A 104,321-nucleotide genomic window follows, 5' to 3' on the forward strand; every position below is an offset into this window, starting at 1 on the left:
GGCCTGTCACGCCGGGGGTCGCGGGTTCGAGTCCCGTCCGCTCCGCCACTAATTTGAAGGCCTTCCCGATTGGGAAGGCCTTTTTGCTATGGGCGTTTTTGTCCATAAGACCCACAGGTTTGCATACCAGAACGAATACAAAAGCCCGGCTTCACGACCGGGCTTTTGTATTTTTAGCGCCTTAAACCACCAATATCTGGCTTTTCCCTGCCAAGTAAGAGTGCCAGATAGCCGGTTATTTCCACCATTTTCGGGCTATATCAGAGTCTTATCAGTTCCATTTACAGCTATCTGAATGACTCTACAGGTGGTCAAATCAGGCTTCTGCCGCCTGCTGACTACAGGGCAGCCCCATATTGACCACCTCCGCTTCCATCTGCACGTCGATCTTGAAGCCCAGCAGCTTGGCTAGGTTGGGAATACCGAGATTGCCGGATTAATCAGGTACCGTTCAAGCAAAGAGGCCTTCCCGTCGGGAAGGCCTCTTTGCTTTATCTATCAACTGATTACCATCACTCGGTCGATTTATCAGCGCTTCTCTTTGTTGCCAATGCTCAGGCCGAGCTTGATGGAGAGGGCTGCCAGTAACAGCAGCATCATGATCAGGGAAAAGAAGTTGCTGCCAAGCTCCGGGTATTGCACCTTGAGCAGCGCGGAGTGGCCGAAGACACCGATAAAGAAGCAGAGCAGGGTACAGATGGGGGTGTTGCCCACCATGGGTTCATGGCGATAGTGCTGGAACAGCTGATAGGCCGCCAGCCAGAGGGCAATCAGCGGGAAGAAGGAGAAAGGCACGACCGAGTTGGTCAGCACGGCCAGAGAGGCATCGCCACAGATACCAATCAGCATGGCCATGGCGAGCGGTTTTTTCGGGATCATAAGCTGTTCAGGCATGTCGTGCTCCATCCTGTGGTCATGGGTGAGGTTCACGGCGCTTCTGGTTTTGTACCTCCGCGCCCATGGCGATCATCCGCAGTTGGCGAATTGTTCGGTCGGAGAGTGCACGGCACTCTTCGCTGGTCATGTCGAGTGCATCGGCACCGGCACTGAAGACGATGGTGACCATGGCTTCTGCCTGGATGTAGGCATCTTCCCGTGGTGCTTCTGTGGTGGCTTCCAGATAATCGGTCAGCTCTGCGATAAAGTGCTGGATTTCGCGAGCCACCGCCTGACGAAAGGCGGCCGAGGTGCCGGAGCGTTCCCGCAGCAGCAGCCGGAAGATGTTGGGGTTGTTCTCGACGAACTCCATAAAGGTTTGCACCGAGGTGCTGATGACACTGCCACCACCGGCAATGCGCTGGCGTGCCTGGCGCATCAGTTGGCGCAGGGTGAGACCTCCTTCGTCAACCAGGGTCAGGCCCAGCTCCTCCATGTCGCGAAAGTGGCGATAGAAAGAGGTTGGGGCGATGCCCGCTTCACGAGCGACTTCCCGCAGGCTGAGATTGGAGAAACTCCGATTGGCGCACAGTTGGCTGAATGCAGCATCGATCAATGTACGCCGGGTTTTTTCTTTTTGTTGAGCGCGAATACCCACGAAATCAGTCACCTTCAGCTTAACGAGGACAAATGATAACCCGAAGGCGCCTCAGGATCAGGTTTGTATCCTACTTTTTTACCATTGACCGTGAGGAAATCACCATAGAAAATGGCTAACAGCTGTTCGCTGAAAGGATGCAATGAGATGGCCAGACCCCCCATTATTTTGACCAATACCCTGCTGTTTTCCCTCTCCGGGATAGTGGCGTTGATTGTCGTACCCTGGTACGGCATGAGCCACGGTTACGATCTTTGGCAGTGGGCCAGTTTCCTGTTGTTGTTCTGCCTGAGTGGTCTCTCCATCACCGCAGGCTATCACCGGCTCTGGTCGCACAAGGCCTACAAGGCGCACCCCGCTTTGCAGTGGTTGTTTGCCATCGGCGGTGCGTTGGCGCTGCAGAATTCGGCCCTGCACTGGTCGGCCGACCACCGCCGTCACCATCGTCATGTGGATGACAACGATAAAGACCCCTACAGCGCGGGGCGCGGTTTCTGGTATTCCCACATCGGCTGGATGCTGCGGGAGCATCAGGGAGATCGCTATGGCGATTACAGTAATGTGCGGGATCTGCAAAACAACCCGGTGGTCGCGTTTCAGCACCGTCACTATCTGACGCTGGCGTTGGCGGCCAATCTGGGGCTGCCGCTGCTGTTCGGCCTATGGCACGGGGATATGCTCGGCATGTTGCTGTTGGCGGGCGTACTGCGGATGGTGATGACTCACCACACCACCTTCTTCATCAATTCGCTGGCCCACATCTGGGGCAGTCAGCCCTATACCGATCGCAATACCGCTCGCGATAACGGCATCCTGGCTTTTTTCACCTTTGGCGAGGGGTATCACAACTTTCACCACCTGTTCGAGAATGACTACCGCAACGGCATTCACTGGTGGCAGTTCGATCCGACCAAGTGGTTGATCCGGCTCGCCTCTTGGTGTGGTCTGGCGGGGGATCTCAGATCCTCGCCGGAGGAGCGTATCGAACAAGCCCGGCTGCAGATGCAGCTGAAACGGGCACAAGCCAAGTTGCGCAAGCAGGAAGATCGTGAACTGTGGCAGGCGCTGCTGCAGGAGGAGTACGACAAGCTGAGCCAGCAGTTGCAACACTATTACGCCAGTCGCAAGCGGCTGCTGGAGCTGCGCAAGCGCAAGGCGCTGGCGCGCTATGACCGCCTCAAGCTGCAACTGGAGTACCGGGCCCTGCGTGACGGCTTCATCGCTGGTAAACGCAACTGGAGTCGTTTGCTGGCAGGTATTGCATGATGCCGTCTGGTTATCACCGAGACTAAAAGAGAAGACCGCCTGCTGGCGGTCTTCTCTTTCATGATTCAACTCAAGTTAGTTGGCTTGGCTCTGCTGTTGCTGCAACTGATCCAGTGCCTGTTGCTCCTGCTGGCTGAGACCCAGTTGTTCGCAGGCCTGCTCAAAGCTGATCCCCGGATGGCGCATCATGATATCCAATAACGGGAGGGCTTAGTTGGCTTGGCTCTGCTGTTGCTGCAACTGATCCAGTGCCTGTTGCTCCTGCTGGCTAAGACCCAGTTGTTCACAGGCCTGCTCAAAGCTGATCCCCAGATGGCACATCATGATATCGATGGCGGGCAGATAGTTCTTCATAGCTTCTTCCATGGTGATCCTCCAGACCCGTCACTTATGCCCTGAACCACTCGGTGCGGCAATTAGACTTTAGGCTTAGCCTGCCCATTTGATAAGCACCCCTGCCACTGGGGGAGGGAATTTGTTACCCTGCACCATGATAAAAACGGTTGCCGTATGACTGCGAGCAACAGGTGAGGAGCAGGGCATGTTATTGAGTTTCTTGATCATCGCTTCAGGTTGGTGGCACATCCGTGCTGCCTACGGTTCAGACAGCCGCCAGTTCTATATCAGCAAGCCGCTGACCATGCTGCTTATCATCGCGTTGGCGTTCGGCTACCAGAGTTATGACCACGACGGTTCCCATGCCTGGATCCTGCTTGGCCTCTGCCTCTCGCTGGCGGGCGATGTGCTGCTGATGTTGCCAAGCGATCGCTTCATTCAGGGGTTGGCGGCATTTCTTGTCGCGCATCTCTGCTATATCGTCGGTTTTGCCCAAGGACCATTGCTGCTCAATCTGGTGGATGGTTTGCTGCTGTTGCTGATCGCCGGCATGGTATTCGGCCTGCTGTGGGGCAAGCTGGGGGAGATGCGGATCCCGGTCTTCTGCTACATGCTGGTGATCATCGGCATGGCCTGGGTGGCTGCCGGTGCCTGGCACGCCTCTCTCACTGCCGGTTCGGCCGCCGCTCTGGTAGGGGCACTGATGTTCCTCTTCTCCGACAGCATGCTGGCGCTCGATCGCTTCCGCCGCCCCTTTCCCCACGCCCGCGCCTGGGTGATGAGTAGCTACTTCGCGGCGCAATTCCTGATTGCGGGGTCGCTGGCGGGATAACGCCTTCTGGTTGAGTGCAGGTAACAGATAACGAAAAACGGGCCTTGGCCCGTTTTTCGTTTTATGCCCGGCGTTTTTCACGCCTCTAGCGGTTCGGCATCCACAGCCCGTGGGGCGGGGGATTTGAGCAACAGCATCAGTGCGCTGGCGATCAGCAGGAAGATCCCCATGATGTAGAACACCTGGTTGTAGGCCATGATGGCCGCTTCCCGGTTGATGGTATTGGCCAGCATGGCGTGGGCTTGCTGCTGGGCAATCTCGGGGCCTGAACCCTGCGCCATCATGCTCTGGGCCAGTTGCAGCAGATAGCTCTGCCCCTCGATACTGCTGGCGGCCAGAGTGCTGCCAATCTGCAGCACATGGGTGCGGGTATCGTTATCGAGCATGGTCGCGATGATGGCGATACCGAACGCACCACCGAGGTTGCGCAGCACGTTGAGCAGGGTCGAGGAGGAGGGGATCTCGTCGTGGCTCAGGCTGGCGGTGGCGACCAGGGAGAGCGGCACCATGATGAAGGGCTGCCCCAGCGCCCGCACGATCAGTGACTGGATCAGCTGCGGCCCGGCGTAGTCGGCACTCATGTTGACGTTCATAAAGCAGCTGACGGCGAAGATAAGGAAGCCGAAGCTCACCAGATAGCGCGGGTCTATCTTGTGGGTCAGCCTGGGCACCAGCGGTAGCACCAGCAGTTGCGGCAGCCCCATCCACATCAGTACCTCGCCGATTTCCAGCGCGTTGTAGTTGTGGATCTGGGTCATATAGAGCGGCAACACATAGATGGAGCCCATCAACGCCATACCGAGGATCAGATAGGCGAAGCAGGCCAGCGCGAAGCGCGGGTTGTGCAGCAGCCGCAGATTGACCAGCGGGTGACGGCGGATCAGCTGGCTGATGACAAAGAACACCAGCGCCACCGCCGAGATGATCGCCAGTCGCACGATGAAGCTTGAACCGAACCAGTCTTCCCGGTTGCCCTCCTCCAGCACTACCTCCAGCAAGCCGAGGCCGAGCGCCATGGTTACGATACCGATGAGATCCACCCGCTTGATCACGGCCCAGTCCACCGGTTTTTTATCAAGCCCGTGGGCCAGCATGGCCATCACCAGCAGTCCCGGCGGCACGTTGAGATAGAAGATGTAGTGCCACGACATCTGCTCGGTGAGCCAGCCGCCGAGGGTTGGGCCGATGGCGGGGGCGAAGGTGGCGCAGAGGCCAAACAGCGCCATGCCGGTAGCCCGCTTCTGTAGCGGCAACAGGGTGACGATGAGGGAGAAGGCCATCGGGATCAGCGCCCCGCCAGTGAAGCCTTGCAGCGCCCGGAAGACGATCATGCTGGTGAGGTTCCAGCTGAACGAGCAGAGCACGGAGGCGGCGATAAAGGCACCGGTGGTCCAGAGCAGGTAGCGGCGCACGCTCAACCCCCGGCTCAACCAGCCGCTCAGGGGGATGGCGATCATCTCCGCCACCAGATAGGAGGTGGAGATCCAGGAGCTTTCGCTCAGGGTGGCCGACAGGGCACCCTGAATATCCTTCAGGGAGGCATTGGTGATCTGGATATCGAGGATGGCCATGAAGGCACCGATAAGGCCCCCCATGACAGCGATCCAGTTGCGACGTGGAATGGGTTCCATCAGTTGGCAGCCACCACGGGATCAGGAGTGCGGGTATCCACGATCACTTCGGTGGAGAGACCCGGCAGCAGCTTGCCTGCCAGCGGGCCCGGCTCGGGGATGCGGATCTTCACCGGTACCCGCTGCACGATTTTGGTGAAGTTGCCGGTTGCATTCTCCGGCGGCAGCAGGGCGAACTTGGCGCCGGTCGCCGGGGCCAGGCTGTCGATGATCCCCTCGACCGGTTGATCCGGGTAGGCATCGAGTACCACTTCGACCTTCTGGCCCGGCTGCATATGGGCGAGCTGGGTCTCCTTGAAGTTGGCCTCGACCCATACCTGTTGCAGCGGCACCAGGCTGGCGACCTGCATGCCGGACTGGACGTAGAGCCCTTCCCGCAGGCTGCGCTTGCCTATGATGCCGTCGGCAGGCGCCCGCAGTTCGGTGTAGCCGAGCTCAAGCTTGGCCTGCTCCAGTTGCGCTTCGCTCAATGCCAGCTTGGCCAGATTCTGTTTGCGTTCGGCATCCAGTACCAGCAGTCGCTCACGGGCCGCTTGCAGGGCGGCTTGGGCCTCCCGGGCTTGCGCCTGATTGACCTGCAGGCCGGCACGCACCTCGTCCAGACTGTCTTGCGAGCTGTAGTGGCGCTGGTTGAGCTGACTGATCCGGTTGACCTGCTGGCTGGCGCGCAGCTGTTCGGCATTGGCGGAGGCGACCTTGGCCTCGGCCTGCTGGATCAGGCTCAGTTGTTGGGTGCGGGTGGCGGCCAGATTTTCGGCCGTCGCCTGATTGAGGCGCAGGTCGGCTTCGGCCTCCGCGACCCTGGTTTTGTATTCGCGATCATCGAGACGAGCGATCAGTTGGCCCGCTTTGACCGGCTGGTTGTCGGTGACCAGCACTTCGCGGATATAGCCGGGCAGCTTGGAGCTGATCCCGGTCACTTCACTTTGCAGATAGGCGTTGTCGGTGCTTTCAAAATAGCGGCCGTGAAGATACCAGTAACCGGCGAACAGCAGACCGAGCAGCGCCAATATCATGGCTGCCAGCAGGGGAATTTTTTTGTGTTGACTCATTTTTGTGATTCCTGAACTTAAGGGGCGCAGGCTAACACTGGTCAACTGTTTCGATTAGTATTGGTTCATGAGATATACAGTTTCACTGGTGCAACAATGGATCTCAATGCCGCGTTAATTCTGGTGCGTATCGTCGACAAGGGCTCGTTTACGGGGGCCGCCCGCGAGTTGGGGATGACCAAGGCGATGGTCAGCCGCCGCATCGCCGAGCTGGAACAGCGGCTCGGTGTGCGTCTGCTCTATCGCTCCACTCGTCAGCTCACTTTGACCGAGGAGGGGGAGAAGTACTACCTGCACTGCAGCAAGGCGGTCGATGCCCTGACCGAAGCCGAGCTGATGCTGAGCGCCAGCCAGCAGGAGGTAACCGGCACCCTCAAGCTGGCGGTACCCATCGAGACGGGGCAACTGGTGGTCGGGCGCTTGGTCGCCAAGTTTTTGCAGGCCTATCCCGCCCTGCAGGTGGAGCTGGAGCTGACCAACCGGGTGGTGGACCCCATCAGTGAAGGGCTGGATGCGGTGGTGCGGATTGGCGACATGAGCGACTCCAATCTGGCTGCGCGCCGACTCTGGAGCACCGGGAGGCTGCTCTGTGCCAGCCCGGACTATCTGGCCCGTAGTCCGGTCATCGAGCGGCCGGAGGATCTGGCCAACCACGAGCGGGTGACGGTAAGTAGCGGGTTTCTCGCCTCTCACTGGTGTTTCGAGCTGGATGGCAGAGAGGTGCTGGTTGACCCCCCATCCCGTTTTCGGGTCAATAATATTACCTGTTCCCGGGAGGCGGCGAAGGCGGGGCTGGGGTTGGCCTCGTTACCCGCTATGCTCTGTCAGGATGAGCTTGCCAGCGGCGAGCTGGTGATCCTGCTGCCAGAGTGGCAGCAACCCAGGGTACCGATTTATTTGCTGTTTCCGGAGCGGCAACTGATGCCGCGCAAGTTGCGGGCATTCATCGATTTCATGATTAAGAACGGCGCCGAGTTTGGCATCGACAAGTTGTTGTAAGGGGGAGCTATGGATAACTGGATCAATCTCTATCGCGCCTCACACACCCTGGAGGCGCACGCGTTGAAAGGGGCGCTGGAGGCGGAAGGGGTGCTGGTGCGCCTCAATGGCGAGGGGCTGTCTGGCGCCCTTGGCGAGCTGCCGGTCGACATGTTGCAGGTGACCCTGATGGTGCGGGCCGAGGATCGTAGCAAGGCAGGACGGGTCATCGAGCGTTACCAGCAGCGTCAGGGTAACGGCTGGCTGTGCGGCCAGTGCGGGGAGGAGAACGGCGCCAACTTCGACGTCTGCTGGCGCTGTCACCACGATCCCCACGACAGCTGATCTTTCTTCCGCTAGCGCGGCGGGAACTCGATATCTTCCCCTGCGCTGGCATCGTGATAGGTCGCCAGATCCAGCTCGTTTTCGCTGCGGGCGATCAGCACCGACACCAGAATATCCCCCGATACGTTGACCGTGGTGCGCGCCATGTCGAGGATCCGGTCAATGCCCGCAATCAGTGCCACCCCTTCCAGCGGTAAGCCCACCGCCGTCAGGGTCAGGGTCAGCAGCATCAACCCGGTGCCCGGGGTGCCTGCGGTGCCGATACTTGCCAGGGTGGCGATGCTGATGATGGTCAGGTAATCGACCATGTGCAGGTCCACCCCGAATGCCTGAGCCACGAACAGCGCAGTCACTCCCTGATAGAGGGCTGTGCCATCCATGTTGATGGTGGCGCCGATGGGCAGCACCTTAGCGGTGATGGCGGGAGAGACTCCCAGCCGCTTCTCGGCGCAGGCCAGACTGATGGGCAGGGTGGAGTTGCTGGAGCTGCTGGTGAAGGCCACCGCCTGAGCGTCAACGATGCTCTTGAAGTAGTGCAGCGGATTGAGCCGTGCCAGCAGGAGCAGCAGGGTGCTGTAGACCCCGAGCACGTGCAGCAGACAGCCGAGGTAGACGGCGCCGATCACCTTGAGCAGCGGCAGCAGCAGGTCGAGACCGTACTTGCCGGTCATCCAGGCCATCAGGGCGCAGACACCGTAAGGCGCGAGCGCCATCACCATCTGGGTCAGCTTGAACATCCCCTCTGCCAGCGAGGTGAAGAAGAGGATGGCGGGGCGACCACGGCGACCGCTGGCGTTGAGGGCGACCGCCAGCGCCACCGCAAAGACGATCACTTGCAGGATCTTGCCATTCACCATCGCCTGTACCGGATTGCTCGGTACCAGATGGCTCAGCACGCTGGCCAGGGTGGGTGGTTCCGACATGCCGATCCGCTCATAGGGGCCCATGTCGGCGCCCATGCCGGGCTCCAGCAGCCAGCCCATCATCAGGCCGATGCAGATGGCGATGGCGGTCGAGCAGAAGTAGAGGCAGATCGCCTTGCTGCCGATGCGATCGAGGGCCTTGCCCTTGAGCAGCGAGGTGAGACCGGCGATGACCGAACAGAAAATGAGGGGCACCATCAGCATCTGGATGGTGTTGACGAACAGGACGCCAAGGGGCTTGAGCAGCAGGGCTTGCTCTTCAAAGCCGACGCCCAGACCCACCCCTGTCAGCATGCCGATCAGGGTCTTGAGCCAGAGTGGTCGGCGGGTCCAGATCTGCCAGGGCTTGAGAGCCTCTCCATGGAACAGCATGACGCCAATATCCTTATACATTGTCTGCGATGGCCAAAAAGGGGCGCCAGTGTAGCGATCCCTGACGCGGGTTGCCACATTATCGACAAAGCGGTGGCGGTGACCACTCCCCTGACCAGGTAATGCGCAATTTATTGGCCTATATCAAGATCCCTCCGGGCGGGGAGATATTTAATTGGCATTAAATATGTTCATTATTGAGGTGAGAGATGTCGCAATCGGTTCATGGTCACGAAGTGATGGAGATGATGTTGGCACAAGGGGGGCAATTTACCCGTGCCAGCCTGAAACAGGCGATGGCCGAGCGGTTCGGTGCCGAGGCCCGTTTTCATACCTGCAGCGCCAGCGAGATGGATGCAGAAGCGCTGATCGACTTTCTGGCCGCCCGTGGCAAATTCATCGACTCGGCCGAGGGTTTTCAGACCCGCGCCGACAAGATCTGCAACCACGGTTAATCCCGCTGCGAGCGCATCATGGCGCTCGCTCAATTCTTCGCCCTTTGCTATATTTCGCCCCTCTCTTTTCCCTATTCAGGGCGTAGCCCGGGCGTTGTATGGATACTTTCTCTGCCGCAGTCATGCTGTTTCTGATCATGGACCCGCTGGGCAACCTGCCGGTCTTCCTCTCTATCCTGCGTCATATCGATCCCAAGCGACGTCGCAAGGTGATGGTGCGCGAGCTGCTCTTCTCGCTGGCCATCATGATGCTGTTCCTGTTCGTCGGTCAGCAGATCCTCGGCTTCCTCAACCTGCGGCAGGAGGCGGTCAGCATTGCTGGAGGAATTATCCTGTTCCTGATCGCCATCAAGATGATCTTCCCGAGTGAAGGGGGCGTGACCGGGCTGGCGGCGGGCGAGGAGCCCTTCCTGGTGCCGATGGCGATCCCGATGATCGCCGGTCCGTCGATCCTCGCCTCTTTGATGCTGCTGGCCAATCAGGAGCCGACCCGGATGGTGGACTGGTCGCTGGCGCTCTTTATGGCCTGGGCCGCCAGCGCGGTGATCCTGATGTTCTACGAGGTATTCAACAAGCTGCTGGGTGAGCGGGGACTCACTGCGGTGGAGCGGCTGATGGGCATGCTGCTGGTGATGATCTCGGTCCAGATGTTGCTGGACGGGGTACATCACTATCTGGCGGTGACCGGTCAGGGCTGAGCGGTTTACACATCTTGAAGTGAATGAAACGGGGCTACGCAGAGCCCCGTTCTTGTTTCCTACCGAGAGGGCGTGCCGTCACCCGTGAGTGGTCGCAGCGGGTTCCAGTTTGCTCATGATGAGGGAGAGCAACAATTCCCGCAGCCAGCGGTGGCCCGGATCCTCGCTGTGACGCTGATGCCAGATGAGCAGATGGGAGATGCTGTCCAACCCGATGGGCAGCGGCAGCTGCAACAGCGGATAGACCTGGGTGGCGTGGCGGGCATAGAGCCTGGAGAGGGTCACTATCATGTCGGAGTGCATCCCCATCCGCAGCGCCGCCTCGAAGGAGGGCACGGTTGCCTCGATACGCCGGTAGAGATCCTGCTCCGCCAGCTTGTGATCCAGCATCCAGCGGTCCCGCCCCTCGCAGTAAGTCTGCACATGGGGATAGCTGAGGTAGTGCTCCAGATTCCAGTTGGGCTCTCGCAGCGCAGGGTGGTGCTGCTGCACCAGACAGGTGAGATCATCGACCGCCAGCACTCGCTGACAGATGCTGTCGGGCAGGGTATCGAGCCGATAATCGGAGCTGATGCAGTTCTCCCGCACCGCGAAGGCGATGTCCACCTGACCCTGACTCATCTCGGTCAGACTGTTTTCGGTCCACTCCTCGTAACGCAAGCGGATCCTTGGCGCCTGCCGCTTCAGCTCGCTCAGGTAGAGCGGGGCAAACAGGGTGAAGGCGCTGTCCATGCTGGCGATGACGAACTCTCGCTCGGAGCTGGCGGGGTCGAACTCGGGCGGCTGGATCAGGTTATCCAGCGACAGCAGGATGGGTTGCAACTGCTGCTGCAGTGCAAGGGCACGGCCGGTGGGTTCCAGTCCGTAGGCAGAGCGGATGAAGAGGGGATCATTGAAGGTATCGCGCAGACGGCCGAGGGCTTTACTGACCGCGGACTGGCTCAGATGAAGGCGGCGAGCCGCCTTGCTGCCGTTGCGCTCCTCCAGCAGTACCTGCAGGATAATCAGCAAATTGAGGTCGATGCGACCCAGTTGTTCCAGCAGCATGATATGAATCCTCTTCAATTCTAAGATGAATTTATACCATTTGTTTTCATATCTTGGCGATCTTATCCTCGAATGGTCTCAGGTTCGCATGAACCACTGGTACAGGATGTAGCGGTTGAGGGGACATGTAGCACAATCAATATGGCGACCTTTGGGTCGCCCTATTTTTTGGCTATGATTTATTTGCTCACTTGCACCTGCCTTGATTTTGCCCAACAATCCCTGCGCTCTATTTTGATACAAGTAACAGATATCTCTTTGTGAGGGAGTATCCCTATGGGACTCGGTGGAATTCATATCTGGCATATGCTGATCCTCTTGCTGGTCGTTGTGCTGGTCTTCGGCAGCAAGCGTCTTGCCAGTGCAGGTGAGGATCTGGGGACCGCCATCAAAGATTTTCGCAAGGCGATGCGTGACGACGCAAATCATCCGAAATAAGCAGTAGGAGTAGAAAATGTCTGTAGACGAGAAAGTTGAACTGAACGAAACCTGTGACAGCTGCGGCTGTTTTGCCGAGATCGGCACCATCATCGGCGAAGGCGACGATGTGATGGATCTGGTGATTGAAGCCGCTGCCGAGGCTGATGCCCGCGCCAAGCTGGCTGCCTATGAAGCACTGGCCAAACAGGTCACTGCCGAAGCTCAAGTGAGCAGCGAACTGACCCAGGGCGCCAACGGCGTGATCCTGAAAGCCCGCCTGCAATTCACCTGCACCGCCGAAAAACTGATTTTCGAAATGCGGGCCCGCTCTATCTGAGTTGTCTGATAACGCGGCAGGTTTGCCTGCCGTGTTGACCCTTCTGCTGTGGGTCGGCGTTCTATAGTTACTCTATCCCACAGACGTTTTTGCCCGGCGCGAGTCGGCCAACAGAAGGCGCAAACATCATGACGCTGCGATGGATCTCTGCTCCCAATCCCACCCTCTATCGTGATCCGTGCTGCCAACAGGCAGCAGGCGTGACCTCAGCACAGGGGCAGCCATCGTGATGCGACGCTGGATCTGGGCTCTGCTGGCCCTCTGCTGTTTTCCCCTGCTCGCGGCTGAACTCAAGCCACAGCGTCTGCCCCAACCCGGGGACCTCGAAAGCATTCTGCAAAAGCGCGAACTCAGGGCACTGGTGGTCTATGAGCGCGGCTTCTACTTTCTCGATCGCGGCGCCCAGTACGGCATTCTGGTCAATCAGCTGCAAGGGTTCGAACGCTGGCTGAACAAGACCTATCTCGCCAAAGAGAAGGTCAAACTCAAGGTGGTCTACATCCCGGTGCGTCAGGACAAGCTGCTGGACTATCTGACCGAGGGGCGCGGCGATCTGGTTGCGGCGACCATGACGGTGACTCCGACCCGGCGTGAACAGGTGGCCTTCTCCCGGCCGCTCATTTCATCCATAGAGGAGTGGGTGGTGAGCCAGCAGAGCCTGCCCGCCTTCAGCCGCATTACCCAGCTCTCCGGCAGGCGGGTCTGGGTACGTGCCAGCTCCAGCTACTACGAGAGTCTGCGCCAGCTCAACTGGCTGTTTCGCGAGCTGGGGCTGCCCCCCGTCTATATCGAAACGGTGCCCGAATATCTACAGGATGGCGATCTGCTGGAGATGGTGGCCGCTGGCATTATTCCCCTGACGGTGACCGACAGCTACAAGGGGCGGATCTGGCTGGGTGGCATGATCTCCGGCCTCAAGGCCCACAAGCTGATCCCCCTGCGCAGCAATGGCACCAGCGCCTGGGCGCTGCGCAAGAACAGCCCCGAGCTGCTCAAGGCGGTCAATGGCTATCTGGCGAGTGTCAGCCGCAACAGTCTTTACAGCGACATGACCCTGCGCCGGCTGCTGGTTCGCAGCGATCAGATGAGCAATATCCTGGCGCCGGATCCCATGGGGCGCCTCGCGACCATTCGCAAAGTGCTGGAGAAGTACGCCAATCAATACGATCTCGACTGGCTGATGCTGGCGGCGCTTGGCTACAAGGAGTCCGGCCTCAATCCCAAGGCGCGCTCGCCCAAGGGGGCCGTGGGCCTTATGCAACTGCTGCCCAGTACGGGGCGGGAAGTCGGCATCAACGGCGCCAGACTCACCACGCTGGAGGGAAATGTGGAGGCCGCCTGCCGCTACATGCGGTTGATCCTCGATACCTACTTCAATGATCCCAAGCTGGATCGGCTCAACCGCCACCTGTTTGCCCTCGCCGCCTACAACGCCGGGCCAAACCGGGTGCAGGCGCTGCGAGGCAAGGCGGAGAAGCTGGGGCTCGATCCCAACGCCTGGTTCGGCAACGTGGATCAGCTGGTGGCCAACGAAGTCGGACAGGGGCCGATCAACTATGTCGGCACCATCTACAAGTACTACGTGGCCTATCGTTTCAGCCTGCCCCAGATCGAGGGCAAGGCTGCCGCTATCGAAGCGGCTCAGCCCTGAGCCGGTTGACCGGCAGGGTCGCCTGCACGGTCGGCAATTGCCAGCCACCGTCCCTGTGTTGCAAAAACCAGTGGGCGGGGCCGGTGGCCGGGATGAGATCTGGCTGGCTGAGCTGGCCCAGATAGCGCAACATCGGGGTATCATGCAGTTCCATCAGCAACTCCTTTTGAATATGTGAAGAGGCTCGCCAGCGTTATGACACCCGGCCATGACAGCAGGATGACATCATGATCCCCGGATCCTTTGCCCTGATCGACGATCCCCTGCTGGCGCTCAAGGTGCGCTGCCACTGGATCCGTCATGCCCGCGAGCGGATCCAGGCGCAGTACTACAGCTGGGAGGAGGACAGCAGCGGCAAGCTGCTTCTGAGCGAGCTGCTTCACGCCGCCCGGCGTGGTGTCAAGGTGCAGCTGCTGGTGGATGATCTCTATGCCGGTGACAACCGCTTTCTGGAGATGGTGGCTCACTACCCGGGGATCGAGGTGCGGCTGTTCAACCCCTTCTGGCTGCGGGGCTGGCGCCCTCTGGCACTGCTGCTGGAGGGGTTGCTCAGCTTTCGCCGCATCAACCACCGGATGCACAACAAGCTGCTGCTGGTGGATGGCAAGCTGGCGCTGATCGGCGGGCGCAACATAGGTGATCGCTACTTCGGTCTGGATCCGCAGGCTCCCTTCGTGGATCTCGATCTCGCCTGTCAGGGGGGACTGTGCCAGCAGATGGCGCAGGGGTTCGAGCAGTTCTGGCACAGCCGCTGGAGTCACCCCATCCGCCATCTGCTGCGCCGCGAGCTGCTGCCCGCTGAAATAGAGGTGGTCAACGACTTCCTGTTCACCATGACGGATCCGGCGGTAGCGACGGTCTACGATCTGCCCGCAGCGCTGTTTGACGAGCGCGATTTGCCGCTGCAGTGGCATGAAGGGCGGGCCGAGGTGTGGTTCGACCGTCCCGGCAAGGGGCTGATCTCCCGTCCCACCACCGCCCGTCAGCTCTGGCGCCAGCTGGATGACAATCCCGGCTCGCTGGGGTTGGTGACCCCTTACCTCATCCTGACCCGCGGGTTCCGGCACCGTCTGGCGCGGCTGCGCCAGCAGGGGATCGCCATCGACATTCTCACCAACTCGCTGGCCAGCACCGATGTGCCACTGGTCTATGGTGCCTATCAGCGTTATCTCGGCTGGTTGCTGCGCCAAGGGATCCGGGTCGCCGAGTTTGACCATGGCCACGGCAGCCTGCACGCCAAGTTGATCCTGCTGGGGGAGGAGCGGGCGCTGTTCGGCAGCCTCAACCTCGATCCTCGCTCACTCTTTCTCAATACCGAACTGATGCTGCATCTGCACTGCCCGCCGATCTGCGAGGCGCTGCGAACGTGGCTGGCTCACTGGCAGGAGCAGGCGGGTGGATTGCCGCGCAAACCCGAAGGGTGGTCAAGGCGACTGATAGCCCGCCTTAGCGACTGGTTGCCCCTGCGCCGTTGGCTGTGAGGCGGCCATTTTTTGTGCGAGATCTCGCAAAGCCTTGTAAGCCATTGCTGATGCCCTTTGCGGGTGAATAACCATGCATGAACCTATCTTACTGTTTTATAACAATTTGGCGGTGATGATAAGGCTGTTTTTTGTACTCTGATGTGAATGGAATTAGCATAAAAACGTTTTTTATTTTGTTTTTATGCGTAATATTTCAGTTGCAAGGACAAACACGGCGGCCTGTCTGCCGTGTGGACGAAGGTTGTAACGGGTAGCTGGTCGGTTGCATTGCTGCAATTGGCGCGCACTTCAGATGGGTCGCGAACTATCGGAAAGTGAAACAGAGACCCGGCGTGGCCGGACTCCAATATGGAACATGCTATTTGCGAGGGGGTGACATGGACATGTCACCCCACTTTTTTGGCCGCTCGCCACCATTTACCTTTTTCCATGATTGTTGCTCATCGCAAGAGCCGCAGAGGGCAAGGCAATAAAAAGAGGGCCGCAATAGCGGCCCTCGGTCTCATCTGCCCGGTGGATTAACCGGCCTTGACGCTGCGGCGACGCTGCAGCCAGACGATCGCCCCGAACAGCAGGAAGCCCGGGATCCACATCCACTCCTTGGTCCAGCGCTCGGTCGGCGCCTTGACGGTGAGGATCTCCTGATCGAACTCCAGTCCCATGGTGGCGGCCGGGCTGCCAAAGGCGACGTTGTCGATCAGCGTCTTGCCATCCTGCTCATAGAGGCTGAGCCCCAGATTGGCCAGCCGCTCTTCGCCATTTGCCCCATCCGGTACGGCGACCAGCAGGGTGAACTTGCGTGGCTTGCCTACTGCATCTTCACCGAGGATCCGCAGCCGCAGGGTGCTCTCCGCCTCCACTTCACCCATGGTTTGGGCCAGCTGGGCAGGCGGGGTCTCGCGATAGGGGTCGTGCACCATGTCCATCCAGAAACCCGGGCGGAACAGGGTAAAGGCGACCAGCAACAGCAGCACGCTCTCGTACCAGCGGCTCTTCACCAGGAACCAGCCCTGAGTGGCGGCGGCGAAGATCAGCATGGCGATGGTCGCCACGATGAAGATCAGCACCCCGTGGGCGAAGTCCACGTCGATCAGCAGCAGATCGGTGTTGAAGATAAACAGGAACGGCAGTGCCGCGGTACGCAGGCTGTAGTAGAACGCGGTGATCCCGGTCTTGATGGGATCGCCCTTGGAGACAGCCGCAGCCGCGAAGGAGGCCAGCCCCACCGGTGGCGTCACATCCGCCATGATGCCGAAGTAGAAGACGAACAGGTGCACCGCGATCAGCGGCACGATCAGCCCGTTTTGCTGCCCCAGCGTCACCACCACCGGTGCCAGCAGGCTGGAGACGACGATGTAGTTGGCAGTGGTCGGCAGCCCCATGCCGAGGATCAGGCTCAACAGGGCGGTGAGCAGCAGCATCAGCAGCAGGTTGCCCATGGAGAGGAACTCCACCAGATCCGCCAGCACCAGACCAACCCCGGTCTGGGAGACCGCACCCACGATAATTCCCGCGGTGGCGGTGGCAATGCCGATACCGATCATGTTGCGGGCGCCTGCGACCAGCCCTTCCCGCAGATCCACCACGCCGTCAGCGACGGTGCCGTAGTCGTGCTTGCCGTCCTTGCGCAGCCAGTTGAGCAGCGGGCGCTGGGTCAGCAGGATGATCACCAGCATCACGGTACCCCAGAAGGCCGACAACCCCGGCGAGAGGCGCTCCACCATCAGGCACCACACCAGTACCACCACCGGCAGCAGGAAGTGCAGGCCGGAGAGCAGCACGGCGCGGGTGTTGGGCAACTCGGTGAGCGGCTTGTCGGGATCTTCGGCAGGCAGCGGTTCATTGCTGGCGGCGATCTTCAACAGGGTCACATAGGTGGCAGCCAGTAGTACCGAGATCCCCGGCAGTGCGTAGTCACCCAGCGCAGGTTTGAGCCAGCCGAGGCCATAGTAGACCGCCAGTGACAGGCCGCTGATGAGGGCCGCGCCAAATGCAAAGCCGGTCAGGCGGCGCAGCCAGGGTTTGGGCTGATGGTTGCCGATGGGCTGCATGCCCAGTTTCAACGCCTCCAGATGGACGATGTAGAGCAGCGCTATGTAGGAGATGGCGGCAGGCAGGAAGGCGTGCTTGATGATCTCCACATAGGGGATGCCCACGTATTCGACCATCAGGAAAGCCGCAGCCCCCATCACGGGTGGCATGATCTGGCCGTTGACCGAGGAGGCCACTTCGACCGCCCCCGCTTTCTCTGAACTGAAGCCCACCTTCTTCATCATCGGGATGGTGAAGGTGCCGGTGGTCACCACGTTGGCAATCGACGAGCCGGAAATCAGGCCGGTCAGGCCGGAGGCGACCACTGCCGCCTTGGCCGGGCCGCCACGAAGGTGACCGAGCAGGCTGAAGGCGAGCTGGATAAAGTAGTGACCGGCACCGGCCCGCTCCAGCAGGGCGCCGAACAGCACGAACAGAAACACGAAGCTGGTGGAGACGCCAAGGGCAATGCCGAACACCCCTTCGGTGGTGATCCACTGGTGGTTGGCCAGTGCGGTAAAGCCTACCCCGCGATGTGCCAGCAGTCCCGGCATCCAGGGGCCCGCCAGGCTGTAGATCAGAAAGACGATAGCGATGACCGCCAGTGCCGGCCCCAGGGCGCGGCGCGCCGCTTCCAGCAGCAGCGGAATGCCGATACAGGCGGTCACCAGATCGGCGGTGGTGAGGGTGCCGGGACGCAGCGCCAGTGCTTCATACATCACAAACAGGTAAGAGGCGGCGCCAGCAGCGATCAGACCGAGGGCGATATCGCCGAGGGGGACCCGATCCCGCGGCGAGGAGCGAAATGCCGGGAACACCAGAAAAGCGAGTAACAGGGCGAAGGTGAGGTGAATGGAGCGGGTTTCGGTGTCATTGAGTACGCCAAACCCCACCATGAAGGGGAGTGGCGAGGCGATCCAGAGCTGGAACAGCGACCAGGCCAGCGCCAGCGCGGTGATGAGCCAGCCCATGATGCCCAGCGGCAGGCGAGCGCCCACATCTTGAGCGATCAGTTCCTCGGTAGAGAGTTGTTTATCTTGCATAGGGTTAACTTGTGCCAACGAGTACAACAAGAGCGACACCCGCCCCCGCAATCAGGCGGCAGACGGGTGTCGAAGAGAGTGACAAAGGCCCCGGGGCCTTCAATCAGAGCCAGCCGCGCTCTTTGTAGTAGCGGGCAGCCCCTTCATGCAGCGGTGCAGAGAGACCTACCTTGATCATGTCGGCCTCTTTCAGGTCGGCAAAGGCAGGGTGCAGGCGCTTGAAGCGATCCAGGTTGTCGAACACCGACTTGACCAGCTGATAGACCACTTCCGGATCGGTTTTGGCGCTGGTGGAGAGCACCGCTTTGCCACCGATGGAGGGGGTCGGCTTGTCGCTGCCCTTGTAGATGCCGCCCGGGATCTCGGCCTTGCTGTAGTAGCTCTTCTCGGCCAGCAGCTTGTCGATGTCGGCGCCGGTCACAGGTACCAGTACTGCATCTGTTGTGGTGGAAGCTTCCTGAATGGCGCCGTTCGGGTGACCGACGAAGTAGCTCATGGCGTCGATGTTGTTGTCACCGAGGGCGGAGGCCTGTTCGGCCGGTTTCAGCTCGGAGACCAGACCGAAGTCACCCTTTTTCCAGCCTTTGACCGCCATGATCTCTTCCATGGTGTCACGCTGGCCGGAGCCCGGGTTGCCGATGTTGACGCGCTTGCCCTTCAGATCGTCGAAGCTGGCGATCTTGGCATCGCGGCGAGCCAGGATGGTGAACACTTCGCTCTGCAGGGAGAAGACGGCGCGCATATCGTCCATGGCCCCTTCGGCCTGGAACGGTGGCAGCCCCTTCATCGCCTTGAACTGGTGGTCGGATTGCATGATGCCGAAGTTGAATTCACCGCTGCGGATGCCGTTGACGTTGGCAACACCGCCGCCACTGGCCGGGGCGTTGCACTTGATCTGGTGATCGGCGGCGCCGCGATTGAGGAAGCGGCAGATGGACTGGCCAGCGACATAGTAGACGCCGGTCTGACCGCCGGTGCCTATGGTCACGAAGCGCTCCTGCGCTTGTACCGGACCACCGAATGAAACACCGACCAGAGCCGCCGACAGGGCGCATGCCAAAGTTAATCCTTTCATTTTTTCTCCCTTTTCTTTGATTTTGTTTATCCGATCCCCGGATAAATTGATGGCAATCCCGTTCTGCGCCGGGCTTGCCCGCTCTTCTCGTTGCGCGAAAGCGGGGGAGTTGATTGCCCCCTTTTCCGGCGGTCACCCTCATCCTGTGGTGAGGCTACCGACCTCCTGTCGGTCGAAGATAAATTGGCCCCTGAGGGGCCAAATAAAAAGTTGCAAGCACTCCGATTAAGCACATTCACCCAACATAAATCAAACGAAATGGCAAAATAGCGGAGTTAAATCTTGAGAAACATGACCTCGATCATTCATTTTCTAGCCGAAGATTAATTTGATATGAAGGGAAATGGAAGAGGGAAAAACTAGGGTGGGATTCTTATGCGGCCCTTGTGTGACAAGGGCCGGGGTCATACTGGATCAGTTGGCCGGGGTGGCCAGATCCAGGATAAAGGCGTACTCCAGCGCGATATCTTCGTAGGCTTTGAAGCGGCCCGACTTGCCACCGTGGCCGGCGTCCATGTCGGTGTTCAGTAACAACTTGTTATCATCCGTCTTCAGCTCGCGCAGCTTGGCGACCCACTTGGCTGGCTCCCAATACTGCACTTGCGAGTCGTGCAGCCCGGTGGTGACCAGCAGGTTGGGGTAGGCTTGTGCCTTGACCTGATCGTAGGGGCTGTAGCTCTTCATGTAGTCGTAGTAGCGCTTCTGGTTCGGGTTGCCCCACTCGTCATACTCCCCGGTGGTGAGGGGGATCGACTCGTCCAGCATGGTGGTGACCACATCGACGAACGGCACCTGCGCCACCACGCCGCGATAGAGTTCGGGCGCCTGATTGATGACGGCCCCCATCAACAGGCCGCCGGCGCTGCCGCCCATGGCGTAGACCTGATCCTTGGCACCGTAGCCTTGCTCCACCAGCGCCTTGGTGACATCGATAAAGTCATTGAAGGTATTTTGTTTTTTCAGCAACTTGCCATCTTCGTACCAGTGACGGCCCAGCTCTTCACCACCCCGGATATGGGCGATGGCGTAGACGAAGCCTCTGTCCAGCAGGCTCAGGCGCGAGCTGCTGAAGTCGGGATCCATGCTGGCGCCGTAGGAGCCGTAGCCATAGACCAGCAGCGGATTCTTGGGCGCATCGGCCTGCTCTTTCTTGAACTTGTCCTTGCGATAGACCAGAGACACTGGCACCGATACGCCGTCGCGGGCGGTCACCCAGAGCCGCTCGCTGGCGTACTGGTCGGCCTTGAAGCCGGCCACCGGCTGCTGCTTGAGCAGGGTGCGCTTGCCGCTCGCCATATCCAGCTCATAGGTAGAGGCGGGGGTGGTCATGGAGGAGTAGCCATAACGCAGGGCGCTGGTATCCGGCTCCGGGTTGTAGGCGAGCCAGGTGACATAGGCGGGATCGTCGAAGGCGATCTCCTTCTCGTCACCGCTCTGCCAGTTGATCTGGCGCAGTCGGGTCAGCCCCTTGTTGCGCTCTTCCAGTACCAGCCAATCCTTGAACAGGGCGTAGCTCTCCAGCAGCACGTCCGGATTGGGGGCAATCACCGCCTTCCAGCGATCGACCGGGCTCTCCTTGGTCTCGTAGAGGCCGAAGTTCTTGCCATCCTTGTTGGAACGCACATAGAAGCGGCCGCGGTAGTGATCCAGGCTGTATTCGTGATCCACCTGACGGGGCAGGAACAGGCGGGGGGCGTGCTCCGGCTGGTTGGCATCGATCAGCCGCGCTTCGCCTGTGGTGGTGCTGGAGAGGGCGATGACGATGAAATCTTCCGAGGTGGTGGCGTAGAGGCTGATGTAGAAGGAGTCATCCTTCTCTTCATAGACCAGCTTGTCCGTGGCCGGATCCGTCCCTAGCCTATGGCGATAGACCTGATACGGAAGCAGGGTCTGCGGGTGCTTGCGCACATAGAAGACGGTCTTGTTGTCGTTGGCCCACACCAGATTGCCGGAGGTATTTTCCAGTTTGTCGGTGGCCCACTGGCCGCTCTCCAGATCGAGGAACTGGATCTGGTACTGACGACGGGAGAGGAAATCTTCCGCCACCGCCAGCCAGCGGTTGTTGCGGCTCACCTCAAGGGCGCCGAGGGCATAGAACTCGTGCCCCTCGGCTCGCAGGTTGCTGTCGAGCAGCAGACTCGCCTGCTCTTCACCGAGCTTGGTGCGCGAGTAGATCCCGTACTCCTTGCCCGGCTCATAGCGGGTCTGGTAGCGGTAGCCATTTTTCACATAGGGTACCGACTCATCCAGCTGGGGGATGCGGGCGACCATCTCTTTGTAAAGCTGTTCGCGCAGGGGTTGGGTCGGCTTGAGCATGGCCTCGGTATAGGCGTTCTCGGCCTTGAGATAGTCCAATACCTCGGGCTTCTGCCGCTCGTCGTCACGCAGCCAGTAGTAGTTGTCGATGCGGGTATCCCCGTGTTTTTTCAGAGTGCGGGGATGTTTGGCGGCCACGGGCGGCTGGATTGGATGTTCGCTTGTCAGCATGGCGGGCTCTTCATTGGCATAAGTGGGGGGGAGAACTGTCAGAAAGGCTAGCAGCAGAACTCCTCGGGAAAAGGTAAACATGTCGCATCCTTGGCGCTGGAAAGGGTTGGTAGACCTGAGCATCGGCTCCATGAATTGGCGTTAAATCTGCCCCTTGTTGCCGGTGGTTGCAAGCAATCCCTTGTTATTGCAGGAAATGTAATCAAAAAAAGCCGCTATCTCGCGATAGCGGCCCTCTTTCTGGCCATGAGCGGCAAGAGTCCGCTCAGGTGTGCCTCACATGATATGGGAGTGCCCTCTCATGGCCAGTTTTCGTCAGCCGGGGTAGCTCGACCAGCGGTTGGTCGCGCCCTCGTTGCTGATACTCAGTACCTCATAGGGATGGCCCGGAATATCCATGCCCGGCGCACTCTGGGGCATGCCCGGAATGGTCAGGCCACGGATTGCCGGTTTTTCCCTGAGCAGCTTCTGCACATCGGCGGCCGGTACATGCCCCTCGATCACATAGCCATTTACGATACCGGTATGGCAAGAGGCCAGTTCCGGCGCGATACCGTATTGCTGCTTCACTGCGCCGAGCTGCTCGGTTTCGATGACCTCCAGTTCGAAGCCATTCTGCTCCATGTGCTCGTTCCAGCTTTGGCAGCAGCCACAATATTTGGATTTGTAGACGGTCATCTTCTCGGCCGCGAGAGCCGAAAAGCTGACGGTACCGGCCAGCATGGCCAGTAACAGGGGTTTGTACATCACTCACCTCAGATTGAAAGAAAAGATGCCCGATACGGGATGCGTTTCAGATCCGGGGGCGTGGGGGACGTTCGAGCCGCTCGCACGGGGCGTCCGGCATAAAGAGAGAGGGGGAGGCGAAGTCGGGGGTATCCGGTTCCAGCACGGCGACCGTCAGGCTGTCGCTGCCTACCAGTGTCATCGAGAGGGCGGTGGTAAAGCTGCCGCAGGGCATCGCTTTTTCCAGGGAGCGCTCGCTCTGGCTGCAGTGGGTAGTCAGGGTACAGAGGTCGGTTGCGGCCCGGCTGCCAAACGACATCAACACCAGCACCAGACTCCACAAGGGGAGCCAGCGACGGGCGTGAGCGAGTTGGCGACGGGTGAGAACCATGGAATGACTCGGAAAAAATAAGGGACACATGGTAACCCTGTGCCCCGGGGGAGGGTCAAGCCCTCCCCATGGTGTCAGTCAGCCAGGATTAAGGTTGCTGACGGGTCGCCGCCAGCACGATCTCGCGCACGCAGACGTTGGCAGGCTGGTTCCAGGCGTAGAGCACGGCATCGGCGATCACTTCCGGCGCAATGACGCCACCCATCTGATCTTTCCAGTCGTGGTAACCGGCCTTGATGCTCTCGTCAGTGGTGTGGCTGAGCAGCTCGGTCTCGACCGCACCCGGGGCAATGGTCACCATCCGCACGCCGACATCGGCTACCTCTTCCCGGATGTTCTCGGTCAGGGCGTGCACGGCGAACTTGGTGGCGCAGTAGGCAGCATGGTTCGGGAAGGTCTTGCGACCGGCGATGGAGCTGATGTTGATGATGGTGCCGCTGCGGCGCTCCTTCATGCCTGCCAGCACTGCGTGGACGCCGTTCAGCACCCCCATCACGTTGATGTTGAGCATCTGCTGCCACTCGGCGGGATCCTGCACATCGGCCTGACCCAGCAGCATGACACCGGCGTTGTTGACCATGCAGCCCACCGGGCCAAATTTGGCTTCTGCCTGCTGGACGGCGGCTTTCATGGCGGCGGTGTCGGTCACATCGACCCCGATGCAGAGGGTATCGGGCAGGTTCAGCGCCTGCATCGGCTCGACCCGGCGGGCCAGCAGCAGCAGCGGATGGCCGGCGGCAGAGAAGGCACGGGCGATGGCGGCACCGATCCCGGCGGAGGCACCGGTGATCACGACGAGAGATTTGGACATGGGTCTTTCCTTCTGATTCAAGAGTCGGTTTGAGCAAACAGGTGGCTGGCCAGCACGGAACCCAATCACTATAGTCACTGCATCTATAAGTGATAAATATTGTTTTCCGCTGGTTATCATCTGAAAAAACTATGGTTGGTTTATGCTGGACTTGAGATTGCTGCGTTTCTTCATCGCCATCTATGAAGAGAAGAACATCACGGCGGCGGCCGAGCGCTGCCACGTCAGCCAGCCCTCCCTCTCGGCGGGACTGCGCCAGCTGGAAGAGGTGCTCGGTGACAGCCTGTTTGTCCGGGGCAAGAAGGGGGTGGTGGCGAAAGATCCGGCCCACTATCTCTATCCTCACGCGGTCAAGCTGGTGGAGGAGGCACGCCGTCTGCCGGAGCTGTTTCGCCAGAAGGCGACGCGTGCGAGGCTCAATATCGCCATCATGCCGGACTTGAGTCGCCGCCGGGTGGCCGGGCTGTTGCAGCAAGTACAGCGCGTGCTGCCGCAGCTGGATCTCACCCTCTCCGACTACGCCACCCCCGCCGACTGCCGCTTGACGCTGGATGCCTTGCGCCGGGAGGACGAGATCTTTCTGCCGCTGTGGGAGGAGGATTACGTGCTCTGCGTGCCGGTCGATCACCCCCTGGCCAGTCGCGAAAGGATCGAGCTGGCCGAGCTGCAACATTATGATTTTATTGAGTGCCCGCCCTGCGAAGCCCATCAGCAGACTATCGGCCTGCTGGCCTGTGACCGGCTTACTCTCAATCTGGTGGCCAAGGCCGAGAGCAAGGGGTTGGTGATGGCGCTGGTGCTGGCGGGGGTCGGCATCAGTTTTCTGCCGGACGGGCTGGTGGAAGATGAGGCGGGTCTCAGTACCCTGCCGGTGAGCGGGCCGCGGATGTTTCGCCGGATCGGGCTCTGCTATCCCGCCCACCAGACCCTCAATCCGGCGCTGCGGGAGCTGATCCCCGAGTTGGCAGGCTATGGCGCTTCCTGATAAGGTCGCTCTCCTGTGCACCTTTACGATGCAGCTCCCCAGACTCCCCTTTTCTGTTTACCTCGCCTTGCACCGCAAGGCTTTGTTCGGGTGATGTGGTCATGAAACGCATTCTGGTTATTTTTTCCCATCCCGCGCTGCAGAGCTCGCGGGCCAACAAGCAGCTGTTGCAGGCGATTGAGGGGCTGGAGGGGGTCACGGTTCACGACCTCTACCACCACTATCCCGACATGTTTATCGATGTGAAGCGGGAGCAGGCGCTGCTCTGTGAGCACGACATCATCGTCTTTCAGCACCCGTTTTACTGGTACTCCTGCCCGGCCATCATGAAAGAGTGGATGGATCTGGTATTGGAGTATGGCTATGCCTACGGCCCCGAAGCCCACGCCCTCAAGGGCAAGCAGTGGCTGAGCGCCATCACCACCGGCGGGGCGCCGGAGTCCTACTGCAGCGAGGGTTACAACAGCCGACCGCTGCTCGATTTTCTGCTGCCCTTTCAGCAGGCGGCCACCTTGTGCGGCATGAACTGGTTGCCGCCTTTTGTGCTCCACTCGTTCCACAAGATCAAGGATCCCGCCGCCCTGCGCCGCTGCGGGCAGGACTACCGCCAGCTGCTTTGCGCCCTGCGTGACGATCAGCTGACCCCGGAGCAACTGGCCGGGCGCCCTTATCTGCGCGACTTGCTGGAGGTGCTCTGATGAAACACTGGCAGCTTGCTGGCCGAGCTCATGAGCCGGATCAGACGTTCACACGGAGGGCTGACTGATGGGCCACGGGATCCTGTTTGATGCCTTTATCTACCTCTCCGCCGCCGTTATCGCGGTGCCGCTGGCCAAGCGCTGGGGGCTGGGCTCGGTGCTCGGCTACCTGCTGGCGGGGATCATCATAGGCCCCTTTCTGCTGGGGCTGGTGGGGGAGCAGAAGGATGTGATGCACTTCGCCGAGTTTGGCGTGGTGCTGATGCTGTTTCTGGTCGGTCTTGAGTTGCGTCCGGCCCTCTTGTGGCAGCTGAAGGGGCCGATCCTCGGCACGGGCGGCCTGCAGGTGTTGCTTACCACGGCAGCTCTGACCGGCGTGGCGCACCTGATCGGTTTGCCGCTGCAACAGGGGCTGGCCATTGGCCTCATTCTGGCGCTCTCCTCCACCGCCATCGTGTTGCAGAGCCTGCAGGAGCGCAAGTTGATGCAGAGCGAGAGCGGTCGCTCCGCCTTTGCCGTGCTGCTGTTTCAGGACATCGCCGTCATTCCAATTCTGGCGATCCTGCCGCTGCTGGCCATGGCGCCGGTGAGCAACAATGGCAGCTCCGAGCTGGCGGGCTGGCAGCATGGCCTGCTGGTGGTGGCGGCTATCTCCGGCATCGTGCTGGGTGGCCACTATCTGATGCGGCCGGTATTTCGTGCCATCGCCCAGTCCCATATGCGGGAGATCTTCGTCGCCGCCGCCCTGCTGCTGGTGATCGCTATCGCTGTGCTGATGGAGTCGGTGGGGCTTTCGCCTGCACTTGGCTCCTTCCTCGCCGGTGTGGTGCTGGCCGACAGCGAATATCGCCACGAGCTGGAGGCAGACATTGAGCCGTTCAAGGGCTTGCTGCTCGGCCTGTTCTTTATGTCGGTGGGGGCTGGCATCAACTTCGGCCTGTTTGCCGAACATCCTTTTCTCATCCCGACGCTGGTGGTGGGGCTGATGGTGCTCAAATGGCTGGTGTTGATGGCACTCGGCTTCATCATCCGCATCTCGCCGAGTCAACGCTGGACCTTCGCGCTGGCGCTCGCACAGGGCGGTGAGTTTGCCTTCGTGCTCTTCTCGTTTGCCGCCCAGAACCGGGTGCTGCCCGGCGAGACCATCTCGTTGCTGACGCTGGTGGTAGCGCTCTCCATGGCGCTCACCCCACTGCTGCTGATCCTCAACGATCGGGTGATCCAGCCCTGGTTCGATTACCGTAACCAGAGCGACGCACCGCAGCATGAGCAACCTGAGCTGGTGGAGCATCCGGTGATCATCGCGGGCTTCGGCCGCTTCGGCCAGATCGTGGGGCGTCTGCTGCATGGTCACGGCATCGGTACCACTATCCTCGAGCAGGATGCCAGCCAGATAGAGACCCTGCGCAAGTACGGCTATCAGGTCTTCTATGGCGATGCCAGCCGGATCGATCTGCTCCATGCCGCCGGGGCGCACAAGGCGAAGTTGCTGGTGCTCTCCATCAACGATCCTGCCACCTCGCTGGCGGTGATCGAGATGGTGCAGAAGCACTTCCCGCACCTGAAGATCCTGGCGCGAGCGCTGGATCGACCCCATGCCCACGAGATCCTGCGCCACGGGGTCGAGAGCGTGCACCGGGAAACCCTGGGCTCGGCGGTCGATCTAGGGGTGGAAGCCCTGACCCAGCTCGGTTTTCGGGCCAACCAGGCCTGGCGGGCGGGGCAGACATTCAAGCAGCACGATAACTGGCTGTTGCGCGAGCAGGTCAACTATCTGGATGACGAACACACTTATATCAACAAGAGCCTGCAATACCGGGAGATCCTCTCCGATCTGTTGCAAGACGACGAGGAGGGGCAGGAGCGTATCCATGCCCACAACTGGAATAGCGGGTTACCCGACGACGACAAGGAAGCAAAATGATTGCCTATTACCCCATGTTTAAACACCTGCATATGACGCTGGCGCTGGTCAGTCTGCTGCTCTTTATCTATCGCTGGAGTCTGGCGCTGGCCGGCAGCGATCGGTTGCAGCAGAAGTGGCTGAAGATCCTGCCGCATATCAACGACACCTTCCTGCTGCTGTTTGGTGTGTTACTGGCGGTGGCCTTGCAGTTGAGCCCGGGTCAACAACCCTGGCTGATGGCCAAGCTGGTTGCACTGGTGCTCTATATCGGTCTGGGTGTCATGGCGCTCAAGCGCCCGGCCCGCGGTCAGAAGCTGGTGGCCGGTGTGGCGGCGCTGGCGGTGTTTGGCTACATGGTCGGTGCGGCCATCACCAAGTCAGCCTGGTCGTGGCTGATGTGAGCAAAAGGGGAGAGTCATGCTCTCCCCTGAAATCATATTCTACGATGAATTAATTAATCGGAGTTTTATGCTAACAATAAATCGCAAGATAGAACTTTCATTTGAGGGATTTTTGGCTAATTTTAGCCTCTAGCGGCTCCTTTTTTGAGTGCATTGTCTTTATAAATCAACTATTTAGTGTGTTTTGTATGAAAATGGCGACAGTTGTCGCAGCAAAACTTGCGACATAGACTGTCGCAAGTCACGACTAGCATACAGTCAACGCTAAACCAGTGAAGGCAAGCACCATGAGCAAGAAGCTGTTACGACAACTGACCTTGGCGCGTTGCATCCCGCACCGCCCTTACAAGCTGACCGCCAGCCAACTCCAGGTAAAACTGGAAGAGGAAGGCATCCACGTCAGTCTGCGTACCGTGCAACGGGACCTGGAGGAGATGTCCGGCATGGGACTGTTCGACCTCACCTCGGACGAGCGCAGCAAACCCCATGGCTGGTGCTTCGAGCGCCACGGCCTCAACGACTTTGCCAATATCATGCCGCTCTCGCTGGCGGTGGCCCTGAAAACCTGGAGTGATCAGGCAAGCCAACTGTTGCCGGCGAGTGTACTGACCGAATTGAATCCGCTGGTCGACAAGGCGAGCCAGGTGATCCGCGACAGCCAGAGCGAACTGGCCGAACGCTGGCTGGAGAGTGTCCACCAGTCACCGCGTCCGTTTGCCGGCAACCCGGAGATCCGCCGCAGCACCCTGATCCGCGATGCGCTCTGGCGTGGTCGCAAGTTCAGTGCCGAGATCCAGCGCGTGATCAAAGAGCGCACCGTGTGGCTCTGCTACGACCGTATCAACCCGCTCGGCATTCTCAATCAGCCGGACGGCCCGATCCTGCTGTGCACTCTGTCCGAGCTGGATCCCAAGGTCTACGGCATCCCGTTTGACCATATCAAGAACGTGGAGCTGACCAACTTCAGTGCCACCCAGCCGAAGGATTTCAATATCCAGAAGCTGATCCGCGATCAGGGCTATCAGGATGTGAGCGGCCCGATCCGTTTCGTCGGCCGGATCGATGCCAACAGCCAGTCGCTGGTGGATAACCAGATCCCCGGCAACAATCCGCGCATGACCCGCTATGACAAGCGCAGCGTGGTGGTGGAGACCGAAGTGCAGGACACCCCGGAGTTTCGCAGCTGGTTGAACAACATCGGCGGTGAACTGGAGGTGCTGGCACCGGAATCGCTGCGCAAGGCCTATCTCAATCCGGCCAACCGCTTGAGCTGATTAAAAAATTGGAATGTTGAAGAGTCGAGCCTGGTCTCGGCTCTTTTTTTGCGGTTTTTTTAAGCATATTTATTCAACTAATTTTTAAGTCTTAACGTCAGGATTGAACCGTTTTCCTGCCCTGTTTTTGGGGGCGAAACCCGTGTAAGAGATCTGCCATAGCGACTGTAAGAGGCTGGCGCTTTGAGCCGTACGCGAAGCCATGCCAGAATGATCGAGCTTTCCCGTGAAACTAAATAAATGACTGATATTAAAGGGTTAGTTTTTAAGTTCGTTTTTTGAGATGGGAGCCGCATCGGATCTTTATCATCGGATGGCCCTTGTTCGGGGTGCGCATTTCCTTAGTATGGGTCTCACAAGGACGAAGCTGGTCCGGCAGGATGCAGGGCAGCGCATAAAGATGGAATAGTCCGCAGGATGTGGACAAGGGACACCTCAGGATGAGCTCGATAATCAGGATGATTATCGTCACGGATGAATAAAGGAACACCGCGGGATGCGGCAGGACACTCTCGGGATGGGAGCAGAACGAACGGAACCTCGTTCTTCAGGATGAACAGGACCTCGCCGGATGCGAGAGGAATACTTCAGGATGAAGTGAGATAACCCGGATGGTTATCTGTCAGGAAGACGCAAGGAACCCCACAGGACGTGGTAATGGACACCTCCAGGATGGAGACAGTGAAGCAGTTCAGGATGAATTGCCAGGCCAGGAACGCCGCAGGACACGCCAACGGATTGGAAAGGGGATATTCCAAAGGATTAGGATAACGTCAGGGATTGCAGGGAGCATTGCAGTTCTACGGACAGGACGACACGACTCTAGGGGACGGCTACCGCCGTCCCCTTTTCTTTTATGGTTTGTCCGAGAGATTGCCGCGCTGGGCGGCGTTGACGATCTCTTGCAGGCGCTGACGAATGTCGACCATGCCAAACACACCAAAGATCAGCACAGTGACAAACTCGGCCTTGGTGACCGCGAAGTAGCGTTTGCAAGCTGCCTTGATCATGCTGGCCTGCAGCCAGTGCAGCAGGGCGACGATGACGCCGCAGACCGGCAGAAAGCCGTTGAGTTTGCCGGGCAGCGGGGCAATCAGGCTCACCAGTACGCCAAACCAGAAGAACAATATCAGCCCCATCGCCAACAGATTAAAGACCCGCTTCATTGTTTACCTCCCGTAGATAGAGTTGATAACAGACCTGACCTGCCTGTTTATCCTTGAGTAGTTGCCAGCTGGCAGGCAGCGCCAGATCGGCCATCTCTTTTTCCCGTTCCAGATAGATGAGGGCGTCCGGCGCCAGCCAGCCGCGCTGCTCCAGCAGTTCGCACACTTGCGGCAGCAGCTCGCGGCGAAACGGCGGATCGAGGAACACCAGATCAAACGGCGTGGCCGGGCCTTGTAGCCAGCTCACTGCATCTGACTGGATCACCTGGCCCTGACTGCTGCCGAGGGCGGTCAGGTTCTTCTTGATCTGGTCAGCGGCCCCTTTGTCCATCTCGATAAGGGTCACCTGCTCGGCATAGCGCGACAGTGCCTCCAGTCCGAGTCCGCCGCTACCGGCAAACAGATCCAGGCAGCGGGTGCCGCGAATGTGGGGGGCCAGCCAGTTGAAGATGGTCTCCTTGACGCGATCCGTGGTGGGTCTGAGCCCCTCCACATCCTTGACCGGCAATTTGCGGCCTCGCCACTGGCCGCTGATGATTCTTACAAAGCCCGATTTTCCTTGCGGGGCGGGACTCTTGCTCGGGTTGCTACGGCTGGATTTCACTCTAGGCATCGCGTTTCATCGTCAGAAAATAAAGTGGTAGTATAAGGCGGTTCATTTTTATGCCGACCCGCCAAGGGACGGCTATCTTAGCAGTCAGCCTTTGATGTGAGTATTTTTAGATGGCAAAAGGTTTGTTTTCCTGGCTGGGTTTCGGCCGCAAGAAAGAAGAGGCTGAGGCTGTCCAACCACAGACACCCCAAGCCACCCCCGTTACCGTTGAGCCCGAGGTCACTGCTACCCCCGCTCCCGTTTCCGATACCACTGTTTCCGATAGTACGCCGGCCATTGCCCCCGAAGTGCCTGCCAGCGCACAGAATTCCGTTTTGCAAGATGATTGCTGCTTGCCTACCGAGCTGGACGATCACGGCCCGCTGGTGGTGGAGGAGTGCGCTTCCGATCTGGAGCCGGTGATCGTCAACGAAGCGCTGATCGCCGAAGAGGAGCGTGCCGCTGAAGCCGCTCGCACTGCCGCTGAGGTCAAGGCTGCCGAAGAGGCTCGCATTGCTGCCGAAGCTCGCGCCGCAGAAGAGGCCCGCATCGCCGCCGAAGCTCGTGCTGCGGAAGAAGCTCGCATTGCTGCCGAAGCCCGCGCTGCGGAAGAAGCTCGCATTGCTGCCGAGGCCCGCGCTGCGGAAGAGGCTCGTATCGCCGCCGAGGCTCGCACCGCAGAAGAGGCTCGCATTGCTGCCGAGGCCCGCGCTGCGGAAGAGGCTTGCATTGCTGCCGAAGCCCGCGCTGCAGAAGAAGCCCGCATCGCTGCCGAAGCTCAGGCTGCGGAAAAGGCTCGCATTGCCGCCGAAGCCCGCGCTGCGGAAGAGGCTCGTATCGCCGCCGAGGCTCGCGCCGCAGAAGAGGCCCGCATCGCTGCCGAAGCCCGTATCGCCGCCGAAGCCCGCGCTGCGGAAGAAGCTCGCATTGCTGCCGAGGCTCGCGCCGCGGAAGAGGCTCGCATCGCTGCCGAAGCTCAGGCTGCGGAAGAAGCCCGTATCGCCAAAGAGGCCCAGCGAGCGGAAGATATGCGCCTGGTCGCCGCGATGGAGGCTGAGGCTGCCGCCCTGGCAGCCCTGCCGCTGGCCGCCAAGGTAGACGACGACACCCAGGACAAACCGCAGCGGGAGGGCTTCTTTGCTCGTCTCAAGCGCAGTCTGGTGCGCACCAAGGAGAATATCGGCTCCGGTTTCTTCGGCCTGTTCCGTGGCAAGAAGATCGACGACGAGCTGTTTGAAGAGCTGGAGACCCAGTTGCTGACCGCCGATCTCGGCGTCGACACCACCACCCGCATCATCGAGGGGCTGGTGCAGCACGCGGATCGCAAGCAGCTCAAGGATGCCGAGGCGCTCTACGGCCTGCTCAAGCAGGACATGGGCGAGATGCTGGCCAAGGTCGAGCAGCCGCTGGTGATCGACACCAGCAAGAAGCCTTATGTGATCCTGATGGTCGGTGTAAACGGCGTCGGCAAGACCACCACCATCGGCAAGCTGGCCAAGCAGTTCCAGGCCGAGGGCAAGAGCGTGATGCTGGCGGCGGGTGACACCTTCCGTGCCGCAGCGGTCGAACAGCTGCAGGTTTGGGGTCAGCGCAACAATATTCCGGTGATTGCCCAGCATACCGGTGCCGATTCCGCTTCTGTCATTTATGACGCCATCGAGGCCGCCCGCTCCCGCGGGGCTGACGTGCTGATCGCCGACACCGCCGGTCGCCTGCAGAACAAGAGCAACCTGATGGAAGAGCTCAAGAAGGTAGTGCGGGTGATGAAGAAGCTGGATGAAGAGGCGCCCCACGAGATCATGCTGACGCTGGATGCAGGCACCGGCCAGAACGCGCTGAGCCAGGCCAAGCTGTTCAGCGAGGCGGTTGGCCTGACCGGCATCACCCTCACGAAGCTGGATGGCACCGCCAAGGGCGGCGTCATCTTCGCGGTGGCCGACAAGTTCCAGATCCCGATCCGCTACATCGGGGTGGGCGAGGGGATCGACGATCTGCGTCCCTTCGTTGCCAATGACTTCATCGAGGCGCTCTTCAGCCGCGATGAATAAGTCCGGCCGCGATGAGTCAGCTCAGCCGTGATGAGTAAGTGTTCCATGCCCCGACTCCGGTCGGGGTTTGTCAATTTCAGGGAACCGTTATGATTCGTTTTGACAAGGTCAGCAAGGTATACAGCGGCGGCCATCAGGCGCTGCAAAAGGTCAGCTTTCACCTGCGCAAGGGAGAGATGGCCTTTCTGACCGGGCACTCGGGGGCGGGCAAGAGTACCCTCCTCAAACTGATCAGCGTGATGGAGCGCCCGACCGATGGTCGTGTCTTCTTTCATGGCGACGATGTCAGCCATATCCAGCGCAGTCAGATCCCCTATGTTCGCCGCCAGATCGGGATGATCTTTCAGGATCACCGATTGCTGATGGACAGAACCGTGTTCGACAACGTGGCGCTGCCGCTGGTGATCGATGGCTACAGCCACGCCGATATCAACAAGCGGGTCGCGGCGGCGCTGGACAAGGTGGGGTTGCTCGGCAAGGAGCGCTACCAGCCGCGGATGCTCTCCGGTGGTGAACAGCAGCGGGTCGGCATCGCCCGTGCCATCGTCAACAAGCCGCCGTTGTTACTGGCGGATGAACCGACCGGCAACCTGGATCCCCAGCTCTCCATGGACATCATGCGGCTATTTCAGGAGTTCAACAATTTTGGGGTCTCGGTACTGATTGCCACCCACGATCTGGGACTGATCGCGCGCATGCGCTATCGCACCCTGACCCTCAAGGCGGGTCGCATGTATTCGGCCGGGGAGGAGCTCTGATGGTTATCGTTCGTCATAAACAACCGCCGCTGCGCCGTCTGATGATGTACGGGGTTGATCATGTGCGGCAGGCGTTTGCCAGTCTCGGGGAGCTGTGGCGCAATCCGCTCGCCTCACTGATGACGCTGGCGGTGCTCGGCGTCAGTCTGGCACTGCCCTCCTGTTTCCACGTGCTGCTGAAAAACGCCGAGGTGGTGGAGGGGAGCTGGCAGAGCAGTTCCCAGATCTCTCTTTACCTGCGCAAGGATCTGCCGGAGCAGAGCATTCTCGATCTGCAGCACCGGATCCTGCTCTATCCCGAGGTGGATTCGGTCACCTACCTGAGCCGTGACGATGCGTTGCGGGAGTTTCGCGAGATCTCCGGCTTCGGCGATGCCCTCGATTATCTGGACAGCAACCCGCTACCGCCTGTGCTGAGCGTGATCCCGGATCCGCGCTGGCAGAACCCGGAAGGGGCCGCCGAGCTGCTCAGCAAGCTCAACAACGAGGTGGGGGTCGAGCAGGGCAAGCTGGATCTGCAGTGGCTGACCCGGTTGCAGGGGATCATGAACCTGCTGCGCCACACCATTACCGGTATCGCGGTGCTGCTGCTCTCCGCCGTGTTGCTGATCGTCGGCAATACCCTGCGTCTCAACATCCTCAATCAGCGTTCCGAGATTGAAGTGCTCAAGCTGGTGGGGGCGACCGATTCCTTCATTCATCGTCCTTTCCTCTATACCGGTATCTGGTTCGGGGTCATTGGCGGCATGCTGGCCTGGTGGCTGACCGAAGTGATGGTGATCTGGAGCGAAGGGGTGGTGAAGGAGCTGGCGGGCTTGTATAACAGTAACTTCCGGCTGGTTGGCATGGGGGCGGTAGACGGGATCAATCTGATCTTGCTGGGCGCCCTGCTGGGGCTGATTGCCTCCTGGTTCTCGGTCCATCGCCACATTCGCGACATCGAACCATCCTGATTATTTTATCATCAAAGTAAATCGCTGGATTTTGAGAGGCGGATCAAGTAAAAGAGGGGCCGTTTCTGGCTTGGCCCCCATAGTCAGAGTATTCTGAATAACAATGATCTTCCGGATCTTCGCTAGATCCAGTGAACCTTCTGATTTATAAGCAGTCTATTAAAGCTGAAGCATTTATACGGGTGTGGCCCCTCTGCCTTGCTCGTCAGACTTGGCAAGCATGTGAAGGTTGCGAGCTCCGCAACAATGGACTTAGCATGCTACTTTTCGGGGGTCCTTCATTGTGACCCCCTTTTTTTGACTGTTCATTCATGATTCATCCTGCAGGCTTAAGATAAGCCGGTCTAAAACTGGGCATGTTCTTTGATACACGCCGCAGAATGGCATCCGGTCAGTAGACAGACCCTCTCAGGGTGTTAGACTGATTCGATTGAAAAGTAAGAGGTAACAGATGGGAACTTCATTGCAGCGCACTATGGCTCTGATTCCGCAAGGTAGTCTGGAAGGCTATATCCAGGCAGTAAACTCTATTCCTGTGCTGAGCGCAGAGGAAGAGCGTGAACTGGCTGAGCGTTTGCAGCAGGATGGCGATCTCGAGGCTGCTCGCCAGCTGGTTATGTCGCACCTGCGCTTTGTCGTTCATGTCGCCAAGAGTTATGCCGGTTACGGCCTGCCTCAGGCCGATCTGGTTCAGGAAGGCAACATCGGCCTGATGAAGGCGGTCAAGCGCTTCGACCCGACGGTCGGCGTGCGTCTGGTCTCCTTTGCCGTGCACTGGATCAAGGCCGAAATCCACGAATATGTCCTGCGCAACTGGCGCATGGTCAAGGTGGCGACCACCAAGGCCCAGCGCAAGCTCTTCTTCAACCTGCGCAAATCCAAAAAACGTCTGGGCTGGCTGAACCACGAAGAGGTTCAGGCCGTGGCGGCCGATCTCGGCGTCTCTGCCGCTGACGTGACCGAGATGGAAGCGCGGATGGCCAACTACGATCAGGCGTTCGATTTGGTGGGTGATGATGAAGAAGAGGGCGGTTTCGCTCCGGTTCACTATCTGGAGGACAAATCCTCCGATCTGGCCGCCACCATCGAGAACGACAACTGGGACGATCACGCGACCCGTCGTCTGAGCTCGGCCCTCGCCACCCTAGATGAGCGCAGCCAGCACATCATCCGCGCCCGCTGGCTCGATGATGACAGCAAGACCACTCTGCAGGAGCTGGCCGATACCTACGGCGTCTCTGCCGAGCGTGTGCGTCAGCTTGAGAAAAACGCACTCAAGAAGCTGAAAGATGCCATGGAAGCCTGATGCTTCCTCTCATAAAAACAGGGCCTGATGGCCCTGTTTTTGTTTCGCAGGGATCTGGTCGGCCTTGCTTTGGTTACCCTTGAGTGTGTTATGTTGCCGCCACTGCCACATTAGGGAGAGCAGAAGTGAAACTGTTGAACGACCTGTTTACCAACAACCGTGAGTGGGCCGAACGGATCAAGGCCGAAGATCCCGCTTTCTTTGCCACTCTTTCTGCCCAGCAGGCCCCCGAATACCTCTGGATCGGTTGTTCCGACAGCCGGGTCCCCGCCAACCAGCTGATGGGCTTGCTGCCGGGGGATGTCTTCGTCCACCGCAACGTCGCCAATCTGGTGGTACATACCGATTTCAACTGCCTCTCCGTGCTGCAATACGCGGTGGAAGTGCTCAAGGTGAAGCACATCATCGTCTGCGGTCACTACGGTTGCGGTGGCGTCAAGGCCGCGATGCAGAACCAGGAGCTGGGGCTCATCGACAACTGGCTGCGCAACATCAAGGATGTCTACTTCAAATATGGTGAAGAGCTCGAGGCCATCGAGGATGAGCATGAGCGCTTCGACTACCTGTGCGAGCTGAACGTGGCCGAGCAGGTCGCCAACGTCTGCCACACCACCATCATCCAGAACGCCTGGCGCAAGGGGCAGGAGCTGGCGGTGCATGGCTGGATCTACGGGATCAAGGATGGCTTGCTGCATGATCTCGATCTCTGCATCAGCGGGCCGGATCAGATCCCCGATGTCTATCGCGCCTGGCCGGACATGCGTCCGCCCCACCGTCGGCGCTAGGGAGCTTCATGGTGGCGCCAGCCCTCTATCTGCAGATCAAGCAGCACATTCTGGACGGGATCCGCGAACGCCACTATCAGGCGGGGGACAGGATCCCGACCGAAGCGGCCCTGTGCGAGCAGTTCACCGTGAGCCGGATGACGGTCAACCGGGCGCTGCGGGAACTGGTGGCGGAAGGGTGGCTGGTGCGTACCGCCGGTTCCGGCAGCTTCGTGGCGGACAGGCGTACCGAATCGCCGCTGCTGGCTATTCGCAATATTGCCGACGAGATCGCCGAGCGTGGCGGCCAATACAGTGCCCGGGTGATCCGGCTGCAGCGACTGGCCGCCGATGAGAAGGTGGCTGTACAACTGGGGCTGCGGGTTGGCGCCCCCATCTTTCACAGCCTGATCGTCCATCAGGCCGATGGGGAGCCGTTGCAATTGGAGGAGCGCTTCGTCGATGCCGGGCGTTTGCCGGGCTATGGCGAGCAGGATTTTACCCAACAGACTCCCAACCGCTATCTGATGGATGTCTGCCCCCTCTCCGAGATGGAGCACGTGGTGGAAGCCGTGTTGCCCAGCGCCGGTGAGGCGGGATTGTTGCAGATCCGCGTAGATTCTCCCTGCCTGTTGTTGCACCGGCGTACCTGGTCGGAGGGGCATCTCGTCTCCTACGCCCGTTTGCTCTCCCCCGGTTCCCGCTACAAGCTCAGCTCCAAGACTCAGCTGGAGTGAATGTATATACAACTCGATTTTGCAAAGCCCACCTCCTGGTGGGCTTTTTTGTGCTTAAAATCTAAGTTTGATGCTGTTATCAGGATGTGAACACCGCTCTTTCTTTTGTCATAGAGATCGACTATAAGAATATGTATATACATTTGAGGTCGCTATGAACAAGGAACTGTTGAACTGCGAGCGGGTCTGGCTCAACGTGACGCCCGCTACCCTGAATGATGAGCTGGCCGACTACGGCCTGCTGTCGCTCCACGCCATCGGCGTAAAGGATGGCAAGATCCATGCGCTGGTGCCGATGGCCGAGTTGAAGGGGCCGCATCCCGCTCATTGGCTGGATATGCGGGGCAAGCTGGTCACCCCCGGCCTTATCGATTGTCACACCCATCTGGTCTTCGCCGGCAGCCGTGCCGAAGAGTTCGAGCTGCGTCAGCAGGGAGTGCCCTATGCCGAGATCGCCCGTCGGGGCGGTGGCATCATCAGCACGGTGCGTGCCACCCGTGCCGCCAGCGAAGAGCAACTGTTCGAGCTGGCGTTGCCTAGGGTGACATCCCTGATCCGCGAAGGGGTCACCACGGTGGAGATCAAGTCCGGCTATGGCCTGACGCTGGATGACGAGCTCAAGATGCTGCGGGTGGCCCGCCGACTGGGAGAGGTATTGCCGATCCGGGTCAAGACCACTCTGCTGGCTGCCCATGCGGTGCCGCCGGAGTATCGCGATGATCCCAACAGCTGGGTCGAGACCATCTGTCAGGAGATCATCCCGGCCGCCGCCGAGGCGGGTCTGGCCGATGCGGTGGACGTTTTCTGCGAGCACATCGGCTTCTCGCTGGCCCAGACCGAGCAGGTCTATCTGGCGGCGGATCAATACGGCCTGCCGGTGAAGGGGCATATGGATCAGCTCTCCAACCTCGGTGGCAGCACCCTCGCTGCCAACTTTGGCGCCCTCTCGGTGGATCATCTGGAGTATCTGGATCCGGAAGGGATCCTGGCGCTTGCCCATCGCGGCGTGGTCGCCACCCTGCTGCCCACCGCCTTTTACTTCCTCAAGGAGACCAAGCTGCCGCCGGTCGCCGCGCTGCGCAAGGCGGGGGTGGCGATGGCGGTCTCCTCCGACATCAACCCGGGTACGGCCCCCATTGTCTCGCTGCGGATGGCGATGAACATGGCCTGTACCCTGTTTGGTCTGACCCCGCTGGAGGCCATGGTCGGGGTGACCCGTCACGCCGCCAAAGCGCTCGGCGAGCAGGATCGCCTTGGCCAGCTCAGGGTGGGCATGGCAGCCGATTTTCTGATCTGGCACTGCGCCCATCCGGCCGAGCTGAGCTACATGGTCGGCGTCGATCAGCTGGCAAGCCGCATCTTCAACGGCAAGGAGACCCTCCATGGATAAGTTCAACCCGATCGACATGTCGCTCTGGCAGGGGCGGCAGGATCCGGAAGATGGCGAACTGGCCCTGCGTTGGCACGACAAGGTGCAGCCCTGGGCCGCCGGGGCACAAGAAGCAGCTGGTGTAGTGCTGCTCGGTTTTGCCTGCGATGAAGGGGTTCGCCGCAACAAGGGGCGCATTGGTGCTGCCGGGGCGCCGCTGGCGGTGCGCAAGCTGCTGGCCAACACTGCCTGGCACCTGAATCGACCCGTCTACGATGGCGGGGATGTGAGTTGCCCCGACGGCGATCTCGACGCCGCCCACGGTCGTCTGGCCGAGCGGGTTGCCGCCGCGCTCGATCTGGGCCACTTCCCGCTGGTACTGGGGGGCGGTCACGAGGTTGCTTTCGGCAGCTGGAGCGGCCTTAACAGTCATCTGAGCGGCAGTGGCAAGGTCGGCATTATCAATTTCGACGCCCACTTCGACCTGCGGATGAAACAGAAGCTGGCAAGCTCCGGCACCCCCTTTTTCCAGATTGCCGAGCAGTGCGCCGCTCAGGGCTCGCCGTTTCACTACGCCTGCCTCGGGGTAGCCGAGACCGCCAATACCCAAGCCCTGTTTGCCCGCGCCGAGGCGCTGGGAGTGTGGCATGTGCTGGACGAGGCGATGACCCAGGCCGGGCTGCCAGCCTTGCTAAGCGGGCTGGACGCCTTTATCGCCGATTGTGATCACCTCTATCTGACCATCGATCTCGATGTGCTGCCTGGCTCCGTGATGCCGGGAGTGAGCGCCCCCGCCGCCCGCGGCGTGGAGCTGGCGGTGATCGAACCGCTGATCGCCTATATCCGGGCCAGCGGCAAGCTGCGGCTTGCCGATCTGGCCGAGTACAACCCGACGCTGGATCAGGATAACCGCAGTGTCCGCGTGGCCGCGCGGCTGGTTCATCTGTTGACCCGTTAACCCTTTGGCCGCCCGTCGCCGAAGGCACCCTATTGATACAACAAGGAGTGTGTATGTCTGTGCAACAGCAGGATCCCCGTCATGATCCGAACCGTGTGATCCGTGCCCCGCGCGGTACCGAGCTGACCGCCAAGAGCTGGCTCACCGAGGCGCCGCTGCGGATGCTGATGAACAACCTGGATCCCGAGGTGGCCGAGCATCCCCAGTCGCTGGTGGTCTATGGCGGCATCGGTCGCGCCGCACGCAACTGGGCCTGCTTCGACAAGATCGTCGAGGTGCTGACCCAGCTCGAGGAGGACCAGACCCTGCTGGTGCAATCCGGCAAGCCGGTCGGGGTGTTCCAGACCCACAAGGATGCGCCTCGGGTGTTGATCGCCAACTCCAACCTGGTGCCGCATTGGGCCAACTGGGAGCACTTCAACGAGCTCGATAAGAAGGGCCTGATGATGTACGGCCAGATGACCGCGGGCTCCTGGATCTACATCGGTACTCAGGGGATCGTGCAGGGCACCTACGAGACCTTCTTTGCGGTGGCCAATCAGCACTTCAACGGCTCGCCTGCGGGCCGCTGGATCCTGACCGGTGGTCTCGGCGGCATGGGCGGCGCCCAGCCGCTGGCTGCCACCATGGCTGGCTTCTCGATGATCGCGGTGGAGTGCGACGAGACCCGCATCGATTTTCGTCTGCGCACCCGCTATGTGGACAAGAAGGCTCACAGCCTGGATGAGGCGCTGGCCATGGTCGAGGAGGCCAAACAGAGCGGCACCGCCATCTCTGTCGGCCTGCTCGGCAACGCCGCCGACGTCTTTGCCGAATTGGTGGCCCGTGGCATCACCCCGGATGTGGTGACCGACCAGACCTCCGCCCATGATCCGATCCACGGTTACCTGCCGCAGGGTTGGAGCGTGGCCAAGTGGCGCGAGCTGCAACAGAGTGCCCCGCAGGAGGTGAATCTGGCCGCTCGTCGCTCCATGGCCCGTCAGGTGGAGGCGATGCTGACCCTGCAAGAGCGCGGCGCGGCGACTTTGGATTACGGCAACAACATCCGTCAGATGGCGCTTGAGGAGGGGGTGAAAAATGCCTTCGACTTCCCCGGCTTCGTCCCCGCCTATATCCGCCCGCTGTTCTGTGAGGGGATAGGCCCGTTCCGCTGGGTGGCCCTCTCCGGCGATCCGGAAGATATCTACAAGACCGACCAGAAAGTGAAAGAGCTGATCCCCGATGATCCCCATCTGCACAACTGGCTCGACATGGCCCGCGAGCGCATCGCGTTTCAGGGGCTGCCGGCGCGGATCTGCTGGGTCGGGGTCAAGGATCGGGTACGCCTCGGTCTGGCCTTCAACGAGATGGTGAAAAACGGCGAGCTGAAAGCCCCCATCGTCATCGGTCGCGACCATCTGGATTCCGGCTCGGTGGCGAGCCCGAACCGCGAGACCGAGTCGATGATGGATGGCTCCGATGCCGTCTCCGACTGGCCGCTGCTCAACGCCCTGCTCAACACCGCCGGTGGCGCGACCTGGGTGTCGCTGCACCACGGCGGCGGGGTCGGCATGGGCTTCTCCCAGCACTCCGGCGTGGTGATCGTCTGCGACGGCTCCGATGACGCGGCCCGCCGCGTCGGTCGGGTGCTGCACAACGATCCGGCCACAGGGGTGATGCGCCACGCGGATGCGGGTTACGAGATTGCCATCAACTGTGCCGTTGATGCGAAACTGGACCTGCCGATGATTGACGGCGCCAACGGTGTCAAAGGAAAGGTGTAACACCATGTTTGAATTGACTATTACTCCGGGCGAGCTGGATCTTGCCACCCTGCGCCGCGTCAGCCGCGAGCCGGTACATGTTTCACTGGATCCGGCCGCGCTGCCGGGGATCCACGCCTCAGCTGCTGTGGTTACCAAGGTGATCGAGCAGAACCGGGTGGTGTATGGCATCAACACCGGCTTTGGCCTGTTGGCCAACACCCGTATTCCGGTGGAGCAGCTGGACGAGCTGCAGCGCTCCATCGTGCTTTCCCACGCGGCAGGGATTGGAGAGTACATGGATGACGCTACCGTGCGGCTGATGATGGTGCTCAAGCTCAACTCGCTGGCGCGGGGCTTCTCCGGCATCCGGCTGACGGTGCTTGAGGCCTTGATGACCCTCATCAACGCCGAAGTCTATCCGGTGGTGCCGAAGAAGGGATCCGTCGGTGCCTCCGGCGATCTGGCGCCGCTGGCTCATATGAGCTGCCTGCTGATCGGGGAGGGCAAGGCTCGCCACAAGGGCGAGCTGATCGACGCCGCCATGGCGCTGAAAATTGCCGGGCTCGAGCCCATCGCACTGGCGCCCAAAGAAGGATTGGCGCTGCTTAACGGCACTCAGGCCAGCACCGCCTTTGCGCTGGAAGGCTTGTTCCATGCCGAGGATCTCTACGTCGGTGCTATCACCATAGGTGCCATGAGCGTTGAAGCGGCGCTCGGCAGTCGTCGCCCGTTCGATGCTCGCATTCACGCGGTACGCGGTCAGCGTGGCCAGATTGACGCGGCCGCCTGTTATCGCCACCTGCTGGTGGATGGCAGCGAGATCGGCATGTCCCATCACAACTGCGAGAAGGTACAGGATCCCTACTCATTGCGCTGCCAGCCGCAGGTGATGGGTGCCTGCCTGACCCAGATCCGCCACGCCGCCGAGGTGTTGGTGTGCGAGGCCAACGCGGTCTCCGACAACCCGCTGGTGTTTGCCGATGACGAGGAGATCCTCTCCGGTGGCAACTTCCACGCAGAACCCGTGGCCTTCGCCGCCGACAATCTGGCGCTGGCCATCGCCGAGATCGGTTCCCTCTCCGAGCGGCGGATGGCGCTGTTGATCGACTCGCGGATGTCCGGTCTGCCGGCGTTTCTGGTCAACAACGGCGGGGTCAACTCCGGCTTTATGATCGCTCAGGTCACTTCGGCGGCGCTCGCCTCCGAGAACAAGACCCTGGCCCATCCCGCCTCGGTGGATAGTCTGCCCACTTCCGCCAATCAGGAGGATCACGTCTCCATGGCGACCTTCGCTGGCCGCCGGCTTGCCGATATGGCCGAGAACACCCGTGGCATTCTGGCTGTCGAACTGCTGGCTGCGGCGCAAGGGCTCGATTTCCGCGCGCCGCTGCGCAGTACCGAGCTGATCGAGCTGGCCAAGGGACGACTGCGGGCAGAGGTGAGCTTCTACGACAAAGACAGGTACTTCGCGCCGGATATCGAAGCGGCCGCCGCTCTGCTGGGCCGTGCCTGCTACAACGATCTGATCCCGGCCGGGGTGCTGCCCAGCCTGTAAGCCTTGCTCCCCCTTCTCTCCCGGCGGGAGAAGGGTTGAGGATGAGGGGGAAGCCGCTTCACTGGCGCCGGTGAGATCCGGGAGCAGATAACAAAAGACCGCCCAATCGGGCGGTCTTTGCGTGTCTGACGTTGGTTGAACGCAGTTATTCGTGCTCGAACATCAGGAACAGATAGACCACGAACAACACCAGATGGGTCGCACCATGGAGCACATTGGTGCGGCCGCTGCTGAAGGTCACCTTGCACACCATCAGGGTCGTGACAAGCAGCACCATATCGGCGGGGGAGAGGCCGAGGCGCACCTCCTGATCCAGCATGGAGCCGATAAAGAGCACGGCAGGCACGGTGAGGGCGATGGTGGCCAGCACAGAGCCGAAGTAGAGGTTCATTGCCCGCTGCAGCTGGTTGTTGAAGGCGGCCTTGATGGCGCCGACTGCTTCGGGGGCCAGCACGATGCAGGCCACGATAAAGCCGCCCAGTGCGGCGGGCGCGTCCATGACATGCACCCCGTAGTTGATGGGGATGGCCAGGGTCTTGGCCAGCAGGATTACCACCAGCAGGTAGGCGAGCAGCAGGATGGTGTGATAGACGTTGCTCTGCAGCGGGCCGTGGTGCTCCTCGTAATCCTCGTGATCGCTGTCGACGAAGAAGTGGCTGTGGCTGCGGGTCTGGATCAGCAGAAAGACCCCGTAGAGCAGGATCGAGATGATGATCAGCATCCATGACATGGCGCGCGACATACTGCCGATTGCACCGCCCTCGGTGAAGTTGGGCAGTACCAGACAGAGCAGGGCCAGCGGGATGATGGCCACCAGATAGGATTTCACCCCGTCCAGATTGAAGCTCTGGGTGTGGTAGCGCCAGCCGCCAAACAGCAGGGTGAAGCCCACCAGACCGGTACTCACCAGCATCACTACCGCAAACATGGTATCGCGGGCCATGGTGGGGTTGGGCTCGCCGGTCAGCATCACCGAGGAGATCATCACCACCTCCAGTGAGATGACCGAGAGGGTGAGGATCAGGGTGCCGAAGGGCTCGCCCAGCTTGATGGCGAGGGCATCGGAGTGGCGCACCACCGAGAAGATGGCCCAGGTGACGATGGCCAGTAGTGCCGCCGAAACCGGAAGATAGATCCCGAGCGGAGTTGTCTCTGTCAGCAGGTCACTGCCGAGCGTCTTGAAAAAGAGCAGGGTCAGCAGGCCAACGGGCAGGGCAATCTCTTGCCGGATAACTGTCTTCATAGGCAATGGTTCTCTATTGGGGGTCTTGACGACCGGATGACATAAACAGGCTGCTCGGTTATCGGTTGCGCAATAACCGGCTCCTTATGATAAAGGTTGTTATCCCCGTCAGTGCAGATCATTTTGTTGCTGAATGTAAATAAGGGGTGGCAGGAGCCGCTTCGATTTCACCATGGAGCCGGACCTGGGTCTGCAGGGGGATTTACCCGCCTGATGGCCGGGCTGGGTTACGGCGCTACCGCCAGCATCAACCTGATGATGTCGAGCCGCTGGCCAAACCGTTTCGCGGCCAAATCCTGCCAGATCTGCGTTAGCTGGCCTTCTGGTGTTGCAACTGCCACTCCCGTTGCCAGTGGGTCAGTATCTTCAGCGGCATGGGTTTGCCGAAGAAGTAGCCCTGGATCAGATAGACGCCGTGCTGGCTCAGATAGTCGACCTGCAGCTGGCTCTCGACCCCTTCGGCGATCATCTCCATGCCCGATTCCCGACCGAAGACGATGATGGCATCCAGTACGCTGCGCTTGAGGTCGTTGGTGCCTATGGTATCGACGAACATCTTGTCGATCTTGATCTGACGGATCCCCAGGCTCTGCAGGTAGGCAAAGCCGCCGTAGCCGGTACCAAAATCATCCAGCTTGAAGTGATACCCCATCTGTTGCAGCAGGGTGATCTCCTCGGTGGCCGCCTTGATGTCGAGGATCGGTTTGCGCTCCGTTAGCTCGAAGGTGAGCCGGGCGGGTGAGGGGTTTTGGCTGTGAGCGAGCAGGGTGCGCAGCAGGGGCTGCTCGATATGGGCCGCCACCAGATTGACGCTGACCCACTGCTCTGGCGCCAGCTGCGGCAGGTCGGTGATCACCTGCTCCAGCAACTGTTCGGTCATCGGCAGGATCAGCCCCTGCTCCTCTGCATATTCGATAAAGGTGCCCGGAGGGATCAGCTCGTTTCCCCGCTGCCAGCGCAGCAGCGCCTCGAATCCCACCACTTGGTGGGTACGGGCATCCACTATCGGCTGGTAGAGGGGGATAAATTCCTTGCGGATCAACCCTGTTTGCAGCAGTCCCTTGAGGGAACGCCGATAGCTGCGCAGCAGCCAGTATGTGACGCTTAACAGGGCGCCGAGCGCGATTCCGAACCAGAGACCGTAGTGATTGAGTTGGTCATGGGCATATTGCTCCAGCGCTTTTCCCGCCCAGACCGTCTGTTTGGTGAGTTCATTGGGATCGAAGAAACTGAGGCTGATATTGCTCTCTTCCTGTTTGATCTCCTGGTCGCCACGGGGAAAGTGGACTGTGCTTGCATCGGTATCCTGTCGGCTGAACTCCAGATAGAAGCAGTGGCTACACGGGTGTTGCAGCAGGTCGTGGCTCCAGCTGTTATCCAGCACCCAGTAGGCGAGGTTGTCGCCGGATCGGTAAAAGGCCACCAGCTCCTGTTCGGTATTGTATTTGGCCACTGTAGCGGTGATCCCCAGTTTGCCGAACTTCTGCCCGCTGTTCTGGAGCTCTTTGATCAGCGGGATCTCCACCCCCAGGCTGGAGCAGCTGTTGCCGGAAGCGAGCTCCAACCCTTGCAGGCGGATATGAGCGCTGTAGAAGCGCGGATCGCGCAGCAGCTCCATGTCTTTGGCGCCGCAGTTGAACTCAAATTGTGCCAGTTGTTTGTTGATGGCGGCATCCAGCTCTCGGTGGCGTACTGCCATGGCTCCCTTGAGCTCGGCAACCTTCTCTTCCAGCAGATGAAAGGCCATCGGCTTGGCAAACCACAGGCCGAGAAACTGGCTGCCCACGACAGGCAGGACGAACAGCAACAGAGCGATCCAGACGGGTGATTTACGCAAAGGAAGTACCTGCCAGTTTCATGAGACACAAATGGACTTAGCCATCATAGAGCATTAGTGCAATCAATTTGAGTCCGAGTTGTCACACTTGTTGATTGATTTTTTAACTTCATGATTTTAAATGTGTTTATTATTAACTTTGGCTAGATTCAATCGCTGACCTGTCATAAATGACAATTGCTCAGCTTATCCGAACTGCATTAGAGTAGCCCTGCGGTTTGACTCACCGTGTGTTCAATACTCCTGTATCTGTTTTTTGTCAGTAGCACAGAGTGTTAGTTTTGATATGAGTGTTCCTTTTGGTCCCCTTTGAGGGACCATTTTTCTGTCTGTCATCCCGCCCTTTCCCGCGTCTGTAGCCCGTCATCCTTGGTAATCTCCCTCTGCTTTGGGTTATGCTTGCCCGCTTAAATTGCAGAAGCGGGATCTTCATCCATAGCTGTGGCCCGATCGCCGCTGCTACCATGAGGCGACATGGATGATGCTGGGCATACGGAAAGGCGCATGAAACTCACTACACAGCTTGTCTCATTTATCACCCTTTGCGTGATCGCAGCCATGGCGACCGTGCTGATTGGCGGGGTGTTCAGCTTTCGCGAGCTGGGCATGGAGTTGCAGCAAAAGAAGGTCGATGCACTGGTCGAGGTGATCGACAAGCAGCTCGATGTTGCTCACGACATGGAAGATATGAGCCACTGGCTGCCTACCCTGCTGCGGGCTGCCCATGTGGTAGAGCTGGAGGTGCGCCAGAATAACCAGCGGGTCTACTGGTTCCGCGATGTGCGCAATCCGGTCGACGAGCAGCTGCTGGTGCCATACAGCCACCCGCTGCCCCATCAGGCCGGCATGCAGGCCAACTTCAAACTGGAGCGCCCCTTCAAGGAGGCGGAATACTCCATCAAGGCGATGTCCGGCATCTCGCTGGGCATTTTTATCGTGGTGTTCGGTCTCTGGTACTCCATCCGCTGGCTACGCCAGCAGCTGCGCGGGGCCGAGCTGCTGGGCATTCGCGCCCAGCTGATCCTCGATGACAAACTCTCCAAACTGAGTCATGACCCCGCCGAAGAGTGGCCGGTGGCCGCCAGTCAGGCCCTCGATCATCTGCTCGCCGAGCTGGCTGATGCCCGCAAGGAGCGCAGCCGCTTCGACAACTTTATTCGTAGCAACGCCTTTGTCGACAAGATGACCGGCATCGGCAACCGGCTGTTTTTCGACAACCGGCTGGAGAGCGCCATCATGGAGGCGAGCGTGATGAGCGGTGGTGTGCTGCTGATCGATCTCGCCTGTCTGGAGGAGCTGGAGGCCGATCAGTTCGAGTTGCTGGGGCATGATTTGATGATGGAGGCGAGCGCCACCATAGGTGCCTTCGTGCGAAAACACAACGGCGCCCTGCAGGCCCGCTACGCCGGTCAGGTTTTTGCGGTGTTGCTGCCCAATATGTCCGAGAGCGAGATGGTGGATAGCGCCAGCCAGCTGCTCAAGAGCCTGCAACGGTTGCATTGGCCGCAGGAGGTCAACCCGGAGACGGCGGTCTATCTCGGCGCCGTCTGTTATCAGGCACAAGACAGCCTGCTCAAGGTGCAGGAGGAGGCGGAGCTGGCCCTCAAGAGCGCCCGTCTGCAAGGGCACAACGGCTGGTTCCTCTACGAGAAGCAGCTGGATGAGGAGCAGAGCAGCAAGGGCACGGTACGCTGGCGTACCCTGATCAGCCGCCGTCTCGAAGAGCACGGCATCGAATTTTACACCCAGCCGATCCAGCAGGATCGGGGGCAGGTGGTGTTGCAGCAGGAGTTGCTCACCTATCTGCACGACGAGCAGGGGCGGGCTTTGCAGGCGGGGATCTTCATGCCGATGGCGGAGAAGGTGGGCTTGTTGCTGCAACTGGATCGGCTGGTGGCGGAGCAGACCCTAGCCCTGCTGCGCCAGCGCTCCGAGCAGAGCTGCCCCATCAGCCTGACCCTCAGTGCCCAGAGCCTGCTCAACCGCGAGTTCCAACGCTGGCTCTTCTTCGCCCTGTTCCAGCTGCCGCGCAGCACCAACGAGCGGTTGATCCTGCAACTCTCGGAATCCCAGGTGACCCGCCACTTCGAGGCGCTCAAGCGGCCGCTGCGCTCTTTGCGGATGCTGGGTTGCCAGCTGGCCATTGATCATGCCGGTCAGGATGTGGTGAGCACCCAGTACATCAAGGAGTTCGAGATCAACTTCCTCAAGCTACACCCCAGCCTGGTACGGGAAATCCATGCCCGTCAGGTCAACCAGATGGCGGTACGCAGTCTGGTGGGGGGCTGCGCCAATACCCGCACCCGGGTGCTGGCAGTGGGGGTGGAGAGTGGCGACGAGTGGAAGATGCTGCGCCACCTCGGGGTGCATGCCGGGCAGGGGCCCTGGTTTGCCGAGCCCCAGCGTCTGGTGCTGGAATCGGCTGGTGATTGAGATAAACGAGAGAGGGTCGCCTTGGGGCGACCCTCTGTTGTTTGCGATGCTGTTTGCGGTTGCCGTAAGGCAGGGATCACAGTCGCCCCTGCTCCCGCAGCCCGGCGAGCCCTTGCATGCCGCCAGTGTGGATAAAGACGATTTTGCTGCCGGGGGCGATACGGCCTGCCGCCAGCTCGCGAAACAGTCCCCACATTGCCTTGCCGCTATAGATAGGCTCAAGGGGCAGATCGGTCGTGGCGCTGAAATCCTGTACCCACTGCCAGAGGGCCGGGCTGAATTTGGCATAGCCACCATCGTGGTGATCGAGCGCGATGCGCCAGCCGGGGATATTGGCAGCCGCAGGATGGAGGCGACACACCTCGTCAGCGATAAAGCTGCCTCCTTTCAGTACCGCAATGGCGAGGATCTGCTCCCGATCCCGTTTGCCGGCGATCAGGCCCGCCAGAGTGCCGCCGCTGGCGCAGGGCAGTACCCAGAGATCCGGCGAGAAGGGCACTTCGCCGACCAGTTCCGCCACGCCGGGGATGGCCAGCGGGCTGCTACCCCCTTCCGGCACGATCAGGGTATCGGGGGCATCGAATTGGGCCAGCCAGTCGGGATCCTGCCGTCGCCGGTAACTCTGGCGGTCGACAAAAACGAGAGCCATGCCCCAGCGCAGGGCATCCCGCAGGGTAGAGTTACTGACGGCGTCATATTCGCCCCGTATGATACCGGTAGTACGAAGACCAGATTGGCACCCCGCTGCCGCCAGCGCGTGGATATGATTGGAGTAGGCGCCGCCAAACGAGAGCAGGTGCCGTTTGCCGTGCTCTTTGGCATGCTGCAGGTGGTACTTGAGCTTGCGCCACTTGTTGCCGGAGATGGCCGGATGGATCAGATCATCCCGCTTGCACCACAGCTCGACGCCATAGCGGGTCAGCAACGGATGGTGGAGGCGTTGCAGGGGGGAAGGGAGGATGGCTTGACCCTCTGACTCGGCGGAAAGGATGGCTTGCAATGGTGAGTCCGTCTTTTAATCTGGAGGCTAATCTGCTGTTTATGTTAATATTTCATACATTTAATCACTATTGATGGGCGGGCTTACATGAAACAACTGTTCAGACGGTCGACGCCAAGCCGCCAGGTCGGGCTCTTGCTGGCCAATGACAGGATCATGCTGGCTGCGGTGGGCAATCCCCCCGTCTTCGCGACGCGCACCATCAACGGCCCACAGGAGTGGGCTGTGGCCATGAACGAGCTGTTCAGCCGTCATGGGCTGGCCAAGTCTACGGTGCGGGTGGCCCTCGCCGCCAGCCTTTATCAACAGATCCAGATCGACAAGCCTGCCGTGCCTGACGCCGAGATGGCGGGGGCGCTCCCCTGGGCCATCAAGGATTATGTCAGCGAACCCGTGCTGCAACTGGCGATGGATTATGTGGACTTGCCCACCCCGCCTGCCGGTCGCCCGCGCATCAATGTGATCTGCTTGCCCAAGAGCCGGGTGCAGCAGCTGGCCGATGCCATCAACGGCATCGCGACCCTGCAATCCATCATCAGCGACGAATTGGCGCTCACCTCTCTCTACGATGCTGACGAGACGGTGCGCATGCTGCTGTGGCAGCCCAAGGGGCACGATCTGCAACTGCTGGTCTTCCATCAGGGCGGGCTCTGCTTCTCCCGCCAGCTGCGCGGTTTCACCAGCCTGACTGGCGAACATGAGCCGGACAGTATGCTGCTCGATTCACTGGCGCTGGAGATCCAGCGCTCCCTCGACTATCTGGCGGGCCAGCTGAAATTGCCCGAGCTGGGGCAGATGCAGTTTGCCGTCGCCTCGCCCTTTATCGGTACCCTGGTGCGCCACATGGAGCAGACCTTCGGCTTTGCCGTCTCCGCCATGGCCAACAAGGCGGTCCTGGCCGGCGTCGAATACCTCTCGGCCTACGCCGCCGCCATCGGGGAGGATGCGTGATGAAACGTCAGATAAACCTCTATGGCGCCGAGTTTCGCCCCAAGCGGCAGTGGGCCAGCCTCAATCAGATGGCGCTGGTATGGGGCTTTGCGCTGCTGCTGACCCTGTTGACGGGTGTCGGTTACAGCTGGCAGCAGCAGCAGGTCAGCCGGGCGCTGGCGCAGCGCTCTGCCGAGCTGGAACTCAAGCGCAGCGAGGCGCAGCGGCTCGATGCCGAGCTGGCGCGCCATCAGGCAGATCCCCGGCTGCAACAGCAACTGGTCAACAAGCAGGATGAGCTGACGGCCAAGCAGGGGCTGATGCGCCAGCTGGGCAGCCTGACCCTGCAAAAATCCCAAGGCTATGCCAGCGTGATGGCGGATCTCTCCCGCATACGCAGCAGCAACCTGTCGTTGCAGCGCATCGAGATCAACGAAGGGCGGATCAACCTCTCCGGCTTTGCTGGACGCAGTCAGGATGTACCGGCCTGGGTCAATCGCTTCAAGCAGACCCCGAGTCTGGTGGGCAAGGAGTTTGGTGAACTGACCCTTGGCCGTGACAAGGAGGGCCGTCTGACCTTCCAGTTGAGCGGCATTGTGCGGGAGAAACCCTGATGAACCTGAAAGCACAATGGCAGGCATGGGGCCAGCGTATCGCCGTGTTGAGCCAGCGGGAGCGGGTGTTGATCCTGCTGACCGGCCTGGTAGTGCTGGGGGCTGCCGGAATTTACGGCTGGCTCGATGGCGCCGATACCCGCCTGCAGCAGGATCGCATGGCCCTGAGCGCCGCCGAGCGCGACCTCGAGATCATGGAGCTGGAAAACCTCGGCAAACAGGCCCGGCTCAAGCGGGATCCCAATCAGGGAGTTCGCGACCAGCTGGCGCAAGTCGAGGCGGATCTGGCCCGGATCGACGATGAGCTGAAGGCCCAGACCGTTGATCTGATCCCGGCGCACGAGATGCCGCTGGTGCTGGAGGCGCTGCTCTCCCGCTCCGCCAATCTCCATATGCTGGCCCTCAGTTCGCTGGAGCCTACCCCGCTGATGGCGGGGGAGCAGAAGGTCAATCTCTACAAGCATGGTATCCGGCTTCAGCTTGAAGGCGGCTATTTCGATGTGTATCAATATCTTAAAGCGCTGGAAGCCTTGCCGCGACACTTTTACTGGAAGCAGTTCGACTATCAGGTCAAAGCCTATCCCGGCGCGGTGGTGGAGATGGAGATCTACACCCTGAGTACCAGCAAGGAGTTTATCCGTGGCTAGAGTGTTTGCGTTGTGCTGTTGCCTGTTCAGCTTGCTGGTACAGGCGGAGCAGGTCGAGGTATTGCAGGATCCCACCGCGCCGCTGGCTGATGTGGCGGTTGGCGCCCGTGCGACCGGCGAGAGCAGTGCCGGTTTGCCGAAGCTGCAGAGTGTCGTCTTGGGCAATGGCCCGGCACTGGCGGTACTCAATGGCAAGAGTTATCGGGTCGGGCAACAGGTGGACGGCTATACGCTGGTGGCCATCAATGCCGATGCCGTGGTGCTGGAAAAGGCGGGAAAACGCCATGCGGTAACACTGTTTGCCAGCAAGATCCGGGTTTGAGTCGTGCTTGCCTCTCGAGAGGTGAATCGGCTTTATCGAGTTTAATTGCAAGTCAGGGTGCCCTAATTACATGAAAAAACACCGTCTCTGTCTGATCACCGTGGCCATGATGGCTGCAGGCTGTACCACGTATCAGCACCCCGAGCCGACCCAGGCGAAGGATGCCCTCAAACAGGCCATGAACGAACAGCAGAAACAGGCTGCCCCTCTGACCGCGTTGCCCAAATCGGTGCAAAGTGAATTGCTGCAGCTGAACCGGCCGCAGATGCCGGTCGGCATGCCGGAGAAGCGGCTGCGTATCGCGGCTCACGACGTGGAGGCGGTGGAGTTTTTCGGTTCCCTGTTCAAGGGCTCCCGCTACAGCGTGGCGGTTCACCCCGGGGTGGCCGGGCTGGTCTCCGTCGAGCTCAAGGATGTGACTCTGCCGGAGGTGCTGGCGGTGGTGGGCGATATGTACGGCTTCGACGTGCAGCGCAAGGGCAATGTCTTCCATATCTATCCGGCGGGTCTGCGTACTGAAACCATCCCGGTCAACTATCTGATGATGTCCCGTCGTGGCCTCTCCCGCACCTCGGTCAGCACAGGCGGGGTGACGGCCAATGACAGCAATAACAGCAGCGACAGCAGTTTTGACAGTGCATCGAACAACAACAGCGGCAGCAACAGCTCAACCAGCAGCAACTCGAGCGGTGACAACAACAACGGCACCCGTATCGAAACCGACACCAACAGCGACTACTGGACTGATCTGCGCGACTCCCTGCAGACCCTGATTGGCACGGGTGACGGTCGCGCCGTGATCACCAGCCCGCAGGCAGGTCTGGTCACCATTCGCGCCTACCCGAAAGAGCTCAAGGCGGTGCGTGAATTCCTGACCCAGTCCGAGAGTCACCTCAAGCGGCAGGTGGTGCTGGAGGCTCGGATCATCGAAGTTGCCCTCAACGAAGGGTATGAGCAGGGGGTGGACTGGAGCGGTCTCTCCGCCAGCTGGGATGGCAACAAGGGGATTACCGGTGGCCAGTCGTTGGCCAATACCCAGTTGCCTTCCACTCCCAACCAGATCTTCAGTGCGCTGGGCGGCGGCGCCGGTTTCAAGATCTCTGATGGCAACTTCAATGTGGCGGTCAACCTGCTCAAGACCCAGGGCGATGTGAATACCCTATCCAGTCCCCGTGTCACCGCGACCAACAACCAGAAGGCGGTGATCAAGGTGGGGACGGACGAGTATTACGTCACCAATGCGTCCACCACCATTACCACTACCTCGACGGGCACAGACAAGACGCCTAACGTGGAGCTGACCCCCTTCTTCTCCGGAATTGCGCTGGACGTAACGCCGCAGATCGATGAAGAGGGCAAGGTGCTGCTGCACATCCATCCCTCGGTTATCGATACCGAAGAGCAAAACAAGGTGATCGACATGGGTACCTCGGGTGGCAAGTTGCAACTGCCGCTCGCCAAGAGCTCGATCCGCGAATCCGATACCGTGGTGCAGGCCAATAACGGTGACATCATCGTTATCGGCGGCCTGATGAAGACCGACAAGCAGGAGATCGTCAGCAAGGTGCCGCTGCTGGGGGATATTCCCTGGGTGGGTGAAGCCTTTACCAACCGCCGCGAGAGCACCAAGAAGGTGGAGCTGGTGATCATGCTCAAACCGACCGTGGTGGAGAAAGATACCTGGCAAAACGAGCTGCAACGCTCCTCCGAGCTGCTCGACAAATGGTATCCGGCCAAGGGCTGACCCATGACACCAGATGCGGTCACCCTTATTCCGAACGGCCTGTGCAGTCTTGACTGCACAGGCTGCTTGCTTGCCGTGGCAGGTGAGGTCTCATGTACCTGACCCACTTCGGCCTGCAGGAGGCACCGTTCAGCCTCACTCCCAATACCGGCTTCTACTACGGCTTGCCGCCTCACGAAGAGGCGCTGCAGGTGCTTAACTGGGCGCTGACGCAGGGGGAGGGCTTTATCAAGGTGACCGGCGAGGTGGGTACCGGCAAGACCCTGCTCTGCCGCAAGTTGCTCAGCGAGCTGGGCTCGGAAGCGCGTCCGGTGCGGCTTGCCTGGTTGCCCAATCCCCACCTCACTCCGGCCGAGCTGCGCATCGCGCTGGCGCTGGAGCTGGGGTTGGCGGTACGGGATCAGAGCGAGCTGGATCTGACCGATCGTATCCATCGTCACCTGATCAGCCTGCACCAGCAGGGCAGTCGGGTGGTTGTGCTGATCGACGAGGCGCAAGCGCTGCCGGACGAGACCCTGGAGGCGATCCGCCTGTTCGGCAATCTCGAGACCGAATCGAGCAAGCTGCTGCAGATCGTGCTGTTCGGCCAGCCGGAGCTGGATGCCAGACTGGCCAAGCCGCATCTGCGCCAACTGCGCCAGCGGATTGGCTTCTCCTACTGCCTGCGGCCGCTGCGTTTTGACGAGACCCGTGCCTATCTGGAGCACAGATTGCAGGTCTCCGGTTACCGCGGGGCACCGCTGTTTGCAGGTCGCGCCATGCGCCTGTTGTGGCGCGCATCGCGAGGGATCCCGAGACTTATCAATATCCTGGCGCAGAAGTGCCTGATGCTGGCCTATGGTCAGGGTGTGCGTCAGGTCGATAGCCGTCTGGTCCGGCTTGCCATTCGCGATACCGACGATGCCAGCCGCTTTGCGCCACGGCGCTGGTGGCCCCTGTTACTGTTGCTGGGGTGCGCCCTGGCTTATGGAGTCTGGCCATGAGCGTTATCAACCAGATGCTGAAAGATCTGGACCGGCGCCAGCAAGGTTCCGAAGGTGCTGCCGTCTATATTGCCCCTGCGCGCCAGCAGGGATGGTGGATGTTGCTGCTGACCCTGATCTGCGGTCTGGCACTGGGGATCCTTGGTTGGCGAACCTGGATCTACTGGCAGCAGACCCATACCGTGACGGCTGCCAGCGAAGTGATCGCCCCCGATGCGGTGACTCCCGATGTTGTGGCAAGGGCCGCCGCGCCGGTCAGCCCGCCCGAGCCGGTCGAGGTGGCGGCCGCGCTGCCGTTGCCAAGTCAGGATGAGGTGAATGATGAGGCAGGCGAGAGTGACTCGGATGGCATGGCCGACGGTGCGCCCTTTGATGCCTCCAGCGATGTTGACGAGACGGAGCCGACCGATGAAGAGCTGCAGCCCGAGCTTTACGCCGAACTGGCGGCAGAGCAGCAGGCAGTCGCCAGCGTGCCGCGCAAACCGAGCGTATTGAAGATCGAGACGGTGGAGCTGTCGGCCAAGGAGCTGGCGGCACTGGCGGAGCGCAAGGCGACTACCGCCATGGCCAAGGGAAGCCTGCGGGATGCGCAGGACAACTACTATCAGGTGCTGGCCCACGATCCCTACAATCAGGGGGCGCGCGAGCAGCTGGCGGGGCTGCTCTACGGCGAGGGCCGTCTGACCGAGGCGCGTCAGCTGCTGGAAGAGGGGATCCGACTCGATCCCCAACAGGCCGATTTTCGTCTGCTGCTGGCCCGCCTTGCCATCAGCGAGGGGCAACAGCAGCAGGCGCTTGGCTGGTTGTCCGGTTATCAGCCGGATCTCGCCAGCAACATGGACTATTACGCGACCTGGGCCGGGCTGACTCAGGAGCTGGGCCAGAATGCCGATGCGGCGGCGCTCTATGTGAAGCTGCTGCGTCAGCAGCCGGATCAGGGCCGCTGGTGGCTTGGCCTCGGCGTGGCCGAGGATGGTCAGGGCCACAGCCAGCGGGCGCTCGATGCCTATCGCAACGCCTTGCTGCACGGCAACCTCGGCGAGGCATCGACCAACTGGCTGGAACAACGAATTGGCCAACTAACCCCTTGATAAACAGCAGGTTCGATTAGCGAAGCGGAATCGGATGCGGCAACGGGTGTGAAGTAACAGAGATCGGAGCAAACATGGCACAACCCAGACTGAAAATGCGCCTCGGCGACCTGCTGGTACAAGAGCAGATCATCTCTGATGATCAGCTGCAGCTTGCCCTGCAGCAGCAGCGTCAGACCGGCCGCAAGCTGGGCACCACCCTCATCGACCTCGGCTTTATCAGCGAGGTGCAGTTGCTGCAATTCCTCGCCCGTCAGCTGGATGTACCCTTCTTCGATCTCAACAACCTCACCATAGATGCTGCCGCGGTGCCGCTGTTGCCCGAGGTGCAGGCGCGCCGTTACCGGGCGCTGGCGGTCAATCTCACCGATGACCGGGTGACGGTGGCCATGTCGGACCCGGCCGACCTGAGCGCGCTGGATGCCATCGCCGCTCTGCTCAGCCCGCGCATCATGGTGCTGGCGGTTGCCCGCGAAGGGCAGCTGCTGGAGTATTTCGACCGGCTCTACCGCCGTACCCGCGAAATCGAGAGTTTCGCCGAACAGCTGCAGGAGGAGTATCAGGACTCCGGCTTCGAGCTGGGCTCCAGCAATCTGGGAGCTAATGATGAGGGGGAGGCGACGGTGGCCAAGCTGCTGCGCTCCCTGTTTGAAGACGCGGTGCAGGTTGGCGCCTCGGATATCCATATCGAGCCGGACGAGAAGGTGCTGCGCATTCGCCAGCGGATCGACGGCATCCTCCATGAAAATATCCTCAACGAGGTGCGCATTGCCCAGGCGCTGGTGCTGCGTCTCAAGCTGGTGGCGGGGCTCGATATCTCCGAGAAGCGCTTGCCACAGGATGGCCGTTTCAACATGAAGGTGCGCGGCCGTGATGTGGACGTGCGGATGTCCACCATGCCGGTGCAGTATGGCGAGTCGGTGGTGATGCGTCTGCTGGATCAATCCTCCGGCATCCTCTCGCTGACCGAAACCGGAATGCCGCCTGATATCCTGACCCGTTTCCGCCGTCAGCTCAAACGGCCACACGGCATGATCTTGGTAACGGGCCCGACCGGTAGCGGCAAGACTACGACCCTCTATGGCGCTCTCTCCGAGCTCAATCAGGCGAGCCAGAAGATCATCACGGTTGAAGACCCGGTGGAATACCGCTTGCCTCGCATCAGCCAGGTGCAGGTCAACCCCAAGATTGGTCTCACCTTCTCCCACGTGCTGCGTTCTACCTTGCGTCAGGACCCGGACATCCTGTTGGTGGGCGAGATGCGCGACAACGAGACGGTGGAGATCGGCCTGCGCGGTGCTATCACAGGTCACCTGGTGTTGACCACCTTGCACACCAACGATGCGGTGACCAGTGCCCTGCGCCTGATCGATATGGGGGCTCCCGGCTATCTGGTTGCCAGCGCCCTGCGGGCGGTTGTCGCCCAGCGGCTGGTGCGGCGGGTATGTGAGCACTGCGTTGAGGAGAAGGTGCCGGACGAAGGACAGGCGACTTGGCTTACCGTACTCTCGGGAGAAGCGCCCGGTCAGCATACCTATCACAAGGGGCGGGGTTGCCAGAGCTGCAACTTCACCGGCTATTCGGGCCGGATCGGGGTGTACGAGTTGCTGGAGCTGGATCAGCCGATGATGGATGCACTGCGCCGCAATGACGCTGAGGGTTTTGCCAAGGCAGCCCGTCAGCATGAGCACTATCGGCCGCTGGCCCTCACGGCCCTCGATTATGCCCGTGAGGGGATCACCTCGGTGGATGAGGTGCTCCGGCTGGCCGAGGATTTGGGGTAAGCGATGGCTAACTTTGCCTATAAGGGGCGCGACAGTCAGGGCAACGCTACCAGTGGTGTGGTTGAGGCGGCCAACGAAATGGCGGCGGCCGAGCAATTGATGCGCCGTGGCGTGATGCCTACCGAGCTCAAACCGGGCAAGGCCAAGGGGGTTGAGCTTAACTGGTCGCTGCTGCTGGAAGGTGGTGTCAAACTCGACGAGCTGGTGATCTTTTGTCGCCAGATGTATGCCCTGACCCGGGCCGGGATCCCGATCCTGCGCGCCATCGCCGGGCTGGAGGAGAGCACCCACAGCAAGCCACTCAAACGTGCGCTCCATGCGCTGGGAGAGGATCTTGGCAACGGCCGACCCTTGTCGAGCTCAATGCAGGCTCACCCCAGAGTATTCAGCAGTCTTTTTATCGCCATTATTCACGTCGGGGAGAACACCGGTCAGCTGGAAGAGGCCTTCCTGCAGCTTGCCACCTATTTCGAGTTGGAGCTGGAGACCCGCAAGCGGATCAAGACGGCGATGCGTTATCCCAGCTTCGTACTGATTGCCATCGGCATTGCCATGGTGATCCTCAATATCATGGTGATACCGGTCTTTGCCGGCATGTTTGCCAAATTCGGGGTGGAGCTGCCGTTGGCGACCCGGATCCTGCTCGCAACCTCCCACTTCTTTGTGCACTACTGGTGGCTGATGCTCGCCACCCTGATTGCTATTGTTGTCAGCTGGCGGCGCTGGGTAGCAACCCCCAAGGGCAAGCTGACCTGGCATCGCTGGCAACTCAGGTTGCCTATCGTCGGAACCATCATCGAACGCTCTCTGCTGGCCCGTTTTGCCCGCAGTTTTTCCATGATGCTTAAAGCCGGGGTACCGCTCAATACGGCACTGACGCTGGTTGCCGATGCGGTGGATAACGCTTGGATGGCTGGCCGGATCCGTGATATGCGGGCCGGGATCGAGCGGGGCGAGAGCCTGCTGCGCACCGCCAGCAGCAGTAGTCTGTTTACCCCGTTGGTAATGCAGATGATTGCGGTGGGGGAGGAGACCGGTCAGGTCGATGACCTGCTGCACGAAGCGGCCGAGTATTACGAGCGGGAGGTGGATTATGACCTCAAGAGTCTCACCGCTCGGATCGAGCCGATCCTGATCGGGATCGTGGCGGTAATGGTGCTGATCCTGGCGCTGGGTATATTCACCCCCATGTGGGACATGATGCGCGCGGTTCGCGGCAAGTAATCTTGCTGGAACTGGATATCTTCACGCCTGAGTGGTGGGACATGTGCGAGCCGTAAGAGGCAAGTGATCGGTGGAGTCGAGGGCTGGATGAACAGACAGACGCAGCAAGATGATCGCTGGCTGACCGGATATCGGCGGATCGCCGTGATCATCCTGTTGATGGTGATTATTGCTACGTTGGTGCGTAGCTATCAGGGCCACCGGGAAGAGGCGCAGCAGCTCACCCTCACCTTGTTGGGGGAGCAATTTGCCGAGCGGGCACAGCGTTTGCACGGCATTTGGCTCGATGAGCGGCGTCCGCAGATCCTGCATGTTGTCGGCAAGGGGTGGCAGTTTGACGCCCGGGGTTGGCCCCTGGGGCTGGTGCCGCTGCAATCCCCTTCGGAAAATTGCCGTCAGTTGTGGCTGGCACTGATGGGTGAGACGAAGGGGGGCATGCCTCCCCTGCAGGTTCTGGCCCGCCCCGATGGCAGTGGTTGCGAGATGGGGTGGGATGGTTATTGGCTGGTTTATCAGTTTTCTGACGGGCGGGTGATGAAAAAGCCTTGAATGAAGCTAATCATATGACCCAACTACATGATTTTTTTGGGCCTGCATGAAATAATGCGGGGCATTACGGAGGGAGCATGACAATGAAACCAATGGCACCAACAATGCCGGAAAACGGGATGAGGAGACGGTCTGCCGGCTTTTCCCTCATTGAGCTGGTGATCGTTATCGTGATCCTGGGGATCCTGGCGGTGACTGCACTGCCGCGCTTTCTCGATGTGACTGACGAAGCGAAAAAGGCCAGCGTCGAAGGGGTCTCTGGCGGTTTTGCTACCGGCGTTTCACTGGTGCGGGCGCAATGGGAGGCGGAAGGTCGCGCCAAACAGGATAGCCTCAATACTGTGCTCTATGACGGTAGTCGCTTCTATCTGACCACTCCGACCGAGACCCAGATCAGTAACGGCGAGCTGTCGCCCGGCTATCCCATGGATACCGTAGCAAGCGGTAATCCCGATGTGGATCCGGCTAATCTGACCGCCGAACGTTGTCTCAATATTTGGGAGGGGTTACTGCAAAACCCGCCCAAGGCTACGGCCAACTTCAATGAAGTACGCGGTAGCGGCAATGACCTGAAATACTATGCCACAGTGAGCAGTAATGGACTGGATTCGGTCTGCCGTTACTATTTGGTCAATAGTTTGAGTAAGGGCAGTGATGGCAAGTATCAGGATCCGCAAGGCAAGACTGATGCATTTATGAGTTTCAGTTACCGCCCGGCGTCCGGTCAGGTGACCACAAATATTAATTAACAGAGGAAAGTGAAATGAAAAAACAGGCGGGTTTTACCCTGATCGAACTGGTTATCGTGATCATCATTCTGGGTATTCTGGCGGTTACCGCTGCACCCAAGTTCCTGAATCTGCAGGATGATGCTCGTAAGTCTGCTGCACAGGGTGTGCAAGCTGCATTGCAAAGTGCTTCAGGTTTGGTTTACAGCAAAGCGGTACTGAGTGGATATGAGACCAATGCTGGACCGATCTCTATGGCAGCTCCAATCGAAAAAGTTGCTGTAGCATATGGGTATCCGACTGCTGCGACAATCAGTGAAGCGGTGTCCCTGGATGGCTGGCAAGTGTCCGGCGCTGTTTCTAATAACACGATCACTTTTGTACCGAATGGTAAAGGTGATAGCTGTTCTGTGACTTATAAACAAGTGACAGTTTCTAGCGGTACGCCGACTATCAGCTTGGTTGGCTGTAAGTAATTGGACGATGGGAAGGGTGGGAGTCAATTCCTGCCCTTTCTGTTTATATGTTCGATTCAACTCATAAGGGCTTTACCCTGATTGAACTGGTACTGGTGATCCTGTTGCTCGGGATTCTAGCCGCCTTTGCCGTGCCCAAATGGCTGGGCAAAGGCGGCTTTGAAACTCAAACGGTACGTGACGAACTGCTGACCCGGCTGCGGCTGGTACAGACCGTCAATATGCACGAACCGGCCAATCGTTGTACCTCACTGCGGGTTGACGCGGGCCAGTTTGGCCACAGCACGCTCTCCCCTTGTGGCGATCCTGCGGCTATATCTAGCTGGAACGCTAATCAGCTCACCCGTGGTCGTCCGGTGACCCTGTCTGCCGGGATCTCCCTCTCCTCGAACAAGGGCACGCCTCCTTTTGTTATCCGCTTTGATCAAATGGGCCGCCCGCTCGGTAGCTGCGCCGGTGGCTGCGAGCTGCAAGTCACCGATGGTCGCGAGAGTGGCCGTATCCAGATTGAGTCAGAGGGATATATCCATGAGATCCCTTAAGCGTGGTTTTACGCTGATTGAGCTGATCGTTGGCATAGTGCTGCTGGCGGTGGCTTTGACCGGCATTTTGGGGTTGCTTATCAATCAGGCGCCGCAGGCGGTAGACCCGGTGCAGCAGGTGCGGGCCGCCCAGCTGGCCCAGCGCCTCTCCGGCGAGATCTTGCAAAAGTCGTTTGATGAACATTCGGATCATAACGGGGGTCGTTATCGTTGTGGCGAGCAGGTGGCAGGGGTGACCATCTCTTCCTGCTCCACCAGTTATGGCCCGGATGGCGAGCCCGCATCCTATGCCTATAACGATGTGGATGATTTCGATACCGCAGGTAACTGGGTGGATGCCAACACCCTGACCCAGACTGCAGCGGGAGTCAGCAGCGAGGAGTATCGCAACTATCAGGTGAAAATTGTGGTGAGTGGAGCCGATTTCAGCGACGGCACCTTCAAGAGTTGTGTCGCCCCCTGCTCTGTGGGCAAGCGTATTGATCTGCAGATCAAGCTACCGGATCAGAGCGTGCTCGACTTCTCCTTCTACCGGGGGAACTACTGATGGATCGCTCCGCTGTCGGGTGTTGCTTGCCTGTCCTAATGTCTGCGCCTGTAACCACTTCCGGCGTGGCGGCTAATCGAACCTACCGCAAACCTCGGGGTAACCGTGGCTTTACCCTGGTCGAGCTGGTGATGGTCATCCTGCTGCTCGGGATAATGGCGACCTTTACCAGCCAGTTTATCGGTATCGGTACCCAGATTTATGGCGATGCCAGCAGCCGTGAGCAGCTGATGAGCGATGCCCGCTTCGCCATGGAGCGGCTTAACCGCGAACTGCGCGATGCGGTGCCGGGCTCGGAGCGGATCGAGACGACTGGCGGGACATGGGACGACACCGGTGCCTGTTTGCGGTTCTGGCCCATCAGCACCTCCAGCCGCTATTTGGCGCTTAACCGCGCCATGTCGGGGAGCACTGCCACCCTGGAGCTGGTGATGGCGACCCCGGCTTCTGCTGCCAATCCGCTGGATGTGGATGCCACCGCCGTTAAAAAAGACGATCAGCTGATAGTATTCCCCGTGCCGGACAAAAATGTCGGTTCGCTTACGGCAGGCTGCGATTATGGCCGCTGCGTAGCCAGGGTTACCGATGTGCTGACGCCCGTATCCGGAGCGCAAACCATCCGCTATACCAGTGCCGAGAGTCTGACTGGCCTCTCTCCAGGCAGCCGGGTCTACTTTGCCAACCAGCAGGTTCGCTACTGTGTGGAAGGAAACACGCTGACCCGTGCCACAGCCCCCATTGGAGCATCCTTACCTGCACAGGGCGTGTTGATGGCGGATTCCCTTCGTATTGGCACCTTCTATCGGGAAACCTCGGCGTTTAACGCCGAAGGGGAGTTTGGCATGCGCTTTGTGTTCGAACGCAAGGGGGAGTCGGTCACCTTCAACCACAAGATAGAGGTGTTCAATGTGCCCTGATCCACAGGCTTTCGGACGGATGCGAGGCAGCGCCTTGATGATCGCCCTGTTTGTGATTGTGGTGATGGCCCTGTTGGCGGCTGCCATGGGCCGTTTTCTGGTCGATAGCGGCGAGAAAAATACCGTGGAGGTGCGCAGCGTGCGGGCTCTGCTGGCCGCCCAGAGCGGGCTGGAAGTGGCGCTCTATCGGTTGTTCCCCAAGCGCACGCTTGCCCAACCGACCCCACCTGCGGTCTGCCTGGCAAGCAGCCCACTGAGCTTTGCCAGCAATCCAGGGCTGACCAACTGTCAGGCTGTGGTTCGTTGCGCCACGGTGGCGGTGACTTATAACGGGTCTGTGACCAATGGCTATCGTCTCGAGAGTGTCGGCACCTGTGGCAGCTCCGACCTTAACAGTGCCAACCCTGATTTTGCCGTGAGCCGAACCCTGATGGTCGAAGCTTATGATGGAGGAGCGCCATGAATCGTGATGGCGATGATGTCGGTTGTGTTAGTCACTTCTGGCTGGAGTGGTTATTGCTGTTTCAGTGCAAGTCATTCGCCTGCACTTTGTACTGACGATCGATATTGCGGCAGATGATACAAGTGGAGAGGAAAGTGATGGATTTTAAATGGCTGGTTGGTTTATTACTTTTCTGCGGTACAGCTGTGGCGCAACAATATAATTTATCCATCAATCAATACCCACCATGTAATACCACATGGCAAAAGTCAGGAAATGTTTACACCTGTACTGGTGGTAATGGTCAGGTAACATTAAACGACGGTGATGTGATTGTCGCTAGTCAAGATTCAACGCTGAGTGCAGATGCCGGGTTTTCTCTCACGAATAACAAGATTGGCAGTGCCTCAAGTAGAATAAACCTTAAGGCTAGCTTTGGTGGTATTGTATCTCAAGGATATCAAAACACCATATATGGTGATATTATAGCTGGCAGCTCAAATATTACACTAAACAATATCTACTTATACGGAAGTATTACTACTAGTGGGAACGTGTCGCTAAACTCGGGAGTCGTTCAGGGAAATATCACCAGCAGTAGTAACTCTGTCAGTGTGACTAATGTGCAGTTATCAGGAGATATCAGTGCAAATAGTTCGTTGACGATATCTGGCGGAACTTATAGTGGTAATATTACCATGCGCTCAAATAATCCAGTGACGTTCAACTCAGTTAATATGACTAGTGGAAGTGTCTCTGGGGCTAGCTCTTTTAATGCAACAGGTAGCCAACTGGGATCTCAGGGAAGTCCTGTCATTATCTCGACCACATCAAATAATATCACTGTTACCAATTCTACGGTTTATGGCAATCTGACTGCTGCAACAAATAATGCCGGTGGGGTAGTGAATGTCAACAATAGCTCTGTGACTGGTACTTGTCTACCAGTGTCAAATCCGGTAAATGCTTGTGTCCCGGCACCTGTTGCCTTGTATCAGCTTGAAGAGAGTAAGTGGACTGGTGTTGCAGGAGAAGTCAAAAACGCTGTTGCGGATGTGCTACATGGTCGCGCCATGAGGGGCGCGAAAACCAATACTGTGTCGCCTGCATTACCTGCAAACGCGAATAATCTTGGCACTTGTGGTTATGGTGAGTTTACTGGCAGTAGTAATCAATATATTGAAGTGCCACATGACGCTCGCCTGTCATTTTCCAATCAGTTAACTGTTTCTGCTTGGGTATATCCGGTAAGTCTGCCATCGGCTGGAAATTTGTATTCTATCGTGTCAAAAGATGGCAACTATGAGTTTCATCTAGATAGTCAAGGCAGAGTGTTTTGGTATTGGGAAAGAAGTTCTGGCGTGAACCAGACACTGACAACAAACACCAAAATACCGTTAAATACGTGGTCCCATATAGTCATTCGCTATGATGCAATGGCTGCTAACAATCAACGTCAAAAAATATATATCAATGGCGTCGCTGATACGGTTAAAGGTAATGATGCAAACTCATTAAGAACAAATACACAAAATTTGGAGATTGGCCGAGATTATATCGATAGTCGCAGCTTTAATGGACGAATTGATGAGGTTGCTATTTATGGTTTGGCCTTGTCTGACTCTCAGATAGCTGAGTTATATAGTCAACGTCATCCCTGTGGTGGCTCGACATTGATTTGTGAGACCGATAACTTCTCCCAGCCGCTCGGTGATAGGTGGGCCGTCAAGCAGAGTGCTGGCGGATTTATACCATCCATTACGGCAGACCGACGTTTACGGATGACTCAAGCCAGCACGGGACAAGCAACCTCCGCGACTTATCAGCGGTTATTTCCTGCTGCTGGCAATCTGGTGACGCTGACATTTAATCACTACGCCTATGGTGGCACGAGCACTGGTGCAGATGGCATGACAGTTGTGCTTTCTGACGCGTCGGTGACGCCACAGCCAGGTGCTGCTGGGGGGCCTTTGGGTTATGGCCATTATCAACCGAGTAACTCACCTGGATTTGCTGGTGGTTGGCTCGGATTTGGTTTGGATGAATATGGCAACTTCTCATCCTTTGGGGGGGGGGGAAGTGTGGGCTATCGCCCGCAATCGGTTGTCGTGCGTGGCTCGGGATCCAATTTTTCCGGATATAACTATCTGCGAGGCACCTGTAATAACGGAACTACCAATGTTAATACCAGTTGCTTGAGTCCAAAGGTAGATGGTAACGGTAGCGCCAACCATCGTTACCGTCTGACGATTGATTCACGAACCAGTGGGCGAGCGATGGTCAAAGTAGAGCGTGATACGGGAAACGGGTTTATCTCTCTTATCGATTCGTTTGATGCGCTGGATCCTGCATTGGGCCAAAGTCCATTACCGCAAGACTTTTATGTGTCATTGACAGGTTCTACAGGTGCCCTGACCAATATTCACGAACTCGATAACGTAGAAATATGTGCGCTGAAATCAAGAGAGGTAGGCGTTCAGGTAGATCATTTCGAGTTGCAGTATTCGGGTCAACCTCTGACCTGCAATCCGGAAGAGATCACTATCAAGGCGTGTGCAAATCCAGATTGCAGTCTGCTGATTACCGAACAAGTTGCTGTTTCCTTGTTGCCACAGAGTCTCCAGGATGGTGGTTGGTACCCACTGTCTGGTGCCAACAATGTGAGTGGCAATACGGTGACCTTTACCGGTGGAACGGGCAAAGTTTTGTTGCGTAACAATACTCAGACCCAAGTGACGTTGGGTGTGAACAATTCCGTTCCTGCTGTCAAACCACTCAGTGAAACCTTGTGCAAGGCCGGGGCCGGTACGCCCAGTGCGGCAGCCTGTACCCTGAACTTTGCCGATAGCGGCTTCTTCTTTGATGTGCCTGATACTTATTCCAACCAGCCTCAGGATGTGACTATCAGTGCGGTCAAAAAAGACGACATTACCAAGCAATGTGTGCCCGGATTTACCGGCGTGAGGTCTGTCGGCTTTTGGGGAACGTACAACAATCCAAATACCAATAGCTTTGGTAACAAGATCTCCATCGATGGCAATGCCATCGCTACCTATGCCGCCAGTGTTCCTTCACCAACGCCAACCCCCCTTAACCTGACTTTCGATAATCAGGGTAAGGCGACCTTGAAAAAAGTGACCTACCCGGATGCGGGTCAGATGCAGCTTTCAGCCAGTCATAATGGCAGTGGTGAGACGGCGGGTCTGGTGATGACGGGGTCCGACACGTTTGTGGCACGTCCTGTCGGCTTGTGTATAACCCCTCCGCAAGGGGTCTGCGCGGCAGGTGATAGCAGTTGTCCGGTATTCAAAAAAGCAGGGGAAACGTTCCAGGTGGATATCAAGGCGATGGCCTGGGAGTCGGCCAATGATGGGGATATCTGCGTAGGGAATCAGACTACGCCCAACTTTGCCCTGCTCAATATTGCTCTGGGCAGTACGCTGGTGGCACCCAATCCGGGCACCAATGCAACGCTGGGTACTACCACCTATAGCCATGTGGCTGCGGCCAACAGTGCCAATAACGTTAGCCAGACTGTGAGCGAGGTGGGAGTGTTCCGGATGACGGCGATGCCACCGGTGGCAAAGCCGCCAGAAGGAAGCACTTTATCTACGGGCTATTTCGGTTACACCATCCCTCCCGCCAGCAGCATGCCGATGGGTCGCTTCGTACCCTGGGATTACAGTTTGAGTAATGGTTTTATCACGCCTGCCTGCAATGCCTTTACATACATGAGCCAGCCCTTTGCCAGCGGTTTTGTCCTCATTGCACGCAATCTGCAGAAAGGGACGACAGAGAACTATAAGGGGGCGTTCGCTAAAGGGGTTGCTGAGATGGTGGCTGCCAATGCTCTGGATGGGGTTGCGCGTGACAAGCGTATTACACTATCTCCCTCGCTCAGCTGGGCAAGTGGTATTGCGAGCGTTAATCAGCAGTCACCTTTGGGGCTGAATACCCGCTTTGATCGTGCTGCGAGTCCAGAAGCACCTTTCGCCACGTTGAGCTTTGGTCTCAAAGTCGATGATAAGGATGGCGGCAATACACTGTTGGCTAATCCAAATATGAATACTGCTGTCGCTGGGACATGTTCCGGGTCGGGGTGTAATGCGGTGCTGCTGGGTACTCAAAAGCTGTTGTACGGCCGCCTGCTGGCTGGCACGGTGGCGGGCCTGGCCTCGGCGCCGCTGGCCATTCCACTGCAGATGCAATATTACGAAGTGGGCAACTGGCTGCAAAACAAGGAAGATAAATGTACCCAGCTCTCTTTGGCCAATCAGGGGTTCACTTTCCTCAATCCGAGTCACACCTTTGATGCGGCGACTCGCGAGCTGAATTTGGGGGCGGGTCGCAAGATCAAGCTGGGGTTGGGCAGTTCTGCACCAGGTGGGGATGCTGCACTGGCGAAAGACGGGGAGATCCTGTTCCACTTTGCCAAGCCGGACATCTCGGTGCGCATTCCCTACAAGGTCGATTTGGCAAAACAGCCATCATCGCCACTCTGGTTGTCTGACCCCACGAGTGCCAATGACGGAAGCCTGAAAGGTGAGGCCATTTTCGGCTCCAGCCGGGGTAATGACAGAATTATTTATCGGCGCGAAGTATTGCAGTAATTGATGTGTAAGGGGGGTTGGCTCAACAGCATCCCCCTAAATCCTTGTTTATTAGTGTTTGCAAGCGTGTGCGAGTGAGTGATGACTCGCATTTTTGTCGCGCCTGATTGATTGGCGACAGTTTGAGCGCTTGCCCATTGGGGTGGGCATTGGTAAAGTTAGCCGGTTTTCTGCACCTCCAAATTCTTAGGATTTCCCGTAGCCATGTTCAAAAAGCTCAGAGGCGTCTTTTCCAACGATCTGTCGATCGATTTGGGAACTGCCAACACCCTGATCTATGTAAAAGATCAAGGGATCGTCCTTAACGAACCCTCAGTTGTCGCCATTCGCCAAGAGCGCGGGAACGCCAAATCGGTCGCTGCTGTCGGTCATGCCGCCAAGCAGATGCTGGGCCGTACCCCGGGCAACATCTCCGCAATCCGCCCGATGAAAGACGGCGTGATCGCCGATTTCTACGTGACCGAGAAGATGCTGCAGCACTTCATCAAACAGGTTCACGACAACAACTATTTCCGCCCCAGCCCGCGCGTGCTGGTGTGTGTACCGTGCGGTTCAACCCAGGTTGAGCGTCGCGCCATCAAGGAGTCCGCACTGGGCGCCGGTGCCCGTGAGGTCTACCTGATCGATGAGCCTATGGCTGCTGCCATCGGTGCCGGCCTGCCGGTATCCGAAGCGACCGGCTCCATGGTGGTTGATATCGGTGGTGGTACCACTGAAGTGGCCATCATCTCCCTGAACGGTGTAGTTTATTCCCAGTCCGTCCGTATCGGTGGCGACAAGTTTGACGAAGCCATCATCAGCTACGTTCGTCGCAACTACGGCAGCCTGATCGGTGAAGCGACTGCCGAGCGCATCAAGCACGAGATCGGCTCCGCCTATCCGGGCGAAGAGGTGCGCGAGATTGAAGTGCGTGGTCGCAACCTGGCTGAAGGTGTACCGCGCAGCTTCACTCTCAACTCCAACGAAATCCTGGAAGCGCTGCAAGAGCCGCTGTCCGGTATCGTGGCTGCCGTCATGGTGGCGCTGGAGCAGTCTCCGCCTGAACTGGCTTCCGACATCTCCGAGCGCGGCATGGTGCTGACCGGTGGTGGTGCGTTGCTGAAAGATATCGACCGTCTGCTGATGGAAGAGACCGGCATTCCTGTCGTCGTGGCCGAAGATCCCCTCACCTGTGTGGCCCGTGGCGGCGGCAAGGCGCTGGAGCTGATCGATATGCACGGTGGCGATCTGTTCCACTACGAATAAGACCCAAAGCCGGCCAGCGTGCCGGCTCTTTTTTGACGACCCATGAAACCCATTTTTGGTAGAGGCCCTTCGCTTCAGTTACGGTTGTTTCTCGCCGTCATCATCTCCATCGCTGCCATCGTCGCGGATTCCCGCTTCGGTGTGTTTACCCATGTCCGCGTCTACCTCAGTTCGTTAGTTAGTCCCCTGCAATACATGGCCAATGCGCCCGGTACCCTGCTCGACACCATGTCGACCCAGGTGCAGACCCGCGCCGATCTCATCGAGCAGACCAAGCAGCAGGAGCAGCAACTGTTTACCCTGCGTGCCCGTCTGCTCAAAATGGATCAGCTGGAGCACGAGAATCAGCGGTTGCGTGAGCTGCTGGGCTCGCCGGTGCACAAGGAGTCCCGCAAGATGGTGGCCGAGCTGCTGTCGGTGGATTCCGACCCCTTCAGCCATCAGGTGCTGATCAACAAGGGGGCGCTGGATGGCGTCTACAACGGTCAGGCGGTGATCAACGATCAGGGTGTGATTGGTCAGGTGCTCCACGTGGGCTCCACCACCAGTCGCGTGCTGCTGATCACCGACTCCAGTCATGGCATTCCGGTGCGGGTACTGCGCAACGACTTGCGTGCTATTGCTTCCGGCAGTGGCGAGCTCGACAAGCTTGAGCTGCGCAACCTGCCGCGCAATACCGATATTCAGGTGGGTGATCTGCTGGTCACCTCAGGTCTGGGTGGCCGCTTCCCGGAAGGTTATCCGGTGGCGACCGTAACCCGTTCCGAGTATGTGGAGGGCAAGCCCTTCGCTCAGGTCGAGGCCAAGCCGCTGGTGGAGCTGGACAGACTGCGTTATCTGCTGCTGCTGTGGACCGACAAGAAGCCTGAAGTACATGATGAGGATGGCGAACGGGCGGCTCCCGCTGCGTCCGCCGCAGGAGCCACCCGCTAATGCTAGAACCCGCCAGCGGCAGGATCTGGATCTGGATCTCGATCCTGCTGGCCTTGAGCCTGTCGATCCTGCCGCTTCCTTTTGAATTTGACCCCTTCCGTCCGGACTGGCTGGCCATGGTGCTCATCTACTGGGCACTGGCCTTGCCGCACCGGACCAACGTCGGCACCGCCTGGGTGGCGGGCCTGCTGCTGGATGTGCTGCTTGGCAGCACCCTCGGCGTGCGGGCGATGGCGATGGCCATCACCACCTATCTGGCGGCCTTCCAGTTCCAGAAGATCCGCAACTTCTCCCTCTGGCAGCAGGCACTGATCATCGGTGGCCTCTCGCTGGTGGGTAAAATGACGGTATTCTGGGCCGAGCATCTGTTCAGCCAGGCCAGTCTCAACTTCTCCTACTTTTGGTCGACGTTGACGACGATGCTAATATGGCCCTGGGTGTTTCTGGTGCTGCGCAAGGTGCGGCGCCGCTTCAATATCAGGTAAATATGAACAAAAACAACGAACCACAACTCTATCTCGCCTCGGCTTCTCCCCGTCGCCGTGAACTGCTGACCCAGATTGGCTACCGCTTCGAGGTGCTGAAACTGGATGTGCCCGAGCAGCGGGAAGAGGGTGAAAAGGCGCAGGATTACGTCTGCCGCCTCGCCCGTGACAAGGCGATGGCGGGCGTGGCGTGTGCGCCGATGGCGTTGCCGGTGCTGGGTGCCGACACCATAGTGGTGCTGGGCGACCGGGTACTGGAGAAACCGTCCGATCTGCTGGATGCCAAAGATATGCTGGAGTCCCTCTCCGGCAAGGTGCATCAAGTGATGACGGCGGTAGCACTGGCCAGCAAGGATCGTTGTGACGTGCGTCTGGTCACCACCAACGTGGCGTTTCGCAAGCTGGACGAGGCCGAGATCGAGGCCTACTGGCAGACCGGTGAGCCCTGTGACAAGGCCGGTGCTTATGGCATTCAGGGTATTGCCGGCAAGTTTGTCAGCCGCATCGAAGGGAGCTATAGCGCCGTGGTCGGCCTGCCCCTACTGGAGACAGACCTGCTGATCAAGCATCATCTGGAACAGCTCAAATAATTTCCCGTCAGCTGTGCTCTGCTGCGTTTCTTCCTTGCGCGCGTTGTACCGGATTGGCTCTATAGAATTCAAAACTGGAACAGGCAAGGTTACTTATGTCGGTAGAACTGCTGGTTAACGTTACCCCCTCCGAAACCCGGGTCGCTCTGGTCGAAAACGGTCTGCTGCAGGAAGTGCATGTAGAACGTCAGGCCAAACGCGGCATCGTGGGCAATATCTACAAAGGCAAGATCAGCCGGGTGCTGCCCGGCATGCAGGCGGCCTTCGTCGATATCGGCATGGACAAGGCAGCCTTTTTGCACGCCTCTGATATCGTCCCTCACACCGAGTGTGTGGCGGTGAAGGAGAAGGAGCAGTTCCAGGTCGGTAACATCGCCGAGCTGGTGCGTCAGGGGCAGGACATCATGGTGCAGGTGGTGAAAGATCCGCTGGGTACCAAGGGTGCCCGTCTCACTACCGATATCACCTTGCCATCCCGCTATCTGGTCTTTATGCCGGGCAGCGCCCACGTCGGCGTCTCCCAGCGAATCGAGTCCGAAGCGGAGCGGGAACGCCTCAAGCGCACCGTGGCCGGTTATGTGGATGAACTGGGTGGCTACATCATCCGCACCGCTGCCGAAGGGGTGGGGGAGCAGGAGCTGGAGCAGGATGCCGCCTTCCTGAAACGGCTGTGGCGCAAGATCCTCGAGCGCAAGCAGAAGTATCCACCCTGCAAGATCCTCTACGAGGATCCCAGTCTGGCATTTCGGGTGGTGCGCGACTTTGTCGGCGCCGAGCTCGACAAGATCCGCGTTGACTCGCGCCAGAGCTTCGATCAGCTCAAACGCTTCACCGAAGAGTACGTGCCTGAGCTGGCCAGCAAGCTGGAGTATTACCCCGGCGAGTCGCCGATCTTCGATCTCTACGACGTGGAGAACGAGATCCAGCGGGCGCTGGAGCGCAAGGTAGAGCTGAAATCCGGCGGCTACCTCATCATCGACCAGACTGAAGCCATGACCACGGTGGATATCAACACCGGCGCCTTTGTCGGCCATCGCAATCTGGAAGAGACCATCTTCAACACCAACGTCGAGGCGACTGCGGCCATCGCCCGCCATCTGCGCCTGCGCAACCTCGGTGGCATCATCATCATCGACTTCATTGACATGCAGTCGGAAGATCACCGCCGTCGGGTGTTGCACAGCCTGGAGCAGGCGTTGTCCAAGGATCGCGCCAAGACCAACGTCAATGGCTTCTCCCAGCTCGGTCTGGTGGAGATGACCCGCAAGCGCACCCGCGAGAGTCTGGAGCATGTGCTCTGCTCCGAGTGCCCCGAGTGCAAGGGACGCGGCCGGGTCAAGACGGTGGAGTCGGTCTGCTTCGAGATCCTGCGGGAGATCATTCGGGTTAATCGTGCCTACGATGCGGATCAGTTCACCGTCTATGCGGCCCCGGCCGTGGCCGACTACCTCCATGGCGAGGAGTCCCACAGTCTGGCTGAGCTGGAAGTGTTCATCGGCAAGCAGGTGCGGGTAGTGAGCGAACCCCTCTGTGGTCAGGAGCAGTTCGACGTGGTGATGATGTAATTGGTCTATCGCTGGCTGAGTCGGGGCTGGTTGGCCCTGGGGGTCCTGTTCGTACTGATGGCCATGCTGGTCACCTTGGTACGGGTCGGGGGCCCTTTGCTGAATCAATACCGGGAGAGTCTGATCCACACTCTGCTGGGTGATTCACAACTCAAGGTCAGCGTGGAGCAAGTGGGGCTGGACTGGACACAGTCCGGGCCCGCTCTCGAGCTGCAGCAACTCGCCATCGCCCCGGATTCGGGGCGTTTTACCGTACAGCTCGGCAAAGCCTGGGTGCATCTCGATTTCTGGCGCACTATTAACGAGCTCAAGCCGGTGTTTGGCGAGCTGATCCTGAGCGATGGCGATATCACCATCGACTTGCGCCAACCGGCTGACGAGAGCCCCTCCGGCGATCCCCAGCAGGGCGCCCTGCTGCGTTTTCTGCTGACCCAGCTCTCTACCTTCGATGTGCACAACACTCGTCTCAGCGTCACCACCTCCCTCGGTGATCTGCGCGCCCTCGACATCGCCCAACTGCGCTGGCAGAACCGTGGCAAGCGCCATCAGGGGGTCGGCAAGGCTTACCTCATCAACGGGGTGGGCGAGAGCACCCTCGATCTGATTCTGGATGTGGACGCCCCGACTGCCCGGCTCGATCGCCTCAAGGGTCAGCTCTATCTGGGGGCTCGCCAGCTCGATATCACCCCGACCCTGGCTAAGATCCATGCGGGCGAACCCAAGGTCGCCGGTCAGCTCGACTTCCAGCTCTGGAGCGAGTTTGACAGTGGCAAGCTGGGCAATACCCTGCTGGCGTTTGGCAACAACTACCTGATCTGGAAGGATCCCAAGAAAGGGGAGATGCACCGTTTCGGCCTAGATGGTGGCAAGATCCAGCTGCGCCGTGAGGGCACCGACTGGCAACTGGCCAGCCACAACGTCACCTTCAAGCTGGACGGCAAACCCTGGTTGCAAAGCCGCTTGCAGCTGGAGCGGATTGGGGATCGGGTGCAGGGCTATCTGCCCAGCATAGAGTTCGACAAGATCACCCAGATCAGTCAGCTGGTCTCGGCGCTCTACCCCACACTCTGCGAGACCCTGCGCCAGACCAATCCGCAGGGTTCGGTGCAGGATCTGACGCTGCTGGCCAACGCCGACTGGCAGGGTCTCTCCCTCAGTGGCCGCTTCAGCAAGGTGCGCCTCAAGGCGTGGCAGGATATACCCGGGATGCAGGATCTCAACGGCGAGTTCTGGCTTACCCCGACCGGCGGTAGCGCCAGATTGGCGCTGGCGAACGACAAGGTGGATCCCGCCCGTCACTTCAAGATGCCGATCCCGGTCGACAACTTCTCGGCCCGCCTCGACTGGTGGCGCGAGGAACAGGGCTGGGTGCTCTACGGGCAGGATATCGCGCTGGATAACCCGGATCTGACCCTGGCCAGCCGTTTCCGCCTCGATCTGTTCGAGCACCCTTTCCTGGCCCTGACCGGCCGCATCGATGTGAAGAATGCGGGCCATGCGGATCGCTACTTCCCGCTGCAGGCGATGGACAAGGGGCTGGTGGATTACCTGAGCGGCGCCATCAAGGGGGGCAAGGCCAAGGGGGCCGACCTGCTCTGGTATGGCGAGTTCAGGGACTTTCCCTACGACAACGGCAAGGGCATCTTTCAGGTGGCGGTGCCGCTGGAGCAGGCCACCTACGAGTTCTTCCCCGGTTGGCAACCGCTCACCGACCTGCAGATCGATCTCTTGTTCCAGAATGCCGGTCTCGATATGCGCAGCCGATCCACCAAACTCGGCAAGGCGAGCTCCGACTCGGTGCATGCCTGGATCCCGGATCTCTCCCCTGGCGCCCACCTCTATGTGGATGCCAAGGTGCAGGGCGAGGGCAAGGCCATCAGCGACTACCTGCAGGATTCCCCGCTGGGCAGTTCGGTAGGTCAGGCGCTGCGGGAGATCGAGATCCGCGGCCCGATGGCCGGTTCGGTCAAACTCGATATTCCTCTCGATGGCGAGAGCGAGGTGAAGGCGAGCGGCGATGCCACCTTCAGCAACAACAAGGTGCGGGTCGCCAGTCTGGATCTGCCGCTGGAGAAGGTGCAGGGACGCCTCGAATATGACAACGAACAGACCCGTTTCAGCAACCTCAAGGCGAGCCTGTGGAACCAGCCGCTGACCCTCGACTATCAGGGGCGCCAGCATCCGGATCACTATCAGGTCGACCTCGATTTCAAGGGGCAGTGGGATAGCCGCCGCCAGCCCGCTGCCATCTCCTCGTACGGTATCCTCAACGGTCGCAGCAACTGGGGCGGCAAGCTCGGGTTGACCCTGCCCGACAGCAAGCCGTTCAGCTTCCAGCTGGCGCTCGACTCCAACCTGCAGGGGATGGCGCTGGATCTGCCGCTGCCGCTGGCCAAGAGCAACGCCAGCCGGCTGCCGCTCAAGGTGATCGCCCGTGGCCGGGATGGCAGCGCCGACATTCGTGCCGTACTGGGGGCTGATGTGGATATGCAGACCCGACTGGTCTACGGCGAAGGGGTGCCTTATCTCAGCCGGGTGCGAGTTGATGTGGGCCAGCCGGGCGCCCGGGTAATGCGCGATGCCCCCATGCTGCTCGCCATCAACCAGCAGGAGGCCGATGTCGGTGGCTGGTTGGCCAGACTCAAGCAGTGGTTGCCAGCGCAGAAGCAGACTGGCAATGCGGTGGTTGGCCCGGCCTTCCTGCCGCAGGAGTGGTGGGTGGATGGACAGCTGGCTCGCGCCTATATCGGCAGTGCCACCCTCAAGGCGGCACGTTTCACCGTGGGGCCGACCAATCAGGCGACCGAAGTGATGATCGACAGCCCCGACGTGATGGGGGTGATCCGCCTGCCCGCAGTAGCCAATCGCCCGGTGGATGCCAAGTTTGCCCGCATCTACTGGTCCGGCAAGAGTTCGGATCTCAGTCCGGATCCCGATGCGCAGCAGGACAATGCCATCATGGCATCCATCCCCTGGTTGAAGGTGAGTTGTGTCGATTGCCGCTTTGGCGAGCTGCCTCTTGGTGAAGTGAAAGGGGAGCTGGTGCCCGGCGCCAACAAGGTGACTCTCAAGGGGCTGGATGTGCGGCTGGCGGGGAGTCAGCTCACCGGCAGCGTCGACTGGCTGGCCGATGGCAACCGGATGGAGACCCGCGCCCGTGGCAAGCTGACCAGCAACAACAGCGAACTGCTGCTCAAGCGGCTCGGCTACACCTCGCCCATCGGCGATGCCCCCGGCTCCCTCGCTTTTGATCTGAACTGGCAGGATGTGCCCTATCGCCCGAGCCTGCCGACTCTGGGAGGAAGTGCCAACTATCAGCTGGAGGGTGGCACCCTGCGGGAGATCAACGACAAGGGGGCACGGCTGCTCTCCCTGCTCAGCCTCGACTCCCTGCTGCGCAAGCTGCGGCTCGATTTTCGCGATGTGTTCGACAAGGGCTTCTACTTCGAATCCATGTCCGCCTCTGCCACCATCAAGCAGGGGCAGGTCAGCAACGATGATTTCTATATGAAGGGGGCGGCAGGCAACTTGCGCGGCGAGGGGATCGCCGATCTGGTGCGCTGGCGGCTCGACTACGAGCTGAGCTTCTCTCCCAATCTGGGGGGCACCCTGCCGGTGGTGGCGGCCTTCTCCATCACGCCGGTCACGGGTCTCTATGTGCTGGCCCTCTCCAAACTGCTGGAGCCGGTGGTGGATGTGGTGACCCGCATCGATTTTCGCATCTCGGGCCCGCTAGACGCACCCAAGCTGATCGAGGCGGGGCGAGATCGCGCGCGCATCAAGCTCAACCAGCAGCAGAAAGAGGCGGTAGATGCCGTTGCCCCCAGCCTGCCGACCCAAGAGGTGACCCCTTTCCTGCTGAGCCCCAAACACGCGGGGCCCGCTCAGCGCTGAACGAGCGGCCCGGCATCATCACAAGGAGTGAGCCATGATCCGACATATCCTGCTGATCGCCTTCAAGCCGGGCACCCAGCCTGCCCAGATAGATGCGGTCCGTACCGCCTTTCTCGCCATTCCCCATCAGGTTAGCGGCGTGACCGCCGTGGAGTGGGGGGAGAATGACAGCCCGGAGGGGAGGGATGGTGGCTTTACCCACAGCGTACTGATGACCTTCGCCGACGAAGCGGCCCGCCAGCGCTATCTGCCCCATCCTGATCACGATGCCCTCAAGGCCATCTTCCGCCCTGTGCTGGAGCGCATCATAGTGCTGGATTACACCCTGCAGGCGGGGGATCGGGTTGTGCCAGAGGGGCCGTTATGATGGTGGATGAGCACTGGGCTGCCATCCCTCCACTGCAGCGCGCACTGCTGGAATCGGTTATGAAACATGGCGCAGCTCATCCTGCGATTGATGCCGGGGTAGTGGTTGGGTCGCTCGCCAAGGGCAAGGCAGACCGGGTATCTGATGTCGATCTCTTGCTGCTGGCCGAGCCGGGCTTCCATAAGCAGGGAGACGAACTGGTGCGCACCATTGTGGGGGATCGGCCCATCTTTCACTGCTGGCAAGGAAGACATGAAGAGGTCTGTTCATACTGGCGCGTCATCTTCCTCGACATGTCCAGCATCGAGATCCATATCCTTGATCGGGGGGGCTGAGTTCCCCCTTGCCAAACCTTACTTGCCACTGTTCGATAAAACCTCCTCCCTTGGTGCGCTTGAGGTAGCTGGCCCCGCCCCAAGCCATTGGGACTTTCCTGCCTACTATGGCCGAAGGGGATGGGCTGGTGTGGGAGTTGTTCGATTGCCTCAAATGGGCGGAACGGGGCCAGCGTGGCTTGGTCAGGCATCATCTTCGCAAGCTGCTGGCCGAGATGGATAAAGACCCGAATATTGTGGATCGCGATTAACGCGGACAAGGAGAGAGTCATGTGGTTAGCCGCAATACAGCTGGTATCTGGCCGTCACTGGCAGGATAACCGGGAGCAGATCGCCGCCGAACTGGCGGCCTTGCCCAAAGAGCGGCCGCTGCTGGTGCTGCTGCCGGAGAACTTCGCCCTGTTTGGCGAACGGCAGGGTTATCTGGATGGGGCCGAGGCCATAGGTGAGGGCCCGATCCAGCAGCAACTGGCTGAATGGGCCCGCGATTACGGCATCTGGCTGGTGGCCGGGGCTATGCCGACCACCATCGCAGGTTCCGACCATATCCACACCAGCTCGCTGGTGTTTGACCCAAGCGGTGAGCTCAGGGGCCACTACCACAAGATCCACCTGTTCGACGTGGATGTGGCGGACAATCACGGTCGCTACCGTGAGTCGGAGACCTTCAGCCCGGGGGAGGCGCCTGTGTTGGTGGACTCTCCCTTTGGTCCCCTCGGCCTCTCGATCTGTTATGATCTGCGCTTTCCCGAGCTCTACCGCCAGTTGGCCCGTGCTGGTGCTCGCGTGCTGCTGGTGCCTGCCGCCTTTACCGCCGTGACCGGCGAGGCGCACTGGGAGCCGCTGCTGCGGGCTCGCGCCATCGAAAATCAGTGCTACGTAGTCGCTGCTAACCAAGGCGGCACTCACGAGACAGGGCGCCAGACCTGGGGCCACAGCATGGTGATCGACCCCTGGGGCCGGGTGCTGGCGAGCAAAGAGTCCGGGCGCGGTACTGTGCTGGCGCAGATGGAGCCCGGGCTTATCGACGAATTGAAACGCACCATGCCAGTGCTGCAACACGCCCGTTTGCTCTGATGGTGTGGTGAAAAATTGAAACGCAGCCGTTTGCCCGTGCTGGAGCATGCCCGTTTGTTGTGATGGTGTGGCTTGTTGCCAACCCGTCGGCAAGACGATTTAAAACAGCTCGTTACGAGAGTGGAGAAGAAGATTGAGTCTATTGAGCCAGGTTAGTGCCTCCCTGTTGGCCCCGAACGACCTCGACGAAGGGCGCCTGCAGCAGCTGCTCGGCAGCCTGATGAGCCATCAGGTGGAGTTCGGCGATCTCTATTTCCAGCGCAGCTGGCACGAGTCCTGGATGCTGGAAGATGGCATCGTCAAGGATGGCAGCTACAACATCGATCAGGGGGTCGGGGTGCGCGCCGTTAGCGGCGAGAAGACTGGCTTCGCCTACTCGGACGAGCTGAGCCTGCTGGCGCTGCAACAGTCGGTGACTGCCGCTCGCGGCATCGCCGCAGCCGGTGCTCACGGCAAGGTGAAGGCGTGGGCCAGAACCTCCGCAAACCTGCTCTATCCGGCCATGGATCCGCTGCAGACCCTCGACAAGCACCAGAAGATTGCCCTGCTGGAGCAGATGGACAAGTTCGCCAGAAGTCTGGATCCCGCCATCAATCAGGTGATGGCCTCCATCAGCGGCGTCTACGAAGAGGTGCTGGTGGCAGCCACCGACGGCACCCTGGCTGCCGATGTGCGTCCGCTGGTGCGTCTGTCGGTGACCGTGATCGCCGAGAAGGGCGATCGCCGCGAGCGTGGCAGTGCCGGTGGCGGCGGGCGCTTTGGTTACGACTGGTTCCTCGAACTGGACGGGCTGGAGAGCCGCGCCTTTGGCTATGTGCGTGAAGCGGTGCGTCAGGCGCTGGTCAACCTCGAAGCCATCGACGCGCCAGCCGGTACCATGCCGGTGGTGTTGGGCTCCGGCTGGCCCGGCGTGCTGCTGCACGAGGCGGTGGGCCACGGTCTGGAGGGGGATTTCAACCGCAAGGGATCTTCCGCATTTGCTGGCCGCATCGGCGAGCAGGTGGCCTCCAAGCACTGCACCATCGTCGATGACGGCACCCTGCCGGGTCGGCGTGGCTCTGTCTCCATTGATGACGAGGGGACACCGGGTGGCTACAACGTGCTGATCGAGAATGGCATTCTCAAGGGTTACCTGCAGGACAAGCAGAATGCCCGGCTGATGGGCGTGCCGCTCACCGGCAACGGTCGCCGCGAATCCTACGCAGCCATGCCGATGCCGCGCATGACCAACACCTACATGCTGGCGGGACAGTACGATCCGGCTGAGATCATCGCCTCGGTCAAGAAAGGGATCTACGCCCCCAACTTCGGCGGCGGTCAGGTGGATATCACCTCCGGCAAGTTTGTCTTCTCCGCCTCCGAGGCTTACCTCATCGAGGATGGCAAGATCACCGCTCCCATCAAGGGGGCGACCCTGATCGGTAACGGCCCCGAAGCGATGAGCCAGGTCTCCATGGTGGGCAGCGATCTTGCGCTGGATCGCGGTGTCGGCATCTGCGGCAAGGAGGGGCAGAGCGTGCCGGTTGGTGTCGGCCAACCCACCCTTAAACTGGATCAGCTCACCGTGGGTGGCACTTCGTAGGTTTGGGTTAGCCGCGCAGCAGCGTAACCCGACGCATTCAAACCCCGGCTCTTGCCGGGGTTTTGCTATTCAGGGAACCACAGGCAACAAAAAGCCCCGGTCGTTGGACCGGGGCTGGCGAGTTATTCGGTATCAGTTGACGGATATGGCGCGGGCGTCGATGAAATAGCGAGCGTTACCCTGTTTGTCGATCTGGATTTTGGCAACCAGTTGCTCTTGATCTTTATATTCCCAGTGTTGCTCGATCTTGGCGAGGGATGGGCTCGCAATCCCAACCACGTTCAGGTACTCGTGAAACAGGCTATGGCTCCCTATTTCGGTCAGCATCTTGTCCATCTGCATACTCTCCTGAAGTTGAGTGGGTATTCATCAACAAACCTATCAGCGTCCATCTGAATACAGTCTGTATGAAAAACAAACTAACTCATTTGTGTGTCAATAACATGATCAGGGACAAGATCAGTGCAGATCGTCAGGGACTTTTTGATACCGTTTTCAATCAGAGCCGGTGGGCTTCTGCGGCAACTGATCAAACGTGCCGGAAGCCTTTGGTAGCGCCGGTGCGGTTTGCACGGTCTGGCCGCCGTGGAATACCGGATCCTGTGCCACTTCCTTGATGCCGTTGATGCAAAACTGCATACCCATGCAGACCAGCAGGAAGCCCATGATGCGGGTCATGGCGTCGATGCCGGTGGCGCCCAGGATCTTGCAGACCGGATCCGCCAGCTTTAATACTCCCCAGCTGATCAGGCTCATCAGGGCAAACGCCGTTACCACACCGGCGTAGATGGTGAGGCGGTTGTACTCGTCAGGCAGCTCGGCAATCTGGGCTGCACCGCTTATTACCAGCGCCATGGTGCCCGGCCCGCACATGCTGGGCATGGTGAGCGGTACGAAGGCGATGCTCTGGTTGATATCGACCCCGCTCTGCTGACTGGGGGCGGGGAACAGCATGCGAAAACCGATAAAGCCGATGATGAGGCCACCGGCCAGGCGCAAGCCCGGAATGGAGATCCCGAACAGATCCAGGATCGAGGATCCGATAAAGAAGGTGGTGCAGAGGGTGCAGAACAGATAGATGGCGGCCAGATTGACCTGACGGCGCACGTGTTCGCGCGACATCCCCTTGCTCAGTCCCAGCAGCAGGGTGGCCGTGGTAGGCGGGTTGACCATGGGCAGCAGCGCCAGCAAGGTGAGTAATACGACCTGAAAGAACATCTTGAGCCTCGGATAAAGAGTGGGAAGCCATGGGGCGATGCGGGTGGCAGGCCCCAGAGGGAGGCTATCTTATGCTGGCGAAACTGAACATAAGCAGTACAAAAAAGCCCCGGCAGATACCGGGGCTTGTTGTTCGGGTCAGGCCGCTTGCGGTGCTTGCTGCTGCCGGATGGCCCGTTGCTGGAACCAGAGCCAGAGACCGATGGCGAAACCCAGCACCGACAGGCTCACCACATAGTGGGAGGGGGCCAGCATGTCGCTCTTCATCCAGAGGGTCACCGCCATCGGGGTGAGGCCACCGAAGATGGCGTAGGCCACATTGTAGGAGAACGACAGACCGGAGAAGCGCACCACCGGCGGGAATGCGTTGACCATCACATAAGGCACGGCACCGACAATCCCGACCGCAAAGCCCGCCAGCATATAGAGCGGCACCAGCTGGCTCGTACCGGCCGCCAGACCGTGATAGAAGGCGTAGCTGGAGCCCGCCAGCAGCAGGGAGCCGAACATGAAGGTGAGACCGCTGCCCAGCAGGTCGATCAGTCGACCATAGACGATGCAGCCGAGGGTCAGGGCCACGATGGCCAGCGAGTTGGCGGTCAGGGCGTCGGCCGGGCTGATGCTATAAACCTTCTGCAGATAGGTGGGGGTCATCAGGATCACCACCACGATACCGGCGGAGAGCAGCCAGGTGAGCAGCATGGAGACCACCACGCTGCTCTTGTGGTTGCGCAGCACCGACTTGAGGGGGAGCTCATCAGCCAGGGTCTTGTTGGCTTTCATCTCGGCGAAGACCGGGGTCTCGTGCAACCAGCGCCGCAGGTACATGGCGATGATGCCGAAGATACCGCCCAGCAGGAAGGGCACTCGCCAGCCCCACTCGCTCACTTCGGCTGGTGTCAGGCTCTTGTTGACCGCAGTGGCGATCAGGGAGCCGAGCAGGATGCCGGCCGTCAATCCCGCCGTGAGCGTGCCGCAAGCGACCCCGACCCGACGGGCAGGGACGTGCTCGGCGACAAATACCCAGGCGCCCGGCACTTCACCGCCGATGGCGGCGCCTTGCAGGATCCGCAGTCCCAGCAGGGCGATGGGGGCACCGATGCCGAGCACTGCATAGGTGGGCAGCAGACCGATCAACAGGGTCGGCAGCGCCATCATGATGATGCTGAGGGTGAACATCCGCTTGCGACCGATGAGATCGCCAAAGTGGGCCATGATGATGCCGCCAAGCGGGCGGGCCAGATAACCGGCGGCGAAGATGCCGAAGGTCTGGAACTGGCGCAGCCACTCGGGAATGTCGGCCGGGAAGAACAGCTCGCCGATGACCACGGCGAAAAAGACGAAGATGATGAAGTCGTAAAACTCCAGCGCGCCGCCGAGGGCAGCCAGACTCAGGGTTTTGTAATCCTGTCGATTGAGGGGGCGGGCGTGATCGTGCTGTTGTGTGGTCGTGGTCATATCCGTATGTTTCCCATCGGTTTTTTTAGTTATTGTCACCCCGTGCAAGGGGCATATACAGGTGATCGAGAGTATGCTGCCTGCCTCTTGTGTGTAAATCGCGCAATTCGCAACACTGTCTTGCATCTTTTTGGGGCAATCCGAATGCCCCGCTGGCGGAGGAATGATGGAAAAGAAACGGGTACTGCTCTCCTGGAGCAGCGGCAAGGATTGCGCATGGGCATTGCATCAGTTGCGGCAAGATCCCGCCATCGAGGTGGTGGGGCTGTTTACTACCCTTAATCAGGCATTCGAGCGGGTGGCGATGCACGGGGTGCGCAAGCAGCTGTTGACCGAGCAGGCCGCCTGCGTCGGGCTGCCCCTCATCACCATCGATCTGCCCTGGCCCTGCAGCAACGAGGATTACGCCCGCATCATGACTGGCTTTATCGCCGATGTGGTGGCACAGGGGATTCGCCATATGGCCTTTGGCGACTTGTTCCTCGAGGATGTGCGAGCCTACCGTGAAAAGCAGCTGGCAGGTACCGGCATCGAACCACTGTTCCCGCTGTGGGGCAGCAATACCCGTGAACTGGCGCCGCAGATGGTGGCCGCTGGGTTGAAGGCGCGGATCAGTGCTCTCGACCCGAACAAGCTGGATGCCAGCCTGGGGGGCCACGATTTTGACGAGGTGCTGCTGGCGGCGCTGCCGGAGGGGGTCGATCCGTGCGGCGAGAACGGCGAGTTTCATACCCTGGCCTATGATGGCCCCATGTTCTCCCGTCCGCTCGGCATTCGGGTCGGCGAGACAGTGCTGCGCGACGGCTTTGTCTTTACCGATCTGCTGCCAATCGAGGATTAATTATCGGGCGTCAAATGCTCCCTTTTGCAGGAGCATTCACAGATTTGAGAGGCGGGATGGGGGCACTATTGGCCCCCTCTTTTGATTCAAGATGACAACCTGCCTTATGAAACATTTCTCTCGTCCGGCGCTGCTTGCCTCCTTGCTGGCTGCCGCCCTCTCTCTGCCTGCTGTGGCGGGTCAAGCCGCTACCGTTCAGCCAATCCCTGCCGGTGTCACCACCGTCACCTTGGCCCAGCAGGCGCCGATCCACTGGGTGTCGGTGGAGCAGATTGCCAAGAGCCTTGATGGATTGCCGCCGATGGCGGTCGGGTTTGATATCGACGATACCCTGCTCTTCTCCAGCCCGGGTTTTTATCGCGGTAAACAGGAGTTCTCGCCCAACGACGAGAGCTATCTGAAGAACCCCGCCTTCTGGGAGAAGATGAACAATGGCTGGGATGCGTTCAGTATGCCGAAAGAGGTGGGCAAGGCGCTCATCGCCATGCATCTCAAGCGCGGTGACCACATCTATTTCGTCACCGGCCGCTCGGCCACCAAGACCGAAACCGTAAGCCAGACCTTGCAGCAGACCATGAATATTCCGGCCGACCAGCTCAATCCGGTGATCTTCGCCGGTGATCAGCCGGGCCAGAACACCAAGGTGCAATGGCTCAAGGATAAGCAGATGAAGCTCTTCTACGGCGACGCCGATGGGGATATCAAGGCGGCGCAGGAGGTCGGCATTCGCGGCATTCGTCTGCTGCGGGCCGCCAACTCCAGCTATCGGCCACTGCCGTTGGCAGGGGCGCTGGGGGAAGAGGTGATCGTCAACTCCCAGTTCTGATCCGGAGCGGATCTATGCGACAAGGGCGGGGCCATTGGCACCCGCCCTTTTTGCATCCGTCATCCAGCTCGCGTCAGTCGTCTGCCCACGGCATCTCGGGCAGGCTGTCGAGGAACTCGCCGTAACGGGTCAGATTGAAGGGGCCCTGATCGGCCTCCATCGCCATCAGCTCGGCCCCGAGGGCGCAGGCGATATATTGCAGCGCCTCTTCTCGCGGGGTGCCCTTCATTACCAGCCGCATCAGGGTCGCCTTCACATGGGGCGGGTGACCATCGTTGAGTTGGTTCTCCACCATCTCCAGCAGCGCGTCTTCATCAAAAAATTCCTGAGTGTCGTTCATGGGATATCCGCAACAGTGAATGTGGCGGCCAGTATAGCCTGAATGTGACTAACACCTTGAATGACCAGCGAATAAACAATCCGATGGGGAGGCCATTTGTTACCCATAATTAGGAGGAGTTTGCCAAGGCAAACAGGTTAGAACACAGATAACATGGATGGACACGCCTATGCCCACGATAGATTCCCTGCTGGCCGAGCCCAAGCTACTGCCCCAGATCCCGGAAGTGATGCGCGATTTGATCCAGACCTTCAATGAAAAGGATCCGGATCTGCTCAAGATCAGCAAGTTGATCAACAAGGACCCTGTCATCTCCGCCAAGTTGCTGCGTCTGGCCAACTCGGCCAAGTTCGGCAGCAGTCGTCAGATCGGCACCGTCAATGAAGCCGCAGTGCGGCTGGGGTTGGCGATGGTGCGCAACATGGTGCTGGCCTGCGGGCTCACCGAGTCGGTCACTGCGGTGCCCGGCATTGACCTCAAACATTTCTGGGGCTGCGTCTTCAACGTGGCTGAGCTGGCGCGTCGTCTGGCGGTGAAGAAGGGGATGAAAGGGGATGAGGTCTTTACCTGCGCCCTGCTCTACGATCTCGGCCGCTTGGTGATGCACGTAGGCTTGCCGGAAAACACTGTCCACCACATTCACGATCTGGAGTTGCACAAGGGGCGCGCCAAGGCGGAAGAGCTGGTGGTTGGCTTCAACTATGCCCAGGTCGGGGCGGCCATGGCACGCTACTGGAAGTTCCCCGAGACCATCAGCAATGCGGTGGAGTATCACTACAACCCCATGCTGGCCAAGGAGTTCTCCGCCGAGGCCGGGTTGATCCATCTGGCGATCGTGCTGGCTGCGCAATCTGATGTGGGGGAAGAGGCGCCGCCCGAGTGGCCCCACAAAGTGGCAGATGCGCTGGGGTTGAGCTGGGCCGATTGCGCTGCCCAGTTCACTGCACTGCGTGAGCAGGGTAATGGCTATGCCGGGTTGCTGGCCGCCTGAGCCAGTTTATCCCATCTCATCAGGGGCCAACGCGGCCCCTTTTTCATGGCCGATGGCGCCACAGGCTTGCCAGCTCGGGAGTGACGGGGCACTCTTTGCCCTTCACTTTCCGTTTGAGAGCCCTTGCCATGATTGCCTCCTCCCGCCTGATCCTGCGCGAAATGATCGCCACCGATGCCCCCTTCATCCTTGAGCTGCTCAATGACGGCGACTTTTATCGTTACATCGGTGATCGGGGCATTCGCACCCTGGAGCAGGCGCAGGAGTATATCCAGCAGGGGCCGGCGGTCAGCTATGCCCGCTATGGTCACGGACTCTATCTGGTGGAGCGCAAAGAGGACGGTGTCAGCCTCGGTATCTGCGGCCTGATCAAGCGCGATACCCTGGAGCAGGTCGATATCGGTTACGCCTTCCTGCCGCAATATCGCGGTCAGGGCTACGCCATTGAAGCGGCGCAGGCCGCTCTTACCGATGGCAAAAGCCGGTTGGGGATCGGGCAGGTAGTTGCCATCGTCACTCCGGGCAACGAGCGATCCATCGGCCTGTTAGCCAAGCTGGGGCTGGTGCGCAGTCGACTGGTCAAGTTGAGCGAAGATGCCGATGAGTGCCTGCTGTTGGAGCAGTGATCAAGGTCAGAGAGCTGAAAAGCGAATGGCGAGGTGGCTGGTCAAATTGAGTGACAAGCAAGAGGCCGGGTCTGGCTAAAGGCGTGAGAGAAGCAAAGAGGCCGCCGTGAGTTGCGGCCTGTCTGCATCGGGCGCTGCCGGAGGGCAGGCAGGATCAGTTGAGGTCTTCGATGGAGAACTCGCCAGCGATACCATCACAGGAGATGGCGAAACCGCCGCTGAAGCGGGTGCTGAACTGGATCAGAAACGCATCATTGTCGTGCTCTTGCACAGGCAGGTTGATGGGTTTGCTGCGACGCAGGGGCTTGTGTGTTTGTACTGCTTTCATCATGGTATTTCTCTATATAAATTAGGTGTTTGCTCCTTGTATTGGCAAATGTCAGGTCAATGGGCTCGGTCGATTGGGTGAACGACAAGCGCGCAGGAATACCCAGCCCGGTTAAAGGGCGTCTGCACTTTCAAGGAATATGCTGATGCATAAATCAAATTGGGTGGGCAGATCGGGTCTGCACCGTGAGAGCCGGGCAACGCAGGCAGACAGCCTGACGGTTCTCAAGGCGAGTAAATCAGAAGAAGGTTATGCGGGTACTGGCAGGATTCATCGTGAGGTGAAGCATTGCAGGGCAAACATAAACAGGGCTGATTAACTAGCCGGCGCGCATTCTCTCCTCGAAATGAATAAAAAGCAAACAATAATTTGCCGATGTTGAAGTCAGTACGCTTTTCCTCTGTGTAATCAAGGTGCTATCAGCAGCAAATATCCGCAGCTATCCGCCATAAAAAGAGGGCTCCCGACGGGAGCCCTCTCTCATTCTGCAATCAGCACAGTGGGCCGACTCAGTAGTCGCCACAGGCCTTCTTGGCAGCCGTGATCATCGGGGTGATGGTCATGCCTTGCACCACGATGGAGAACATCACCACCGAGTAGGTCATCACCAGGATGACCTGACGCAGGTCGACGCCATGTTCCGGGATCATCATGACGCCGGAGGGGAGTGCCAGTGCCATCGCCATCGCCAGACCACCGCGCAGGCCACCCCAGGTGAGGATCCGCACCGAGAAGGTGTTGTAATTGCGGAATCGGCGGAAAGCCACATAGGGCAGCGACACGCTGATAAAGCGGGCGCCCAGGCAGAGCGGCACCGCAATGACCAGCAGGATCCAGTCACGCCAGGCGAGATCCAGCAGTACCAGCGCCAGACCGATCAGCAGGAACAGCAGGGCGTTGAGGAACTGGTCCATCAACTCCCAGAAGTGATCCAGGTGATGGCTGCTCTGCTCGGAGAAGCCGGAGTGACGGGTCCAGTTGCCGATCATGATGCCGGTGACCACCATGGCCAGTGCGCCGGAGACGCCGATCATGTTGGCAAAGGCGAAGCCGGCGGTCGGGATGCAGAGGGTCAGCAGCAGCTCCAATGAACCGTCATCGGTGGCGCTTATCATCACGTGGGCGATGAGGCCCAGCACGGCGCCGAACAGGATGCCGCCGAGGGCTTCGTGCAGGAACAGACCGGCTACGCTACCGAAGGTGGGCTCGACACCGCCAAAGGCGACGGCAAACACGGTAGCGAAGATGACGAGGCCAACACCATCGTTGAACAGGGATTCCCCTTCGATCTGGATGGCGATCTGGGGTGGCGCTTTCATCTTCTTGACGATGGCCAGTACGGCAATCGGGTCAGTGGGGGAGATCAGCGCGCCGAACAGCATGCAGTAGACCAGCGGCAACTCCCAGCCCAGCAGCTTGGCGATAAACCAGAAGCCGTAGCCGATGAGGAAGGTGGAGAGCAGGGTGGCAATGATGGCCAGAATGGTGATCTCCCACTTCTGGCTACGCAGCGCCTTGAGGTTGATGCCAAGGCCACCGGCGAACAGCAGGAAGCCCAGAATCCCCTTCAGCAGGAAGTTCTGGAAGTCGATGCTCTCCATGGTCTTGACGGCGAGAGGTTCCAGATTGAACCAACCCAGTTTGCCAAACAGCACCAGCAGTGCGGAGATCAGCATGGAGCCCGCAGTAATGGCGATGGTGGTCTGGATCTTCACAACATACTGGTTGGCAAAGGCGATAAAAATCGCCAACGCTGCCAGAAAACAGAGTGTGTAGTAGACGCTCATAGTTATTTTTTTCTCGTTGGTAGACAGCAAGCACGTATCCCTATGCAGGACGGGCATAGGTTACTCTCGGGCCCTATGTTACTCATTACCCATAAATGAGTATATGGTGGCGCATTTGGACTGATAGACGGCTAGATTTCCATTTTATTTGTTTGCTGTTAGGATGCTGTTTACGCAGTTGCATGGATGTAAGAGGAACACGCGGTGTCGAACGTAATGTCGAGCAGAGAGCCGAGCAAGCAGTCGGACGTAACAAAGAAGCTGGAAGCCTGCCTCAGGGAGCGGATCCTGATCATCGACGGGGCCATGGGCACCATGATCCAGGGCTACAAGCTGGGGGAGGCAGATTATCGGGGTGAGCGGTTTGCCGACTGGCATACCGACATCAAGGGCAACAACGATCTGCTGGTGCTGACCCGTCCGGCGGTGATCCGCGAGATCCACGAGCAGTATTGCGCCGCCGGGGCCGACATTCTCGAGACCAACACCTTCAACGCCACTCGCATCGCCATGGCCGATTACGAGATGGAAGAGTTTTCCGCCGAGATCAACCGTGAAGCCGCCCGTCTGGCTCGCGCCGTGGCAGACGAGTGGACGGCAAAAGACCCCGCCAAGCCGCGTTTTGTAGCAGGGGTGTTGGGCCCCACCAACCGCACCGCCTCCATCTCGCCGGATGTGAACGATCCCGGCAAGCGCAACGTCACCTATGACCAGCTGGTGGCCGCCTACACCGAATCGACCCATGCCCTGATCGAGGGTGGCGCCGACATCATTCTGATCGAGACCATCTTCGATACCCTCAACGCCAAGGCGGCCGCCTTCGCGGTGGAAGGGGTGTTCGAGGAGCTGGGCTACAGCCTGCCGGTGATGATCTCCGGCACCATTACCGATGCCTCCGGCCGAACCCTCTCCGGCCAGACCACCGAAGCCTTCTACCACTCGCTGCGCCACGTCAAACCGGTATCGTTTGGCCTCAACTGTGCGCTTGGGCCCGATGAGCTGCGTCAGTATGTCGAAGAGCTGTCGCGCATCAGCGAATCCTGCGTCAGCGCCCACCCCAACGCCGGTCTGCCCAATGCGTTCGGCGAGTACGACCTCGATGCGGGTGAGATGGCAGAGCATATCCGCGAGTGGGCCCAAAGCGGCTTCCTCAACATGGTCGGCGGTTGCTGCGGCACCACCCCGACCCATATCCGCGCCATGGCCGACGCCGTGGCGGGCATCAAGCCGCGCGTGCTGCCCGAGCTGCCGGTAGCTTGCCGCCTGTCGGGCCTCGAGCCGCTGATCATTACTCCTGAATCCATGTTCGTGAACGTGGGGGAGCGCACCAACGTCACCGGTTCGGCCAAGTTCAAGCGGCTGATCAAGGAGGGGCTCTACGACGAGGCGCTCGATGTTGCCAAGCAGCAGGTAGAGAACGGCGCCCAGATCATCGACATCAACATGGATGAGGGGATGCTGGACGCCGAAGCGGCCATGGTGCGCTTCCTCAACCTCATCGCCGGTGAGCCGGACATCGCCCGGGTGCCGGTGATGATCGACTCCTCCAAGTGGGAGGTGCTGGAAGCGGGCCTCAAGTGCGTGCAGGGCAAGCCGGTGGTCAACTCCATCTCCATGAAAGAGGGGGAGGAGAAGTTCATTCAGCAGGCGAAACTGCTGCGCCGCTACGGCGCCGCCGTCATCGTGATGGCGTTCGATGAAGCGGGGCAGGCCGACACCCGCGCCCGCAAGTTCGAGATCTGCCAGCGTGCCTACCGGATCCTGGTGGATCAGGTCGGTTTTCCGCCGGAAGACATCATCTTCGACCCAAATATCTTCGCGGTGGCGACCGGCATCGACGAGCACAACAACTACGCGGTGGACTTCATCGAGGCGGTGAAGGACATCAAGACGCACCTGCCCCACGCCATGATCTCCGGCGGCGTCTCCAACGTCTCGTTTTCGTTTCGCGGCAACGAGCCGGTGCGCGAAGCCATTCACGCCGTCTTCCTCTACCACGCCATCAAGAACGGCATGGACATGGGGATCGTCAACGCCGGTCAGCTCGCCATCTATGAAGACATTCCGGCCGAGCTGAAAGAGAAGGTCGAGGCGGTGGTGCTCAACCTCAATGACAATGCCACCGAAGAGCTGCTGGCCATCGCCGAGAAATATCGCGGAGCCGGTGCCCAGGCGGAGGATCCGCGGGATCAGGAGTGGCGCAGCTGGCCGGTGGGCAAGCGGCTGGAGCACGCACTGGTCAAGGGGATCACCGACTTTATCGAAGAGGATACCGAAGAGGCGCGCGCCAGTGCCGAGAAGCCGCTGCACGTCATCGAAGGGCCGCTGATGGATGGCATGAACGTGGTCGGCGACCTGTTCGGCGCGGGCAAGATGTTCCTGCCGCAGGTGGTGAAATCGGCCCGGGTGATGAAGCGGGCGGTGGCCTATCTGCAACCCTATATCGAGGCGGAAAAGTCGGGCGGCTCCAGCAACGGCAAAATCGTGCTGGCGACCGTGAAAGGGGATGTGCACGACATCGGCAAGAACATCGTCGGGGTGGTGCTGCAGTGCAACAACTTCGAGATTGTCGACCTCGGGGTCATGGTCTCCTGCGAGACGATTCTCAAGACGGCGCGGGAGGTCGGCGCCGATATCATCGGGCTGTCGGGTCTCATTACCCCGTCGCTGGACGAGATGGTGCACGTGGCCAAAGAGATGGAGCGTCAGGGCTTCAAGCTGCCGCTCTTGATCGGCGGTGCCACGACTTCCAAGGCGCACACTGCGGTGAAGATCGAGCAGAACTACTCGGAGCCTGTGGTCTATGTCTCCAACGCCTCCCGCGCGGTGGGGGTGGCCCAGAGCCTGCTCAGCCCGGATCTCAAGGAGGCGTTTGTCGCCCGCATCGACAAGGAGTACGAGATCGCCCGGGATCAGCATGCCCGCAAGCAGCCGCGCTCCCGCCCGGTCAGTCTGGCTCATGCCCGCGCCAACCGACACCAGCTGGACTGGGTTGGCTACCAGCCGCCCAAGCCCCGCGAGCTCGGGGTGCAGAAGTTCGAAGATGTACCCATTTCGGTGCTGCGCCCCTACATCGACTGGACGCCGTTCTTCCTCAGCTGGGAGCTGGCGGGCAAGTATCCGCGCATCCTCGAGGACGAGATCATTGGCGAGGAGGCGACCAAGCTGTTTGCCGACGCCAACGCCATGCTGGATCAACTGGAAAAGGATCAGAGCGTGCGCTGCGCCGGGGTGGTCGGTCTGTTCCCGGCCAACGCGGTAGGGGACAGCATCGAGGTCTACAGCGACGAGTCCCGCACCGAGGTCATCAAGGTGCTGCACCACCTGCGCCAGCAGAGCGAGAAGCAGGGCTTCCCCAACTACTGTCTGGCGGACTATGTGGCGCCGAAAGAGAGTGGCAAGCCCGACTGGATCGGCGCCTTCGCGGTGACCGGCGGTATCGGTGAGGAGGCCATCGCCAAGGCCTACAAGGCGCAGCACGACGACTACAACGCCATCCTCATTCAGGCGGTGTGCGACCGTCTGGCCGAGGCCTTTGCCGAGTACCTGCACGAACAGGTGCGCAAGGTGCACTGGGGTTATGCCCCGGACGAGGCCCTCAGCAACGAGGAGCTGATCCGCGAAAACTATCAGGGCATCCGTCCGGCGCCCGGTTATCCGGCCTGCCCGGAGCACACCGAGAAGGGGAGCATCTGGGAGCTGCTGGAGGTGGAGCAGGCTATCGGCATGCAGCTCACCGAATCCTACGCCATGTGGCCGGGGGCGGCGGTGTCGGGTTGGTACTTCTCTCATCCCGAGAGCAAATACTTCGCGGTGGCGCAGATCCAGCAAGATCAGGTGGAAGATTACGCCGTTCGCAAGGGGATGACGCTGGCAGAGGCCGAGCGCTGGCTGGGGCCAAACCTGAACTGACTCCCGCGTGACACCGGTTGATCTTTAACGAGAAACGGCGGCATCCTTGCACGGGTTGAACAACCTGCGCAGAGCCGCCGTTTAACCTGTTGGTCACAGTGATGTGGTAGCGTGCGGTTTGGTGTGGTTTGTCTTGTTGTCAGGATAAACAATTGGCGTTGTCTTGGCGCTGTGGCACCTTATACTCTCCCGCCCCATCCTGCCCAGGCACAGCCTTCTAGCGGAATTGTCATGAAGATCGCCATTTTATCCCGTGAGCCGAAAAACTACTCCACTCGCCGTCTGGTCGAGGTGGCGCAGGCGCGCGGTCATCAGGTCGAGGTGCTCGACACCTTGCGCTGCTATATGAATATTGCTTCCCACAACCCCTCCATTCACTACGAGGGTGGGGAGCTGGGAAGTTATGACGCCGTGATCCCCCGTATCGGGGCCAGCATTACCGCCTACGGCACCGCCGTATTGCGCCAGTTCGAGATGATGAACACCATGGCCCTCAACAGCTCGGTGGCCATCAGCCGTTCCCGCGACAAGCTGCGGGCGATGCAGTTGCTCTCCCGCCACGGCATCGGCCTGCCCATCACCGGCTATGCCCACAGCACCCACGACGTGCCCGACCTCATCACCATGGTGGGCGGGGCGCCGCTGGTGGTGAAACTGCTGGAGGGAACCCAGGGGATTGGCGTGGTGCTCTGCGAGACCCAGAAAGCCGCCGAGAGCGTGATCGAGGCCTTTATCCAGACCAACAACAACATTCTGGTGCAGGAGTATATCCGCGAGGCCAATGGCGCCGATATCCGCTGTCTGGTGGTCAACGGCAAGGTGGTTGCCGCCATGCGCCGTCAGGCCCAGCCGGGGGAGTTTCGCTCCAACCTGCACCGTGGCGGCACCGCCGAGGCGATCAAGATCACCCCGGAAGAGCGCGCCACCGCGGTGCAGGCCGCCAAGATCATGGGGCTGGATGTAGCGGGGGTGGATATCCTGCGTAGCGCCCGTGGCCCGCTGGTGCTGGAGGTCAACTCCTCCCCCGGCCTGCAAGGGGTGGAAGCCGCCTCCGGCAAGGATGTGGCCGGCAAGATCATCGAGTTCCTCGAACTCAAGGCGAGCCGCAAGAACAAACCGGCGGAGTGAGCCTCAGGCTTGCATCCGTCAGATAGAAACAGGGCGCCCTCGGGCGCCTTGTTGCTATCTGGCTGGTGGGTTGGCGGTGCCACTGCGCCCTCACCCTAACCCTCTCCCAAAGGGAGAGGGAACTGTTCGGCAGTGATCATCGCCAGCCGGGCGCTAAATACGCCATCCTCGAGCCGGGTATCGATCTGCCAGCCCAGCTTCTCGCAGATGCGTTGGATGATGGTGAGGCCACAGCCGTAGCCGAGGATCTGATCCGGCGCCGCCGCCGTCGGGTTGCTGATGGTGAGCACCGGGCCACACAGCTCGATCTCGATATGTCCTTCGGCATAGCTCAGGGCATTTTTCAGCAGGTTGCCGAGGGCAATGGCGAGCAGGGAGAGGGGGGCGTTTACTTCGCTGCTCTCGTCCAGGTTAAGCCGGATATCGAGGGCCTCCCGCTGCAATAGCGGGGCGAGGCGGGCCAGCTCCTGACGGATCAGCGGGGTGACCTGTTGCAGCGGTCGCTCCACTGCCTCCTTGCGGCCCAGCAGTAGGAAGGTCTCGGTGAGCAGCGCCATCTCGTCGGCGGCGGCGCGGATGCGGGTGGTGGCGCGGGCGGCTGGCGCGGGCAGATCCGTCACCTTGCCGAGCAGCGCGGCCGAGCCCTGGATCACCATGTTGGGGGTGCGCAGCTCGTGGCTGGCGAAGCGGCTGAACTCCTGCTCGCGGGCGAACACTGCGCTCACCTCCTGCTTGCCGGCCAACAGTGCCAGTTCGATATCCCGCAGCTCCTGCCAGGGAGCGTCGGGCTCGAAATCCGCCTGATCCGGAGTGAGGTGGGCTACCCTCTGTTGCAGCCGTTGCAGCGGCCCCGTGATATGGCGCACCAGCCAGATGCCGAAGCCGAGGCAGGCGAGCAGCAGCGCCAGCCCGATCAGCCGGGTGGCCAGATGCAGCTTGTCTTCGTAGGGGTCGAGGTAGTCATCGGCGTCATCGTTGAACACCAGATAGAGCAGTCCCTCGCCGGAGGGGTGACGGGCCACCAGAAAGTGTTTGTCCTCCTTGCCCAACTGATGCTCGAAAAAGCCGGGGGTCTGGTAGGGCTTCAGCCATTTCGGCAGGCGGCCCGCCTCGGTCCAGTAGCTGGAGAACTGTCTGGGGCTCGGGGCAGCGGCGGCCGGGCCGAGTCGCAGCCAGTCATCGCTGTAGCGGGTCACTTCGGCTTCCAGCCAGTGGCGCAGGCTCAGCTCTTCCATCTTGTCCTCGGCCACCAGCATCAGGCCGGAGAGCAGGATCAGCAGCACCACCCCGGCGCCGCCGAGTGCCATGATCAGGCGGCGGCGCAGGCTCGGCAGGCTCATGCGCTCACCAGTCGGTAGCCCTGGCCGTGCAGGGTCTCCAGCATGGGGGTGGGGAAGGGTTTGTCGAGCGCGTTGCGCAGGGCGTAGATATGGCTGCGCAGGGCATCGGAGTCGGGCTCCTCATCCCCCCAGACGGTGTCGAGCACCTCCTGACGGCTGACGATGGCGGGGGCGCGGCGGGCCAGCAGGGCGAGGATCCGGAACGGGATCTTGCCGAGCTTGAGGGGCTCACCGGCGCGGGTGGCGCGGCCGCTGGCGACATCGACCGTCAGATCGCCAAAGCTGATGGCCCCCACATCGCCGCGCGGGCCGCGCAGGCTGAGGGCTTGCAGCCGCACCTCCAGCTCCTCCATGGCGAACGGTTTGACCAGATAGTCATCCCCTCCCGCCTTGAAGCCTGCCAGCTTGTCTTCCAGGCTGTCGCGGGCGGTGAGAAACAGCACGGGAGTGGCAATCCCCTGCTCGCGCAGGCGCGCCACTGTGCTGAGCCCATCGAGGCGCGGCATCATCACATCCATGATGATGACGTCGAAACGCTGCTCCTCCAGCAGTTGCAGCGCCGCCTGACCGTGATAGGCACAATCGAGGCGGTGACCGGCCAGCTCCAGATAATCCATGATGGTTTCCGCCACCTGAGGATTGTCTTCCACTACCAAAATCTTCATGCTTTGCTCTCCTGGTTGGCGAGCGTTTCACGCTCTTTTCACACCGGATTCGGCATCCTGTTTGCCAGTGTAACCCCGAGGATCCCTGATGAAGAAGTCTCTCTGCGCCCTCCTGCTGCTGATCTTGTTGCCACTTGGCACCGCACAGGCGACCGAATTCAAACTGACCGGCCGCACTACCTGGCAGCTTGGCCAGTTGATGGTCAACGGCATGCCGTTCGTGATCGACGACCAGACCCGCTTCAAGGATTGGCTCAACGAGGATGATCTCGGCGGTACCTGGGTCGAGATGAAGGGGGTGGTGGAGAACGGCGTGCGCTATGTACGCAAGGTCGAAGCCCTCGACGAAGATGACAAGGACGAGATGGATCTGGAAGGGCCGGTCGAAGGGGGGCGGATCTGGGGCTACACCACCTCGGACAACAGTCTGGCGCCGTTTGAAGGGCGCTGGCTTGAGCTGGAGTGCAAGTTTGACGGCATGCGCCTGAGCCGCTGCCGTGAGGATGACTGATCCGATCTCTGCGTTCCGATTAGAAATGCTCCCGAATGAAGCCCATGCTTGTCCAGCATGGGGTTTTTGTTCAGGGACGAACGAAGATGGAACAATCGAGAAAGTGGTGTGCATGGATGCTGGGAGTGCCGCTCTGGGCGGCGCAGGCGGGAGCCGACGAATTGTGGCTGGTGGAGCTGGAGCACAGCGACGGCATCCGCCTGCAATTTCAGGGAGCCGAGGTGGAGCAGGGCAGTGCCGCCGTCTGGCGGCAGGGGGAGATTTGGCCGCAGCCACTCAAACCCGGCGACCAGCTCGCCCTGCTGGTGGCAGATGGCGTTGCCACCCGGATTGAGCTGCTGGCCGCCAGAGCTCTGCTGACCAATCAGCCCTGGCAGCGGGCGCAAGATCGCCTGCAATCCTTCGATGACCGGCAGCTCACGTTGGCAACCCTGGGCACTGTGCGACTCAATCCGCAGGTGCGCTGGGTCAACGGCTCGGCCGCCGATCTGCATGCCGGGAGCGAGCTGGTATTGATCCGTTCGGCGGATGGAATATTGCAGGGAATTGAAGTGATCAATCCGGAAGAGTAATTCAGCATCTTCTTATTTAATATGGTTTCACCATATTGTGGCAGCCATTAAATAATGACTGTCACAATATTTATGATTTATTCCTCAATAAAGTCATCGCTCTAATTATTTTCCTGTATCACCATTATTTTGTTTGTCATGGATGTTTTTTGGTGGTTTATTTTATTTGTGTCAGGTTTTGTCGATGTCCATACCTGTCAAATGAAAAAGGATATTTCTACACAATAACAATTATCGTATGTCTGAAAGAGGGATAAATGATGAATAGAATAATTACCGCCAATCTGGCGTTTTTGGCGTCTTCATTGATGCTCGCTCAGGTGCAGGCGGCTGAACCTGTCTACCCTGATCAGGTCAAGTGGGCGGGTCTTGGGACGGGCGTCTGTGCCAGTGGTTACCGACCTCTGACCCGTGATGAAGCCATGAGTATCAAGGGTAATCTGGTCAGCCGCATGGGGCAGTGGCAGATCACCGGGCTGGCGGATCGCTGGGTGATTATGGGGCCGGGATATAATGGCGAAATCAAACAGGGCACTGCCGGAGAAACCTGGTGTTATCCCAATTCACCGGTTTCCGGAGAAATACCAACACTCTCTGACTGGAATATTCCGGCGGGTGATGAGGTCGATGTGCAATGGCGGCTTGTCCACGACAATGATTATTTTATCAAGCCAGTCAGTTATCTCGCCCATTATTTGGGATATGCCTGGGTGGGTGGAAATCATAGCCCCTATGTCGGGGAAGATATGGATGTTACCCGGGTTGGCGATGGCTGGCTGATAAAGGGAAATAATGACGGCGGCTGCTCCGGATATCGTTGCGGGGAGAAGAGCTCCATCAAGGTAAGCAACTTCTCATATACTCTGGAACCCGACTCCTTCAGCCATGGTCAGGTCACCGAGAGCGGCAAGCAGCTGGTCAAAACCATCACGGCCAATGCGACCAACTACACCGACCTGCCCCAGCAGGTGGTGGTGACCCTGAAGTACGACAAGGCCACCAACTGGTCGAAGACCGACACCTACAGCCTGAGCGAGAAGGTGACCACCAAGAACAAGTTTCAGTGGCCGCTGGTGGGGGAAACCGAACTGGCCATCGAGATCGCTGCGAGCCAGAGCTGGGCCTCCCAGAAAGGGGGCTCGACGACCGAGACCGTCTCGGTTGAAGCGCGCCCCACGGTGCCGCCTCACTCCAGCCTGCCGGTGCGGGTTGCCCTCTACAAGTCCAACATCTCCTACCCCTACGAGTTCAAGGCCGAGGTCAATTATGACCTGACCATGAAGGGCTTCCTGCGTTGGGGCGGCAATGCCTGGTATACCCATCCGGAGAATCGCCCCACCTGGGAGCACACCTTTGCCGTCGGCCCGTTCCGCGACAAGGCGAGCAGCATCCGCTACCAGTGGGACAAGCGTTATATCCCGGGTGAAGTGAAGTGGTGGGACTGGAACTGGACCATCAGCGAGTATGGCTTGTCGACCATGCAGAATAACCTGGGTCGTGTGCTGCGCCCGATCCGTTCGGCGGTGACCGGTGACTTCTATGCCGAGAGCCAGTTTGCCGGCGATATCGAAATCGGTCAGCCCCAGACCCGTTCCGCGAAGGCTGCCCAGCTGCGCAGTGCCTCTGCCGACGAGGTGGCGCTTACCGGTGTGGATCTGGACAGCGAGGCCCTTGCCAACGAAGGGTTTGGCAACGTATCCCTGACCATAGTTCCGGTTCAATAACCTCACTCGCAGGCCCCTTTCATAGGGGCCCGTTCCTGTTCTGCGTAAGACGATGCACTTGCCCAGCGCACCTCGCTTTTCCCTCTTTTTGTCCTCCTGTACCTGCATGATCACAGCGGGAAGCTATGGCTTGCCAAGGTGATGCCAACGCAGGTTTGACCTCTGTTTGGGGTGGCCCCGTGAGTGAGGCATCGTTCACTCATTTGTTGCAAGAGTGGTGTTGGCCAGATTGTTAACGGCTTGTGCTTTAAATTTTCCCCCTTATACTGGCGCCATCTTGTCGGAGTGCTGACCGTCGAACGACGCGAAGCTGAGACCGTTAATTCGGGATCCGTGGAACCTGATCAGGTTAAAACCTGCGAAGGGAACAAGGGTAACTTGCGGGTTACCGCGCCGGAGGAGGAACAAGCCTCTTCCGCTCATCGAAGGGCTCACCCTTGATGGGTCAGGGCGCACAGGAGGGAGTCTGTCCCGTCCGGTTTTCCAGCACGTGGGGCGCCTTGCCCAAAGCATGCAGAGAGCGGGAAGCGGCAGAACAGCAGCGCGGAGATCTATCCCGCGCGCACTCCCTCCCGAGATAAACACCCCGCCGCAAGTTCATCTTCTCCTCGAACTCCAGACAAGCAAATACCCATAACTTCAACCAGTTAATGTGAGTTTTGCTATGTCTACTTCTGTATCTGATACCGCCAAATCCAGCCGCCGCGAGCAGCGCTCCAGCGCTCAGGCCTTTATCGACAGCCTCAAGGGGATGGCTCACCCCAACTCCCGCCGCATCTTTATCGAAGGCTCCCGCGCCGATATCCGGGTGCCCCTGCGGGAGATCCAGCTGGCCGACACCTTCATCGGCGGCACCAAAGAGGCTCCTCAGTTCGAGCCCAACGAGCCGGTGCCGGTCTACGACACCTCGGGCCGTTACGGGGAGGAGGGGATCGCCATCGATGTGCGCCGCGGCCTGCCGCGCCTGCGGGAAAACTGGGTGCTGGAGCGCGATGATACCGACGAGCTGCCGGGGCTCAGCTCCACCTTCACTCAGGAGCGGCTGGCCGACGAGGGGCTGGATCACCTGCGCTTCGAGCATCTGCCCAAGCCGCGCCGTGCCAAGCCGGGCCGCCGGGTCACCCAGCTCCACTACGCCCGCGCCGGCATCGTCACTCCCGAGATGGAATTTATCGCCATTCGCGAGAACATGGGGCGCGAGCGGGTGCGCTCCGAACTGTTGCACACCCAGCATCCGGGCCGTGATTTTGGTGCCCGTTTGCCCCAGAACATCACCCCCGAATTTGTGCGCGATGAGGTGGCGGCCGGTCGCGCCATCATCCCCAGCAACATCAACCACCCGGAAGCGGAGCCGATGATCATCGGCCGCAATTTTCTGGTGAAGATCAACGCCAACATCGGCAATTCGGCGGTCACCTCCAGCATCGAAGAGGAAGTCGAAAAGCTGGTCTGGTCGACCCGCTGGGGCGCCGACACAGTGATGGATCTCTCCACCGGCCGCTACATCCACGAGACCCGCGAGTGGATCCTGCGCAACAGCCCGGTGCCCATCGGTACCGTGCCCATCTATCAGGCGCTGGAGAAGACCAACGGCATCGCCGAAGAGCTCACCTGGGAGCTGTTCCGTGACACCCTGCTGGAGCAGGCCGAGCAGGGGGTGGACTACTTCACCATCCACGCTGGCGTCCTGCTGCGCTTCGTGCCGATGACCGCCAAGCGCCTCACCGGCATCGTTTCGCGCGGCGGCAGCATCATGGCCAAGTGGTGCCTCTCCCACCACAAAGAGAACTTCCTCTACCAGCACTTCCGCGAAATCTGCGAGATCTGCGCCGCCTATGACGTGGCCCTGTCGTTGGGCGACGGTCTGCGCCCAGGCTCCGTCTATGACGCCAACGACGAGGCCCAGTTCGCCGAGCTGCGCACCCTGGGTGAGCTGACCAAGATCGCGTGGGAGTACGACGTGCAGGTGATGATCGAGGGGCCGGGTCACGTGCCGATGCACATGATCGAGCGCAACATGACCGAGCAGTTGGAGCATTGCCACGAGGCGCCTTTCTATACGCTGGGCCCGCTCACCACCGACATCGCGCCGGGTTACGATCACTTCACCTCCGGCATCGGTGCCGCGCTCATCGGCTGGTACGGCTGCGCCATGCTCTGCTACGTCACCCCCAAGGAGCATCTGGGGCTGCCCAACAAGGAGGATGTGAAGCAGGGGCTGATTACCTACAAGATCGCCGCCCACGCCGCCGATCTGGCCAAGGGTCACCCGGGCGCCCAGATCCGCGACAACGCCATGTCCAAGGCGCGCTTCGAGTTCCGCTGGGAGGATCAGTTCAATCTGGCCCTCGACCCCGACACCGCCCGTGCCTACCACGACGAAACCCTGCCGCAGGAGTCCGGCAAGGTGGCTCACTTCTGCTCCATGTGCGGGCCCAAGTTCTGCTCCATGAAGATCACCCAGGACGTGCGTGACTACGCAGCAAAGCTGGAGGCCGTTGAGATCAAGCTGGTCGGCATGGATGGCCAGCAGGAGCAGGTAGTGGCTCAGGTGGAGAGCGGCATGGCCCGCATGGCTGAGACCTTCAAGGAGATCGGTGGCGAGATCTACCATCAGGCGGCGGCACTGAAACAGGCCGCAGGGGAGGAGGCGTGAGCAGCGCAAGCGGGGCTGTCAGCCCCGCCGACTTGTCGCCCGTGACCGACTCGCTGCCTGTGGTCTGGACCATCGCCGGTTCCGACTCCGGCGGCGGTGCCGGCATTCAGGCCGACTTGCACACATTGCACGACCTCGGTGTGCACGGCTGCTCGGTCATCTCTGCCATCACCGCCCAGAACTCGGTGGCGGTGAAGATGGTTGACCCCGTGCTGATGCAGACCTTCACCGCCCAGATCGACGCCCTTGGCGTCGATCTGCCGCCCGCCGCCATCAAGATAGGCCTGCTGCCGACCCGGCTTCACGTCGAGGTGCTGGCCCGCCGACTGGCTGCCATCGAGGCTCCCTTCGTGGTCTACGACCCGGTGGCCATTGCCAGCACCGGCACCCCGATGGCGGAGCCCAATATGCTGGAAGCGGTGCGCGAACAGCTGCTGCCACGTCTGTCGCTTATTACCCCCAACGGCCCCGAGCTGGAAGCCCTGACCGGACTGCCGGTCAGCAGCCCCGAACTGGTGCGCCTTGCCGCCCGCCGCCTGCGCGAACTCGGCGCCCGCGCCGTGCTGGTCAAGGGGGGCCATCTGGAGTGGAGTGGCGATCTCTGCCTCGATTACTACCAGGATGAGACCCGCGAATTCTGGCTGGCGGCGCCGCGCCTCGATACCCGCCACGGCCACGGCACCGGCTGCTGCTACGCCAGCGCCATCGCCGCCGTGGTGGCGCAGGAGTATCCGGTAGAGGACGCCATCACCCTCGCTCGCGCCTACCTGCAACAGGGGCTGGCGGCGGCGCAAGGAGTGGGGGCAGGCCCCGGCCCCATCGCCCATCTCGGTTGGCCCGCCGATCTGGCTCACTTCCCCCGCGCCGTATTGGCGGGGTCAACCCTCGATCGCCGCTTCGGACTTTATGAGACAAGCAGTGCCCGCCTGCAGCAGGGCCCCTTCGCGCCGACCGAACACAACCTCGGTCTCTATCCGGTGGTCGATTCGGTCAAGTGGCTGCGCCGCCTGCTGGGGCAGGGGGTCAAGACCATTCAGCTGCGGATCAAGAATCTGCCTGCCGCAGAGGTGGCACCGGCCATTGCCGAGGCTGTCGCGCTCGGTCGCCGTCATGGGGCGCGGCTTTTTATCAACGACTACTGGCAGCAGGCCATCGAGGCGGGCGCCTGGGGCGTGCATCTGGGGCAGGAGGATATGGAGACCGCCGATCTCGCCGCCATTCAGGCGGCCGGGCTGCGCCTTGGCATCTCCACCCACGGTTACTTCGAGCTGATGCGGGCCCGCGAGCTGGCCCCCTCCTATATGGCGCTCGGCCATATCTTCCCGACCAACACCAAGGCAATGCCTTCTCGCCCGCAGGGGCTGGTGCGGCTGCATCGCTACCGAGCCCTGATGGCGGATTGGCCGACGGTGGCCATCGGCGGCATCAGCGAGGAGCGGGTGGCGGCGGTCAAGGCAAGCGGGGTCGGCAGTATCGCGCTGGTCTCGGCCATCACGGCCAGCGATGACTGGCAGGGGGCGACCGAACGGCTGCTTGCTGCCGTGGGGGCGGGGGATGAGCCGCGCTCGGCCACTGTTATACGGGAGGCAGAACATGCGCTCTGATGCCGCTTCTCTTAGTGACAAAGAGTATTTGCGATACGGCCGCCAGCTGATGCTGGCGGAAGTGGGTGAGACGGGGCAGGCGCGGCTGAAAGATAAGTCCGTGCTGATCGTCGGCCTCGGCGGGCTTGGCTCGCCACTCGCTCTCTATCTCGCCGGGGCCGGGGTCGGCACCTTGTGGCTGGCCGATGGGGATACGGTGGATTCCAGCAACTTGCCGCGCCAGATCCTGTTCGATAGCGAGGCGGTCAACCACTCCAAGGCGGAGCTGGCCCGCGAGCGCTTGGCCGCCCACAACCCGCTGGTGGAGCTGATTGCCATCAACCAGCGGCTCGATGCCGCCAGCCTGCCGGAGTTTGTGGCCGAGGTAGATCTGGTGATCGACTGCTGCGACAACCTCGCCACCCGCCAGGCCATCAACGCCGCCTGCGTGGCTCAGGGCAAGCCCTGGATCTCCGCCGCCGCAGTGGGTTGGCAGGGGCAGCTGATGGCGCGCACCAGCAGCGATCACGCCTGCTACGCCTGCCTCTATCCGCTGGATACCAAGCTCTCCCAGAGCTGCGAGAGCAGCGGCGTCACCGGCCCGCTGGTCGGGGTGATGGGCTCTTTGCAGGCGCTGGAGGCATTGAAACTGCTGTTAGGGATGCCGAGCCCGGTGGCCGGCACATTGCGCCGTTTCGATGCTTTGGCCCATCAGTGGCAGACCCTCACGCTGGCCCCCGACCCCGATTGCCCGGTTTGCGGGCAGCGCCGATGCCCGACACACGATAAGGAGATCACCCCATGACCCTCACCATTCTACTCAACGATAAAGCCCAGCCGCTGACGGCAGGGCAGAGTGTGGCCGACCTGCTGGCGGCGCAAGACGTTAATCCACAGGGGGTGGCGGTGGCCCTTAACGGCGCCGTGCTGCCCCGTGGCCGCTGGGCCGAGACCCGTCTCAATGACGGGGACGAACTCCACCTCTTTACCGCCATTGCGGGAGGCTGACCCATGATGCTCACAGTCCCATCTTCGAGCGTTCTGCCTTGCGGTGAAACTTCATCTCTTCTTACCACTGTGGCCGGAGGCTGACATGCTCAAGATTGCCGATCACACCTTCTCTTCGCGCCTCTTTACCGGCACCGGCAAGTTTGCCCGCCCGGAACTGATGGCCGCCGCCATCGAGGCGAGCGGCTCCCAACTGGTCACCATGGCCATCAAGCGGCTGGAACCGGGCAAGGCCCACGACGATATCCTGAGCCCCTTGCTGCAACTCGGGGTCAAGCTGCTGCCCAACACCTCCGGCGCCAAGACCGCCGCCGAGGCGGTGTTTGCTGCCCATCTCGCCCGCGAGGCGCTGGGGACGAACTGGCTGAAGCTGGAGATCCACCCCGATCCGCGCTATCTGCTGCCCGATCCCATCGAGACGCTGAAAGCCGCCGAGCAGCTGGTGAAAGAGGGCTTTGTGGTGCTGCCCTACTGCGGCGCCGACCCCGTGCTCTGCAAACGGCTGGAAGAGGTGGGCTGTGCCGCCGTGATGCCGCTCGGTGCGCCCATCGGTTCCAATCAGGGGCTGGTGACCCGGGAGTTTCTCTCCATCATCGTCGAGCAGGCCAATGTGCCTGTGGTGGTGGATGCGGGGATCGGTGCGCCGAGCCACGCCGCCGCCGCCTTTGAGCTGGGCGCCGATGCCGTGCTGGTCAACACTGCCATCGCGGTGAGCGGCGACCCGGTCGCCATGGGCCGCGCCTTTGCGCTGGCCTGCACCGCCGGTCGCAGCGCCTATGAGGCGGGCCTTGGCGCCCGCGCCCTGCAGGCCCAAGCCTCCAGCCCGCTCACCGATTTTCTGGGGGCGTTATGAGTCATGATGCTGGCTCGGGGCAAGAGCCAATGGCCATGTCCTCTTTCTCGGTTTCTCCCGAGGCTGATGTGTTTAGCC

94 protein-coding genes and 1 riboswitch are annotated in these 104,321 nt (G+C 60.0%); of the genes, 67 read left to right on the forward strand and 27 right to left on the reverse strand.

All coding sequences use genetic code 11. The features are described from left to right. Positions 1-528 precede the first annotated feature (528 nt). A complete protein-coding gene (locus AB5Z05_RS14170; protein WP_005348493.1) occupies positions 529-894 on the reverse strand; it encodes a YijD family membrane protein in 366 nt (121 codons plus the stop codon). 19 nt (positions 895-913) lie between these two features. Then, complete coding sequence (gene fabR, locus AB5Z05_RS14175) at positions 914-1,534, reverse strand: HTH-type transcriptional repressor FabR (RefSeq protein WP_005339921.1); 621 nt, start codon at positions 1,532-1,534, stop codon at positions 914-916. 147 nt (positions 1,535-1,681) lie between these two features. Between fabR and AB5Z05_RS14180 the strand changes: the two genes are divergently transcribed. Further along, a complete protein-coding gene (locus AB5Z05_RS14180) occupies positions 1,682-2,800 on the forward strand; it encodes a fatty acid desaturase (protein WP_368151988.1) in 1,119 nt (372 codons plus the stop codon). A 210-nt stretch (positions 2,801-3,010) separates the two neighbouring features. Here the strand turns inward: AB5Z05_RS14180 and AB5Z05_RS14185 are convergent, their stop codons facing one another. Beyond that, positions 3,011-3,166, reverse strand: a complete 156-nt coding sequence (locus AB5Z05_RS14185) for a hypothetical protein (protein WP_005348505.1) — start codon at positions 3,164-3,166, stop codon at positions 3,011-3,013. A 175-nt stretch (positions 3,167-3,341) separates the two neighbouring features. Here AB5Z05_RS14185 and AB5Z05_RS14190 point away from each other — a divergent pair, with 175 nt between their 5' ends. Then, complete coding sequence (locus AB5Z05_RS14190; protein ID WP_005348507.1) at positions 3,342-3,968, forward strand: lysoplasmalogenase; 627 nt, start codon at positions 3,342-3,344, stop codon at positions 3,966-3,968. A gap of 77 nt (positions 3,969-4,045) precedes the next feature. Here the strand turns inward: AB5Z05_RS14190 and AB5Z05_RS14195 are convergent, their stop codons facing one another. Both AB5Z05_RS14195 and AB5Z05_RS14200 read right to left on the reverse strand, forming a co-directional pair. Further along, on the reverse strand, positions 4,046-5,599 hold the full coding sequence (locus AB5Z05_RS14195; RefSeq protein ID WP_368151991.1) for a DHA2 family efflux MFS transporter permease subunit: 1,554 nt from the start codon (positions 5,597-5,599) through the stop codon (positions 4,046-4,048). Further along, positions 5,599-6,651, reverse strand: coding sequence for an HlyD family secretion protein (locus AB5Z05_RS14200; RefSeq protein ID WP_005348510.1), 1,053 nt, complete (start codon positions 6,649-6,651; stop codon positions 5,599-5,601). Before AB5Z05_RS14200 ends, AB5Z05_RS14195 begins: the two co-directional genes overlap by 1 nt. A gap of 96 nt (positions 6,652-6,747) precedes the next feature. On the opposite strand from AB5Z05_RS14200, the gene AB5Z05_RS14205 reads away from it, so the two are divergent. Both AB5Z05_RS14205 and AB5Z05_RS14210 read left to right on the forward strand, forming a co-directional pair. Further along, the gene (locus AB5Z05_RS14205; RefSeq protein ID WP_368151993.1) at positions 6,748-7,650 is read left to right on the forward strand and encodes a LysR substrate-binding domain-containing protein; all 903 of its coding nucleotides are present in this window, start codon (positions 6,748-6,750) and stop codon (positions 7,648-7,650) included. Positions 7,651-7,659: 9 nt separating this feature from the next. Then, positions 7,660-7,974, forward strand: a complete 315-nt coding sequence (locus AB5Z05_RS14210; RefSeq protein WP_005339933.1) for a DUF2007 domain-containing protein — start codon at positions 7,660-7,662, stop codon at positions 7,972-7,974. 11 nt (positions 7,975-7,985) lie between these two features. Here the strand turns inward: AB5Z05_RS14210 and AB5Z05_RS14215 are convergent, their stop codons facing one another. Continuing rightward, positions 7,986-9,269 (reverse strand): dicarboxylate/amino acid:cation symporter, encoded by a 1,284-nt coding sequence (locus AB5Z05_RS14215; protein ID WP_368151995.1) that lies wholly within the window; start codon positions 9,267-9,269, stop codon positions 7,986-7,988. A 209-nt stretch (positions 9,270-9,478) separates the two neighbouring features. Between AB5Z05_RS14215 and AB5Z05_RS14220 the strand changes: the two genes are divergently transcribed. Together AB5Z05_RS14220 and AB5Z05_RS14225 are read left to right on the forward strand one after the other, a co-directional pair. Next, positions 9,479-9,724, forward strand: a complete 246-nt coding sequence (locus AB5Z05_RS14220; RefSeq protein WP_005357633.1) for a YecH family metal-binding protein — start codon at positions 9,479-9,481, stop codon at positions 9,722-9,724. A gap of 98 nt (positions 9,725-9,822) precedes the next feature. Then, positions 9,823-10,422, forward strand: coding sequence for a YhgN family NAAT transporter (locus AB5Z05_RS14225; RefSeq protein ID WP_041234986.1), 600 nt, complete (start codon positions 9,823-9,825; stop codon positions 10,420-10,422). 78 nt (positions 10,423-10,500) lie between these two features. Here the strand turns inward: AB5Z05_RS14225 and AB5Z05_RS14230 are convergent, their stop codons facing one another. Beyond that, positions 10,501-11,469: a LysR family transcriptional regulator gene (locus AB5Z05_RS14230; RefSeq protein WP_005357635.1), complete on the reverse strand. Its 969-nt coding sequence runs from the start codon at positions 11,467-11,469 to the stop codon at positions 10,501-10,503. A 276-nt stretch (positions 11,470-11,745) separates the two neighbouring features. Between AB5Z05_RS14230 and tatA the strand changes: the two genes are divergently transcribed. From tatA to AB5Z05_RS14245, 3 genes are all read left to right on the forward strand, one after another. Then, positions 11,746-11,907, forward strand: coding sequence for a twin-arginine translocase TatA/TatE family subunit (gene tatA, locus AB5Z05_RS14235; RefSeq protein WP_005339944.1), 162 nt, complete (start codon positions 11,746-11,748; stop codon positions 11,905-11,907). A gap of 16 nt (positions 11,908-11,923) precedes the next feature. Further along, the gene (locus tag AB5Z05_RS14240) at positions 11,924-12,226 is read left to right on the forward strand and encodes a YfcZ/YiiS family protein (RefSeq protein ID WP_005339945.1); all 303 of its coding nucleotides are present in this window, start codon (positions 11,924-11,926) and stop codon (positions 12,224-12,226) included. A gap of 229 nt (positions 12,227-12,455) precedes the next feature. Continuing rightward, entirely contained in the window at positions 12,456-13,877 is a 1,422-nt protein-coding gene (locus AB5Z05_RS14245) for a transporter substrate-binding domain-containing protein (protein WP_368152048.1), read from the forward strand. Here the strand turns inward: AB5Z05_RS14245 and AB5Z05_RS14250 are convergent. Beyond that, positions 13,855-14,031 carry a hypothetical protein gene (locus AB5Z05_RS14250; RefSeq protein WP_005339947.1) on the reverse strand — a complete coding sequence of 59 codons (177 nt, stop codon included), beginning with the start codon at positions 14,029-14,031 and terminating at the stop codon, positions 13,855-13,857. The genes AB5Z05_RS14245 and AB5Z05_RS14250 overlap by 23 nt on opposite strands. Before the next feature lie 73 nt (positions 14,032-14,104). Between AB5Z05_RS14250 and AB5Z05_RS14255 the strand changes: the two genes are divergently transcribed. Beyond that, positions 14,105-15,358 (forward strand): phosphatidylserine/phosphatidylglycerophosphate/cardiolipin synthase family protein, encoded by a 1,254-nt coding sequence (locus tag AB5Z05_RS14255; protein ID WP_368151997.1) that lies wholly within the window; start codon positions 14,105-14,107, stop codon positions 15,356-15,358. A 521-nt stretch (positions 15,359-15,879) separates the two neighbouring features. On the opposite strand, the gene AB5Z05_RS14260 is transcribed toward AB5Z05_RS14255, so the two are convergent. From AB5Z05_RS14260 to AB5Z05_RS14285, 6 genes are all read right to left on the reverse strand, one after another. After that, positions 15,880-18,435 (reverse strand): TRAP transporter permease, encoded by a 2,556-nt coding sequence (locus tag AB5Z05_RS14260; protein WP_113740359.1) that lies wholly within the window; start codon positions 18,433-18,435, stop codon positions 15,880-15,882. Positions 18,436-18,538: 103 nt separating this feature from the next. Beyond that, entirely contained in the window at positions 18,539-19,510 is a 972-nt protein-coding gene (locus tag AB5Z05_RS14265; protein ID WP_005339950.1) for a TAXI family TRAP transporter solute-binding subunit, read from the reverse strand. 414 nt (positions 19,511-19,924) lie between these two features. After that, positions 19,925-22,078, reverse strand: a complete 2,154-nt coding sequence (locus tag AB5Z05_RS14270) for a S9 family peptidase (protein ID WP_368151999.1) — start codon at positions 22,076-22,078, stop codon at positions 19,925-19,927. A 234-nt stretch (positions 22,079-22,312) separates the two neighbouring features. Then, entirely contained in the window at positions 22,313-22,744 is a 432-nt protein-coding gene (locus AB5Z05_RS14275) for a DUF411 domain-containing protein (RefSeq protein WP_005339953.1), read from the reverse strand. 46 nt (positions 22,745-22,790) lie between these two features. After that, a complete protein-coding gene (locus AB5Z05_RS14280) occupies positions 22,791-23,114 on the reverse strand; it encodes a hypothetical protein (RefSeq protein WP_368152001.1) in 324 nt (107 codons plus the stop codon). A gap of 88 nt (positions 23,115-23,202) precedes the next feature. Next, entirely contained in the window at positions 23,203-23,925 is a 723-nt protein-coding gene (locus tag AB5Z05_RS14285; RefSeq protein ID WP_005348556.1) for an SDR family oxidoreductase, read from the reverse strand. Between the two features lie 142 nt (positions 23,926-24,067). On the opposite strand from AB5Z05_RS14285, the gene AB5Z05_RS14290 reads away from it, so the two are divergent. The 5 genes from AB5Z05_RS14290 to AB5Z05_RS14310 all read left to right on the forward strand — a co-directional run bounded on the left by AB5Z05_RS14290 (position 24,068) and on the right by AB5Z05_RS14310 (position 29,189). Continuing rightward, on the forward strand, positions 24,068-24,910 hold the full coding sequence (locus tag AB5Z05_RS14290; protein WP_368152003.1) for a LysR family transcriptional regulator: 843 nt from the start codon (positions 24,068-24,070) through the stop codon (positions 24,908-24,910). Between the two features lie 101 nt (positions 24,911-25,011). Next, complete coding sequence (locus tag AB5Z05_RS14295; RefSeq protein ID WP_368152005.1) at positions 25,012-25,608, forward strand: NAD(P)H-dependent oxidoreductase; 597 nt, start codon at positions 25,012-25,014, stop codon at positions 25,606-25,608. Positions 25,609-25,675: 67 nt separating this feature from the next. Next, positions 25,676-27,532 (forward strand): monovalent cation:proton antiporter-2 (CPA2) family protein, encoded by a 1,857-nt coding sequence (locus AB5Z05_RS14300; protein ID WP_368152007.1) that lies wholly within the window; start codon positions 25,676-25,678, stop codon positions 27,530-27,532. Next, positions 27,529-27,915 carry a SirB2 family protein gene (locus AB5Z05_RS14305; RefSeq protein ID WP_005339984.1) on the forward strand — a complete coding sequence of 129 codons (387 nt, stop codon included), beginning with the start codon at positions 27,529-27,531 and terminating at the stop codon, positions 27,913-27,915. Before AB5Z05_RS14300 ends, AB5Z05_RS14305 begins: the two co-directional genes overlap by 4 nt. Before the next feature lie 287 nt (positions 27,916-28,202). Further along, positions 28,203-29,189, forward strand: coding sequence for a YafY family protein (locus tag AB5Z05_RS14310; protein ID WP_005339987.1), 987 nt, complete (start codon positions 28,203-28,205; stop codon positions 29,187-29,189). Positions 29,190-30,043: 854 nt separating this feature from the next. Here the strand turns inward: AB5Z05_RS14310 and AB5Z05_RS14315 are convergent. Then, the gene (locus AB5Z05_RS14315; protein ID WP_005342853.1) at positions 30,044-30,355 is read right to left on the reverse strand and encodes a DUF1145 domain-containing protein; all 312 of its coding nucleotides are present in this window, start codon (positions 30,353-30,355) and stop codon (positions 30,044-30,046) included. After that, positions 30,339-30,968 carry a 16S rRNA (guanine(966)-N(2))-methyltransferase RsmD gene (gene rsmD, locus AB5Z05_RS14320; protein WP_042081417.1) on the reverse strand — a complete coding sequence of 210 codons (630 nt, stop codon included), beginning with the start codon at positions 30,966-30,968 and terminating at the stop codon, positions 30,339-30,341. Before rsmD ends, AB5Z05_RS14315 begins: the two co-directional genes overlap by 17 nt. A 110-nt stretch (positions 30,969-31,078) precedes the next feature. Here rsmD and ftsY point away from each other — a divergent pair, with 110 nt between their 5' ends. From ftsY to hutH, 10 genes are all read left to right on the forward strand, one after another. Further along, positions 31,079-32,995 carry a signal recognition particle-docking protein FtsY gene (ftsY, locus tag AB5Z05_RS14325; RefSeq protein ID WP_368152010.1) on the forward strand — a complete coding sequence of 639 codons (1,917 nt, stop codon included), beginning with the start codon at positions 31,079-31,081 and terminating at the stop codon, positions 32,993-32,995. Positions 32,996-33,084: 89 nt separating this feature from the next. Further along, positions 33,085-33,753: a cell division ATP-binding protein FtsE gene (gene ftsE / locus AB5Z05_RS14330; protein WP_005339995.1), complete on the forward strand. Its 669-nt coding sequence runs from the start codon at positions 33,085-33,087 to the stop codon at positions 33,751-33,753. Continuing rightward, complete coding sequence (gene ftsX, locus AB5Z05_RS14335) at positions 33,753-34,706, forward strand: permease-like cell division protein FtsX (RefSeq protein ID WP_368152012.1); 954 nt, start codon at positions 33,753-33,755, stop codon at positions 34,704-34,706. The genes ftsE and ftsX overlap by 1 nt, the downstream gene beginning before the upstream one ends. Before the next feature lie 451 nt (positions 34,707-35,157). After that, positions 35,158-36,012: an RNA polymerase sigma factor RpoH gene (rpoH, locus tag AB5Z05_RS14340; RefSeq protein WP_005339997.1), complete on the forward strand. Its 855-nt coding sequence runs from the start codon at positions 35,158-35,160 to the stop codon at positions 36,010-36,012. 125 nt (positions 36,013-36,137) lie between these two features. Beyond that, a complete protein-coding gene (can, locus tag AB5Z05_RS14345; RefSeq protein WP_005339998.1) occupies positions 36,138-36,797 on the forward strand; it encodes a carbonate dehydratase in 660 nt (219 codons plus the stop codon). A gap of 11 nt (positions 36,798-36,808) precedes the next feature. After that, positions 36,809-37,513 carry a histidine utilization repressor gene (hutC, locus tag AB5Z05_RS14350; RefSeq protein ID WP_144716013.1) on the forward strand — a complete coding sequence of 235 codons (705 nt, stop codon included), beginning with the start codon at positions 36,809-36,811 and terminating at the stop codon, positions 37,511-37,513. A 154-nt stretch (positions 37,514-37,667) separates the two neighbouring features. Then, a complete protein-coding gene (gene hutI, locus AB5Z05_RS14355; protein WP_368152014.1) occupies positions 37,668-38,903 on the forward strand; it encodes an imidazolonepropionase in 1,236 nt (411 codons plus the stop codon). Then, positions 38,896-39,840 (forward strand): formimidoylglutamase, encoded by a 945-nt coding sequence (gene hutG, locus AB5Z05_RS14360; protein ID WP_368152016.1) that lies wholly within the window; start codon positions 38,896-38,898, stop codon positions 39,838-39,840. The genes hutI and hutG overlap by 8 nt, the downstream gene beginning before the upstream one ends. A 53-nt stretch (positions 39,841-39,893) precedes the next feature. Further along, positions 39,894-41,603, forward strand: a complete 1,710-nt coding sequence (gene hutU / locus AB5Z05_RS14365; RefSeq protein ID WP_368152018.1) for a urocanate hydratase — start codon at positions 39,894-39,896, stop codon at positions 41,601-41,603. Between the two features lie 4 nt (positions 41,604-41,607). Continuing rightward, positions 41,608-43,140 carry a histidine ammonia-lyase gene (gene hutH / locus AB5Z05_RS14370; protein ID WP_368152020.1) on the forward strand — a complete coding sequence of 511 codons (1,533 nt, stop codon included), beginning with the start codon at positions 41,608-41,610 and terminating at the stop codon, positions 43,138-43,140. A gap of 145 nt (positions 43,141-43,285) precedes the next feature. On the opposite strand, the gene AB5Z05_RS14375 is transcribed toward hutH, so the two are convergent. Further along, entirely contained in the window at positions 43,286-44,383 is a 1,098-nt protein-coding gene (locus tag AB5Z05_RS14375) for a calcium:proton antiporter (protein WP_005340008.1), read from the reverse strand. A gap of 310 nt (positions 44,384-44,693) precedes the next feature. After that, positions 44,694-46,220 (reverse strand): EAL domain-containing protein, encoded by a 1,527-nt coding sequence (locus AB5Z05_RS14380; protein ID WP_368152022.1) that lies wholly within the window; start codon positions 46,218-46,220, stop codon positions 44,694-44,696. A gap of 504 nt (positions 46,221-46,724) precedes the next feature. Between AB5Z05_RS14380 and AB5Z05_RS14385 the strand changes: the two genes are divergently transcribed. Continuing rightward, positions 46,725-48,653 (forward strand): EAL domain-containing protein, encoded by a 1,929-nt coding sequence (locus tag AB5Z05_RS14385; protein WP_168769962.1) that lies wholly within the window; start codon positions 46,725-46,727, stop codon positions 48,651-48,653. A gap of 76 nt (positions 48,654-48,729) precedes the next feature. On the opposite strand, the gene AB5Z05_RS14390 is transcribed toward AB5Z05_RS14385, so the two are convergent. Then, positions 48,730-49,653: a 1-aminocyclopropane-1-carboxylate deaminase/D-cysteine desulfhydrase gene (locus tag AB5Z05_RS14390; RefSeq protein WP_368152024.1), complete on the reverse strand. Its 924-nt coding sequence runs from the start codon at positions 49,651-49,653 to the stop codon at positions 48,730-48,732. An 87-nt stretch (positions 49,654-49,740) separates the two neighbouring features. Between AB5Z05_RS14390 and AB5Z05_RS14395 the strand changes: the two genes are divergently transcribed. The 27 genes from AB5Z05_RS14395 to tldD all read left to right on the forward strand — a co-directional run bounded on the left by AB5Z05_RS14395 (position 49,741) and on the right by tldD (position 79,876). Next, a complete protein-coding gene (locus tag AB5Z05_RS14395) occupies positions 49,741-50,604 on the forward strand; it encodes an MSHA biogenesis protein MshI (RefSeq protein ID WP_110304179.1) in 864 nt (287 codons plus the stop codon). Further along, on the forward strand, positions 50,604-51,197 hold the full coding sequence (locus tag AB5Z05_RS14400) for a PilN domain-containing protein (RefSeq protein ID WP_110304180.1): 594 nt from the start codon (positions 50,604-50,606) through the stop codon (positions 51,195-51,197). The genes AB5Z05_RS14395 and AB5Z05_RS14400 overlap by 1 nt, the downstream gene beginning before the upstream one ends. After that, positions 51,197-51,844, forward strand: a complete 648-nt coding sequence (locus tag AB5Z05_RS14405) for an MSHA biogenesis protein MshJ (RefSeq protein WP_110304181.1) — start codon at positions 51,197-51,199, stop codon at positions 51,842-51,844. Before AB5Z05_RS14400 ends, AB5Z05_RS14405 begins: the two co-directional genes overlap by 1 nt. Continuing rightward, positions 51,837-52,166, forward strand: a complete 330-nt coding sequence (locus AB5Z05_RS14410) for an MSHA biogenesis protein MshK (protein WP_005342886.1) — start codon at positions 51,837-51,839, stop codon at positions 52,164-52,166. The genes AB5Z05_RS14405 and AB5Z05_RS14410 overlap by 8 nt, the downstream gene beginning before the upstream one ends. Positions 52,167-52,236: 70 nt before the next feature. Next, on the forward strand, positions 52,237-53,910 hold the full coding sequence (gene mshL, locus AB5Z05_RS14415) for a pilus (MSHA type) biogenesis protein MshL (RefSeq protein WP_110304182.1): 1,674 nt from the start codon (positions 52,237-52,239) through the stop codon (positions 53,908-53,910). Between the two features lie 92 nt (positions 53,911-54,002). Continuing rightward, positions 54,003-54,893: an MSHA fimbrial biogenesis protein MshM gene (mshM, locus tag AB5Z05_RS14420; RefSeq protein ID WP_110304183.1), complete on the forward strand. Its 891-nt coding sequence runs from the start codon at positions 54,003-54,005 to the stop codon at positions 54,891-54,893. Continuing rightward, complete coding sequence (locus AB5Z05_RS14425; protein ID WP_368152027.1) at positions 54,890-55,984, forward strand: tetratricopeptide repeat protein; 1,095 nt, start codon at positions 54,890-54,892, stop codon at positions 55,982-55,984. Before mshM ends, AB5Z05_RS14425 begins: the two co-directional genes overlap by 4 nt. A 74-nt stretch (positions 55,985-56,058) precedes the next feature. Continuing rightward, positions 56,059-57,768, forward strand: coding sequence for an MSHA fimbrial ATPase MshE (gene mshE / locus AB5Z05_RS14430; RefSeq protein WP_368152029.1), 1,710 nt, complete (start codon positions 56,059-56,061; stop codon positions 57,766-57,768). Between the two features lie 3 nt (positions 57,769-57,771). Continuing rightward, complete coding sequence (locus AB5Z05_RS14435) at positions 57,772-58,992, forward strand: type II secretion system F family protein (RefSeq protein ID WP_368152031.1); 1,221 nt, start codon at positions 57,772-57,774, stop codon at positions 58,990-58,992. 87 nt (positions 58,993-59,079) lie between these two features. Further along, positions 59,080-59,541 carry a hypothetical protein gene (locus AB5Z05_RS14440; RefSeq protein WP_368152033.1) on the forward strand — a complete coding sequence of 154 codons (462 nt, stop codon included), beginning with the start codon at positions 59,080-59,082 and terminating at the stop codon, positions 59,539-59,541. 77 nt (positions 59,542-59,618) lie between these two features. Further along, positions 59,619-60,290 carry a prepilin-type N-terminal cleavage/methylation domain-containing protein gene (locus tag AB5Z05_RS14445; protein ID WP_110304185.1) on the forward strand — a complete coding sequence of 224 codons (672 nt, stop codon included), beginning with the start codon at positions 59,619-59,621 and terminating at the stop codon, positions 60,288-60,290. 14 nt (positions 60,291-60,304) lie between these two features. After that, positions 60,305-60,745 (forward strand): prepilin-type N-terminal cleavage/methylation domain-containing protein, encoded by a 441-nt coding sequence (locus tag AB5Z05_RS14450; protein ID WP_110304186.1) that lies wholly within the window; start codon positions 60,305-60,307, stop codon positions 60,743-60,745. Between the two features lie 47 nt (positions 60,746-60,792). Then, entirely contained in the window at positions 60,793-61,287 is a 495-nt protein-coding gene (locus AB5Z05_RS14455) for a prepilin-type N-terminal cleavage/methylation domain-containing protein (RefSeq protein WP_110304187.1), read from the forward strand. Next, positions 61,274-61,834, forward strand: a complete 561-nt coding sequence (locus AB5Z05_RS14460; RefSeq protein WP_110304188.1) for a prepilin-type N-terminal cleavage/methylation domain-containing protein — start codon at positions 61,274-61,276, stop codon at positions 61,832-61,834. The genes AB5Z05_RS14455 and AB5Z05_RS14460 overlap by 14 nt, the downstream gene beginning before the upstream one ends. Positions 61,835-61,872: 38 nt before the next feature. Further along, positions 61,873-62,751 (forward strand): PilW family protein, encoded by an 879-nt coding sequence (locus AB5Z05_RS14465; RefSeq protein ID WP_158110910.1) that lies wholly within the window; start codon positions 61,873-61,875, stop codon positions 62,749-62,751. Between the two features lie 37 nt (positions 62,752-62,788). Next, complete coding sequence (locus tag AB5Z05_RS14470; RefSeq protein WP_368152036.1) at positions 62,789-63,214, forward strand: MSHA biogenesis protein MshP; 426 nt, start codon at positions 62,789-62,791, stop codon at positions 63,212-63,214. 137 nt (positions 63,215-63,351) lie between these two features. Next, positions 63,352-67,803, forward strand: coding sequence for a DUF6701 domain-containing protein (locus AB5Z05_RS14475; protein WP_368152038.1), 4,452 nt, complete (start codon positions 63,352-63,354; stop codon positions 67,801-67,803). Positions 67,804-68,007: 204 nt separating this feature from the next. Further along, positions 68,008-69,048 carry a rod shape-determining protein gene (locus AB5Z05_RS14480; protein ID WP_005340051.1) on the forward strand — a complete coding sequence of 347 codons (1,041 nt, stop codon included), beginning with the start codon at positions 68,008-68,010 and terminating at the stop codon, positions 69,046-69,048. Positions 69,049-69,090: 42 nt separating this feature from the next. Next, complete coding sequence (mreC, locus tag AB5Z05_RS14485; RefSeq protein WP_005340053.1) at positions 69,091-69,981, forward strand: rod shape-determining protein MreC; 891 nt, start codon at positions 69,091-69,093, stop codon at positions 69,979-69,981. Beyond that, complete coding sequence (gene mreD / locus AB5Z05_RS14490) at positions 69,981-70,466, forward strand: rod shape-determining protein MreD (protein WP_005340054.1); 486 nt, start codon at positions 69,981-69,983, stop codon at positions 70,464-70,466. Before mreC ends, mreD begins: the two co-directional genes overlap by 1 nt. A gap of 2 nt (positions 70,467-70,468) precedes the next feature. Further along, positions 70,469-71,056: a nucleoside triphosphate pyrophosphatase gene (locus AB5Z05_RS14495; RefSeq protein WP_244775546.1), complete on the forward strand. Its 588-nt coding sequence runs from the start codon at positions 70,469-70,471 to the stop codon at positions 71,054-71,056. 95 nt (positions 71,057-71,151) lie between these two features. Further along, positions 71,152-72,621, forward strand: a complete 1,470-nt coding sequence (gene rng, locus AB5Z05_RS14500; protein ID WP_005340056.1) for a ribonuclease G — start codon at positions 71,152-71,154, stop codon at positions 72,619-72,621. Further along, the gene (locus tag AB5Z05_RS14505) at positions 72,622-76,515 is read left to right on the forward strand and encodes a YhdP family protein (protein ID WP_368152040.1); all 3,894 of its coding nucleotides are present in this window, start codon (positions 72,622-72,624) and stop codon (positions 76,513-76,515) included. 34 nt (positions 76,516-76,549) lie between these two features. Next, positions 76,550-76,882 (forward strand): Dabb family protein, encoded by a 333-nt coding sequence (locus AB5Z05_RS14510; protein WP_368152041.1) that lies wholly within the window; start codon positions 76,550-76,552, stop codon positions 76,880-76,882. 59 nt (positions 76,883-76,941) lie between these two features. Then, positions 76,942-77,217 (forward strand): nucleotidyltransferase domain-containing protein, encoded by a 276-nt coding sequence (locus tag AB5Z05_RS14515; protein WP_368152042.1) that lies wholly within the window; start codon positions 76,942-76,944, stop codon positions 77,215-77,217. Between the two features lie 270 nt (positions 77,218-77,487). Continuing rightward, complete coding sequence (locus tag AB5Z05_RS14520) at positions 77,488-78,294, forward strand: carbon-nitrogen hydrolase family protein (RefSeq protein WP_058056311.1); 807 nt, start codon at positions 77,488-77,490, stop codon at positions 78,292-78,294. Positions 78,295-78,427: 133 nt separating this feature from the next. Continuing rightward, complete coding sequence (gene tldD / locus AB5Z05_RS14525; RefSeq protein ID WP_042052567.1) at positions 78,428-79,876, forward strand: metalloprotease TldD; 1,449 nt, start codon at positions 78,428-78,430, stop codon at positions 79,874-79,876. A gap of 132 nt (positions 79,877-80,008) precedes the next feature. Here the strand turns inward: tldD and AB5Z05_RS14530 are convergent, their stop codons facing one another. The 3 genes from AB5Z05_RS14530 to AB5Z05_RS14540 all read right to left on the reverse strand — a co-directional run bounded on the left by AB5Z05_RS14530 (position 80,009) and on the right by AB5Z05_RS14540 (position 82,552). Further along, positions 80,009-80,212: a hypothetical protein gene (locus AB5Z05_RS14530; RefSeq protein ID WP_043822671.1), complete on the reverse strand. Its 204-nt coding sequence runs from the start codon at positions 80,210-80,212 to the stop codon at positions 80,009-80,011. 159 nt (positions 80,213-80,371) lie between these two features. Beyond that, positions 80,372-81,094 (reverse strand): MarC family NAAT transporter, encoded by a 723-nt coding sequence (locus AB5Z05_RS14535; RefSeq protein ID WP_159164451.1) that lies wholly within the window; start codon positions 81,092-81,094, stop codon positions 80,372-80,374. 138 nt (positions 81,095-81,232) lie between these two features. Further along, positions 81,233-82,552, reverse strand: a complete 1,320-nt coding sequence (locus tag AB5Z05_RS14540) for an MFS transporter (RefSeq protein ID WP_368152043.1) — start codon at positions 82,550-82,552, stop codon at positions 81,233-81,235. A 166-nt stretch (positions 82,553-82,718) separates the two neighbouring features. Here AB5Z05_RS14540 and AB5Z05_RS14545 point away from each other — a divergent pair, with 166 nt between their 5' ends. Together AB5Z05_RS14545 and aphA are read left to right on the forward strand one after the other, a co-directional pair. After that, complete coding sequence (locus AB5Z05_RS14545; RefSeq protein WP_139443100.1) at positions 82,719-83,393, forward strand: adenine nucleotide alpha hydrolase; 675 nt, start codon at positions 82,719-82,721, stop codon at positions 83,391-83,393. Between the two features lie 106 nt (positions 83,394-83,499). Then, on the forward strand, positions 83,500-84,219 hold the full coding sequence (gene aphA / locus AB5Z05_RS14550) for an acid phosphatase AphA (protein ID WP_201987172.1): 720 nt from the start codon (positions 83,500-83,502) through the stop codon (positions 84,217-84,219). 73 nt (positions 84,220-84,292) lie between these two features. Here the strand turns inward: aphA and AB5Z05_RS14555 are convergent, their stop codons facing one another. After that, on the reverse strand, positions 84,293-84,559 hold the full coding sequence (locus tag AB5Z05_RS14555) for a hypothetical protein (protein WP_005348674.1): 267 nt from the start codon (positions 84,557-84,559) through the stop codon (positions 84,293-84,295). 169 nt (positions 84,560-84,728) lie between these two features. Here AB5Z05_RS14555 and AB5Z05_RS14560 point away from each other — a divergent pair, with 169 nt between their 5' ends. Then, positions 84,729-85,550 carry an HDOD domain-containing protein gene (locus AB5Z05_RS14560; protein ID WP_005357745.1) on the forward strand — a complete coding sequence of 274 codons (822 nt, stop codon included), beginning with the start codon at positions 84,729-84,731 and terminating at the stop codon, positions 85,548-85,550. A 128-nt stretch (positions 85,551-85,678) separates the two neighbouring features. Beyond that, the gene (locus AB5Z05_RS14565) at positions 85,679-86,176 is read left to right on the forward strand and encodes a GNAT family N-acetyltransferase (protein ID WP_201987173.1); all 498 of its coding nucleotides are present in this window, start codon (positions 85,679-85,681) and stop codon (positions 86,174-86,176) included. 154 nt (positions 86,177-86,330) lie between these two features. On the opposite strand, the gene AB5Z05_RS14570 is transcribed toward AB5Z05_RS14565, so the two are convergent. Both AB5Z05_RS14570 and AB5Z05_RS14575 read right to left on the reverse strand, forming a co-directional pair. Further along, positions 86,331-86,507 (reverse strand): hypothetical protein, encoded by a 177-nt coding sequence (locus AB5Z05_RS14570; protein WP_005340085.1) that lies wholly within the window; start codon positions 86,505-86,507, stop codon positions 86,331-86,333. A gap of 506 nt (positions 86,508-87,013) precedes the next feature. Further along, positions 87,014-88,291: a sodium:proton antiporter gene (locus AB5Z05_RS14575; RefSeq protein ID WP_021231596.1), complete on the reverse strand. Its 1,278-nt coding sequence runs from the start codon at positions 88,289-88,291 to the stop codon at positions 87,014-87,016. Between the two features lie 216 nt (positions 88,292-88,507). On the opposite strand from AB5Z05_RS14575, the gene metH reads away from it, so the two are divergent. Both metH and rimK read left to right on the forward strand, forming a co-directional pair. Continuing rightward, positions 88,508-92,203: a methionine synthase gene (gene metH, locus AB5Z05_RS14580; RefSeq protein ID WP_368152049.1), complete on the forward strand. Its 3,696-nt coding sequence runs from the start codon at positions 88,508-88,510 to the stop codon at positions 92,201-92,203. Between the two features lie 231 nt (positions 92,204-92,434). Further along, positions 92,435-93,331: a 30S ribosomal protein S6--L-glutamate ligase gene (gene rimK, locus AB5Z05_RS14585; protein WP_005340088.1), complete on the forward strand. Its 897-nt coding sequence runs from the start codon at positions 92,435-92,437 to the stop codon at positions 93,329-93,331. Between the two features lie 95 nt (positions 93,332-93,426). Here the strand turns inward: rimK and AB5Z05_RS14590 are convergent, their stop codons facing one another. Both AB5Z05_RS14590 and AB5Z05_RS14595 read right to left on the reverse strand, forming a co-directional pair. Then, positions 93,427-94,671 (reverse strand): sensor histidine kinase, encoded by a 1,245-nt coding sequence (locus AB5Z05_RS14590; RefSeq protein ID WP_368152044.1) that lies wholly within the window; start codon positions 94,669-94,671, stop codon positions 93,427-93,429. Further along, entirely contained in the window at positions 94,668-95,336 is a 669-nt protein-coding gene (locus AB5Z05_RS14595; RefSeq protein ID WP_005340090.1) for a response regulator transcription factor, read from the reverse strand. Before AB5Z05_RS14595 ends, AB5Z05_RS14590 begins: the two co-directional genes overlap by 4 nt. A gap of 88 nt (positions 95,337-95,424) precedes the next feature. On the opposite strand from AB5Z05_RS14595, the gene AB5Z05_RS14600 reads away from it, so the two are divergent. The 8 genes from AB5Z05_RS14600 to AB5Z05_RS14635 all read left to right on the forward strand — a co-directional run bounded on the left by AB5Z05_RS14600 (position 95,425) and on the right by AB5Z05_RS14635 (position 104,243). Further along, positions 95,425-95,847, forward strand: a complete 423-nt coding sequence (locus tag AB5Z05_RS14600) for a hypothetical protein (protein ID WP_005340092.1) — start codon at positions 95,425-95,427, stop codon at positions 95,845-95,847. Positions 95,848-95,933: 86 nt separating this feature from the next. Then, positions 95,934-96,419 (forward strand): hypothetical protein, encoded by a 486-nt coding sequence (locus tag AB5Z05_RS14605; protein ID WP_058056319.1) that lies wholly within the window; start codon positions 95,934-95,936, stop codon positions 96,417-96,419. Between the two features lie 260 nt (positions 96,420-96,679). Beyond that, complete coding sequence (gene aerA, locus AB5Z05_RS14610) at positions 96,680-98,143, forward strand: aerolysin AerA (RefSeq protein WP_162838993.1); 1,464 nt, start codon at positions 96,680-96,682, stop codon at positions 98,141-98,143. A gap of 271 nt (positions 98,144-98,414) precedes the next feature. Beyond that, positions 98,415-98,527, forward strand: a riboswitch (TPP riboswitch). Between the two features lie 280 nt (positions 98,528-98,807). Then, positions 98,808-100,799 (forward strand): phosphomethylpyrimidine synthase ThiC, encoded by a 1,992-nt coding sequence (gene thiC, locus AB5Z05_RS14615; protein WP_368152045.1) that lies wholly within the window; start codon positions 98,808-98,810, stop codon positions 100,797-100,799. Next, positions 100,796-102,403 carry a thiamine phosphate synthase gene (gene thiE, locus AB5Z05_RS14620; RefSeq protein WP_368152046.1) on the forward strand — a complete coding sequence of 536 codons (1,608 nt, stop codon included), beginning with the start codon at positions 100,796-100,798 and terminating at the stop codon, positions 102,401-102,403. Before thiC ends, thiE begins: the two co-directional genes overlap by 4 nt. After that, on the forward strand, positions 102,393-103,187 hold the full coding sequence (locus tag AB5Z05_RS14625) for a ThiF family adenylyltransferase (protein WP_368152047.1): 795 nt from the start codon (positions 102,393-102,395) through the stop codon (positions 103,185-103,187). Before thiE ends, AB5Z05_RS14625 begins: the two co-directional genes overlap by 11 nt. Then, positions 103,184-103,390, forward strand: coding sequence for a sulfur carrier protein ThiS (gene thiS, locus AB5Z05_RS14630; RefSeq protein WP_255939006.1), 207 nt, complete (start codon positions 103,184-103,186; stop codon positions 103,388-103,390). Before AB5Z05_RS14625 ends, thiS begins: the two co-directional genes overlap by 4 nt. An 85-nt stretch (positions 103,391-103,475) precedes the next feature. After that, positions 103,476-104,243: a thiazole synthase gene (locus AB5Z05_RS14635; protein WP_042081355.1), complete on the forward strand. Its 768-nt coding sequence runs from the start codon at positions 103,476-103,478 to the stop codon at positions 104,241-104,243. Positions 104,244-104,321: the final 78 nt, after the last annotated feature.

Origin of the sequence: Aeromonas sp. R2-4 (assembly GCF_040908365.1) — a bacterium.
In the GTDB taxonomy this organism is placed as follows: domain Bacteria; phylum Pseudomonadota; class Gammaproteobacteria; order Enterobacterales; family Aeromonadaceae; genus Aeromonas; species Aeromonas veronii.

Coding starts and splice junctions, on each gene's coding strand:
- rng (WP_005340056.1), top strand. CDS start 71,152: ATGTCGGTAGAACTGCTGGTTAACGTTACCCCCTCCGAAACCCGGGTC.
- AB5Z05_RS14255 (WP_368151997.1), top strand. CDS start 14,105: ATGATCCCCGGATCCTTTGCCCTGATCGACGATCCCCTGCTGGCGCTC.
- rimK (WP_005340088.1), top strand. CDS start 92,435: ATGAAGATCGCCATTTTATCCCGTGAGCCGAAAAACTACTCCACTCGC.
- mshE (WP_368152029.1), top strand. CDS start 56,059: ATGGCACAACCCAGACTGAAAATGCGCCTCGGCGACCTGCTGGTACAA.
- AB5Z05_RS14445 (WP_110304185.1), top strand. CDS start 59,619: ATGACAATGAAACCAATGGCACCAACAATGCCGGAAAACGGGATGAGG.
- AB5Z05_RS14395 (WP_110304179.1), top strand. CDS start 49,741: ATGAAACAACTGTTCAGACGGTCGACGCCAAGCCGCCAGGTCGGGCTC.
- AB5Z05_RS14185 (WP_005348505.1), bottom strand. CDS start 3,166: ATGGAAGAAGCTATGAAGAACTATCTGCCCGCCATCGATATCATGATG.
- hutU (WP_368152018.1), top strand. CDS start 39,894: ATGTCTGTGCAACAGCAGGATCCCCGTCATGATCCGAACCGTGTGATC.
- AB5Z05_RS14315 (WP_005342853.1), bottom strand. CDS start 30,355: ATGAAGCGGGTCTTTAATCTGTTGGCGATGGGGCTGATATTGTTCTTC.
- rpoH (WP_005339997.1), top strand. CDS start 35,158: ATGGGAACTTCATTGCAGCGCACTATGGCTCTGATTCCGCAAGGTAGT.
- AB5Z05_RS14210 (WP_005339933.1), top strand. CDS start 7,660: ATGGATAACTGGATCAATCTCTATCGCGCCTCACACACCCTGGAGGCG.
- AB5Z05_RS14425 (WP_368152027.1), top strand. CDS start 54,890: ATGAGCGTTATCAACCAGATGCTGAAAGATCTGGACCGGCGCCAGCAA.
- AB5Z05_RS14180 (WP_368151988.1), top strand. CDS start 1,682: ATGGCCAGACCCCCCATTATTTTGACCAATACCCTGCTGTTTTCCCTC.
- AB5Z05_RS14560 (WP_005357745.1), top strand. CDS start 84,729: ATGCCCACGATAGATTCCCTGCTGGCCGAGCCCAAGCTACTGCCCCAG.
- AB5Z05_RS14190 (WP_005348507.1), top strand. CDS start 3,342: ATGTTATTGAGTTTCTTGATCATCGCTTCAGGTTGGTGGCACATCCGT.
- AB5Z05_RS14575 (WP_021231596.1), bottom strand. CDS start 88,291: ATGAGCGTCTACTACACACTCTGTTTTCTGGCAGCGTTGGCGATTTTT.
- ftsE (WP_005339995.1), top strand. CDS start 33,085: ATGATTCGTTTTGACAAGGTCAGCAAGGTATACAGCGGCGGCCATCAG.
- aerA (WP_162838993.1), top strand. CDS start 96,680: ATGAATAGAATAATTACCGCCAATCTGGCGTTTTTGGCGTCTTCATTG.
- AB5Z05_RS14215 (WP_368151995.1), bottom strand. CDS start 9,269: ATGCTGTTCCATGGAGAGGCTCTCAAGCCCTGGCAGATCTGGACCCGC.
- AB5Z05_RS14510 (WP_368152041.1), top strand. CDS start 76,550: ATGATCCGACATATCCTGCTGATCGCCTTCAAGCCGGGCACCCAGCCT.
- AB5Z05_RS14205 (WP_368151993.1), top strand. CDS start 6,748: ATGGATCTCAATGCCGCGTTAATTCTGGTGCGTATCGTCGACAAGGGC.
- mreD (WP_005340054.1), top strand. CDS start 69,981: ATGCTAGAACCCGCCAGCGGCAGGATCTGGATCTGGATCTCGATCCTG.
- AB5Z05_RS14460 (WP_110304188.1), top strand. CDS start 61,274: ATGAGATCCCTTAAGCGTGGTTTTACGCTGATTGAGCTGATCGTTGGC.
- AB5Z05_RS14455 (WP_110304187.1), top strand. CDS start 60,793: ATGTTCGATTCAACTCATAAGGGCTTTACCCTGATTGAACTGGTACTG.
- rsmD (WP_042081417.1), bottom strand. CDS start 30,968: ATGCCTAGAGTGAAATCCAGCCGTAGCAACCCGAGCAAGAGTCCCGCC.
- AB5Z05_RS14260 (WP_113740359.1), bottom strand. CDS start 18,435: ATGCAAGATAAACAACTCTCTACCGAGGAACTGATCGCTCAAGATGTG.
- AB5Z05_RS14590 (WP_368152044.1), bottom strand. CDS start 94,671: ATGAGCCTGCCGAGCCTGCGCCGCCGCCTGATCATGGCACTCGGCGGC.
- AB5Z05_RS14565 (WP_201987173.1), top strand. CDS start 85,679: ATGATTGCCTCCTCCCGCCTGATCCTGCGCGAAATGATCGCCACCGAT.
- AB5Z05_RS14250 (WP_005339947.1), bottom strand. CDS start 14,031: ATGGAACTGCATGATACCCCGATGTTGCGCTATCTGGGCCAGCTCAGC.
- metH (WP_368152049.1), top strand. CDS start 88,508: ATGTCGAGCAGAGAGCCGAGCAAGCAGTCGGACGTAACAAAGAAGCTG.
- AB5Z05_RS14295 (WP_368152005.1), top strand. CDS start 25,012: ATGAAACGCATTCTGGTTATTTTTTCCCATCCCGCGCTGCAGAGCTCG.
- hutH (WP_368152020.1), top strand. CDS start 41,608: ATGTTTGAATTGACTATTACTCCGGGCGAGCTGGATCTTGCCACCCTG.
- AB5Z05_RS14245 (WP_368152048.1), top strand. CDS start 12,456: ATGCGACGCTGGATCTGGGCTCTGCTGGCCCTCTGCTGTTTTCCCCTG.
- ftsY (WP_368152010.1), top strand. CDS start 31,079: ATGGCAAAAGGTTTGTTTTCCTGGCTGGGTTTCGGCCGCAAGAAAGAA.
- AB5Z05_RS14520 (WP_058056311.1), top strand. CDS start 77,488: ATGTGGTTAGCCGCAATACAGCTGGTATCTGGCCGTCACTGGCAGGAT.
- AB5Z05_RS14450 (WP_110304186.1), top strand. CDS start 60,305: ATGAAAAAACAGGCGGGTTTTACCCTGATCGAACTGGTTATCGTGATC.
- thiS (WP_255939006.1), top strand. CDS start 103,184: ATGACCCTCACCATTCTACTCAACGATAAAGCCCAGCCGCTGACGGCA.
- AB5Z05_RS14595 (WP_005340090.1), bottom strand. CDS start 95,336: ATGAAGATTTTGGTAGTGGAAGACAATCCTCAGGTGGCGGAAACCATC.
- AB5Z05_RS14230 (WP_005357635.1), bottom strand. CDS start 11,469: ATGCTGCTGGAACAACTGGGTCGCATCGACCTCAATTTGCTGATTATC.
- AB5Z05_RS14435 (WP_368152031.1), top strand. CDS start 57,772: ATGGCTAACTTTGCCTATAAGGGGCGCGACAGTCAGGGCAACGCTACC.
- AB5Z05_RS14480 (WP_005340051.1), top strand. CDS start 68,008: ATGTTCAAAAAGCTCAGAGGCGTCTTTTCCAACGATCTGTCGATCGAT.
- AB5Z05_RS14240 (WP_005339945.1), top strand. CDS start 11,924: ATGTCTGTAGACGAGAAAGTTGAACTGAACGAAACCTGTGACAGCTGC.
- aphA (WP_201987172.1), top strand. CDS start 83,500: ATGAAACATTTCTCTCGTCCGGCGCTGCTTGCCTCCTTGCTGGCTGCC.
- hutI (WP_368152014.1), top strand. CDS start 37,668: ATGAACAAGGAACTGTTGAACTGCGAGCGGGTCTGGCTCAACGTGACG.
- AB5Z05_RS14225 (WP_041234986.1), top strand. CDS start 9,823: ATGGATACTTTCTCTGCCGCAGTCATGCTGTTTCTGATCATGGACCCG.
- AB5Z05_RS14540 (WP_368152043.1), bottom strand. CDS start 82,552: ATGACCACGACCACACAACAGCACGATCACGCCCGCCCCCTCAATCGA.
- AB5Z05_RS14305 (WP_005339984.1), top strand. CDS start 27,529: ATGATTGCCTATTACCCCATGTTTAAACACCTGCATATGACGCTGGCG.
- thiC (WP_368152045.1), top strand. CDS start 98,808: ATGTCTACTTCTGTATCTGATACCGCCAAATCCAGCCGCCGCGAGCAG.
- AB5Z05_RS14600 (WP_005340092.1), top strand. CDS start 95,425: ATGAAGAAGTCTCTCTGCGCCCTCCTGCTGCTGATCTTGTTGCCACTT.
- AB5Z05_RS14300 (WP_368152007.1), top strand. CDS start 25,676: ATGGGCCACGGGATCCTGTTTGATGCCTTTATCTACCTCTCCGCCGCC.
- mshM (WP_110304183.1), top strand. CDS start 54,003: ATGTACCTGACCCACTTCGGCCTGCAGGAGGCACCGTTCAGCCTCACT.
- AB5Z05_RS14405 (WP_110304181.1), top strand. CDS start 51,197: ATGAACCTGAAAGCACAATGGCAGGCATGGGGCCAGCGTATCGCCGTG.
- AB5Z05_RS14465 (WP_158110910.1), top strand. CDS start 61,873: ATGTCTGCGCCTGTAACCACTTCCGGCGTGGCGGCTAATCGAACCTAC.
- AB5Z05_RS14270 (WP_368151999.1), bottom strand. CDS start 22,078: ATGTTTACCTTTTCCCGAGGAGTTCTGCTGCTAGCCTTTCTGACAGTT.
- AB5Z05_RS14535 (WP_159164451.1), bottom strand. CDS start 81,094: ATGTTCTTTCAGGTCGTATTACTCACCTTGCTGGCGCTGCTGCCCATG.
- AB5Z05_RS14530 (WP_043822671.1), bottom strand. CDS start 80,212: ATGGACAAGATGCTGACCGAAATAGGGAGCCATAGCCTGTTTCACGAG.
- AB5Z05_RS14635 (WP_042081355.1), top strand. CDS start 103,476: ATGCTCAAGATTGCCGATCACACCTTCTCTTCGCGCCTCTTTACCGGC.
- tatA (WP_005339944.1), top strand. CDS start 11,746: ATGGGACTCGGTGGAATTCATATCTGGCATATGCTGATCCTCTTGCTG.
- AB5Z05_RS14195 (WP_368151991.1), bottom strand. CDS start 5,599: ATGGAACCCATTCCACGTCGCAACTGGATCGCTGTCATGGGGGGCCTT.
- AB5Z05_RS14310 (WP_005339987.1), top strand. CDS start 28,203: ATGAGCAAGAAGCTGTTACGACAACTGACCTTGGCGCGTTGCATCCCG.
- AB5Z05_RS14495 (WP_244775546.1), top strand. CDS start 70,469: ATGAACAAAAACAACGAACCACAACTCTATCTCGCCTCGGCTTCTCCC.
- AB5Z05_RS14570 (WP_005340085.1), bottom strand. CDS start 86,507: ATGATGAAAGCAGTACAAACACACAAGCCCCTGCGTCGCAGCAAACCC.
- AB5Z05_RS14470 (WP_368152036.1), top strand. CDS start 62,789: ATGATCGCCCTGTTTGTGATTGTGGTGATGGCCCTGTTGGCGGCTGCC.
- AB5Z05_RS14385 (WP_168769962.1), top strand. CDS start 46,725: ATGAAACTCACTACACAGCTTGTCTCATTTATCACCCTTTGCGTGATC.
- AB5Z05_RS14625 (WP_368152047.1), top strand. CDS start 102,393: ATGCGCTCTGATGCCGCTTCTCTTAGTGACAAAGAGTATTTGCGATAC.
- mshL (WP_110304182.1), top strand. CDS start 52,237: ATGAAAAAACACCGTCTCTGTCTGATCACCGTGGCCATGATGGCTGCA.
- AB5Z05_RS14280 (WP_368152001.1), bottom strand. CDS start 23,114: ATGGTTCTCACCCGTCGCCAACTCGCTCACGCCCGTCGCTGGCTCCCC.
- AB5Z05_RS14440 (WP_368152033.1), top strand. CDS start 59,080: ATGAACAGACAGACGCAGCAAGATGATCGCTGGCTGACCGGATATCGG.
- AB5Z05_RS14285 (WP_005348556.1), bottom strand. CDS start 23,925: ATGTCCAAATCTCTCGTCGTGATCACCGGTGCCTCCGCCGGGATCGGT.
- AB5Z05_RS14545 (WP_139443100.1), top strand. CDS start 82,719: ATGGAAAAGAAACGGGTACTGCTCTCCTGGAGCAGCGGCAAGGATTGC.
- AB5Z05_RS14170 (WP_005348493.1), bottom strand. CDS start 894: ATGCCTGAACAGCTTATGATCCCGAAAAAACCGCTCGCCATGGCCATG.
- AB5Z05_RS14400 (WP_110304180.1), top strand. CDS start 50,604: ATGAAACGTCAGATAAACCTCTATGGCGCCGAGTTTCGCCCCAAGCGG.
- AB5Z05_RS14265 (WP_005339950.1), bottom strand. CDS start 19,510: ATGAAAGGATTAACTTTGGCATGCGCCCTGTCGGCGGCTCTGGTCGGT.
- AB5Z05_RS14605 (WP_058056319.1), top strand. CDS start 95,934: ATGGAACAATCGAGAAAGTGGTGTGCATGGATGCTGGGAGTGCCGCTC.
- AB5Z05_RS14475 (WP_368152038.1), top strand. CDS start 63,352: ATGGATTTTAAATGGCTGGTTGGTTTATTACTTTTCTGCGGTACAGCT.
- AB5Z05_RS14515 (WP_368152042.1), top strand. CDS start 76,942: ATGAAACATGGCGCAGCTCATCCTGCGATTGATGCCGGGGTAGTGGTT.
- hutG (WP_368152016.1), top strand. CDS start 38,896: ATGGATAAGTTCAACCCGATCGACATGTCGCTCTGGCAGGGGCGGCAG.
- mreC (WP_005340053.1), top strand. CDS start 69,091: ATGAAACCCATTTTTGGTAGAGGCCCTTCGCTTCAGTTACGGTTGTTT.
- AB5Z05_RS14290 (WP_368152003.1), top strand. CDS start 24,068: ATGCTGGACTTGAGATTGCTGCGTTTCTTCATCGCCATCTATGAAGAG.
- AB5Z05_RS14555 (WP_005348674.1), bottom strand. CDS start 84,559: ATGAACGACACTCAGGAATTTTTTGATGAAGACGCGCTGCTGGAGATG.
- AB5Z05_RS14275 (WP_005339953.1), bottom strand. CDS start 22,744: ATGTACAAACCCCTGTTACTGGCCATGCTGGCCGGTACCGTCAGCTTT.
- AB5Z05_RS14200 (WP_005348510.1), bottom strand. CDS start 6,651: ATGAGTCAACACAAAAAAATTCCCCTGCTGGCAGCCATGATATTGGCG.
- ftsX (WP_368152012.1), top strand. CDS start 33,753: ATGGTTATCGTTCGTCATAAACAACCGCCGCTGCGCCGTCTGATGATG.
- AB5Z05_RS14375 (WP_005340008.1), bottom strand. CDS start 44,383: ATGAAGACAGTTATCCGGCAAGAGATTGCCCTGCCCGTTGGCCTGCTG.
- AB5Z05_RS14220 (WP_005357633.1), top strand. CDS start 9,479: ATGTCGCAATCGGTTCATGGTCACGAAGTGATGGAGATGATGTTGGCA.